This window comes from Rhodococcus sp. 05-2256-B1 (assembly GCF_002258465.1).
GTDB classification, from domain to species: domain Bacteria; phylum Actinomycetota; class Actinomycetes; order Mycobacteriales; family Mycobacteriaceae; genus Rhodococcoides; species Rhodococcoides fascians.
The window spans coordinates 1-115,343 of the sequence record NZ_NOZA01000021.1 but is presented as its reverse complement, the minus strand read 5'-3'; the positions used below and the strand labels follow the sequence as shown (position 1 = coordinate 115,343).

Below are 115,343 nucleotides of genomic sequence, written 5' to 3'. Positions count from 1 at the left end.
CCACCGTCATGGAACAGTGGATCACGGACAACAACACCGACGTCGTGGTCGCGGTCGTCAACAGCTCGACCTCGACGGTGATCTCGGGCCCAACTACGCACATTGACGACGCCGAAAAGAACCTCGACGCCGCCGGTTACTTCGTCCGACGTGTTGCCGTGGACTGTGGCCAGCCACAGTCCGCAGATGGACCCACTGACGCGGCCGCTTGCTGCCGATCTCGCCGATCTCTCGCCACGCACCACCGAGATCGACTTCTTCTCCACGGTCGTGGCCGCACGAATCGACGGCGCTGAACTTGATGCGGACTACTGGGCTTCGAACCTGCGCAACCGAGTTCGATTCGAGGAGGCTATTTCCAACATCGCCGCCGACCGACCCACCGTCTTTGTCGAAATTTCACCGCATCCGCTGCTGAGCAGCGCAATTCGTGATAACGACTCGGCCACCGACAGCGTGACGGTATCCACTACCACCCGCAACCAACCGGAACGTGCCGAAATCCTGCAGAATGTGGCCGCACTGTATGCGGCCGGCATCGACATCGACTTCGCCGCTCTGTACGAAAACGGACGATGCGTGCCCATGCCCCGCTACGCATGGCAACGAGAACGCTTCTGGCTCGACGATGCGTTCGACACGAACTCGATACCAACGGCAGACACCCCGAAGCAGACCCACCCAATCATCCTAAATGCAGCACAGTCGCCGTATCTGGACGAACACGTGCTACTGGGATCGCCCATGATCTCCGGTGCCACCATGATCGAACATGCTCGACGAGTGGCGGTGTCGATTCTGGGCACGGATCACGTGACGATCCGAGATTCGCACTTCTTCGAGCCGCTCTTCACCGCCGATTCTGCATTGTTCATCGATGCACACATGCAGTCCGAGAACGAAGTTCGATGCGAACTGATCGACGACCGCGGAGTTCGATACTTCGAGTGCACCATCGACGACTCGGTGGACTCAGCTCCGGTGACGGTGACACCCGTGCACGGATCGACGGTGCTCGGATCCGACTTCTACACCGCAGCAAAGGCGGGTGGCCTCGATTGGGGCCCTCGACTACGCGGTGTGCAGGCGGTGCACCGGGAACGTGGTGCTTTGTCTGCCAACGTCGTTCGCCCTGATGTTCTCGAGGACGACGGATCGCCTTTGCACCCCGCGTTGATCGAAGCTTGCCTGACTCCGCTGCTCGCATTGCTCGAACGACCGGGCTGGATGGTGGCCGAACACATCGATCGAATACGCATCCTCGGATCGGCCACCACGATGACCAGTCACATCACCCTTCGCGACAACGGCGTCGACGGAACCACCCGAGCCGACGTCGTCGTACTCGACGAAAGGAATGAAGCGATGGCCGAACTCACCGGCGTGAACGTCCGAACATCCGCACCGATCGACAGTCAGTGGCGTCCCAACGAGGTCGCCACCGAGGTCGCTGGCCCACTCGCACCGCAGGCGACCATCGCACCGGCTCCCTCCGCCGGGTCGTCGATCGTACTGTCCGGCGACCTCGACATCGTCGAGCCCACCTCCGGACTGCGCATTCGATTGTCCGGGCGTATCGAGGTGAACCCCGTCGGCACTGCCGACACGCGACTCCCAGCGCCGACCCCTGCAGGTACCGCCACCGCCCCCTCGCCGCCCTCGGCACCCCAGCTTGCCGCCCCTCGTTCCGCCGAGCCTGCCCGCTCGCCTGTGCCCCCGGCAGCTCCCGCTGCTTCGTCTGTGCCGGCGGCGAAAACGTCTGCTGCCCAACAGAACAGTGCGGAGACTGCCACGGATGTGGACGTACTGGACCTGTTGATGACCACAGTGGCGAGCACACTGCGCAAGCCCAAGGCAAAGCTGTCGGCCGATTCGCGCGCACGCGACATCGGACTCGACTCGATCATGTCGCTCGAGGTGAAGACACGGCTGCAATCCGACCTCACCGTCGATATTCCGGCGAAATTATTGCTGCAGGCAGCGTCTCTGCGCGATGCGGCCGACACCATTGCCGCGCTGCGAGATTCCCGCGAGCTCCGACAATGACCGACCAGATCCACCGTCCACGGCGTTTCGGTAAATCGAAGCAGGCAACTGCGCTCGCCACGTTGATACTCGTCGGATCTCAGTTCATGGTCTCGATGGACGCCACGATCGTCAACGTCGCCCTACCGTCCATGCAGGACTCCCTGGGACTCTCCGGATCCGCCCTCCCCTGGGTCGTCAACGCGTACGCCCTACCCTTCGGCGGACTGCTCCTACTTGGCGCACGTGTGGGCGACTACATCGGCCGCAGGCGGGTGTTCATCGCCGGCACGCTGTTGTTCACCCTCGCCTCGCTCGCATGCGGATTGGCCTCCACCCCCATCGAATTGATCGCAGCTCGCGGTGTTCAAGGCGTCGGTGCCGCGGCGATGTCTCCGGTTGCCATGGCGATCCTGGTGGCAGAGTTCGAAGGTTCGCAGCGCAACAGGGTGCTCGGACTGTGGGGAGCCATGTCCGGACTCGCAGGAGGCGTCGGGATGGTGGCGGGTGGACTCCTCACGTCCGCATCGTGGCGGTGGAACTTCTTGGTCAATGTGCCTGTTGGCATCGCCGTTCTGGTGGGCTCCGCCCTCCTGCCCGCTGGCCGTTCTCGTACTGTCGGTCGGCCCGACGTTATCGGTGCAATGCTTGCGGCCGTGGGACTGTCGACAATCGCCTACGGGTTGGCGATCGCCGGGGACAGTGGATGGACAACGTTCTCCACGCTCGTCTTCCTCGGATCGGGAGCTATGGTCGTGGCTCTGTTCACGCTGTGGCAGCGCCGGGCCGAGGCCCCGCTGGTCGACCTCGGCATCTTTCGCAACCGCTCGGTCTCGATAGGGATCGTCATCGTTGCGATCACCGGCGCGCTGGGACAGGTCACCTACTTCACCTACACGATCTACCTGCAGCGTGAGCACGGATTCGACCCTGTAGCTGCAGGCTTTGCGTTCCTCCCCATCAGCATCATCCTGTTCGCCGCGTCCACCCGCGTTCAGATGCTGATCGCAAAGGTGGGCCTACGGCAATCGCTCGGTGCGGGTTTGATGCTCTCCGCCGTGGGCCTGCTCTGGGGCACTCGGATCGGATCCGACGACAGTTTCGCGTCAGCGTTCCTCGGACCGTCCATTCTGTGGTCGCTGGGGTGGGGCATCGCGCAGGCGACCTCGTTCATCGCCGGCGCACAAGGCACGTCGAGTGCCGAATCGGGCACCGTATCCGGATTGATCTCGACCACATACCGTCTCGGCGGGGCCATCGGACTCGCAGCCATCCTGAGCATCGCCGCCGCCAGCTCGACCGTTCTTCAATCGGGCGGCACCGGTGGCGACCTCCTCGACGGTCTCCGAGCCGCGTGGTGGGCAGGAGCCGGGCTCGCCTTCATCGGTGCGCTGCTGTCCTGTGCCCTGCCATCCCCCCAGCGCACATCGACCCACATCGGATAGAAAGTCGAAAATCATGGATTTCACACCCACCCCCGAAATGATTCATTGGCGTGACGTAGCAAGAGATTTCGCGACCGAGGTCATCAGACCCGTTGCGGCGGAACTCGATGCACAACCCGACCCGGAGGCCGCATGGTCGTGGGCAATCGTCGAAGAAGCCGATGCCCGTGGCCTTCGACAGGCTCCCCTTCCACCGGAGTTCGGCGGCTCGTCCACTGACTATGTCACCAATACAGTCATTCTCGAAGAGATTGCCGCGGCAGACCTGGGCAGCGCCGTCGTGCTGGCGCAGCACTGGAAGTTCGGACAGATGTTGCACGAACTGGGTACAGCGGACCAGCACGCGCGCTACCTGGCTCGTAACGCTGCCAACCCCCGAGGATTGTTCGCGGCGTCGTTCACCGAACCAAATGCTGCATCGGACAATCTGCTGCCGTACCGAGCTCCGGGCGCGGGCATGCAGACCTTCGCGCAGAAGGTCGACGGCGGGCATGTCATCAACGGGTTCAAGCACTACATCTCCAATGCGAACCGGTCGGACACCATTCTGTGTTTCGCGCGAACCGATCGCGAAGGGCCCATCACGGAGTCGGTGACAGCATTCGTCGTCCCCGCCGACTCACCGGGACTGCGAATCGGGAAAGTGCACGACAAGAGCGGGGAGAGAATCGCGAACAACTCCGAGATCTTCTACGAGGGTGTGTTCGTTCCCGACGGGGCGACGCTTGGCGAGCCTGGCCTTGCCCTGCAGAGCGTGGGTCGGCTTCTGCGCGCCAGCAATTCGTACGCGGCTGCGTGTGCACTCGGCATCGCCCGTGAATGTTTCGACCGCACACTCGATTGGTGTCGACACCGAGTGCAGGGTGGCAAGCCCATTGTCGAACATCAAGCTGTCGGGTCTTACCTCGCCGACATGTACGTCAACGTCGACCTCACCCGCAACTACATCTGGCGAGCGGCGTGGCAGGCACGATCGCCCGAGACATTCGACCCCATTCTCGCCATCACGCCCAAGCTCGTTGCCTCCGAGCGAGTATTCGAGTCCGCACGCAAGGCGATGGAGTTGTGGGGCGGTGCGGGCGTGATGCGCGAGAACGGAATCGAGAAGCTTCTGCGCGACGCCTCCATCTGGCTGCACTCGGATGGGACCAACATCATCATGCGTGAACGCCTGGCCAACGTTCTCCGGGCGGGCGGCCGGAATTCCGCAGCCTGGGATCGGGTGCAGGAGAACGCGCCGATGGTCGGCATCATTTGATTTCCGAGACCGAGCAGACGGGAAGGCACATGGACCTGCGCGACAAGGTGGCAGTGGTCACCGGGGGAACTAGCGGTTTGGGAGCGAGCATCGCCGAGTCGCTACTCATCGCCGGAGCACATGTCACGTGCGCCGCACGCCGCGAGCACCACTTCACTTCCATCGCACAGCTGAGCCCCGCCCGGGCCCGCTACGCGCCGGTCGACATCCTCGACCGGCACTCGATCGACGACTTGTTCGCTGGAGTCGTAGCCGAGTTCGGACGGGTGGACATCGTCGTCGCCAATGCCGGCATCACCAATGACGGACTCATCGAGACAATAGATCCGGACGATTGGCGAGCCGTGATCGACACCAATGTGACCGGAACATTCAACTGCATTCAATCGGCCCTACCGCATCTGCCGAACGGCACCGGACGCATCATTATCGTCTCCTCTGCTCTGTCCACCCGACCCTCGGTGGGCGCGAGTGCGTACTGCGTCTCCAAGGCTGCGCTCGACATGTTGACGAAGGTATGCGCCGAAGAGACCGCGGAGCGCGGGATCACCGTCAATGCGGTGGCCCCGGGATTCATCGATACCGGGATGGGACAGCGCTTGACGTCGAACGACATCGCCTGGGACGAGGTCAGCCCGCGCTTGCTCTCGAACAGAAAGGGAGCGGGACACGAAATCGGTGACAGCGTCCGATTCCTTGCATCCCACCGCGGGAACTACATCAACGGTCACGTACTCGAGGTAAACGGGGGTTTGCGATGGTCCTGACAGAAGTCCAGCCGAAAGCATCTACATCGCAACAGAATCCGAGGATCCTAGGAGCGTCTTGTGTGATCCCGGACGGAAGAATGGTGATCGAGCCAAGCCGGACAGCCTCTGTTGCAACGGTGTCCGGACCAGAATTGGCCGCCCAAGCCGCAGCCGCCGTCATCGAATCAGCAGGGGTCGACCCCGAAGACATCTCCCTGGTGTTGCATGCCTGGAGTCATTACCAAGGTCACGACTTCTGGTCGCCAGCTCACTACGTCGCCCACTGTGTCGGGGCGCTGTCTGCGATGCCCATCGGCATCAATCAAATGTGCAATGGTGCTGCTGCAGCAATCGGACTCGCGCACGACCGATTCGGAAGACAACACCGGTCCGGCGGAGGCGGGCTCTGTCTCATCACCACAGGCGACTCGTTCAAGTCGCCCGGTTTCGATCGGCAGGCCAGCGATTACGGCAGCGTCTACGGAGACGGAGGCACGGCGCTACTCCTCGGCCCCGGTGCTGTCCGAACGACTGGAGGACTTTACGTCCGGGCAGTGGCAAGTGATGCCGCGCCCGAACTGGAGGTGATGAACCGCGGCGCGGATCCGTTTGCGCCGGCCGCACGGTGGTACCGCGGAACAGTCGATGTGCGCGATGCCAAGAAGCGACACCTTCGCACAGCTGAACCGGGTACCTACGCAGACCGAGAATGTCGTGCCATCGACACAGTGGTGCAGCGCGTTCTCCAGGAGATCGGAATCGACGGCAACAACAGTCGAATCCGTGCTGTCTTCACACCCAGACTCAACAGCGACATCCTCGAATCGACGTACCGTCCGCTTTTACAACAGTGGTTTCGTGCACCCGTGGTGGATTACGGCGCACAGACTGGGCACCTAGGGGCCGGCGACATCATTTGCAATCTGGCGGACGCGATCGGCGATGGAACCATCGACGATGCGGATGGGTTATATCTCTTCCTGAGTGCGGGTGCCGGGTTCACATGGAGTGCAATCGTCATCGAAAAAATTCCTGACTGAAGCAGTCTTTCGACAGCAACCACAGCGCTCCAACGGAAAGCGAAGCATCGACATTCGTACCGGAATCGAGTTCGAGAGTGTCCGCGAATTTCCAACGCAGTTTCGGTGTCCATGTCATCCTGGGACACCCTCGCGGCCGATGCTGTACTCGATTCGTAAGCACAGACGACCATCCGCTCACCGCGGACGGTGGCTATGCCGTCGGCGAAGTCGCGGGGAAGTGATCGGCGAAGCGAAAACTCGCGGTCGCGTGGGAAGCACTTCCGTCGGAGGTCGGAAGTATCGTGTGCGCTCACCCCATGCAGAGCGAAGCACTGGGCGAGGCCATGATGGCGCCGTCGGGGAGGCCACTGCACACGCACAGCTGGGGAGAGCAAGTTCAGCCCTTGACGCCGCACTTGCATTTTGCAAGTATCAGCGCATGAGCCTGTTCATCACCTGTCCCGTCGAGAACGTCGAGCGCGCAACCGCCTTCTACACAGCCCTCGGCTGGACGCTCAACCCAGAGATGTCCGACCACAATGTGTCGTGCTTCGCCATCACACCCGGGCAGTACGTCATGCTCGGCAGCCGCGAGATGTATGCGAGCGTGGGTGGCACCGAGGAGCTGATCGGCGGACCCGACACCCCGTCGAAGGTCACGGTCTCGTTCGACCTCGGTAGTCGCGAGGCGGTCGACGAGCTCACCGAGCGGGCCGGTGCTGCCGGTGGACGCATCGGCGACATCGATGACTACGCCTTCATGTATCAACGTCAGTTCGACGACCTCGACGGCTACCACTACTCGCCGTTCTGGATGAAGCCGGACACCGATACGGCCGAATGAGCGACCTCGCCGCCGCCCTCGACATCGTCGGTGCCCGGTGGGCACTTCTCATTGTCGAGCGACTGCTCGAGGAACCGCAACGGTACGGCGATCTGCAGCGCGACCTCGGAGTACCGACGAACATGCTCGCTACCCGGCTGCGCGAACTCGAAGCGGCAGGAATGTTGACCCGTCTCCCCCTTCGGCACAACACTCGCGCGTACGCGCTGACCGAAAGAGGTCTCGCCCTGCGTGACGCAATTGTCGCACTCGAGCAATGGGGCAAAGAGGCTGCACCACAGATTAGTTGAGCTCACGCGGAGCGAACACCGTCTGGGCCACGGACACGACGACAGCCCCGCAACTCGGCTGGTTGCGGGGCTGTCGTCGTCGTTGGGTCAGACGTTCAGATCCTCGTCCCTACGGTTCTTGATGCGCGAGGTCGCGATGAACGAGATCGCCGCCAGGATCATCAGGTAGATCGAGATCGACATCGAGGTACCCGTTCCCTTGAACAGTGCCTCGGAGATCGTCGGGACGAAGGCCCCACCGAGCACGGTGCCGATGGCGTAGCCGATGGATGCTCCACTGAATCGGACTGCAGCCGGAAACATCTCGGCGTACAGCGCCGGCTGCGGTCCGTAGGCGAGGCCGAGTCCGACAGCGAAGAGACCGAGGGCCACGTAGATCCACTGCAGCTCACCGGTATCGACGAGCAGGAAGAACGGGATGGCGCACAACACCATCGACGCGTTGCCCAGGTTCATGATGGCGGTCCGGGAGTAGCGGTCGGACAGATACGCACCGAGCAGGGTGAACACACCCCACACGAGAGCCGCGAACAGACTGGCCACCAACACGTCCACACGGGCGAGCCCGTGCTCCCTCGTCGAGTACGCGACGATGAAGCCACCGACGATGATGTAACCGTTGCCGTTGTTGCCGACGAACGACAGCGCGGCCAGCATGACCTGCTTCTTGTTGGTACGCCACAGTGCACGAACGGGAGTGTGGTTGCACTCCTTGCGTTCTGCGAGCTCCTTGAACACCGGAGTCTCTTCGACGCGGCGTCGGATGTAGAAGCCGACGAGGATCAGCACGAAGCTGATGAGGAACGGGATACGCCAGCCCCAGGCCTCGAACTGCTCTTCGCTGAGCAAACCGGTGCACAGTGCCAACGTTCCCACCGCAATGAGCATGCCGAGAGGAACACCCATCTGGGTTGCCGCACCGTAGATTCCACGCTTGCCCTTCGGCGCGTGCTCGACGGCCATCAATGCCGCGCCGCCCCATTCGCCGCCGGTCGAGAATCCCTGCAGGATGCGCAACACGATCAGGATGATCGGAGCCCAGATGCCGATGGTCGCGTACGTGGGCAGCAGTCCCATTCCGACGGTGGCCGCGCCCATGAGGGTGAGGGTCGCGATGAGGACCTTCTTGCGACCGATCTTGTCGCCGAAGTACCCCGCGACGATGGCCCCGAGAGGACGGAACACGAAGCTGATACCGATGGTCACGTAGGCGACCAGCTGTCCGGACGAGCCCATGGGCGCGAAGAACAGCTGAGCGAAGATCAACGACGCGGCCTGCGCGTAGATGAAGAAGTCGTACCACTCGACGGTGGTTCCGACCATGCTGGCCATCGCGGCGCGGCGATGCTCACGCGACACCCCGGTGGGCGTCTCGACCTGTGTTGTCATCGACGATCTCGTTTCGTTCGGGCTCCGGCGCTCGTGAGAGCGAGCGACAGTTCGGAGTGACGTGGGGTATGAACAGCGGCGGATTCAGGTAACCGACGAACCGGATAAAACTCACCGTCCATTCGGTCGGTAATTACTGTGACCGGCGCCACCGTAGTTTGTCAAGGTGGTCGCGTGCATAACAAGGCCCTGCCCACACTTCGTCGGAAACTACCGATCGAGACCTCGTGCTTCGTCCGAAACGACGCAGACATCGACAGCGCCACCCGACATACTCGAATCCATGGCTGCTCCGACCACCTTCGTTCTCCATTCGCCGGTCATCGACGAACTGATGCGCGCCCTCGGCGCCGACGCGGTGGTGACCGACCCGGACATCCTGCAAAGCTTCCGGCACGACGCCGCCGCTCTGTGCGAATCCGCCCTACCCCTGGCGGCAGTGCTACCGAGCACCGAATCGGACGTACAGGCGATCATGAAAATCGCATCGGCACATCGCATTCCCGTGGTACCGCAAGGCGCATTGACCGGCCTGGCGGGAGCCGCGAACGCCAGCGTCGGAGCCATTGCCCTCAACACCCGGCGGATGAACAAGATCGTCGAGTTGGACGTCGTCAACCGCACCGCCGTCGTGCAACCCGGTGTCACGAACAAAGAGCTGAAAGATGCTGCCCTGCAGCAGGGATTGACGTACCTCCCCGACCCGTCCAGCTGGGAGGCGTCGACCATCGGCGGCAACATCGCCACCAACGCCGGCGGTCTGTGCTGCGTGAAATACGGCGTCACAGCACGGTTCGTCCGTGGTCTGCGCGTCGTACTCGCCGACGGGCGCGCCACGTTCGTCGGTCGACGCACCGTCAAAGGCGTGGCCGGGCTTTCCCTGGCCGAACTGTTCGTCGGATCCGAAGGCACACTCGGAATCATCACCGAAGCAACCGTAGGACTCGACTTTCCGGCTGCCACTCCGCTGACCATGGCCGCGACCTTCCCGTCGACTGTCGCGGCCGGTGAAGCGGTGACGCAGATCCGGGCCGCCGGTATCACTCCGAGCCTGTTCGAGTTGCTGGACCGCACCACCATTGCCGCGATCGACGCGTACGCCCGGATGGACTTCGGCACCGACGCCGCGGCCGTGCTGATCGCTCAGTCCGATATCGGCGCAGGCTCTGTGCAGGAGCTCGAAGCCATCGCCGCACTGTGCACCGCAGCCGGGGCAACCGATGTAGCCGTTGCCGAGGACGAGGTCGAATCGGAGCAGCTCGTGCAGGCCCGTCGACTGGCGTACCCGGCACTCGAGCGTCTCGGCTCACCGTTGGTCGACGATGTGTCCGTTCCTATTTCGCAGCTCGCCACGATGATCGACGAGGTGGGACGCATCGCCGAGCGCATCGGCATCGTCATCGGCGTCGTCGGCCACGCAGGGGACGGCAACATCCATCCGACAGTCATCGTCGACCCGATGGACCCGTCATCGTTGGTCAAGGCACACCGCGCGTTCGACGAGATCGCGGCATTCGCCCTCTCTCTGGGCGGGACCATTACCGGTGAGCACGGCGTCGGCCTGCTCAAACGCGATCTTCTCGAGACCGAACTCGATTCTGTTGCAGCGGAACTGCAGCGCGGCATCAAGGAACTGCTCGACCCGCATTACCTGCTCAACCCAGGGAAGGTCCTCACCGCCCGATCGTGAGCCGCAGCGACATCCACACCAGTAAACGGGTGTCCACGTCGTCGAGATCGAGACCGAACAACTCCTTGGTACGCCGGAGTCGGTAGCGAAAGGTATTGGGGTGCAGGTACAGCGACGCAGACGCGGCAGCGACGTTGGATTCGTGTGCCAACAACGCCAGCACCGTCGCAGCGTATTCCGTACCTTCCGAGGCATCGCAGGACAGCATCCGTTCGACGGCAGGCAAGGCGAGCGACACCTCGGACAGCGCCTCACCCGCTCTCCGAAGAGTGACCGATACGCGATTATGCTCGAATGTCGTTGTCTGTGCGCCCGTTTCGATCGCGTCGAGTACCCAGTGAGCATGCTTGAGCGCTATCGCGGGACGGGCGTCCGGGCCACCGATCGCGAAGCTCACCGCAGCACCGAAGGCCGCCTCTGCGCGTCGTCGAACCTCCTCTGCCTCCGCAGCGAATGCGCGTTCGTCGTCGGACTCCACCACCAGCAGGACGGTGTTCCCGTCGACGATGCATCCGGAGTCGCCCGCGTTGCCGAACGTGAGCTGCAGCAGACCAGCGAGCTGCACCAACATTTTCTGCGCTCGCGGCGACTCCACTTCTGCGGCCAGAACGGCGTAGCGCTTTCCCGGCGTAGTGACGACCTCGGGATCGGTCAGTAACGCACGCACCCTGGGATTGTCGGCATCGGCCGGATGATGTCGAGCCGACAACAACGGCACTGCAGCTGCGGCCGCACGCGTCAATGCAGCCACTGCCGCAGGGGCCGGCGGACGGATGCCGACACCGGACGCAATGCACCAGATGGAGCCGAGGTACTCCCCGTCGACCGAAACCGCCACCGCCAGACGCGGTAGCGCACCGGCCACATCGACGACGTGCACGGTCGAGCTGCGCCGGAAGTCCGGATCGATGTGATGCACCATGTATCGGGCCGGGACCTGCTTGCCCAGAATCCCGTCGCGCCGCACGTCGTCGATCGGCTGCCCTGGAACGGATGAATACGCAACGACGTAGCCCTGCGGATCCATCACCGACACAGCACCACCCACCGCAGTGGCGGTGGCGTCTGCCAGCGCCGACAGGTCTGCAGTGGTCACCGACTCACAGTACTTCCACGCGCCGGATCGCTAGCGCCCTATCGTGCGACTGTCGCCTCGGAATTCGGCGATCAGCTCGTCTCGGCACGTCACCGACACGTCGTAGATACCGTTGCGGCCGAACCTCGCACGCTCGACGGCGTCGGCGACGAGGACGTCACCGACCTTCGTCGGACGGAGGTACCGGATGTCGCATCGGGCAGCGACGGCCGAGTCCTCGTGCGAGTTGCAGGCCATAGCGAACGTCGTATCCGCAAGCAGGAAGACGTATCCGCCGTGTGTGATGGCGTAACCGTTGACCATGTCCTCGGTCACGACCATCGACATTCTGGCGTGACCGGGTGACAGCTCGATCAGTTCGATGCCGAGCTTGCGGGACGCGGCGTCGACCTCGAACATCTCCCGCGCAATAGGCGAATCGGTCACGGCTGCAGCACCGAACGCTCGTTCTGGGTGAACATCGTGACGCCACCGCTTGCGAAGTTCCGCAGGTCCTTGCCTGCCGCTGTCATCTCGGGTGAACCCAATCCTGCCTTCAGCGACGCCTCGTCCGCGAAGTACAGACTTGCGATTGCGTAGTAGGGCGGCGGGGACTCGTCGAGCGAATCGAGCGTGCCCCAGGTGAAGTCGACCAGGCCGGGAACTGCCCGAGCGAGGGGCACGTGCACCTCGGCGTAGTGCCGATCGAAGGCGGCAGTGTCCTTGGGCATTCCGTAACAGACGGCTACTCGTACGCTCATGACGCGGCCTCGGGCTTCGCGACGAGAGTGAGTACGTCGTAGGTCGCGACGGGGTCACCGTCCTGGTTGACGACCACTGCATCCCAACGCACTTCGCCGTAGTCGGCACTCTGACGAGGGGTGATGAGCTTGGCCGTCAACGTGACCGTCAGCGAATCCTCGGCCTTGACGGGTGTCAGGAAGCGCAGGCTGTCGACGCCGAAGTTCGCCAGGACGGGGCCCGGTGCCGGGTCGACGAACAGCCCTGCGGCCAGCGAGACCACCAGGTAGCCGTGCGCCACGATGCCGCCGAACAACGGATTTGACGCTGCCGCTTCGGGATCGGTGTGCGCATAGAACGTGTCGCCGGTGAATTCGGCGAAGTGATCGATGTCCGCGCGGGTGACCTGTCGTGGGCCACCGACGATGGTGTCACCCAGTCGCAGTTCGCCGAGGTTCTTGCGGAACGGGTGAACGTCCCCGGTCGTCTGCTTCGCCCCGGTGACCCACTTGTTGCCGATGGCCGTCAGCACGTCCGGGGTTCCCTGAATTGCGGTGCGCTGCATGTGGTGCAGGACGCCGCGGATACCGCCGAGTTCTTCACCACCGCCTGCGCGGCCGGGTCCGCCGTGCACCAGTACCGGTAGCGGCGAACCGTGACCGGTCGATTCCTTCGCGTCCTCGGAGTTCAGGACCAGGATGCGCCCGTGATACGGAGCGGTGCCCAGCACGATCTCGCGCGCGATGGCCGAATCTTTGGTCACCAGAGATGCGACCAGAGAGCCCTTTCCGCGGGCGACGAGGTCGAGCAGGTCTGCGGTGCTGTCGTAACCGATGACGGTGGAGACGGGCCCGAATGCCTCGATCTCGTGCGGTTCGGGTGCGCTCTTGTCGCCGGCCTTCAACAGGACCGGTGCCATGAAGGCACCGGATCGTTGATCCACCGCGTCCGGATCGCCAAAGACCACCGATGCGGACTTGGTCAGTCCGCGAATGGATTTGAGGACCTCGTCGCGCTGATCGATGCTGGCGAGGGCACCCATGGTGACCCCCTCGTCCGCCGGATCACCGACGACGACCTTCTCCAGCCTGGCCTTCAGCGCCTCGATGACGGGCTCGATCGAGTCCTGCGGCACCAGTACACGGCGGATCGCCGTGCACTTCTGGCCAGCCTTGGATGTCATCTCGGTGAAGACACCCTTGACGAACAGATCGAACTCCGGATCACCCTGTGTCACATCCGAACCCAGGATGGATGCGTTCAGCGAGTCCGCCTCGGCCGTGAAGTGCAGTCCTTCGCCGACGACGTTGGGGTGTGAGCGGAGGGTCGCTGCGGTGTCGGCTGATCCGGTGAACGCCACCGAGTCCTGGCCGCCGAGGTGGTCGAGTACACCGCGGGCGCTGCCGCACAGCAGCTGCACCGACCCCTCGGGCAGCAACCCCGACTCGATGATCCGTCGGAACACCAGCTCGGTGAGATATGCAGTTTGGCTGGCGGGCTTGACGATCGACGGCACACCGGCGATGAACGCGGGGGCCAGCTTCTCGAGGAAGCCCCAGACTGGGAAGTTGTACGCGTTGATCTGCACGGCGACGCCGCGCCGGGAGGTGTAGATGTGCTGACCGAGGAAGGTGCCCTTCTTGCCGAGCTGCTCGATGGCGCCATCGAGGTAGACCGTCTCGTTGGGGAGTTCGCGTCGAGCCTTGCTCGCATAGCTCAGCACAGTTCCGAAACCGCCGTCGATGTCGACGCCGGAATCGCGGGTGGTGGCTCCGGTGTGCCGGGAGAGTTGGTAGAACTCCTCCTTGCCTGCCAGCAGCGTCAGACCCAGTTGCTTGAGCAGGGCTGCACGCTCGTGGAACGTCAGGGCTGCGAGCGCGGGGCCGCCGACGGTGCGGGCGTAATCGATCATGCCTGCGACGTCGAGACCGCTGGACGACACCCGGGCGATCTCACTGCCGTCGACGGCGCTCATCAGCGGCGTTCCCTCGTCGGTCGCGGAATACCACGTGCCCTGGGCATAGCTTTCCAGAAGTCTGCTCACAACGCCTCCATCTCACCGTACGTTCGGTCGGTAATTACCATCGCCGTCGAACGCCGAGAAGTCAAGACTTGCGTTGCTACGTGCGGCGTAGGCCGTCGAAGGTCAGCGCGACCACGGCGTCGGCCAATTCCTCGACGGATCCCCCGGTGCGCGGGCGGTACCACTCGATGAGCGAGTTGACCGTTCCGAAGACGAGCTTGGACGCCAGAGCCGGGTCGACACCGGGACGCAGGTCGCCCTCCTCGGCGGCGGCGACGACGAGCCCGGTGACGAAGGTGTCGAATTCGCGCCTGCGGGCGAGAGCGCGCCGCTCGACGTCGGTGTTGCCCCGCACCCGCAGCAGCAGCGTCACGTAGGGCAGTTCCGCGCACAAGATGTCGACGCTGCGACGCACCAGGTATTCGAGGCGATCGATGTACCGTCCGGTGGTCGCCCGATCCTCGGTCGTCACGGCGAACAGCGCATTGAGAGCCCGCGACAGCGCGAGTTCGAGCAACTCGGACTTGCCCGATACGTGGTGGTAGATCGACGACTTGGTGATACCGAGCCGCTTCGCCAGAATCTCCATGCTGGTGCCGTCGTACCCACGGTCGTTGAAGACCTTGACCGCCACGGCCAAGAGGGAATCCAGGTCGTATCCCGGCCGCCCTGGCTGTCCGGTCTTGCGCGGCGCGCGTGCGGTTGTCATTGCCACATCTTCGCAGTCGGCGGACGATTCCACAGCACCACGGGCAGCAGACCTTGCCAAACGACCGAATGTTCGGTTATTAATGACGCAACCGACGAAGGAGTTGCGAAGTGGGCGAAGTATTTCTCGTGGCCGGCGCACGTACCCCGCACGGGCGCTACGGCGGTGCCCTGGCCTCGGTGCGCCCCGACGATCTCGCCGGGCTGGTCGTGGCCGAGGCGGTCCGCAGAGCGGGCGTACCCGTCGACCGAATCGACGAGGTGATTCTGGGTGCGGCCAACCAGGCAGGCGAGGACAATCGCGATGTGGCCAGAATGGCGGTTCTGCTCGCAGGTCTGCCCCAGTCGGTGCCGGGATATACCGTCAATCGCCTGTGCGCGAGCGGACTGACCGCAGTAGCCAACGCCGCGAGCACCATTCGCAGCGGTGAGGCCGACATCATCGTCGCCGGTGGCGTCGAGTCCATGACGCGCGCGCCGTGGGTCATGGCCAAGCCCGGGACGGCGTGGGCCAAGCCCGGCGAGATCTTCGATACCTCCCTCGGCTGGCGATTCACCAACCCGACCTTCGCAGCGCACGACGCGGGGACCGACCCCAAGATCACATTGTCGATGGGTGAGACCGCCGAAGAGGTCGCGCTCAGCGAAGGCATCACCCGTGAAGAGTCCGACGCCTTCGCTTTCCGCAGTCAGCAGCGTGCCATCGCCGCCCAGGATGCCGGGCGCTTCGCCGACGAGATCGTGCCCGTCAGCACCAAGAACGGCGAGGTCACCGAGGACGAGACGCCGCGCCGCGGAACCACGTTGGACAAGCTCGGCACCCTGAAGACCGTGTTCCGAAAGGGCGGAATCGTCACCGCCGGCACGTCGTCACCGTTCACCGACGGGGCATCGGCATTGGTGGTGGCCTCGGAAGAAGCCGTGCGCACGTACGGCCTCGAGGTTCGCGGCCGCATCGTCACCAGCGCGAGCGCCGGCATCGCGCCCCACATCATGGGACTCGGGCCGGTCCCGTCCACGCAGAAGGCGCTCACGCGCGCGGGATGGTCGATCGACGACCTCGGTGCCGTCGAACTCAACGAGGCCTTCGCGGCACAGTCCCTCGGCGTCATCCGCCAGCTGAAGCTCGACGAGGACATCGTCAACGCCGACGGCGGGGCCATCGCCCTCGGCCACCCTCTCGGCTCGTCGGGTGCTCGAATTCTGTTGACGCTGTTGGGCCGGATGGAACGCGAGAAGGCCTCCCGTGGGCTCGCGACACTGTGCGTCGGCGTCGGGCAAGGCGTGTCGATGTTGATCGAGGCACCGTGAACACACTCATCGTGGAGGAGTCGACGGACCGCGTTGTCGTCACCCTGAGTCGCGAGAAGCAGCGCAACGCAATCGATTCCGACATGATCGGCGAGTTGCACGAGGTGTGCGCGCTCGTGGAGCAGGATCCCAGGATCGTGATCCTGACCGGAGCGGGCGAGCATTTTGCCGGGGGTGCCGACATCAACCAGTTGCGGGCCCGCACTCGCGACGACGCACTGCGCGGCATCAACCGAAACCTGTTCGATCGCATCGCCGCACTCCCCCTGCCGACGATTGCAGCCGTCCGCGGATACGCGCTCGGCGGCGGAGCCGAACTGTCCTACGCCTGCGACATTCGCATCGCGTCGCCGACGGCCGTGTTCGGCAATCCCGAACCGGGACTGGGCATCATGGCTGCCGCCGGGGCCAGCTACCGGTTACCGACGCTGTTGGGCGTGTCCGTAGCGAAGCAGGTGCTTCTCGGTGGCCGGACACTGGACGCAGAGGTGGCACTTCGGTGCGGCCTGGTGCTGGACGTCGTCGACGAGCCGTTGACTGCAGCGCATTCCCTCGCGGATCGCATTGCGAGACAAGCCCCACTGGCCCTGAAGCTGACGAAAAGGATTCTCGATGCACCCGGTTCGCACCCGTGGGCCGACGACATCGCGCAGGCTGTTCTGTTCGAGACCGAAGACAAACAACGCCGGATGACGGCATTTCTGGAGAAGAAGAAATGACAGCTCCCCGCTCAGTTGGTGTCGTCGGTGGCGGACGGATGGGCGCGGGTATTGCCCAGGTGTTCGCGGCCCTCGGCTCGAGCGTCGTCATCGCCGAAGCAGCCGACCAGACTGCAGCCCTCGGACGAGTCTCGACCGGGCTGGACCGGGCGCACGAGCGCGGCAAGCTCAGCGAGGACCCCGCTGCGATTCTCGCCCGGGTCTCCACCGTCGCCGGCCCCGCGGATCTTCCTGCCGACCTGGACCTGGTGGTCGAAGCGGTTCCCGAGATCCCGTCGCTCAAGGTCGAGGTACTGGCTCTCGTCGACAAGATCGCCGGGCCCAACACGGTCATCGCGTCGAACACGAGCTCGATCTCCATCGCGGAACTCGGCGCAGCACTGAGCGATCCGAGCCGCTTCATCGGGATGCACTTCTTCAACCCGGTTCCGGCGTCGACCCTCGTCGAGATCGTGCGCGCCCCGGCCACCTCCGCAGACGTCGTGCAGCCAGTGCAACAGTGGGTGTCGCTGCTCGGCAAAACCGAGGTGCTCGTCAACGACTCCCCCGGCTTCGCTACCTCGCGGCTCGGCGTCTGCCTCGGGCTCGAGGCCATCCGGATGTTAGAGGAAGGCGTCGCCGACGCCGAATCGATCGACCGCGCCATGGAACTCGGCTACAAGCATCCGATGGGTCCGTTGCGGTCCACCGACCTTGTCGGGTTGGACGTTCGGCTCGCCATCGCAGAACACCTGGCGTCGACCCTCGGCGACAGGTTCACTCCCCCGCAGTTGTTGCGAGACATGGTTGCTCGCGGCGACATCGGACGCAAGTCCGGTCGCGGCTTTCACGATTGGACGAACGCATGACGGTACGGTTCGACGTCACCGACGGCCTGGCGACAATCACCCTCGCGCGCTCCGAGGCACACAACGCTCTCGACGTCATGACGAAAGTCGGCCTGATGTCTGCGGTGCAGAATGCCGCCGCACCCAGCGTGCGCGCGGTGCTCATCACCGCGGAGGGCAAGAACTTCTGCGTCGGCCAGGACCTCGGCGAGCATGTCACCGCGCTCGAAGCCGACCCGGCCACGGCGATGGATACCGTCGGCGAGCATTACAACCCGGTCATCCGAGGGCTCGCAGCGCTCGAGGTGCCGATCGTCGTGGCCATCCCCGGCGCGTGCGTCGGTGCCGGTCTCGGGATCGCACTCGCCGGAGACATCCGCGTCGCCGGCACCAAGTCGTCGTTCGCCACGGCGTTCACCGGCATCGGATTGGCCAGCGACTCGGGGTTGAGCTACACGCTGGTCGACGCACTCGGCGCGAGCCGGGCCGCGGGACTGATGCTGCTCGGAGACAAGCTCACCGCTGCGCAGGCCCTCGACTGGGGTCTGGTGCATCGCGTCGTCGACGATGCCGACGTTCTCGAGACCGCGCGCACGCTGGCCACAATGCTCGCTGCGGGACCCACCCTGGCGTACAAGCAGGTCAAGTCGCTGATCGCGCGGTCCGGACTGTCCGACGCCCTGGACCGCGAGGCGCGGGCGCAGACCGCTCTGGGACAGACCGCCGACCACAAGGCCGCCGTCGATGCCTTCCTGGCGAAGAAGAGAGCCTCCTTCGTCGGCAGGTGAGCGGGAGTGGAGCCTGCGGAACGACCCATGTGAACAGAAACTCGACCCCTGCTACGAACTTTCACGCACGTGCGGCGCAGCCGCTCTTGTGCCCGGGGTCACTTCGAGGCATACTGGTTACCAACCGATCATTCGGTAATGAAAGTAGGACTTATGACCACGTCAAACACCCTGTCCACCGAAACGCTGCAGGACGGGTTCGACGAGACCATTGCCCACGAGCAGCGCGTCGAGCCCCGCGACTGGATGCCGGACGGCTACCGCAAGTCGCTCATCCGCCAGATCGCCCAGCACGCGCACTCCGAGATCATCGGCATGCAGCCGGAGGGCAACTGGCTCACCCGCGCACCGTCGTTGCGCCGCAAGGCGATCCTGATGGCCAAGGTGCAGGACGAGGCCGGCCACGGTCTCTACCTCTACTCCGCCGCGGAAACGCTCGGAGCGGACCGCGCCGACCTGACGGTCAAGCTCATCGAGGGCAAGCAGAAGTACTCCTCGATCTTCAACTACCCCACCCTGACGTACGCCGACGTGGGCACCATCGGCTGGCTCGTCGACGGCGCAGCGATCTGCAACCAGGTTCCGCTGTGCCGCAGCAGCTTCGGACCGTACGCGCGCGCCATGATCCGTGTCTGCAAGGAAGAATCCTTCCACCAGCGTCAGGGCTACGAGCTGCTGGCCACGATGATGCGCGGCACCGACGAACAGCGTGCCATGGTCCAGGAATCCGTCAACCGATGGTGGTGGCCTGCACTGATGATGTTCGGCCCGCCGGACGACGAGTCCCCCAACACCGAGCAGTCCATGAAGTGGGGCATCAAGCGCCACACCAACGACGAACTGCGCCAACGCTTCGTCGACATGTCGATCCCGCAGGCGAAGGCACTCGGAGTCACGTTCCCCGACCCGGACCTGAAGTGGAACGAGGAGCGCAAGTCACACGATTTCGGTGAGCCCGACTGGTCCGAGTTCATGCAGGTGATCAAGGGCAACGGTGCCTCCAACGTCGAGCGCATCGCGAACCGTCGAGCAGCTCACGACGGCGGAGCCTGGGTCCGTGAGGCCGCAACCGCATTCGCCGAAAGGAACGCAGCATCATGACAGAATTCACGGCCGAGGGCGGCCACGGCGCAGTTCCCACCGACAACGTGCCGGTGGATCCGAAAAGAGAAGCAGTAAAGGCTGATTGGCCGCTGTACGAGGTGTTCCTACGCGGCAAGCGCGGCCTGAACCACGTACACGTCGGATCACTGCACGCTGCCGACGACCACATGGCCCTGCGGCATGCTCGCGACGTCTACACCCGCCGCAACGAAGGCGTCAGCATCTGGGTGGTTCCGTCCAACTCGATCGTCGCGTCGTCGCCGTCGGAGAAGGATCCGTTCTTCGCACCGAGTGGCGACAAGGTCTACCGCCACCCGACGTTCTACGAGATCCCCGACAACGTTCCCCACATGTGAGACCCATACTCCCAGAGGACAAGCACTCATGACCGATCACGACAGCGCCTACGAGGGCCTCGTCGACGAGGACTCGCACGGGCAGTGGGCATTCGGGACGAGCTTCGACGACCCGCTCGCCGGAGTCGACACCACCGTTCCCGACTACGTCGACCTGAAAGCCCTTGCCGCGTACTGCCTCATGCTCGGTGACGATGCGCTGATCAGCTCCCAGCGCCTCGCCGAATGGAGCACTCGCGCACCGGAACTGGAAGAAGAGGTGGCGCTGGCGAACGTCGGCCTCGATCTCCTCGGCCAGGCCCGGCTGCTACTGGCCCGCGCCGCAAAAGCCGATCCGACGGTGGTGCCGTTCATCTCGGACCCCTCCCCCGCACCCGCCGAGGATGCGCTGGCGTTCTTCCGCGACGAGGCAGACTTCCGCAACGTCAGACTCACCGAGCTCGACAACGGCGACTTCGCGAAATCGCTGGTTCGGCTCCTCGTGTTCTCGACGTGGCGGCTCGCCGTCTTCACTCGCCTGCAGGAATCCCGCGATCCCGTTCTTGCCGCAGTTGCGAACAAGGGCGTCAAAGAGCTGACGTACCACCGCGATTACGCGGCACGCTGGGTCGTCACCCTGGGCTGCGGCACCGACGAATCGAAGCGACGCGTCCACGACGCCGTGACTCGGATCTGGCCGTACGTCTCGGAATTGTTCATCCCGACGGACGAGGAGATCGCACTCGCGAAGGTCGGTGTCGCCGTCGACCCTCGCGATGTTCGCGACGAGTTCGATTCGGTTCTCGCACAGGTCCTTCACGCCGCAGAACTCGAAGCGCCCGAGGGCAAGTCCGTGGGCACCATCGGCGGCCGCGGTGGTCGTCGCGGCATCCACACCGAGGCCTTCGGCCCGTTGATCGCTGAGATGCAAGTCGTGGCGAGGGCCCATCCGGAGGGAGTCTGGTGACCACTCTTCAGCGAACGGCACGCGAGATCGCAGCTACCGTCATGGATCCGGAGATGCCGCTGCTCACCCTCGACGACCTCGGCGTCCTGCGCGACGTAGAGGTACGCGAGAACGGCAGCGTGCTCGTCACCATCACTCCGACGTACTCCGGCTGTCCCGCCATGGCGACGATGCGGGACGACATCGCTCACAAGCTTCAGGACCACGGCTACGCGGATGTCGAGATCGTCACCAGCCTGACGCCGGCATGGAGTACCGACTGGATCTCCGAGGAGGGCCTGCGCAAGCTGCGCGAGACCGGCTACTCCACTCCGGGTCCGGCCCCGGAACGTACATCCGGCCCGGTGCCGCTGACCTTGACCGTCAAACCCCGTCAGCTCACCTGCCCGCAGTGCAGCTCGCGCAACACCCGGCTCACGTCCGAGTTCGGCGCCACCCTCTGCAAAGCCCAGTACCGGTGCGACGACTGCCTCGAGCCCTTCGACCACGTGAAGGAAATCTGATGACCGTCACCGCCGAGCCTGTTCAGAAGAATCTGCGCAACAAACCTTTTCATTCACTGACCGTTGCCGACGTGGAACCCCTCTGCGACGACGCCGTTGCTGTCACGTTCGACGTCCCGGAAGAATTGCGCGAAGAGTTCGACTTTCGCCCGGGCCAGTCACTGATGCTCAGCCGCACCGTCGACGGCGTCGAGCACCGCCGCTCCTACTCCATCTGCGCCCCGGCCGGTGCGCGTCCCCGCGTCGGTGTCCGTGAGGTGTCCGACGGTCTGTTCTCCTCCTGGCTCGTTCACGACGTCAAAGCAGGCGACCGTATCGACGTGCAGGGCCCGAGCGGCACCTTTCACGCCGATCCGGCCCAGGCCGGCAGGCACGTGCTCATCGCCGCCGGTTCCGGTATCACCCCGATGTTGTCGATTGCGGCGTCCGTTCTGGCGAATCCCGACTCCGAAGTGGTTCTGCTGTACGGCAATCGACGGACGCGAACGGTGATGTTCGCCGAGGAGATCGCCGACCTGAAGGATCAGTACGGCAGTCGATTCGACGTCATTCACGTGCTGTCTCGCGAGCCACGGGAAGTCGAATTGTTCAGCGGCAGGCTCGATGCCGGCCGGCTACGCGAGATACTCGACACCGTCGTCGCAACCCCGGACATCGACCACTTCTGGTTGTGCGGTCCGTTCGGGATGGTGAACGATGCCCAGGACGTTCTGAAGGAACTCGGCGTCGCGAAGAGCAGCATTCACCACGAACTGTTCTACGTCGACGACGTACCGCCGCCGCAGGAGCAGCACCACGAGCCCGGTATCACCGGCCCCAGCAGTGAGGTCACGATCATCCTCGATGGCCGCGAGGTGAAAGGCGCTTTGCCGCAGGACGAGTCGATTCTCGATTCGGCCGAGCAGCTGCGATCGGACCTCCCCTTCGCATGCAAGGGCGGAGTGTGCGGCACCTGCCGCGCGAAGGTGACCTTCGGAGAGGTCGACATGCGTCGTAACTATGCATTGGAAGACAACGAGGTCGATGCCGGCTTCGTGCTCACCTGCCAAACCTTCCCACTCAGCGACACCGTCACCGTCGACTTCGACGCCTGAGACCACGAGAGACCGATCATGACCAGTGTGCTGTCCGCCCCCACCGATACCCCCGACATCGAGTTCGCCTCTCGGGACCGCATTTCCACGCTGCAGTTGGAGCGCCTGCGATGGTCGCTGCAGCACGCGTACGACAACGTTCCGCACTACACGAAAGCATTCGACGACGCCGGGGTGCATCCGACCGATCTGAAAGACCTGTCGGATCTGGCGAAATTCCCGTTCACCGCCAAGAAGGACCTGCGGGAGAACTACCCGTTCGGAATGTTCGCGGTGCCGCAGGACAAGGTCTCGCGCATCCACGCGTCCTCGGGCACCACGGGTAGGCCGACAGTGGTGGGGTACACCGCGAACGACATCAGCAACTGGGCCGACCTCATCGCGCGCAGCCTCCGCGCCGGTGGTGTCAAGCCGTCGGACAAGGTGCACGTCGCCTACGGTTACGGTCTCTTCACCGGCGGACTCGGCGCACACTACGGCGCAGAACGACTGGGCTGCACCGTGATTCCAATGTCAGGCGGTATGACCGATCGTCAGATCCAGCTCATCGAGGACTTCGAGCCCGACGCCATCATGGTCACGCCGTCCTACATGCTCACGATCGTCGACGCGATGGTCAAGAAGGGCATCGATCCGGCGAAGACCTCACTGAAAACCGGAGTCTTCGGCGCGGAGCCCTGGACCGAGGAGATGCGCAAGGAGATCGAGAAGACTCTCGACATGGACGCCGTCGACATCTACGGCCTGTCCGAGGTCATGGGACCGGGCGTCGCGATGGAATGCGTCGAAACCAAGGACGGACTCCACATCTGGGAGGATCATTTCTACCCGGAGGTCATCGACCCGGTGACCGGCGAGGTTCTGCCCGACGGCGAGGAGGGTGAATTGGTGTTCACGTCCTTGTCCAAGGAAGCGATGCCGATCATCCGCTACCGCACCCGCGATCTGACGCGACTGTTGCCGGGCACGGCTCGCACGATGCGTCGGATGCAGAAGGTCACCGGCCGCACCGACGACATGATCATTCTGCGCGGGGTCAATCTCTTCCCGACGCAGATCGAGGAGCTGATCTTGACGGTTCCCGTTCTGGCACCGCAGTTCCAGTGTGTGCTCGAGCGTGCCGGACGCATGGACTCACTGACCGTCCTCGTCGAAGCCCGACCCGATGCCGCGCTCGACACGCATCCGATTGCCGCAGCAACGCTGAAGAAGCTGGTCAAGGACCGGATCGGCGTCAGCGTCGCGGTTGACGTCGTTGCACCGGCGGCCCTCGAGCGTTCCATCGGTAAGGCCCGCCGCCTGATCGACAACCGTCCGACCGTATGACATGAGCCCGGTGGCACAGGATTTCGAGCAATGGCGCGAGAACGTCTCGACGGCGTTCGTGCCGCTCGACGCTGTGTCCACCGGGCCGTCGTCGTTCCAGGGCACGCTGGTGTCGTCAACGCTCGGGGCGCTGCAACTGAGCGAGGTGACCGGCCGGGAGGTCGACGTCAGGCGCACACGCGCGACCATCCGTCGGTCCGACCCCGGATCGATCAAGGTGGGTCTGCAACTGACGGGGTGCGGCACGATCGTCCAGAACGAGCGCGAGGCCGTGCTCCATCCTGGCGACTTCGCGGTCTACGACACCAGTGCCCCTTACGATCTGCACTTCGCCGGGGACTTCGAGATGTTCGTGGTGATGTTTCCACGCGACGCGCTCCGCATCGATTCCCGTGACTTGACGACCGTCGCGGCGCGTCGCATCGAGGGCGATCACGGCGTCGGTGCGCTGGTGTCGCCGTTCCTGTTCAATTTGCGTCGCAACGCCGCCGACGGCACATTGCCGACGACACCGATGCTCGAGAACGCCGTCCTCGATTTGCTCTGCGCCGCTCTCGACGACGCGGCTCCCCACGATGCGCCGGGATCCACACTCCTGATCGAGGCCAAGAGTCTCGTCGAATCTCAGCTGTCCGATCCGACACTGTCCACGGCGTCTCTCGCTGCGCACCTGCATATTTCGACGCGCTACTTGCAGAAGCTCTTCGAGCAGGACGGTCGCACGGTGGCCGGTTGGATCAGATCCAGGCGACTGGAGAGGTGCCACCGCGATCTGCGTGACCCTCGTTTCGCCGCAGACAGTATCGGAACCGTCTGTGCGCGTCACGGTTTGATCGATTCCTCGAACTTCTCGAAGCTGTTCAAGGAGACGTACGGTATGTCGCCGCGGGAGTATCGCGCCGGGTGAGAGCGCACGCCGCCCTCACCCGACCACGAACTACTTTCCGAGGATCAGATCCGAGGCCCGCTCACCGACCATGATGGACGGCGCGTTGGTGTTGCCCGACGGCACCGTGGGCATGATCGACGCGTCCGCCACGCGCAATCCATCGACCCCGCGGACCCGAAGGTCCGCTCCGACAACGGCATCGGAGTCCGACTCGGCTCCCATCTTGCAGGTGCCGACCTGGTGGTGGTACGTACCGGCAGTCTGTCGGACGTATGCCCGCAGGTCGTCGCGGGTGCGGGCGCTCGGTCCCGGAACCACCTCCGCCTTGCGCCACGGCGCGAAGGCATCGGAGGCACCGATCTCCCGGCAGATCTCCACCGCGTCGACCATCGCCTCGAGGTCGTACGGATCGGCCAGGATGTTCGGATCCGCCAGCGGCAGTTCATTCGGATCCGAGGACGCCAATCGCAGCGTGCCGCGTGAACGCGGAGCCACGATTCCCGGAGCGATCGTGTAGCCGTTCTCCGGCACCGGGTATCCGTCGGCGGGGTAGGGGATGTGCATGAACAGGGGCTGCAGATCGGGTGCAGCGCCGGCCCATCCGGTACTGCGGGCGTACAGCTGCGCTTCGAGCAGGTTGTTGGTACCGGCTGCGAGCGGCTCGAGGGACTCGTAGATGTTGCTGAGCAGCAAATGGTCGTGCAGGTTTTCGCCCACCCCCGGCAGGTCGACGACTGTGTCGATTCCTAGTTCAGTCAAATGTGCGGACGGTCCGATTCCACTGAGCAGCAGGGTCTTCGGAGATCCGAGGGCTCCGCCGCACAGGATGACCTCGTGATCGGCGAACGCTCGCTCCAGCTCGCCATCTCCGCGGCTGTATTCGATGCCCACCGCTCGGCCGTTCTCGAGCACCACTCGGTGCACGAGAGCACCGGTGGTCAACGTCAGGTCGGGATTGTCGAGCACCGGGCCGACGAAGCTCTTCCAGGCACTCATCCGCTCACCGTCGCGTGTGGTGGTGTGGTTGTAGCCGGCACCGACCATCTCGTCGGCGTTGAAGTCGTCGATGAGCTTGTGCCCGTGCTCGACGGCCGCGTCGACGAAGGCTGCCGCCAGCGGATGCGGGGTACCCATGATGGACACCGGCAGTGGCCCGTCACCGCCGTGGAACTCGTTGGCACCGAGCTCGTGTGACTCCAAACGCTTGAACAGCGGCAGCACGTTCTCCCACGACCATCCGGCGTCACCGCTGGCCGATGCCCACCCGTCGTAATCGCTGGAATGCCCACGTACGTAGATCATTCCGTTGAGGGACGAGCTGCCACCGAGAACGCGTCCGCGTGGCCAGAAGATTCGCCGATCGTTGGCGTGCTTCTGCGGGGTGGTGAACAGTCCCCAATCCTGCGGTCCGCCCAACAGCGTCGGCCAGCCCTGCGGTGAGTGGATCGCCGGATCGGTGTCCACGGGACCGGCTTCGATCACGTGGACGGTGTGTCCCGCGTCGAGGAGCCTCCTGGCGATGACGCTTCCTGCTGATCCTGCTCCGACGACGACGTAGTCGGTCGATTTCTTCGGCATGTCAGTCCTTGCTGTTTCGTTGCTGCACGAGGGAGTCGGGCTACAGAACTACGGTGACGACCTTCTCTTCGGTGTTGGCCTCGATACCGGCCCACCCGAGTTCTCGGCCCGTGCCACTGGACTTCATGCCGCCCCAGGGGAGAGCGGGATCGATTGCAGCCCAGCCGTTCACCCACACCGCGCCGGAACGGACCTGCGCGGCCAGTATGTGCGCCCTCGACACGTCGCGGGTCCAGATCGAAGCGGCCAACCCGTACACGGTGTCGTTGGCAATGGAGATCGCCTCGTCGGCCGTATCGAACGGAATTACCGTTCCGACCGGTCCGAAAATCTCCTCCTGGGCGATCTTCATGTCGTTGTCGGCATCGGCGAAGATCGTCGGCTCGACGAAATAGCCGGCACCGTCGGGACGTCCGCCACCGGCCGCGACTCGAGCTCCGCCGTCGCGTCCCGTCTGGATGTACCCCAGCACACTGTCTCGTTGCTTCGCGTTGACGAGGGCACCCATCGTCGTCGACGGATCGAACGGATCGCCCAGCACCTGAGCCGAGGCCGCTGCGGCCAATCCGTCCACCACCTGTGAGTACAGCGAGCGATGCACCAGCACTCGGGTTCCGGCCGCACACACCTGGCCCTGGTTGAAGAACAGTCCCATCGCGGTTCCGTTGATCGCCGCGTCGAGATTCGCATCCTCGAGAATGATCTGCGGGGACTTGCCGCCGAGTTCGAGCGTCGTCCGCTTGAACGTGTTGGCAGCCTTCTTCGCGATGAGCTTGCCGACCCGGGGGCTGCCGGTGAAGCTGATCTTGTCGACGTCAGGATGCCCGACCAAGGCGTCACCCGTCACTTCACCCAGTCCTGGAACAACATTGACCACTCCGGCCGGTACTCCTGCCTCGTCGATCAGTCGAGCCAGGTGCAGGATGGACAGCGGCGCGTCCTCCGGCGGCTTGACGACGACGGTGTTCCCCGCGGCCAGCGCGGGAGCAAGCTTCCACGCCGCGATCATCAGCGGGGTGTTCCAGGGAACGATCATGCCGATGACGCCCACCGGCTCACGGACGGTGTACGAGTGCGTCGGCTGCCCGAAGTAGCCCGCAGTGGGGATGGAGCTGCCGGTGATCTTGTCGGCCCAGCCCGCGAAGTGCCGGAAAGTGGCTGCAGCATTGGGGATGTCGAGCATTGCCGGTTGACCGACCGGCTTGCCGACGTCGAGAGCTTCGAGTCGAGCGAGAAGGTCACCGTCCCGCTCGATCAGATCGGCCACCCGATTGAGCAGCTGGCCCCGGACTGCCCCGGGGGTAGCACCCCACTCACCACCGAGCTGGGCACGGGCCGCACGCACCGCTGCGTCCACGTCCGACGCGGTGGCTGCGGCAATCTCCGCCAGGGGTTGCTCGGTGGTCGGGTTCAAGTCGGTGAAGGTTCCTCCGTCGGATGCACCGTGCCACTGCCCCGCGATGCAGAGCTCGGTGGCGGTGCCGGTCGGCAGCGACGGTGCGGCCGTTACCTGTACTGCGGTCATGTGTTTTCGCTCCTTCTCGGTGCCGTGTGCAGGCACCTCTCGCATGTCTGCTCCAGACTGCGCCCGGGCGAACGCGCCGGTCTTGTGTGATCGCGCACACATTGTGCGGTAGATGCGCACAGTCGCGAGAGTGCAGCAGGCAGTCGAACAGGTTCCGTGCCGGCGACGAAAAGCGCAGTATGAGGTGGTGAACGTGACACCGACGCAATTGCGAGCGCAGTTCGCCCTTCGTCTGTCGACTTTGTACGGGCGGGAGGTTCCCGCGTACACGACGCTGTTGGATGTCACCGCGTCGATCAATGCCGACACGATGCGCACCAGCGGTGCCGATGCGGAACGTTTCGGCTCCATCGATCGCGTCACCGCCGAGCGGCACGGGGCGATTCGGGTCGGCAATGCACGTGAGATGTCGCAGGTGGCAATGATATTCGGTGCCATGGGCATGTATCCGGTGGGTTTCTACGATCTGCGTGACACTGCGTCGAGTTCGATTCCGGTGGTGTCGACTGCGTTCCGGCCGATCGATCCGGCCGAGCTGGCGATCAACCCGTTCCGGATCTTCACCTCGATGCTGGTGGCGTCGGATCGACGGTTCTTCGACCCGGATCTCGGCCGTCGCCTGGCGGAATTCCTCGATCGCAGAACACTGTTCCCTCCGCTACTGCTCGAGCTGGCAGCCACGTGCGAGAGGGACAACGGCCTCGCAGCGGAGGAGTCCGCTACCTTTCTGGACCTCGCGACGGCGGCGTTCGCGTTGTCGACCGACCCTGTCGACAGAGCGTGGTACCGCGAACTCGCGGCAGTCTCGGCGGTGGCCGCCGACATCGGTGGTGTCTCCTCCACCCACATCAACCATCTGACACCGAGGGTTCTGGACATCGACCTTCTGCATCGCCGTATGGGAGAGCACGGGGTGGCGATGATCGACACCATCCAGGGCCCTCCTCGTACGTCCGGTCCCGGATTGCTGTTGCGCCAGACGTCGTTCCGAGCGCTGGACGAGCAGCGGATGTTTCTCGACGAGAACGGCAACGTCGAACCCGGCCATCTACGGGTGCGGTTCGGCGAGGTCGAAGCCAGGGGCGCGGCAGCTACCGCACTCGGACGACGTCGCTACGACGAGTATCTGGATCGACTCGATACCGAGGAACCCGAGGACGCGTCCGCACTGTGGTCGTCGCTGGTGCCGGACGACGAGACACTGTGGATGGCAGAAGACCTCGCCTACTTCACCTTTCGAGTCACCGGGACCAACCCGTCCGCTGCAGACCGGGACGGTGGCCTCGTCGATCTGGTCAGGTCGGGTGTTCTCGCGGCCGACCCGATCGTGTACGAGGACTTCCTGCCCAAGTCGGCGGCGGGCATCTTCAGGTCCAATCTCGAATCCGACGGCACACGCAATTCCGACAATACCGCGGCAGCCTTCGATGCGGAGGCGATGGAAAGCGTTCTGGGACGGACCCTGCACGACCCGTACCGGATCTACGACCGCCTCCGAGACCAGTCGGTGACGCTAGTCGAGAAGCACCTCGGCCTGACGAAGCCTCTCGACTGCCCATGGACCCACTGAGCAATCGGCCCGAGATACCGAGCGTCAGCCCGAGATACCGAGGGATCCGGCGAGGGTCGGCCAACTCTTCGGTAGCTGCTCCACCCAGTACGGCCACGAGTGCGTTCCGGTCTCGGTGAAGTCGAACGTTGCAGGAATGTTCAACTGGCCGAGCCGATCCGCGAGTCGGTGTGTGCAGTAGTTGGACCCGACCTCGATGAGGCCACCGACCACCACCCTGTCCCATCCCGCTGCAGTGTCGAAGCTTTCGTGACGTCCGGGAGCGCCGGTTCCCACCGACACGTAGACATCGGTACCGCGCAGACTTTCGGCATTGGCCACCGAATCATGTTCGGCCCACGCAGGATCGAAGGGTCCGCCCCACATGTTGTCGGCATTGCCGCCGAAAGCTGCGACGATGGCTCGAATACTGGCCTGGCCCAACGGCTCGGCGGACGCGAAGCAGCCGCTGTACGACGCCACGCCGGAGTACACGTCCGGGTTACGTGCGGCGAGCATCATCGCCGATTGTGCGCCCATCGACAGTCCCGCGATCGCGTTGCGGCCGTTGCCGTCCACGGCCGCGTCGATCAGCGGAGGTAGTTCCTCGGTGAGAAACGTTTCCCACTGGTACCGGCCGAGTTTCGGGTCGTCGCGCTGCCAGTCGGTGTAGAAGCTGCCTGGCCCGGCCAACGGCAGGACGACGTTGACTTTCTTGTCGGCGAAGAACTCCGCTGCCTGCCCCTTCCGCAACCACATGCTGTTGTGCGGATCCTCTTCGCCGATGCCGCTGAGCATGTACAGCGTCGGACGCGGTCCGGTCTTCACCGCGGGCGTGAGCACCTGCACTTCGACGACGGCCCCCATAGCGGGTGAGTCGACCTTCAGCGTGCGCAGCGTGTCGGATGCCAGGACGGTGTCGACGATGCGGGCGGAGGGGGCAGCCGGCTCGGCGGATGCGATACCTCCCGAGGCGATCGACAGGGACAACGCTGCGACGAAGACAGTGGTGGAGATGCGTCGGCGACGCATGGCGATCCTCTCGGGATTATCACGGTAAGGGTGAATCGAGGTGCAGCATTGCACAATTGCGCGCCCGGTAACACGTTGTGGGCAAACTTTCACCACTGCCGCAGACTCGATACCCGATCGAGGTGGCGAACCTGTACCTCCGCCCTTTTTCGTCCCTTGAGTCGTACACGAACAATTCGTGCACTAATCAATTCTGATACTCTGGCCATCGTGACCACCACCGAGGATCCACTCGCGCTCGATCGCCAGGTCTGCTTCGCCCTGGCCGTCACCAACCGGGCTGTGCTGTCGGTGTATCGGCCGTTGCTCGAACCGATGGGCCTGACCCATCCGCAGTATCTCGTGATGTTGGCCTTGTGGGGCGAGTCGCCGATGTCGGTCAAAGCGATCGGCTCAGCGCTGCAACTCGACTCGCCCACCCTGTCCCCGCTGCTCAAGCGTCTGGAATCGATGGGCCTGCTCACTCGCACACGCAGCACGGAAGACGAGCGCATTCTGCTCGTATCCCTCACCCCCGCCGGAGCCGCTCTCCGCGCCGAAGCCGAAAAGATTCCATCCGCGGTCGTGGCGAGACTCGGTGCGTCACTCGACGAACTGGAGCAGTTGCGCCGCGTCCTCACTCGCGTCAACGACGCGGCGATCGCAGCAGGAGCACTGACATGAGCGCACGACCCCAGCGCACCCGTCCGAACGCCGGCCAATGGTTGGGCTACGCCGTCCTGGGCCGCAAACTCCCCGACTCGATGCAGGATTGGGTTCGACGCGACCTCGTCGGCCCCGGCGCGACACCGCGTCACATCCTGCGCTCGATGATCCCGTTCCTGCCCATCTTCATCGGGTTCTTCGTGCTCTTTCCCGGCGCGATCTGGTTACGTGCCTCGATGGTCCTGTTGGCCCTGCTGCTCGCGCTGTTCTACACCGCCGCATACATGGACCAGAACCGCGCTCGTCGTCTCGAGATTCACGGACTGCCCGCCGATCTGAAGAGCGAGAAGAAGACGGCGGAACTCGAACGCGAACGCGAGAACTACCGCCGCAACCACTGACCGGCCGGTCAGTGGTTGCGGGCGAGGCCGGCGGTGAAGTCGTCGGCGATCATGACGGCCAGATCCCGCGTCTTGCGGTTGGTGTTCTGTGAGAGTTCGGTCAATTGCGTGAACGCGGCGTCCGCGTCGATGCGGTACACCGACATGAGGATGCCGACGGCTCGGCCGATCGTGCCGCGGGTCTCGAGCGCCGTACGCAGTGTCGCGGCCTGATTGCCGCTCTCCGCGATCAGCTGCTCACGCATCCGTGACAGTTCGAGGTGCACGCGAACGCGCGCGACGAGTTCTCGGTCGTGGAACGGCTTGACGATGTAATCGTCGGCACCGCGTCCGAGTCCGTCGAGCACAAAGTCGGTTCCCGCACGAGCGGTCAGCAAGATGACCGGTACTCGCCTCAAGTCGGCGTCGCCGCGGATGTCGTCCACCAGATCCAGACCACTGCGCCCCGGCAGCATGACGTCGGAGAGCACGAGCCCCGGCAGCATCGTCCGGGCACGATCGAGAGCGGTCTCGATGTCCCCCGCTGTCGAGACGGACCACCCTTCGTCGGTCAGCAGGCGCGCGAGGTAGTTGCGCATGTCGACGTTGTCCTCGACGAGCAGGACGTCGGCGCGATCGGTCGTCTCGGGAACGGGCTCGATCGAGGGGAAGATCGCCGAGATCGGATCGGCCGGAGCGCCGGGTCGATCGACAGCGGCAGCTTCTGCGGGCAACCGCGGCACCTGCACGGTGAAGGTAGTCCCCCGGCCCACGTCGCTGTCGACGTCGATGCGCCCGTTCAAGGCGGTCAGCAAGTCCGTCACCAGGGCAAGCCCGATTCCGGACCCTTCGATGCTGTGCGCGCCTTCTCGTTCGACGCGGTGGAACCGGTCGAAGATTCGAGGCAGGTCCTCGGCCGGAATTCCCAGTCCGGTATCTGCGACCACGAGCCGAGCGGTATTCTCGTCCGCGACCAGACGAACCGACACCCGTCCGGCCGGGGTGTACTTGACGGCGTTGGCGACGAGGTTGAACACCACCTTCGACCACATTTCGGCGTCGGTCAGGACCACGACGTCCTCGGCCGCATCCACGACGAGCTCGAGCCCCTGCGCCGACGCGACGGCCGAGAACATCGTCGCGCAATCGCGTGTCACCGAGCCGAGGTTCACCGGCTCGGGTCGAGAGACGAGTCGGCCGGCCTCGGCATTGACGATGTCGAGCAGGTCGTCCACCAACCTGCGCAGCCGCATCGACGCGCGATGAACGACGTCGAGTGATTCGCGGTCGTTCGCGTCCAGCACCGAAGCAGCGTTCTCGCGTACCGAATCGAGCGGGCCCGTCAGCAACGTCAGCGGGGTGCGGAATTCGTGCCCGACGTTCTCGAGCAGCCGAGTCTTCGCAGCATCGGCGTCGGCCAAGGCCGCCACCCGGCTGCGCTCCATCTCGAACGCGTGCGAGGCCGTCAGTGCGGTGGACAGGCGTTCGGCGACGACGACGCAGAACGAGGTGAAGGCATCGTCGATCACCCGATGGCTGCTCACTCCGATCAACAACGCCCCGACCGGCTGTACCCGACCGGCCATCGTCAACGGCACGACGACGGCCTGCGGAACGTTGCCGTCCACCTGCACGGTCGCGCAGGCGACCGTACCGTCGGCAACGCGAGAGATGTCGGCGCACTCCCACGTCGCAGCCTGGTACCCGGCGTCGCCGCCGGTCACGACACACTCCACCGGGCCGTCCGCATTCAGATCTTCGCGGAGGTAACCGGCGACGAGGGGAAACTCCGATGCTTCGGCCGCGAGCACACCCACTGCCGCACGGCAGATGTCCACGGCACCGTCGGTGTCGTTGCCCGTCAGCGTGCCCAGGCTCAGCAACGCCTGCATGCGGCGTTCGCCGAGGAGCTGCTGGGTGACCTCCGACGTCGCGACGAACACGCCGAGGACCGCGCGCTCGGGACCGTGAATCGGACTGTACGAGAAGGTCCAGTACGTCTCTTCGAGGAACCCGTACCGATTCATCATGAACTGTTGGCGAGCACCGTGCACCGCAGTGCCGCCGTCGACGACCTGATGGGCCAATGCGCCGATCTCGTCCCAGATCTCTGCCCAGCAGTCCCTGGCCGGCTGCGCTGCGGCGGCGGGAAACTTGTCACCGAGAAAATCGGTGTACGAGTGGTTGAAGATCTGGACCAGGTGCGGCCCCCACCAGATCAACATCGGGATGGTCGACGGCATGACCGTGCGGATGGCCGCGATCAATTCGTACGGCCATTGCTCCACCGGTCCCAGCTCTGTGGAGCTCCAATCCAGCTCGCGAAACCGAGCCTCGGTGGCATTGTCACCGGGAAACAGCTCGTCGAGCCGAGCCGAACCGGGACCGGGTACTGCGGGATTCATGGCCTCGTCCTTAGTCACATGCGGCCGTAGGTCAAGGACGGGCGCAAACTCCTCGTCGATTCTATCCGAGCACCAGGTGGGCATGCGTTTCGCTCACCTGCGCCGGGGGTAATCGGCCGTTCATGCCCACCTCATCCAGTCTCCCGTATCCCCTGGGCGTCTCGCGTCTGTCCGACGACGGAGCCAACCTCGCCGTCTACTCCGAAACAGCCGACTCGGTGTCCGTCGTCGTGATGAACGAAGACGGAACAGAGCGCAGTACAACACCGTTGACGCTTCGCACCGGTCACGTCTTTCACGATCTGGTGCCCGACGTCACCCCGGGAACGCGATACGGTCTCCGCGTCGACGGCCCGTGGGATCCCGCCTCGGGACTGCGCCACAACCCGGCGAAGCTACTGCTCGACCCGTACGCCACGGCCGTCACCGGCCAGGTCGACTGGAACGAATCGGTGTTCTCGCATCTGCATGCGGAGCCCGAGACCCGCAACGACGAGGACTCCGCGCCGCACATGCCGTATTCCGTTGCAGTGCAATCGAACTTCGATTGGACCGGCGACGAGGCACCGCGCACTCCGCTGGACCGCACTGTCGTCTACGAGGTCCACGTGAAGGGCTTCACCGCCACCAATCCCGATGTTCCCGAGGACATTCGAGGAACGTACGCAGGACTGGCCCACCCCGCCGCGATCGCGCACCTGAAGCGTATCGGCGTCACCGCAGTGGAGCTGCTGCCCATCCACCAGTTCGTCCAGGATTCGCACCTGCTCGAAGAGGGCCGCCGAAACTACTGGGGCTACAACTCCATCGGCTTCTTCGCCCCGCACAACGAGTACGCCAGCACCGGCGACACCGGCGGTCAGGTGGACGAATTCAAGGCACTGGTCAAGGCGATGCACGAGGCCGGTATCGAGGTCATCCTCGACGTCGTCTACAACCACACAGCCGAGGGCAACCACCTGGGACCGACGTTGTCGCTCAAAGGAATCGACAACGGCTCGCACTACCGACTCGTCGACGACGACCGCAGCGCCTACTACGACACCACGGGCACCGGCAACAGCCTCAACGTCGGACATCCCGCGGCGCTGGGCCTGATCATGGACTCGCTGCGGTACTGGGTCACGGAGATGCACGTCGACGGATTCCGTTTCGATCTCGCGAGCACCCTGACCCGTCAGGACTCCGGCCTCGACGTCCACAGCGCGTTCCTCGATCTCGTACACCAGGATCCGACGCTCGCGCCGGTCAAACTCATCGCCGAGCCCTGGGACACCCAGGGCTACCAGGTGGGCGGGTTCCCGGCCCGGTGGTCGGAGTGGAACGGTAAGTTCCGCGACGACGTTCGTGACTTCTGGCGCGGAGAGGACGGCGCATTGTCCGCTCTGGCGCAACGTGTCACCGGCAGCCCCGACGTCTACGAGAGCACCCGGCGCCCGACGCTGGCGAGCGTCAACTTCATCACCGCCCACGACGGCTTCACTCTGGCCGACCTCAATTCGTACGACGAGAAGCACAACGAGGAGAACGGCGAGGACAGCCAGGACGGCGAATCCGACAACCGTTCGTGGGGATGTGGCGCCGAGGGCCCGACCGACGACGAGGGCGTCAACGCACTCCGCGCCCGCCAGCAGCGTAATCACCTTGCCACACTGCTCCTTTCGGCAGGCGTCCCGATGATCCTCGGCGGCGACGAACTGGGCCGAACGCAGAACGGCAACAACAACGCGTACTGCCAGGACAACGAGGTCTCCTGGTTCGATTGGAGCACGGTCGATCAGGATCTCGTGGACTTCACCACCCATTTGATCTCGCTGCGCGACGAGCATCCGGCGCTGCGTCCCACCTGGTTCCGGCACGACAGCGATTCCGAGGAGGACGGGGCAGGACCCGATACGGTCGACTTCTACCGCGCCGACGGTCAAAAGATGGTCGACGAGGATTGGTCCGACGGCAACGCACACAGCATTCTGATTCTGATGCGTGCGGGCGAGGGAGACGCGGCGTTCGCCTGGATGGTCAATGCCTCACCTGCGACAGTCGAATTCACGCTGCCGGAGGGCAAGTGGAGTCAGTCGACGTCGAGTGATCCGGATCAGGCGTACGAGGCGGGCGGACCGTCCATTCTGATTCGCGAGCATTCGTTCACGTTGCTGCAGGGCTGATCGGTCCATTGTTCGAGAATCTGTAGCCACTCCTCCGATTCGGAGCGTCCGGCCCACGCGATGTATCCGTCGGGCCGGACGAGGACGGCGGGGCCGCTGCCGGCACGGCGGACGATGTCCGTTCGAGTGCAGTCGTTTTCGCCGACCTGACCCCGACGGGCCCGAGCGATCAGGCGGCAGGCAGTACCTTCGTGAACAGCACAGCCCCGGTCGCGTCGCACAGGTTGACGGTCAGATCGCGCGAGTCCCCGTCGATGAGAACCTCACCGAAATGCTGAAACGCGTCGAGTGGCGACGCGTTCGGCTCCGGTGGCGCGTGCACGAACACTGCCTCCGGGCCGAAGGTGCCGTCCAAATCGTTGGGGCCGAACGCGCCGGCGTTGAGCGGCCCGCTGACGAATTCCCAGAACTCGCGAAATTCCTGGTAGGCCGCGCGCTCCGGCGAATAGTGATGCGCTGCTGTGTAATGCACGTCGGCGGTGAGCCAGACGGTGCCGGTGACGTCGTTCCGATCGATCGCAGTGAGCACCTGCGCGATGTCGGTCTCACGGCCCAACGGCGCACCGGGGTCTCCGTTGCCGACGCCTTCCTGCGCGTCCTTTCCGTCAGGAACGACGAGTCCGAGGGGCAGGTCGTTCGCGATGATCTTCCACGTCGCGGTGGAGCGGGACAGCTCCGCGATCAACCACTGACGCTGCGCCGAGCCGAGGATCTCCCCTGACGCAGCGGTATTCGCACCGTTCGCATCCTTGTACGTGCGCATGTCGAGGACGAAGACGTCGAGCAGCGGCCCGTAGGCGATCTTGCGGTACACCCGGCCGTCGACGGCTTCTGTGGGCGCGATGGGCAACCACTCGTGAAACGCCTGCAACGCTCTCTGCGACAGCAGGTCCACATCCTTCACCGTGTATTGCTCCAGGTCGAGGATCTCACCGGGGTACCAGTTGTTGACGGTTTCGTGATCGTCCCACTGGACCATCTGGGCGACCGACGAATTGAAGCGGCGGTAGTTGTCGTCGGTGAGATTGTAGGCGTATTGGCCGCGGTACTCGTCGAGCGTCTCGGCAACCTTGGACTTGGCCTCGCTCATGGTGTTTCGCCAGATGCGGCCGTCGGGAAGTGTCACGCGCTCCTCGAGCGGGCCGTCCGCATAGATGACGTCGCCGCTGTGCAGGAACAGATCCGGCTGCCTGTCGGCCATCGCCGAGAAGATGGTCATACCGCCGATGTCGGGGTTGATGCCGTAACCCTGGCCTGCGGTGTCGCCACCCCACAACAGGCGAATGTCGGATGGGCCGTCAGGAGCTGTGGAGAACATTCCGGTGACGGGTTCCGACGTCGCGCCGTCCTCGCCCTCGAGCGTGACCCGATAATGAACCTTCTGTCCCGCAGGCAATCCGGTCAGGCGCAGCACTCCCGTGCCGTCCGACTGCGGGGTCAGCAGTGGCCCGCGCATCGTCGTCACCGAGGAGAACGAGTCCGTCGCGGACGTGTCGACGATCATCGTCGCCGGAGTATTGGAACGTGCCCACACCAGCGCTCCGTCGGCACGCACATCACCGCTGGCGACGCCGTGTGTCAGCATCGGCCGGGTGCGAACCAACGCCGGGCTGCACGCCAGCACGGGCGTGGCAGCGGCACCGAGAGCGGCATATCTGAGGAGGGATCGACGGGTGAGCTGCATGTCCTCCACCGTCCAGCATCGACATGAACGGCCCGTAGCGCCGAGGAAGACAGACGATTTCCGCCACAAGCGCGTCGTACCGTGCGACGAGGAACGCGGCCGCAGGATCGGAAAACACAACCACCGATCCCGACCCTGCGGCGCTACCTCACCGAACCGCTGTGAGGCGTCAGCTCACCCCGGCGCGCACGTCCGGTGCCCCGAGCCTGGCCGCGTCGGCGGTCTCGTCGTCGGGCTGTTGCTGTGAATCCCGTTCTGCCAGAACACGAAGACGGTAGTGCTCGATCTCCTCGGCCCGGTGCTGATCGTCCCAGCCCAGAATCGGAGCCACCAGCCGAGCCACTTCCTCGGCTGCTGCTTCACCACGATCGGGAACCTCGATGGAGATACGGGTCCGCCGGGTCAGGATGTCCTCGAGATGCTGCGCGCCTTCGTGACTCGCGGCATAGACGACCTCTGCCTTGAGGTACTCCGGTGCGCTGTCGAGAGGCTTCCCGAGTTCGGGATCGGCGTCGATCAGATCCAGCACCTCACCTATCAGGGTGCCGTACCGACCCAACAGATGCTCGACGCGTGAGACCCGCATGCCGGTGCGTTCGGCCGTCAGATTGCGGGAGTTGTACGCCCCGAGGTAGCCGTCGGCCCCGACGAGTGGGATGTTCTCGGTGACGCACTTGGGCACTGTCCGTTCGAGTCCGTGCACCGCGGCATCCACTGCGTCCTTGGCCATCACGCGGTAGGTGGTGTACTTGCCACCGGCGATGACGGTCAGTCCTCGCACCGGGCTGGACACCGCATGCTCGCGGGAGAGCGTGCTGGTGGAGTCGGATTCTCCGAACAGCAACGGCCGCAGACCTGCGTAGACCCCGACGACATCGGCGCGGTCCAGTGGATCGGCCAGCAGCTTGTTCACGTGCCCCAGGATGTAGTCGATGTCGCTCTGGCTCGCGGCCGGGTGGGCGAGATCGAGCTTCCAGTCGGTATCGGTGGTGCCGATGATCCAGTGGCTTCCCCACGGGATGACGAAGAGCAGGCTCTTCTCGGTGCGCGTGATGATGCCCGTGGCGCTGTTGATGCGGTTGCGGGGCACCACCAGGTGCACGCCCTTGGATGCGCGAACCTGGAACTGTCCACGCCCGCCGACCATCTGCTGGACCTCGTCGGTCCACACACCCGCGGCGTTGATGACCTGCTTGGCACGCACCTCGAACGAACGACCCGTTTCCAGATCGCTCGCCACGACACCGACGACCTTGTCGTCCTCCCGAAGAAAGCCCGTGACGCGAGTGCTATTGGCGCACAACGCCCCATAGGCGGCCGCGGTCCGCGCAATCATCATCGTGTGCCGAGCGTCGTCGACCTGGCCCTCGTAGAACTTCACCGCACCGCGAATCGCCGACCGCTTACCGGAAGGGAAGGATTCGAGCGTCTTCTTCTTACCGAGGTGCTTGTGATGACTCGGTACGCCGCGTCCGGCACCCATGACGTCGTACACGCCGATGCCGAGCCCCACGTACGGACGGTCGATCACCTTTTCGAGCGGATATATGAACGGCACCGGCCGAGCGAGGTGCGGGCACAACGTGTTCAGCACGAGCGAGCGCTCTTTGAGGGCCTCGAACACCAGCGAGAAGTTGAACTGTTCGAGGTACCGCAGACCGCCGTGGAACAGCTTGCTCGAGCGACTGGACGTGCCGGCCGCATAGTCGCGTGCTTCGAGCAGTCCGACCTTCAGACCACGCGTCACCGCGTCGAGAGCCGTTCCCGCGCCGACGACGCCGCCGCCGATCACCAGGATGTCCAGCTCTTCGGCTTCCATCCGTGCGATCGCCTCGGCGCGCGAGGTTGGACTCAAAGCCGTTGTGGTGGAACTCATTCTTCATCAACCCAATCGAGAGTACGTGTCACTGCCTTCTTCCAGCCGGCGTACAGCTTTGCCCGCTGGTCTTCGTCCATGGACGGTGTCCATGTCTTGTCCTCGGCCCAGTTCTGGCGAATATCGTCCTCGCTCGCCCAATATCCGACGGCGAGGCCTGCCGCGTATGCCGCTCCGAGAGCGGTGGTTTCGGCTACGACGGGCCGCACCACGTCGACGTTCAGGATGTCGGACTGGAACTGCATCAACAGCTCGTTGACGACCATTCCGCCGTCGACCTTGAGCACCTCGAGGTCGACACCGGAGTCGGCGTTCATGGCCTCGATGACCTCGCGCGTCTGGTACGCAGTGGCTTCGAGTACGGCACGGGCCAGGTGGCCCTTGTTGACGAACCGCGTCAATCCCACGATGGCACCGCGAGCATCGGCACGCCAGTGCGGAGCGAACAGACCCGAGAACGCGGGCACGAAATACGCGCCGCCGTTGTCGTCCACCGAACGCGCGTCGGTCTCGATGTCCGCAGCCGAGGAGATCATGCCGAGGTTGTCCCGCAACCACTGCACGAGCGAACCCGTCACCGCGATCGAGCCTTCGAGCGCGTACACCGTCGGCTGGTCGCCGATCTTGTAGCAGACGGTGGTGAGCAGGCCGTTCTTGCTCATGACCTTCTCGGTGCCGGTGTTGAGCAGCACGAAATTGCCTGTGCCGTAGGTATTCTTGGCCTCACCGGGCGACAGGCAGGCCTGGCCGAAGGTGGCAGCCTGCTGGTCGCCCAGAATTCCGGAGATCGGCACACCGCGGAACGGTCCGCGTTCACGGCCGGTGCCGTACACCTCGGAACTCGACCTGATCTCGGGCAGCATCGACATCGGAATGCCCATGTCGGCGCAGATGCCCTCGTCCCACTGCAGGGTGTCGAGATCCATCAGCAACGTGCGCGACGCGTTGGTCGGATCGGTGTAGTGCAATCCGCCGTCGGTTCCGCCGGTCATGTTCCACAGCACCCAGGTGTCCATGTTGCCGAAACACAGCTCTCCCGCTTCGGCTTTGGCCCGTGCACCGTCGACGTTGTCGAGAATCCACTTGATCTTCGGCCCGGAGAAGTAGGTGGCCAACGGCAGACCGGTCTTGGCGGTGTACTTGTTGGCATCGCCGCCGCCGAGTGCGGTCGCGATGCGATCGGTACGGGTGTCCTGCCAGACGATGGCGTTGTAGATCGGCTTGCCCGTCTCGCGGTCCCACACCAGCGCCGTCTCACGCTGGTTGGTGATACCTACTGCGGCGATGTCCTCGCGCGTCAGATCCGCTGCGGCCATGGCACCGGCCGCGACGGCGCGCACGTTGTCCCAGATCTCCGACGCGTCGTGCTCGACCCAACCGGCCTGCGGGAAGATCTGCTGGTGTTCCTTCTGATCGACGGCGACGACGGTGCCCGCGTGATCGAAGATCATGCAGCGTGAAGACGTGGTTCCCTGATCGATCGCGGCGACGTACTTTCCTGCGAACTCGGTCATGGCTTCTCTCCTGTGGTCTGGGTGTCTGCTGGGAGTCGTGATGGCGGCTCGGGCGTCGAACCTTCTTGTTTGCGTAGGTTCTTCCCGATCAACAGGTCGTACAGGAACACTCCTATCGGTCCACCTACGAGAGGTCCGACGATCGGCACCCAGAAGTACAGGCCGCCGTATTGATCTCGCCACGCTCCACCGTAGCCCGTGATGTACGACGCCAGGCGAGGTCCGAAATCTCGAGCCGGGTTGATCGCGTAGCCGGCGTTGGTGGCCCAGGCGAATCCGATGGCGACGACGATGAGGCCCACGATCAGGGGAGCCATGTTGGCCATCGGTGCGGTACCGAGCGAATCGGTCACGGCCACGATGAGGAACAGCAGAATGGCGGTACCGATGATCTGGTCGATCAGCGCCGAGGACACACTCACCGGCAGTGTCCCGTTACCGGGCAGTGTCGAGAAGATGGTCTGGGTGGCGGTGGTGTGCCCTGGGTCGACCGCGTTGATCATGTCGTTGTAGTTCCAGCGCACCAGCAGCGCGGCCACGAAGGCACCTGCGGTCTGCGCGAGAATGTACGGCGCAACCATCTTCCAGCTGAATCCTCGGAAGAGTGCGAACGTGATGGTCACCGCGGGATTGAGGTGCGCGCCGGTGATACGGCCCGCGACATAGATACCGAACATCACGCCCAGCCCCCACGCCCAGGCGATCGAGTCGTGGCCGCCGAGGCTGCCGGACTCACCACCCGAGACCACCTGAGCGACGACGCCGACACCGAACAGAATGAGAATCATGGTTCCGGCGAACTCCGCGGCCATGTGCGCCGGTAGCCCCCATTCCGGTTCCTTACGTGCCATCTTTCAGCCTCCACACAGTCAGTGATACACGCCACATTGCGTGCCATTTGCCACGGTAGACGGCCTGCACTGCGTTTCACAGCTGATGCACATATGTGCAATTCGGTCGTACACTGGTGCCGGTGACGGACACCGGCATCACTCCCGAATCCGACCTGCGGACCGGCCATGCCACCCAGGCGGCGCGGCTGTACTACTTCCAGGACATGACGATGGCGGCCATCGGCCGTGAGCTGGGCGTATCTCGTTCGACAGTCTCACGACTCATCACGTTCGCGCGGGCGTCGGGACTGGTGGAAATCAAGATCTCCACCCCACTCGGTCAGGCCCCGCGGATCGAGCGTGCATTCGCCGATCTGTACGACATTCGTGCACACGTGGTGCCGGTCGCGGAGACGGTCGACGAACTGCAGCGTCTCGATCGGGTCGCGACCTTCGCCGGCCGACTACTCACGTCGTTCTTCGAGTCGGACATGGTGATGGGCGTCGCCTGGGGAACCACCGTCAGCGCCGTCAGCCGCAAGCTCGCCCCCAAACGGACCCACAACTCGAGCGTGGTGCAACTGAACGGGGCAGCCAACATGCGCACCACGGGGGTCTCGTATGCCACCGACATCATCCGGACGTTCGCCGACGCGTACGGGGCTGCGGCACAGGGATTTCCGGTCCCCGCATTCTTCGACTATCCGGAAACGAGACAGCACCTGTGGCGCGAGCGCAGCATCAGGCGCGTGCTCGAACTTCAGGATCGCATGAACCTCGCCGTCTTCAGCATCGGCGTCATGAGTGGAGCCGTTCCGAGTCACGTCTACAGCGCCGGCTATCTCGAACGCGAGGACAGAGCCGAGCTGCAACGTGACGGCGTCGTCGGCGACATCGCCACGGTGTTCCTCCGATCCGACGGCAGCTACAACCGAATTGCGTTGAACGACAGATCGAGTGGGCCGAGCCTCGATCGACTCAAGGCCGTCCCGCGCAGAGTCGCCATCGTGGCGGGAGAGTCCAAACTCGACGCCCTCACCGCCGCACTGCGCGGTGGCCTGATCACCGATCTGGTGATCGACGACATCAGCGCCGCGAAATTGGTGTTGCGCTCGCGCTGACCCATGTGAGTGGAAACTCGACCCCTGCTACGAACTTCCGCGCACGTGGGCAACCCTTGCGCTCGGCCGAATCTCGTGTCACTCTTGGTTCATGACAACAGGAAAGGCGGACACCGCCTCACCGAAGTGAGCGCCGTGCCGATGCCGTCGACATTCCCCCGTCGAGGCACATTCTCCGAAGATCCCGATTCCTACGCCGAAGACATCCGCGCGGTCTGTGCGCAACGCGACCGGTGGCTCGATTACGGACTGAAAGCCGGCCCAGCCGACAGATCTGTCGCGGAACATGCTGTGGCACAACTGTATCGATCTGCCGGGTTCGACGAGCCCGAGTTCCATTGGGTGCCGTCGCCTCGGGCTGCAGCGACCTTCATCGCCGGCAGACACTTGGCGAGAACACCGTCGATATCCACCGCCGGCACCGAGGTGGACGCCGCGATCGCGACCATGTTGTCCGACTCCCGGCACCGTATGGACCGCATCATCGAGCGCCGCCACATCGAATGGCCGCGGGAAAATCGGTGGTCGACGGTCAACGGCAGCAACGACTTTCGAGCCCGCGGCATTGTCGCCCGCGGTACCCCGATCGAGGCGGCCCTCGCCGGGATCAGCCCGGATCCCATCATCGACCGGACCGTCCGTGCGTCGTTGCACACCAGCCTGTTCGACGGAATTGCCACTGCCATCCGCACGACCACTCCCCGCCCGTTCGGCTCCATCACCTGGTACGGCCAACAAGAAGCCCATCGCGTCGCCTACTACGACGCTTTCCGTCGCCACGGCCTCGCCCGGTTCTCTTTCGAGGACGTCGAACTACTCGACGTCCAAACCGCCCTCATCGAGTCGACGGGGTGGTGGTGGGCGTTCGAGAACATCGCAGTGATGGCAGAACGGCCCACCTCCGTATACGTCGAACCGCTACCCGATTCACCGCACGGTGAAGTGCGGCTGCACAATTCGGAGGGCCCGGCCGTGGAGTTCGCCGACGGCAGCGCAGTCCACGTACTGAGCGGCACCGTCGTTTCGAGCTGGGTGATCGACAATCCCACGGTCGACCGCATCACCGTCGAACGCAATGTCGAAGTGCGACGAAGCGCCATCGAACGAATCGGCTGGGACACCTATCTGGAGCAGGCAGGCCTACGTCTTGTCGACACCGGCCAGGATCCGGGGAACCCGGGCTGCACCCTGGAGCTGTACGCAGCACCGGAGGGCTGGCAGGACGGGGGACGAATTCTGCTCGCCGTCAACGGTTCCCGTGAACGCGATGGCCGGCGTCGCCGCTACGGCCTGCGGGTCCCCGCCGCCTTCACCTCCGCCATCGACGCGGCAGGCTGGACCTACGGTCTGGCCGGAGCCGACTATGCCCGGCTCCTCCGCCGTACGTGACTCCGCACGAACTCCATCGATACCCACACCACAACTACCCACCCCAACGACCAACCACAGGTGACCCCATGAACTCGAACATCACGCTGGCCACTCTCACCGACCGCACCGGTTTGGATGTCTTCGACTACCTCGACAAGGAGATATCGGTGCCCGTCGTCAACGGGTCGCAGGCCCAGGGAGATCTGATCGTCGTCCCGCTCGCCGTACTCGACGGCATCGTCGTCACCACCGAACGGACACGACACGAGACCGTGCCGTTGTCCGGCATCGAACTACTCCGCAGTGCGGCGGGCGGCAATCCGCACAGCCTCGTCGCCGACGGCCGCGGATGCACGTGGTCGAGTCCGGTGCACGACGTTCGACGCCTCGCTCTGGGCATCCTGAGCAACTCGGAGACCGCCTACCTCATTCACCCCGAACACGGGGCCACCGGAATTGCACCCGGCCGATACGTCATCGGTCGTCAGCGCGAACGCGGCGGAGACGGCTGGTTCTCGTCGACGCAACTGATCGCGGACTGACACACCGACTGCGTGTGATCTGCATCGCATCACCCGGGCACTGATAGGTGCATCTCAGAAGGGGCGTCGGAGCAGTAAGTGTGACTCTATGTAGCACTAAGGTTCGCGTCATGACTGCTGTTGTCGCACAGACCGTCGCATGACCGGCGCCCCTTCGCCGGTGCAGAACCGTCTCCTCGGAATCGGACTGGTCGTGCTCATCGTGGTGTTCGTCGGGTGGAGTGTCACCTCGTACAACAAGACGTTCGTCGACGTCGTGACCGTCTCCCTCGAGACCGACAGCGTCGGCAACGCGCTGCCCCGCAATGCCGACGTCAAGGTGCGCGGCATGATCGTCGGCGAGGTCCGATCGGCTACGACCACCGACGGCGTCGTCACCTCGGAACTGGCGATCGAGCCGGACAAAGCGCCGATGATCCCCTCGAACGTCACGGCTCGCCTGCTGCCCAAGACTCTCTTCGGTGAGCGGTACGTCGCGTTGATTCCGCCGGACGGCAAGCCCGGTTCGCCCATCACCGAGGGCACCGTGCTGAAGCAGGATCGCAGCGGAAATGCCATCGAGGTGGGGCAATTGCTCGACGGCCTGCTGCCGCTGCTCCAAGCCGTGCCGCCACAGGATCTCTCGAACACCCTCGGCGCACTGGCACAGGGGCTCAGCGGCCGCGGAGAACAGCTGGGCCTGACGATCGATCGGCTGGAGAACATCTTCTCCGGACTGAACACCGAACTCCCCGCCATCCAGCAGGACCTACGCGGATTGGCGGACTTCTCCCAGACCTACGCCGATGCAGCTCCCGAGTTGGTCAGCGCTCTCGACAATCTGCGGACCACCGGCAACACCGTCGTCGAGAAGCAATCCGCGCTCGCGACGCTGTACACGTCGGTGTCATCCGCCTCGAACACGACGGCGGGCTTTCTCGAGGCGAACTCGACGCAGCTGATCGGTCTCGCCGCGAATTCGCGCGAGGCACTCGAAGTGCTGGCCGAGTTCTCCCCCGCCCTGGGTTGCACGGTCGCGCAGTTCGCCGAAGGGGCCCGACGCGGCAGGATCGTCACCGGCGTCGGCGACGAGTATCCCGGCATCAACGTCTCGATGCCGTTCGTCAATCCGAAGGGTCGATACCTGCCGAACCAGGACGAGCCACGGCTGTTCGAGCAGACCCGCGGACCGAGCTGCTACACCCCGCTCGACCGCAATGCGGGCGACTACTTCCCGCAGTACCCGGGTGGGTCACCCAACGACGGCTCGTACCAGGTACCGACCAGAAACCCGGGCGAACAGAACATCCCGGTGCTCTCGGCTCCGCAGCTCTCTCCTGTTCCCGCGTCGTACGCGGGCTCGGTCACCGAGCAGCAGACCCTGGCCGTCATCTACGGCGGTGCCACCGGAATCGCACCGGAGGCCGTCCCCTCCTGGACCACGACGGTGGGCGCGCCTGCGCTTCGAGGAACTCAGGTCACGCTCCGCTGACACCGCCTGATTGAATGGTCCGCATCCCCCGTCGACGAGCACGGCGGGTAACGATTCAGGAGTACAGATGCCAGTCGACACGAACGCCGCAGGATTCTCGATCCAGTCCTCCAACGACGGGCGCGCGGCCGTCATCTCGGTAGCGGGCGAGCTCGACGTCACCACCGCTCCGGCACTGTCCGAGGCCATCACCGCACAGACCGCGACCGGCCCGGCTGCACTGATCGTCGACCTGAGCGGAGTGTCGTTCCTGGCCTCGGCGGCCATGACCGTTCTCGCGACGGCGCAACAGGATCACGGAGAGTCCCTGTCGTTCTCGGTCGTCGCAGACGGACCGACCACCAGCCGGCCGATCAAGCTGATGGGCTTGGATCAGGAATTCACCCTGCACGCCGACCTGGCGTCAGCCCTCGCTGCCCTCGGCTGAGTCGGGGGCCGGGGATACGCCCAGTGCCATCACGGCGGCATCGTCGGCCAGCCCGTCGCCGAAGCTGCGCAGTAGCAACCGCAGATCGTCGACGATCGCTGCCGGAGTCGCCGGAGCGTGCGCCGTCGCGAATTCCAGCAGGGCACCGTCGTCGTCGTATCGGCCCCGGCCGACTCGCGCTTCGGTGAGACCGTCGCTGTAGAGCATCAGGGTGTCCCCTGCTTCGAGCGTGACGGTCGCCGGAACGAAGCGAGCGTGCCGAAGTATCCCGATCAGCTGGCCGCCCGTCATGGTCACGTAGTGGGCGGTGCCGTCGGCACGAAGGACCAGCGGTGGGGGGTGCCCGCCACTGGCCATCGATACCTCGAATCCGGTGTCCGTTCGGCTCAGAATGCCGAAGACTGCGGTGCAGAACTGCGCATTGGCGTCCCGAAACTCTTGTCGCAGAACAGAATCCAGATTCTGCAGCACCGCGACGGGGTTCTCGTCGTACACCGCTGCCGCGCGCAGGGTGTACCGCGTCAGCGACGTCACAGCGGCTGCCGATGCACCCTTGCCACAAACGTCGCCGAGAAAGAATCCCCAGCAGTCGTCGGACAACGGAAACAGGTCGTAGAAGTCGCCACCCACCTCGTCGCGGGACGCTGCCCGGTAGTGCGCCGCGGCGGTCATCCCCGACGGCGGTAGCAGTGCAGGCGGCAACAGCGACCGCTGCAGCGTCTTGGCCAACAGTTCTGCACGCGTGCGTGATTGCAGCAATTCGCGCTCGTAGGTGCGGCGATCGCGCGCGTCGAGCGCCGTGATGCGGATCAGTACCGGCCGGCCCGCTGCGTCGATCTTGACGTTCGCCGTGATGAACACCGGCAGCCGTCGACGATCTGCCGTCACCAGGTCCAGCGCAATGCCGTCGAGCTTGCCGTTCATCAACAGCATCGGCCCGAAGTGGGTCTCGTAGTGAATCCGTCCACCGACGGTGAGCAGCTCCCCGAAATCGGTGCCGACCAGCGCGTCGACCTCGAAGCCCAGCCAGGTTGCCAGCGTCGAGTTCAGTCGCGCGATCCGCATGTCGGGGCGCACGGACAAGTACCCGCATGGCGCATTCTCGTACAGGTCCTCGACGTCGAGGTCATCGATCACGACGGTCTCACGAAGTCCGCGATGGTCTCGGCCGTCAGTTCGGGTGCGGTGATCTGCGGGCAATGGCCACTGACGTCGAGCGTGATGCGGACGCTCCCCGGGATCTGTTCATGCACGAACCGGCCGACCTGAGGCGGAGCGAGCGAGTCGCGCGCACTGTCGATGATCAACGTCGGCACCGGTACTGCAGGCAGATCCGCCCGATTGTCGGACAGAAAGGTGGTGCGGGCGAACACCCGTGCGCACGCCGGATCGGTTCGGCACACGCTCGCGGTCCACATGTTCTCGAGTTCCGGTCGATCGGGTGCGTTCACGACCACCGATGCCATCGATGCAGACCAACCGAGGTAGTTGCTGTCCAGCGATTCGAGCAGTTCGTCGATGTCCTCTGCACTGAAGCCGCCGCGGTAGTCGCCGTCGTCGATGTACCGGGGGGACGGAGTCAGCAGAATCAGCTTGGTGAATCGATCGGGCGCAGCGGTGGCGGCCAGCACCCCCATCATCGACGCCACCGAGTGACCGACCAACGTGACGTCGGTCAGGTCCAGTTCCTGCGCTATCTCGACGATGTCGGCGGCGTACGTGCTCATGTGGGCGTATCTCTCGGCGTCCCAGGCCGCGGGGTCGGCTGCACCGGCCCCCACGTGGTCGAACAGGACGATCCGGAATCGCAAAGCCAGGATTTCGGTGACGCCTCGCCACAACGTCTGGTCGCAGCCGAAGCCGTGCGCCAGCATCACGACCGGGCCGTCGGCAGCTCCGACGACTTTCACGTTGTTCCTGATGCGCGCACTCACCTGCACAGTGTGTCATCCGGTACCGGAAGCGGGGAGTGAGACTGCCCGGACAGGGTATGACCCCTGTCTACAGAAACGAGAATCTCATGCGAGTGCTGGTCACCGGCGCAACCGGATACATCGGATCTCGGCTGATCCCCGTGCTTCTCGAACAGGGCCACGAGGTACACGCCGCGATGCGTGACCCCAAGAAGAAGTCGCGTTTCGCCTGGGGTGCGCACGTGACGGCAGTGCACTTCGACCTCGACGACCACGACAGCTTCGACTCCGCTACCGAGAACGTCGACGCGGTGGTCTACCTGGTTCACTCGATGGACGAAGGCGATTTCGTCGAGAAGGATCGCCATGCGGCGCAGTCGATGGCCGCTGCTGCGGAACGCAACGGGCTCCAGCGAATCGTCTACCTGTCCGGACTGATTCCCGACGACGGCACTCCGCTGTCGGACCACCTGCGCTCACGGCTGCAGGTCGAGGAGGCGTTCCTCGACAGTTCCGTCGATGCCACCGTCCTTCGGGCCGCCATTATCCTCGGTTCCGGATCCACGTCGTTCGAGTTGGTGCGGCGCATGACCGAGCGACTGCCGGTGACGCCGATTCCGACGTGGATGCGGAGGCAGGTGCAGCCGATCGCCGTCGTGGACGTCGTCGCCATCATCGCCCGCGCCCTCGGCGACACAGCCCGTCCCGGATCGTTCGACATCGGCGGCACCGAGACGATGAGCTACCCGGAACTCCTGCAGGCGTACGGCAGCGTCGCCGGTCTGCGCCGAGCACAGATTCCGGTGCCACTGCTGCCGACGGGGCTGGTCGGCCGCGCGGTCGCAGTCATCACCGCGATGCCGCCCGGCACCGTGATCTCGTTGGTGGAGAGCCTGACCCACGACATGGTCGTGCGACGCGGTAATGCCGCGACGGAGGTGTTCGCAGAACCGGATACGACGTTGCTCAGTGTGCGGGAGGCCTTGGAACGCTCCATCACGGTGGCAGCCGAGGAAGGTACGGACGCACACGCCGATCCTCAGGCCGCAGCCGACACCGATCCCGACTGGGCAGGCGGAGTCGTCGACATCGTCGACGGCACCGTGCGACAGCGTCCGTCCGGCATCGCGGGCAAGGTCCAGCTCGGGGCGACCCGCTAGCCGGTGTCGATGTCTGTCAGCTGATGTAGCTGTCAGCCGATGTCGCTGTAGCGATGAGCCCAGGGCACTGCTCGTTCCAACTGCGCTGCGAGTTGGACGAGCAGCCCCTCCCCGCCCAGCGGGGCGAGAAAGTGTGCGCCCATGGGCAATCCTGCGCTCGTCCAGTGCAGGGGAACGGACAGGGCGGGACGCCCGGTGACGTTGGCGGTCTGGGTGTACGGGATCCACGAGATGTTCTCGTCGATCATCTGATCCACGATGCCGGTGTACTTGAGCATTCCCGCAGTTCGGCTGCGCAACAGCAAGTCCGATGCCAACTGCAGCGGCTTCGCGAGCTCGAACGCCCCGATTTTCGGTGGCAGCTCGGCCAGAGTCGGGGTCAGCAGCAGGTCGTACGTCTCGAAGTAGGTGGCCAGGGCCCGCACGTGCACGTGTCGTCCCTCCACCGCATCGAGGTAGTCGACTCCGCTCGCGGATCGGCCGAGCGCGGCCATGATTCGGGTGTCCCGCTCGAATGCGTCGTCACCGCACCCGGTTCTGCGCTTGACCTCTTCCATTTCCCACGCCAGGTACGTGAACCAGGCGAGCAGGAATTCGCGGTTGAGCGCTGCGTCGTCGAACGGCGGGGCCTCGAGGAGTTCGACGGTATGGCCCAGTTCGCCGAGCGTGGTCGCCGCCGATTCCATCGCAGCGATCGCCTCCGGGGCCGGAGACGGATTCACCGAGGTCGCGGCGTACATGCCGATCCGTAACGGCCGCGGGTCGGTGTCCATCCGGGACAGGAACCCGTCGGGCGGCGGCGTGGACGAGTATCCCGACGTCGGCTCACCACCGGCGAGTACATCGAGCATCGCGGCGGTGTCGCGGACCGATCTCGACACCACGCCCTGCACTGCGGCCCCGTGCATCGGCTCGCCGAACGTCGGTCCCGACGGCACCACCCCGCGGCCGGGCTTGAGCCCGACCAGTCCACAGCACGCCGCCGGAATGCGGATGGAGCCGCCTCCGTCGTTCGCTCCCGCCACCGGCGCGATTCCGGCCGCGACCGCCGCGGCGGAACCACCCGACGAACCACCGGGAGTTCTGCTGCGGTCCCACGGGTTTCGAGCCGGGCCGAACACTGCCGGCTCGGTGATTCCCTTGGCACCGAACTCCGGGGTGTTCGTCTTACCGAAGATGACCAGGCCTGCGTCGAGCCAGCGCTGCACCACCGTCGCGTGTTCTGGCATCGGCAGCTCGGTGAGTGCACGCGAACCACTGGACGTGGGCAGCCCCGCGTAATCCTGGGACAGGTCCTTGATCAGAAACGGCACCCCGGCGAACGGACCTTCCAGCGTTCCCGCCAGCCGCTGCTCGGCTTCCTCGCGCATCGGGCGCACGATCGCGTTGAGACCCGGGTTCACCGACTTCGCCTGCTCCAGTGCGCAATCGAGAAGTTCACGCGGGGTGACATCGCCTGTGGAGACCAACTCGGCCAGCCCGAGGCCGTCGTACGTCCGATACTCGTCGATGCGCATGTGGCCACCTTAATTACGTGCGGCCCATCCGTGTGCGAAACGGTTTGCCTAAATGCATTAGGCAAATATACGGTTCGTATAGGAAGGCAGGTGCGCCAGCTGCCCTTACCTCAGCCCGACACTCCAGAGATCGAGACCACCATGATCACTACCGACATCTCCGACACACTTCTGCACGGCGCGGCCGAGCTGGAACGAACCAGCAACGGCGTACTTCCTCATCGCCTGCCACGCGGAGCTCGTCAGCGCTTCACCGACCCCCAGCTCACGATGGCGGAATCTCAGCCGTCCGGAGTTCGGTTGGTCTTCACCACGACCGCCACCATCATCGAGATCGAGGCAGTGGCGACCCGTCGCACATTCCTGGGCCTGCCGCCGCGGCCGGCCGGGCTGTTCGACCTGCGAATCGACGGCGTCCTCATCGAGCGCGTTTCGACGACGGGTGGCATCACCACGACCATCGACATGGCGACGGGGTCGGTCACCGATCAGGTCGCGCCGAGTGGTGTCGCGCGGTTCTCCGGGCTGCCCGCAACCGACAAACACGTCGATATCTGGTTGCCGCACAACGAAATCATCGAACTGGTCGGGCTGCGTACCGACGCAGCTGTCTCACCCGTCGTCGACACCCGACCGATCTGGATCGACTACGGCAGCTCCATCAGTCAGGGGTCCAACGCCACAGGGCCCAGCACCACCTGGACGGCCCTCGCCGCCGCGACAGCCGATGTGCAACTGCGCAATCTGGGTTTCGGCGGAAGCGCACTGCTCGATCACTTCGTAGCGACGGCCATTCGGGACGCGCCCGCCGACCTCATCAGCCTCGAGATCGGGATCAACCTCGTCAACTCCGACGTGATGCGGCTACGCGCATTCACCTCCGCGGTGCACGGATTTCTCGACACCATCCGCGACGGTCACCCCCACACCCCACTGTTCGTGATCTCCGCGCTGCTGTGCCCCATCCACGAGAACACCCCCGGCCCAGGTGCATTCGATCCGGCGGCATTGGCGTCGGGCACGGTGAAATTCGCGGCGACGGGTGATCCCGCCGAGGTGCGTGCCGGAAAGCTGACTCTGACCGTGATCCGCGAGGAACTCGCCCGCATCGTGTCCGAGCGCGCCACCGAGGACCCCCACCTTCATTACTTGGACGGCCGAGAACTGTACGGAGACAACGATGTCGAGGACCACCCGTTGCCGGATAGGCTGCACCCCGACCAGTCGACGCATGAGCTGATCGCCCACCGCGTCGTCGACCGAATCTTCCCGCGAACTCGAAGTTAGGGACGGATTCCGCGGATATTCCGTCCCTAACTTCGAGTTCGGCGGGGTCGATCACCCCGCGGAAATGTCCGACGGGTGTTGCGCGAGCGGGGACACCTCGATCGTCATGTACGGGAACAGCGGGAGATTCCACAGGATGTCGTGAAGCCGCTCGTTGTCCCGGACGTCGAAGATGCTGAGGTTGGAGTACTGGCCGACAATGCGCCAGATGCTCACCCACTCCCCATCCCGCTGCAGTTGCTGCGAGTACGCCTTCTCCCTGGAGAGGGTGTCTGCTCGTACGTCCGCATCGAGGTCCTGCGGCAATGCGACGTGCATCTTCACGGCAAAAAGCATGTGGCTCAGCCCTTGTCGAGTACGAAGTTGTACGTCACTTCTTGGCCGCCGTCGACTTCCCGAGGATCGAGGATCAGTTCGGGCTTGACGGCGTTGGCGACGTCGTCGTCGTTGTGTGCGTCGCCCGGGAAATAGAGCTGGGTGGTGATCTGCTGATGCCCGGCAGCCGCAACTTTGAGGTGCAGGTGTGCAGGACGCCACGGGTGCCAGCCGGCCGCGGAGATCAGCTTGCCGCAGGCCCCGTCGGTCGGGATCTGGTACGGGGCGGGCTTCATCGTGTGGATCCAGAAGTTGCCCTGATCGTCTGCCGTGACCGTGCCGCGCAGATTCCACTCCGGGATTCCGGGCGCGAACTGCGAGTAGAAGCCGTCGGAATCGGCGTGCCAGATCTCGATGACCGCATGCGGCAGCGGGCTACCGTCGACGCTCGTGACCTGACCTTGGAACAGCAGCGGTGTGCCCTGTTCGCCGTCGCGAGTGGGCAGGATCGCGGCCGACCCGAGTTCCGGGGCATTCGGAACGTAGTACGGACCTTCGATGGTGCCCTTGCTGCCTTCACGGGTTTCGCCGGCAACTTCTTCGACGACGTGCTCTACCCAGACGTCGAGGAACAGCGGCCACTCACCGGTCTGACCGACGTTGATCAGCCAGGCCTTGAGGGCGTTGTACTCGTCGTATGTGACCTTGTGTTCGCGAATCGTGTCATGGATTGCCGAAATAACCTGTCGAGCAAGCAGACTGACTCGCTCCGGCGGGGTGTCGGCGGCTGCCTGCTTGTCGGAGGTGAAACGCTCGGTGGCGTTCGCCCCCGACGCGGCTGCGGTGGCCACCTCGGTAGCGGATTCCGTCGAGGGTGCGTGGTCGATGCTCATGGAGAACTCCTTGGCTCACAGTTGCGTTCTTGGGGGCTGAAGATCAGTGGTCGGTGCGGTATTTCGCGAGTTTGTCGGGGTCGATACGCACGCCGAGGCCCGAGCCCGGCAGTACGTGCAGTTCGCCGTCGCGGATGACGAGGCTTTCGGTCAGCAGGTCGTCGCTCATGTCGAGGAAGTTCGACAGCTCGCCTGCTCGGCGTGAGGTGAGGTCGAAGGCCGCGCCGAAGGCGACGGTGCAGGCTGTGCCGAGCTGGCCGTCGATCTGGTTTCCCATCACCACGTCGACACCGAGCCCTTCGCACAGGTGATGAGTGCGGAGCGAGCGGGTGAATCCGGTGCGAGCGGTCTTGATACTGACGGCCGTTGCGGACCCACCGAGGATCTCACGAGTGACCTCCGCCGGGGTCGTCGCCGATTCGTCGGCAACGAACGGAACATCGAGTTGCTGTACCAGCCAACGACGCCCGAGGACGTCGTCTGCCGGGCACAGTTCCTCGGCAAGAGTGAGCCCCAGATCCGACATCTCTTTCATGGCACGCGCAGATTCGGCAGCGGTCCATCCGCGATTGCCGTCGACGTACAGTTCGACCGTCTCACCGAGCCCCTCTCGCAGTGCGCGGACCACGGCGGTGTCGAGCTCTACGGGCCGTCGCCCGACTTTGACCTTGAAGACTCCGATGCCGTATGTCTCTCGCATCCGACTCGCCTCGTCGACCATCGCTGCAGGCGTGTCGAATCCGAGCATGTGGCTCACCCGCATACGGTCGGTGTAGCCGCCGAGGAGTTCGGTGACGGGTAGGTCGAGTGTCTGCCCGAGCGCATCCCAGATGGCCATGTCCACGGCAGATTTGGCAACCGGATTACCCACTGTACGAGCAAGTTTGGCATTGACCACCTCCCTCGAGGTGAGCGGCAGTCCCACGACGGCCGGCGCGAACAGGGTCTCGATTACCGCCACCACCCCGCGCTGGGTCTCGCCGTACGTGAACGGCCGAGGCGGAGCATCGGCGACTCCGACGACACCGTCGTCGGTATGAACGCGTACGAGAACGTGGTCGGCCGCATCGACCTCGCCGCTGGCGAACTTCAGCGGCTTTCGATACGGAATCGAGTACGGGATAGCCTCCACAGCAACGATTTTCACAACGCCTCCTTCGACTGAGCAGGCGGTACGGATAGTTCGAGCGGAGGGAGCACTCCCGCGTCCTCCAACGCTGCAACCAGCGCATCGACGAGTGCCGACGGTCGGTCGCGGTGCCACGCCAATGCCAGGTCGATCGTGCTCGCTCCGGCGATGTCGCGGAACACGACGCCGGTCAACTGCAGGGCGCGGACGGATTCGGGAACCAGTGCCACACCCAACCCGGCCGCGACGAGGGCCAGCAGAACCGAGGTGTCCGGGGCTTCGTGTTCACGACGAGGACTGAAACCCGCTGCGCGACAACTACGCACCACGGCGTCGTTCATCACCGAGTGCGTGTCCGCATACATCACGAAATCCTCGTACATGAGGTCGGCCATGCCGAGCGCTGCCTCGGCGGCGTACCGGTGATCTACGGGCACCGCAAGCAGCAGCGACTCGGTGGTGATGGTGCGTACGACGAGGTCGTCACCTGCCACGGGTGGCCGCAGAACCGCGACGTCGAGCTGCTCCGACCGCAATCCCTCCACCTGAGCGGGGGTCAACAGATCCCCGTGAATTTCGAGCGCGATCCCGGGAAGGCGCTGCTTGATCGCACGGGCGATCGGCGGCAACTGATCGAATGCCGCCGTGCCGGTGAAGCCGATACGTACCAACCCGTACCGGCCATCGGCGATGCGTCGGACACCGCGGTTGCTGCGTTCGAGATTGTCGAGGTTGCGGACGGTCTCGCGGTAGAAGAACTCCCCCGCCGGAGTCAGGCTCACTTGACGCGTGGTTCGGGTGAGCAGGGTGACGCCCAGTTCGGCCTCGAGCTGTCGGACCGACTGAGACAATGCCGGCTGCGCCAGATGCAGGCGTTTGGCTGCCTGACCGAAGTGACAGGTCTCGGCCACGGCGACGAACTGATGAAGATGCCTCAGTTCCATCGATTGCCTCCTGTCGGTTCGTATCACGCTCAGGCGTGACCCTGCCCACAGTAAGCCCGCAATCCATTGATGACAAAGACCTATTTGCAGCTCATTGATAAGTCAGAGCGATCAATTCCTCGCGGTGCACACGCGCCCGCCGATCAGAATCCGATCGGCAATCCGGCGTAGTTCTCCGCCAGTCCCATGGCACCCGCCTCGCTGGACGCCACCCATTTCAGTTGCGAGAGTTGCAATTGCGCGTCGAAGGGGTCGTCGCCGGTATGCAGCATCGTGGTCATCCACCACGAAAAATGGGTGCAGCGCCAGACGCGTCGAAGGGCGTCGTCGCTGTAGCTGTCTGCGGCCCGCGAATCGTTCTCCTTCAGCTTCTGCGCCAGGGCAGGCGCGAGCAGAGCCACGTCGGCTACCGCGAGGTTGAGGCCCTTCGCTCCGGTGGGCGGCACGATGTGCGCGGCGTCGCCGGCCAGGTACAGGTTGCCGTGTCTCATCGGTGTCTGCACGTAGCTGCGCATCGGCAACACGCTCTTCTCGGTGATGGGGCCGGGGTTCAGAGTCCACCCGTCCTGACCGTGACCGAGCCTTAACGCCAACGCATCCCAGATGCGGTCGTCGGACCACGTGTCTATATCGGTTCCGTTCGGCACCTGCAGATACAGCCGGCTGACCGTCGACGACCGCATCGAGTGCATCGCGAAGCCGTCCTGATGCCAGGCGTAGATCAGTTCGTCCGTCGAGGGGGCGACATCGGCGAGCACACCGAGCCAGGAGTAGGGATAGACCCTTTCCCAGGTGTTGCGCACCGAATCGGGCATCGCCGCCCGGCTCGGCCCGAAGGAACCGTCGCATCCCGCAACGACTGTCGCGTCGATTCGCACCGCGTTGCCCGACGCGTCGGTGAAGGTGACGTAGGGCGCGTCGGATTCGACGTCGTGCAACGCCGTGTCCGAGACGTCGTAGTAGATCTGTTGGCCGGCCTTCTCGCGTGCCACCACGAGGTCCTTGGTGACCTCCGTTTGCCCGTACACCCAGACACTCCGGTCGACGAGATCTCGAAAGTCGATGTGGTGCCGCTCTTCCGGCCACTGCAGGTAGATGCCTCGATGCTCGTCGCCCTCGCGGTGCAGACGCTCACCGAGCCCGTGTTCGTCGAGCAATTGGACCGTCGAGTGTTCGAGGACTCCGGCCCGGATTCGGGAGAGCACGTATTCCTGAGTACGTGACTCGATCAGAATGGAGTCGATCCCCTGCTCGTCGAGCAGGTGGGACAGCAGCAGACCCGCGGGCCCTGCACCGATGATGGCAACCTGTGTACGCATGCAAGCAGTAGACCCCGGGATCTCGACCCGAACAAGACCGCACTTCCACTCGGTGAAAACGGCCGACTACCCGCCGAGACTTCGTCCGATCCCGTGGGCCGCAACCTGAAGTGCGGCAACCAGTCTCACTCGATCGCGGCCCAGCTTGGGAACCACGATTCCCAATGCGGCGACCACACTGTCGCCGGCATGGACCGGCACAGCCACCGAACACGCACCGAGTGTCATCTCCTCGACCGTCTGCGCGAAGCCCTCGCGACGCACTCGACGCAGCTCGCTCTCCAGCTGCCCAGGATGCGTCACCGTGTACGGGGTGAGGCGATCCAGGGAGCGCATCACCTGCTCCTGCACCTCCCGCGGCGCGTACGCCAGCAGGACTTTGCCGACGCCGGTGGCGTGCAGCGGCAGCCGAGCGCCGACGCGACTGACCGCGGGAACCGATGCGTGGCCGGCCAACCTGTCGAGATAGAGCACTTCGCACCCGTCGCGGATGGCCAGGTGCACCGTCGCAAGGGTCGCTCCGTAGATGTCGTGCAGAAACGGTGACGCGATATCGCGGAGATCGGACTGATCGGGTGCGAGCAAGCCCAGCTTCCACAACCGCCTACCGACGACGTAGCGCCCGTCGTCGCCCCGGACCAACGCGCCCCACTCCACCAGTTCTCGCACCAGCCGATGCGCAGTGGCGATGGGTAGGTCGGCACCGGCGGCCAGGTCGGTCAAGGTCAGCGACGGAGCTTTCTCGTCGAACACACCGAGCAGGGCCAGCAGGCGCGCAGCCACCGAGACTCCGGGGTCCCGAGCATTGCCAGCCACCCCAAGGACGATAGCCGCCCCCACTCGCCGCCGAACTCGAAGTTATGGATGAAAACGGACTCGAATCCGTCCATAACTTCGAGTTCGGCGGGAAATCAGACAGTGGCAGCCGCAAAACCGATTCGATTGAAACGCTTTTCGCGCGCGATCATCCGCATCGAGGGGTCCTGAGCGATCAGCTCGGCAAGTTCTCGGTGCAGTACCGCGCCCACTCGATCACAGAATTGCTGTGATTCGTCTGCGGCGTCGGGCAACTCGGGAACGATGATGTCGACGACACCGGCCCGGAAGAGATCGAGCGAGCGCACTCCCTGCTTGGTCGCCATCTCGGCGGCGTGAGTGGTGTCGCGGTGCACGATGGCCGAGGCACCCTCGGGCGGCAACGGCGAGAGCCAGGCGTGCTGAGCAGCGAGAACTCGATCCGCCGGCACCAACGCAAGGGCACCGCCGCCGGTTCCCTGCCCCAACAGCAAGGAGAGCGTGGGGGTTTCGAGGTCGACCATGTCTGCGATGCACCGCGCTATCTCCCCGGCCAGGCCGCCTTCCTCCGCCTCCTTCGAGAGCGCCGCGCCGGCAGTATCGATGACGGTGACGAGGGGAAGCTTCAAATCCTGCGCCAGCCGCATGCCGCGTCGGGCCTCACGCAGAGCCGCGGGGCCGAGTGGCGTCTTCGTCGTCTGACTCCTCCGGTCCTGGCCGAGCAGAACGCACGGCATGTCGCCGAACCGGACGAGCGCCAGAATGAGGCCTGGATCGGACTCGCCCTGACCGGTTCCGTTGAGCGGTAACACGTCTGCCGCTGTGTTGAACAGCAATTCGCGCACCCCAGGCCGATCGCTCCTGCGTGAGGCCAGAATGGAGGTCCATGCCGGCACGTCCTCGATCTCCCACTCGAGAGCATCGGAATGCCGGACGCGACACGACGGCACGTCGGTCATGATGCGTAGTGCCCGGTCGACGATCTCACCGAGCTGCTCGGGCGGACGGATGGCGTCGATGAGTCCGTGCGCCTGCAGGTTCTCCGAGGTCTGCACGCCGGCGGGGAATTTCGCGTCGTACAACGCCTCGTAGACACGGGGGCCGAGAAATCCGACGAGCGCACCGGGCTCGGCAACGGTGACGTGACCGAGCGATCCCCAGGATGCGAAGACGCCGCCGGTGGTGGGGTGCCGCAGATAGACGATGTACGGCAGATTCGCCGCCTTGTGTGCGGTGATCGCCGCGGTGATCTTGACCATCTGCAGAAACGCGACGGTGCCCTCCTGCATGCGCGTTCCACCCGAGGTCGGCAACGCGAGCAGTGGAAGCCGCTCGGCGGTGGATCGGTGCACCGCGCTGACCAAACGTTCACCGGCGGCCACTCCGATGGATCCAGCCAGAAAGGCGAACTCGCCCAACAGGATTGCCACCGTGCGTCCGCGCACGGTCGCGGATCCGGTGAGAACGGATTCGTCGAGTCCGGTCTTCTCACGCGCCGCAGCCAGTTCGTTCGCGTACTCGTCGTCGATGACGTAGTCGGCAGCCGGGCTGTCCCACGACTCGAAACTCCCGGGATCGATCACCAGATCGAGGAGTTCGAGCGCGGTCATCCTCGTCATCGGATCGCTTCTTTCAACCAGTCGCGGACGAGTTCATCGTCGGCTCCGAGAACCGGCGGTGCCAGATGTCGGTTCTCGGTGACCTCCGTCCCGTCGGATTCGAAGAATCGCAGCGGCGGCCCGGGCAGGGTCACCGTGCCCAGCGTCTCGTGCTCGACGTCGATGAGCAGGCCCTGAGACTTGGTCTGCTCCCACTCGTACACTTCCTGCACGTTGCGTACTTTGCCTGCGGGGACACCGATTTGGTCGAGAAGCGCCAACAACGGCTCGGTCTCGTAGGTACGGAAGATCTTGGACACGAGTTCGACGACGTCGTCGCGACTGTCGACGCGTTGCGGGTTGGTCGCCATACCCTCGAGGTCGGGATCGATACCGAAGCCCTCACAGAAGCGATGCCACAGACCCTCGCTGCCCACCGAGATCTGCACGGCTCCATCGGAAGTGGGAAAGAGGCCGTACGGACAGATCGACGGGTGGTGGTTGCCCTGCGCCTCACCGATCTCGCCTGCGACGGTCCACTTGGTGCCTTGAAAGGCGTGCACCCCGACGACGCTGGCCAGCAACGACGTTCGAACCACCTTGCCTCGGCCGGTGCGGTCGCGCTCGCGCAGCGCAGCGAGAACACCGAAGGCTCCGTACATTCCGGCGAGCAGGTCCGCGATCGGGACCCCCACGCGCTGAACATCGTCGGGACCGGAGCCGGTGAACGACATCAACCCGGCCTCGCCCTGAGCGATCTGGTCGTAGCCGGATCGGCCACCCTCGGGGCCGTCGTGTCCGAATCCACTGATCGACAGCACGACCGTGCGCGGGTTGATCTCGGCGATGCGCTCGGGCGAGAAGCCGAGCCGATCGAGCACTCCCGTGCGGAAGTTCTCGAGCAGAACATCCGCGCGTTCGATCATGCGCTCCAACGCTTCTCGGCCATCGTCGGTTTTGAGGTCCAGCGCGATCGACCGCTTGTTGCGGTTGGCCGAGAGGAAGTACGTCGATTCGCGCTCCGCGTCACGCGGGGTGACGAACGGCGGGCCCCACACCCGGGTGTCGTCGCCGCCCTTGGGGGTCTCGACCTTGATGATGTCCGCACCGAGATCTCCGAGCATCATCGCCGCGTGCGGGCCGGCCAGGGCGCGCGTCAGATCCACCACCACGGTGCCGTCGAGCGGTCCGGTTCTGCCTGTCGTGTTGAGGGGCATCGAATTGATCCTTACGTCGAAAGCGATGAGGGGTGGCAATTGGCATATTGACTCAGTGGCCTAGCCAATTTCATTGGACCAGCGATCCGAGGGGAAGTCAAGATCGAGTTCTCGGACGTCCGCGCAGCTCGAGAGCTAGAGCCAGCCGGGCACGACCAGTACCGCCCAGGCGATCAACGGGCCGATGACGACGACCAACGCGCTATATTTCAGAATCTGTTTGTAGAAGACGTCCCGGTCGATGTCCTGGGCGTTGGCCAGTACGAGAGCGCCGTTGGTGGAGAAGGGACTGACGTCGACGATCGTCGAGGCGATGGACAGGGCCACGATCACACCGATGGCACCGACCTCACCGGCAAGCAGGAACGGAACGGCCAGCGGAATGGTGACACCGAGGATGGCCGTCGACGACGCGAACGCCGAGACGATGGCACCGATATAGCACAGCAACAGAGCCACGAGCAGCGGAATGCCGATGCCGGCAACCGCATCACCGACGTACTCGACCGTGCCGGCTTCCTGCAGCACGCCCACGAACGTCAACACGCCACCGATGAGCAGTACCGTCGACCAGCTGATCTGGTTGATCGCACCCTTCTGTGCCTTGGGCGACGCCAGAGCGAGGACCACGGCGACCGTCATCGACACGAAGCCGACGTCGAGATCGAGGACGAGCGAGAACAAGGCCAGCGAGGCCAGCCCGACGAGCGTGAGGATCTGATCGAACGTGATGGCCTTGACGGCGGTGGCCAGGGGTGGCGCGTTCTCGACCGTGACCGTCTGACCGGACGGCTTGGGCGTCGACGATCCGAAGCCGCGCATCACAGTCCTCGAGCCACCCCCGCCCACTCCGCCCGAATCTCCCTCGGGGCGGGTGCCGTCCTCGTCGTGCACGCTACGTCCGAGAAGTGCGCGTCCGCCCAGGAACATGAACAGCAACGCACCGATTGCCGCGTTGAACAACAAGCTGCCCAGGAACAAGGTGAGTGGGCTGTTGACCAGACCCGCCTTCTGAGCGATGTTGTTGACCGTGACGCCGTAGATGCTGATCGGCGAGAACCCGCCCGCCTGTGCGCCGTGAATGACCATCATGCCCATGAGCAGGGCATTGATCTTGTACCGCGCCGCGAAGCCGAGTGCGATCGGTGCGACGATGGCCACGGCTGCCGGTCCCAGCGCTCCGATGGAGGTCAGCACGCCGGTGATACCGAACATGACCCACGGAATCAGGGCGACCCGGCCACCGACCAGCCGCACCGCACCGCGGACCAGGAGGTCGACCGTGCCGTTGTTCTGGGCGATCGCGAAGAGGTAGGTGATACCGACCAGCGTCAGGAACAAACTGCTCGGGAAGCCGGCGATGATGTCGTCGGTGCCCATGCCCACGGCAATGGTTCCGACGAAGAACGCCGCCACGAACCCCAGCGCGCCCATGTTCACCGGGAACACGGTCGCAGCGAGGAACATGACGACGAGCGCAATGATGGGTATCAACTCGGTCGACATCGAAGGTCTCCGGTTCGTCTGAGGTTGTCCCCCGAGCGGGCGCTCGGGTTCCGTGGCCAATTGGACTAGCCACTGAGTCTTTACAGACTGAACCAGTGAAGTGGATCACTTGTCAACAGTTGCTATGACCCGAGCCACTACCTACCCGACGGTTAAGGTGGGGGTCCAGAGGAGCAGAGAGCGAGTGACACAGTGGCTGAGCAAATTCGCCCGGTGACCCGACCACGGCTGTACGAGGTCATCGTGGAGCAGCTGTGCAAACACATCGCCGATCGCGACATGAAGCCCGGCGATCGACTCCCGCCCGAGCGTGAACTGGCGGGTCACCTCGGCGTCAGCAGAGCCTCACTGAGTCAGGCCCTCGTCGCACTCGAAGTACAGGGCATACTGGCCGTCCGCCACGGCGACGGAGCGGTACTGGTGCGACGGCCCGTGGGAGACATGGCCATTCGCGCCCTGCGCGAACACGCCGATCGACTGCCCGAGGTGATCGAAGCCCGCGAGGCACTCGAGGTCAAGCTCGCCGAGCTCGCCGCAACCCGCCGCAGCGACGCCGAAATGGCGGCGATCGACCACGCCCTGTCGGTGATGGCGTCGGAAATCACCGACGGAAGTCGCGGCGACTCCGGCGACGAGCTGTTCCATCACGCCATCACCGAAGCCGCACACTCGCCGCTACTCGCCCGCCTCATGGGTGAAATCGCCGGCCTGATTCGCGAAACTCGAATCGAATCATTGTCGCAGTCGAACCGCCCGCAGACTTCACTGGAACACCACCGCCGTATCGCCGACGCTGTGCGACAACAGAATTCGGTCGAGGCCGGACGCGCGATGGCCGAGCACATCCGCCTCGTCTCGGACGTTGCACTACTCCGCTCCGCAGACAGCTAGAGAACTCACCCGTCGCAGCACATGGTTGACATCCGTGGCCACGTCGGTGCATCGTTATTGGCACAACGCCAACAACGCGTCGTGCGCTCCGACCCGAGGACCCTCCATGACTGCACTCGCAGACCGCACCGACGACGTCACCACCGAGCTCGCCGACGTCCGACAGCTCGCCCGCAGCTTCTTCGAGAAGGAGGTCGCGCCGCACCGCGAGGAATTCGCGGCGGCCGGACGCCCCAGCCGCGAGGTCTACCGGAGTGCGGGCAACCATGGACTCCTGGGAATGTCGATACCCCAGCAGTACGGCGGAGGCGGCGGCGACTTCCGCCACGAGGCGGTGCTGTTCGAGGAACAAGTCCGCGCAGGCGACTCGGCCATGCAGTTGGGTGTGCACAGCGGCATCGTTCCGCATTACATCCTTGCGTACGCAACCGAGGAGAAGAAGCAGCGCTGGCTACCGAAGCTGTGCTCCGGCGAGTGGATCGGCGCGATCGCGATGACCGAACCGGGAACCGGCTCGGACCTCCAGGGCATCACCACCCGCGCGGTGCGCGACGGCGACGACTACGTGGTCACGGGCGGAAAGACGTTCATCTCCAACGGAGCTCACTGCGATCTGATCATCATCGCCGCCAAGACAGATCCAACCGCCGGAGCCCGCGGACTATCGCTGCTCGTGGCCAAGGTCTCCGACGACACCGAAGGCTTCCACCGCGGACGGGTACTGCACAAGATCGGCCAGAAAGGCCAGGACACAGCAGAACTCAGCTTCGACGGTCTACGCGTTCCGGCTGCCAATCTGCTGGGTGAAGAAGGTCGCGGCTTCGCGCAGTTGATGCAGCAGCTTCCCCAGGAACGGCTGATCTGCGGTATTGCCGCCGCTGCGATGATCGAGGCCGCCGTCCAACAGACCGTCGACTACACCAAGACACGAAACGCGTTCGGCAAGACACTGTTCGACCTGCAGAACACCAAGTTCGAGCTCGCCGAATGCGCCACCATCGGACGCGTCGTCCGCACCTTCGTCGACGACGCAGTGGCCCAACATATTTCGGGGTCACTGGACGTGACGACGGCCGCGATGGTCAAGTACTGGACCACCGATCGACAATTCGAGGTGGTCGACCGCTGCCTGCAACTCTTCGGCGGCTACGGCTACATGGAGGAATACCCCATCGCCCGCATGTTCGTCGACGGTCGCATCGCCCGTATCTATGCCGGTGCCAACGAAGTCATGAAAGACCTCATCTCTCGCTCTCTGTAGAACCCGCACCGACCCGAGGATCCGATGAACAGCCCAGCCGCACTGCACACTTCCACCATCACCGGCGAGATCGGTACCGACCGTATCGTCGTGCTGACGATCGACGATCCTGCGCATTCCACGAACACCATGAACGCGGCATTCGGTGAATCGCTCGAGCAGACCGTCGACTGGCTCGAGACCGAACTCGATGCGTACGACGGCATCATCGTCACGTCGGGCAAGGATTCGTTCTTCTCCGGTGGCGACCTCGAATTGCTGCGCGACGCCGGTCCGTCCGACCATGCAGCCATCGCGGATGCGCTCGATTTCACGAAGGACAAGTTTCGGCGGCTCGAGACGCTCGGCAAGCCGGTCGTGGCCGCACTGGGCGGCACCGCACTCGGCGGCGGTTTCGAGATCGCCCTGGCCTGCCAGCATCGAATTGCGCTGAACAACAGCAAGGCTCGCTTCGGGCTGCCCGAGGTGACCCTCGGGCTTCTCCCCGGGGCCGGTGGCGTCACCAGGACGGTCCGCATGTTCGGCATCGTCAAGGCTCTGACACAGGTGGTGGGCCAGGGCCAGCGATATCGGCCGGCGCAGGCCCTCGAGCTCGGACTCATCGACGAGGTCGTCGACACCCACGAGCACATGATGGCGCAGGCACGTTCCTGGATCAGCGCCAATCCCGGGGCCCTCCAGACCTGGGACAGGGCGGGATTCACGATCCCCGGCGGTACGGCGTCAGCACCGGTTGTGGCCGCGCAGCTGCCGGCACTCACGGCAACAGTGCGTAAACAGGTCAAGGGCGCGCCGATGCCTGCCCCCATCGCAGTGGTTGCCGCGGCAGTGGAAGGATCGGTACTCGACTTCGACGCCGCCTCGCTCGTCGAAACCCGCTACTGCACGTCGCTCGCCTGCGGGCCGATCTCGGGCAACCTGATCCAGTCGATGTTCTTCGATCTCGGCTCCATCACCAAAGGCGCTTCCCGCCCTCCGGCCGAACCACATCGAGTTCCCGAGAAAGTGCTGGTGATCGGGGCCGGAATGATGGGTGCCGCCATCGCCTACGTCGTCGCCTCGGCCGGGGTTCCGGTGATCCTCCGTGATGTCTCGATCGAATCCGCCGAGCGCAAGAAGAGTTATGCACGTTCGGTTCTCGGTAAAGCTGTCGCGAAAGGCCGCGCAAGCCAGGTCGATGCCGATGCGGTGCTCGCGCTCATCACCCCCAGCTCCGACGCGGCGGACGCCGAGGGTTGCGACCTGGTCGTCGAGGCAGTGTTCGAGGATCCCGCCGTCAAGCAGGGTGCTTTCGAGGACGTCGACAAGTACCTGACCACCGACGCGCTGCTGTGCTCGAACACCTCCACCCTCCCCATCACCGCACTCTCGCAGTCTGTTTCGCGAACCGCCGACTTCATCGGCACGCACTTCTTCTCCCCCGTCGACAAGATGCCGTTGGTGGAGATAGTGGTGGGAGAACACACCAGTGATTCCGCTCTTGCCCGCGCATTCGACTTCGTCCGTCTGATCGGCAAGACACCCATCGTCGTCGGCGACAGTCACGGCTTCTTCACCACCCGCGTCATCGGCCGATTCATGGACGAGGCGATCTCGCTGGTCGCGGAGGGCGTGCATCCGGCCACCGTCGAGCAGGCCGCACTCCAGGCCGGCTACCCGTCCGGCGCACTTGCTCTGATGGACGAGATTTCGTTGACCCTGTCGCGGCACATCCGCGAGGGCATGGCCGAGGCCGCTCGCGCGGACGGTCGCCCCTGGATCGTCTCGAATTCGTACGCCCTGGTCGATCGCCTCGTCGACGAGTTCGACCGTCCGGGACGCAAGGCGGGGCGCGGGTTCTACGAGTACGCCGAGGACGGCAGCAAGGTCCGGCTCTGGCCGGGCCTGGTGGAGCACTACCACCGCCCCGATCACGGAATTCCGTTCGAGGACATGATGGATCGCATGCTCGTCGCCCAATCACTGGATTCGGTCGCGTGCCTCGACGAGGGCGTTCTCCGAACCGTCGCCGACGCCAATATCGGTTCCATTCTGGGTATCGGCTTCCCTGCCTGGACCGGCGGTGTGCTGCAGTTCGTCAATCAGTTCGACGGCGGTCTCCCGGGATTCGTGCACCGAGCCGACGAGTTGCGGGCGCGATACGGCGACAGGTTCGTCGTACCCGCGTCGCTGCGAGCACGCACCGAGCGGTACCTCTGAGATCGCGCTCGCTCGGTTCGGTGCGATCATGACAACCATGCCGGCTGCAAGCACACCCAAGTGGAATCGACTGGAACCGGACGAGCGACGGACCCAGATCCTGGCCGCCGCCGTTCGCTTGTTCGGCGACAAGCCGTACGCCGAGGTCTCCATGGCCGACGTGGCTGCGGCTGCGGGTGTTGCACGCGGGCTCATTCATCACTACATCGGCAGCAAACGCGATCTGTACCTCGAGTGTGTACGTTTCCTGGTCACCGTGCCGCCGATCGAGGACGTGCACTTGCCCACGGGCTCGGTCGAGGAGAGGGCTCGCGGGAGTGTGCACTGGCTGGTGGGCGTCATCGAGGCACACGGAACGGCGTGGGTGTCGGTGGCGAGCGGCTCGGGCGTGGACCAGCAGGTGGCGCAGATTCTGGACGAGGCGGACGACCTTGCGGCCGAGCGTGTCTTGGACGCAACGGCTTTCGAGACACACCGCGGCGACAGACGCATCGCAACGTCGGCAGTGCGGGCGTTCGGCGGCATGGTGAAGGCGGCAGGCCGCGAGTGGCTGGTGCGCGGCACGCTGACCCGGGACCAGGTGGAAACACTTCTGACAGACGTGCTCGTCACCGTTCTCTCCACCGCACGCTCTCTCGACAACGCCCCAGAACGGTAGCTGGGCAATCCTTTTCACGGTTCATATCCCGTCGATCACCCACGGCTTCGCTATTGACACCACGCCAACAAGGTGGAACTGTGACCGTATTCACTCGGGCGTACCGCGCCCCCTCTCGCACAAGGGACCTCGCCATGTATCTCACTCAAGGCCTCCATCGCTCCGCAGCCACCACACCCGATCGCGCAGCAACGGTGTTCGGCGATCGCGTGCGCACCTTCTCGGAACAGATCGATCGTGTGGCGAGGTTGGCGGCCGGTCTGCATTCCGTCGGAGTCGAGAGCGGCGATCGAGTGGCAATGCTGGCGTTCAACAGTGACCGCTACTCCGAGTACCTGCTTGCGGTCCCGTGGGCCGATGCCGTGCTCAATCCCGTCAACATTCGGTGGTCACCCGTCGAAGTTGCGTATGCACTCAACGACTCCGGGACCAAGGTACTCATCGTCGACGACACCTTCGGGGCGATGGTTCCGGCTCTACGCGCGTCGTGCCCCGACCTGGCCACCGTCGTCTACTGCGGGGACGGCTCCACCCCTGACGGCATGGTGTCGTACGAGGATCTGGTGGCATCCCACGGTCCCGTTCCCGATGTACGACGCAGCGGCGACGCCCTGGCCGGCCTCTTCTACACCGGCGGCACCACCGGATTCCCCAAGGGCGTCATGCTCTCCCACGCGAATCTGGTGACCTCCGGCCTGGGGACGGTGGCCACCGGACAGCTGCTCGACGATGCGTCGGTACTGCTCCACGCCGCACCGATGTTCCACCTCGCCGATCTGGCTGCATGGGTAGGGCAGGTCATGCTCGGTGGCACCCATGTCATGGTTCCGTTCTTCGAACCGACAGCGGTACTGGGCGCGATCGCACAGCACTCCGTCACCGATGTGTTGCTGGTTCCCACCATGATTCAGCTGCTCGTCGACGACCCCACGTTGAGCCAGTTCGACACCTCGTCACTGAGCCGTGTGCTCTACGGAGGATCGCCCATCTCCGCCGGTGTTCTCGAGCGGACCCTCGCCAGGCTTCCACAGGCCCGCCTCACGCAGGCCTACGGCATGACAGAACTCGCCCCGGTCGCATCTCTGCTGTGGCCGGAACATCATGTTGGACAACGTATCGGCTCGGCGGGACGCGCAGCCCCACACTCGGAGATCTGCATCCTCGGCCCGGACGACGAGCAGCTCGCCACCGGTGACGTCGGCGAAATCTGCGTCCGCGGCGGTCATGTGATGCTGGGCTACTGGAACAAGCCGGAGGAGACCGCGGCCGCCGTTCGAGACGGCTGGATGCACACCGGCGACGTGGGCTACCTCGACTCCGACGGATTCCTGTTCGTCGTCGACCGCTTGAAGGACATGATCATCACCGGCGGCGAGAACGTCTACAGCGCCGAGGTGGAGAGCGCGCTCAGTCGTCATCCCGCCGTTCTGGCCTGCGCCGTGATCGGCGTTCCGGACGAGGAGTGGGGTGAACGAGTTCATGCGTGTGTCGTTCTGGCCGAGGGACTCTCACCCACGACAGCCGAGTTACGCGAGCACACTCGCACCTACGTTGCCGGATACAAAACTCCGCGCACCATCGAGTTCGTCACGGCTCTTCCCATGAGCGGGGCAGGCAAAATCCTCAAGCGCGACCTGCGTGACGCCTACGTGGCCAAGGAATCGGCCGACGCAGTTCTGTGATCGCGCGACGGCGAATGCCGTCCGTCGAGTCCTCGAGTCACAGTCCGGCGCGCTCGAGAATCTCGTCCCAGTGGATCTCGGCCTCGGCCTCACCCATGCCAGCGGACGCGATGCGCTCGTAGTCGCCGATCAGTGAATCGGCGACCCGCTCATAGCGTTCGATCCATGCTTCCTTGTCGTCTCGCCAGTATCCGACGACGGCCATGCGGCGGGCAGGGAATGCGATCTCACTGCGGAAGTGCTTACGTATGCCTCTACCCGCCGACGCCTCACCGCCGAACCAGACGTACCCGTTTCCCGTCGGAACTCGAAACGTGCGCACAGCATCGACGAGTTGCGATGGTGCGCGGCCGTTTCCGGCCACCCGCCAGTCGATGGTGACCGAGGCAGCCGATCGAACGTCCAGTACATCGTCGTCGTGCGCAACCTCGACGATCGCATGCGCGCGCAGGCCCGCGGGCAGTTGTTCGAGGGCACGGCACAGCGCGGGTAGCCCCGGTAGATCGGCGATCAACAACATCCACTCCGTGTCGGCGGGCGGCTCGTACCACGACCGGGTTCCCCACATCCCCAGCGCCGTACCCGGCTCGGCCGAGCGGGCCCAGGCCGCAGCCACCCCGCCGAGGTGGTCCACGAAGTCGATCGTGATCCGGTCGCCGTCCCAGCGCCGGACGGTGTAATTGCGGCATTCACGAACCACGTCGTCGTGATGCGCGAGAACGCCGTCGCGTCGGATCATCTCGGGCGGTACGTCCTCTCCGTCGGCCGGAAAGTACAGGTGCACGATTTCGTCGGGCACTCCACTCGACTCGAACCCGCGCGCATCGGAAGCATCGAACACGACTCGAATCAGCGACGGCCACAAGCGGTTCGCTTCGATTACTCGCGCTGTGAGGTAACCGCCCTCGTCACGTCGGCCGGCCATGACGAGGCCTTCAGCTCTGCTCTGCCGGCTCGACGAACATCGTTTCGATGTCGTCCATGATTTTGCCCAGGCCGATCGGGTCCGACGAATTCCACACGCTCGCCGAGACCCAGTGCACCCGATTCTGCTGCACCGCAGGCAGTGCCGACCACAGCGGTGCAGCACTGATCGCGTCCCGTTCACTGTCGGCACCCTGGTCGGTGTACACGAACAGGGTGTCGGCGGAGTTCAGAATGTTCAGCGTCTCGTCGGTGATGTCGATACGGAACACACTGGGATCCTGCTGGCCCTCGGGCTGCGCCAGGCCCACACCGCGGAAGGCGATGCTCTCACCCGTGCCGACGCGAATCGAGTACTCCCCACGCTCGCTCAATCGAACAGCGGAGACCGGCTTGTCGGCCAGGCCCGCGTCGGCAACCCGCTGCTTCAGCGCGGCCATGCGATCGGTCAGCCCCTGCATGAGGTCCGTTGCCTCGCTCTGCCTTCCGAGCACATCCCCTACGGCCGCTACCCCGTGCGAGACGTCCTCGAGCGACACCCCGTCGTTGTAGGCGAAGCCGTAGGTCGGCACTCCGCTGGCCGCGAGCTTGTCGTAGATCTCCTTGTTCCAGGCCTTCTCGCCTTCGCCGTCGTACCCGGCGACCACCACGATCAGGTCGGGGTCCTGAGCCAGGATTCCCTCGACGTTGGGATCGAAGCCGCCACCCTCACCCGCAATGTTCGCGATGTCGCCGATGCGCTCGTCGACGTGCGCGGGTAGCGCCAGCGGGTTGAAGGACGCGGCCACGGGATTCACCTCGAGCGACAGCATCAGTGCCAGTGAGATGGGGTCGGCGGCGACGACCCGGGCGGGTCGCTCGGGAACCTCGACCGGGCCGAAGTAGTCCTGCACCGTCCTGGTGCCGGCGGCCTCGGCTGGACCGGACGGTTCCGACGTGGCGCTCGAGCATCCGACCAGAGCCAGAGAGAGTGCGCCGACGAGCGTGTACAGCCCAGCAGAGGCGGAACGTCTCATCCGGCCGGTTGCCCGGCCGTGGAACACGAAGAATCGAGGCATGACTGGGGAGCCTAGCCTAACTTCTAGCGGCGGTGGTCACCGCCGACAAGCAACGGCACGATGCTCCGGTGCGCGAAGGCCAGCAGATCGTCGTACGTCTCGAGTGCAGCGCCGGCTGCCGGAGTCAGCAGAATCGAATGCACGACGCGGACCACGATTTCCGGGGCGTCGGGTACTGCGAAACTGTCCGAGTCCAGCCCTCCCCGGGCGATCTGGGCGGCAGCGTCTATTGCAGACGCGAGCAGGGTCGACGCATTGGTCGTCAACTGTTCGAGTACCAGCGCACTCTCGGAGTCGAACATCTTGAGCAGGACGGGGTTGGTTCGCACCGACTCGATCGTCGTCGCGAATCCGTGCGCGGCACGATCCGCCCGAGACGATTGTTCGGCGGCCGCTGCCGCCACCGCGACGAACAGTCTCGTCGACTCACGTGCCATGACCGCGCGCACCAGCTCGTCCTTGGATCCGATGCGGCGATAGACCGTCACCCGGTTGATCTTGGCGCGCTTGGCTACGTCCCCGATGGTCGTTCTGGGGATGCCGACCTCACCGAACAACTCCAACGCGGCATCGAGGATCGGCCCGTCGTCACCGTCTGGATGCATCGTCCGATCTTAACGGCACCCTCGATAATCGAATGCAACATTGCAACACTACCTGTTGCTATGTAGCATCACTGCATCAGCATCTCGACGAATGGAGCTCGAATGTCTCGTGACCGAGCGATCGACCCGAATGCGCGCCACCTGGACGAGTCCTACGCGATCGTGGCCCGCGCAGTGACGTTCGACTGGACCGGCGTTCCGCTGCAGTACATTCCGCACGAGTGGTACGCCACGCACTTCTGGAACGTGATGCACCTGGTGCTGCCCGAGGGCGAACGGGCGATGGCCGACGTGTTCGCCCTCGCGCTCCCGTACATCGACGACCGCAGACTGCACGAGGAGGTCGTCGGATTCGTCGGACAAGAAGCCACGCACGCGTCCTCCCACGAGAGCTTTCGTACGTACCTCGTCGCGCACGGCGTCGACATCGAGCCGATCCTGCAGCGCATTCGATTCGCGGTGGGCGTCGTGTTCGGCGATCACGGACTGACCGGCCGCGCAGGCAAAGCGTGGCTGAACGAGCGCCTCGGGATCTACGCCGCAGCCGAACATTTCACCGCAGTAGTGGGCGAATGGCTGTTGGACAACACCGAATTCGATCGCCTCGGTGTCGATCCGACGATGCTGGACCTGCTTCGCTGGCACGGGGCCGAGGAGCTCGAACACCGCAACGTTGCCTTCGACGCATTCCAGTACGTCGACGGGGGTGCGTTTCGCCGCGCCCGCACCGCGGTGATAGCCAGCGCGGGGTTGGCCGTGCTCTGGTTCAGCACCGCCGCGTACCTGTACAAGAACTCGGCAGCCACCCCGCGCACCGGGAAGCGCCGACTTCGCACCCCCTGGCCTCTCGCCTTCGCACGAGCATCCCGCAAGCAACTGATACCTGGCCTGTCGTTTCTGTTCGTCCAACTCGCCCTGTACATCCGACCGGGTTTTCACCCATCGAAGATGGGCGACATCGACAAGGCCGTGCGATACCTGGCGACGTCACCTGCAGCACTGGCGGCCCAGCAGTGACCACCGAAACAGCCTCGAGGCACAGCCATCTGGGTGAGATCAAGGTGACCGACCCCGGCCGTGGTCTCCGAGCCATCGCTGCGGCGTCTCGGGTGTACGCAAGACTGGTCACCGACTCGTCCGTCGTCACCGCCCTCTCCCCGGCGCGACCGCGCCGATGCGTCGGCTACGAATTCGAGACCACCATCGACGAGATCGTCGACGAGGCCGAGGACGTGCGCTCACTTCTACTGCGTCGCAGCGACGGAAGCGCAATGCCGACCTGGTTGCCCGGTGCACACATCGACGTGACCACACCGGCAGGCTCGGTTCGGCAGTACTCGCTCGCAGGTCGGCCGGCAGGAGGCGATCGATATCGCATCGGTGTCCGCAGGATCCCCGGCGGCGCGGCCTCCACCGAGATACACGGTCTCGTTCCAGGAGACACCCTCCGAGTCCGTGGACCCCGCAACGCATTTCCCATGGCCGCCGCCGAGCACTACTTGTTCGTCGCGGCCGGCATCGGCATCACGCCCATTCGGTCCATGATCGAGCGCGCCGTCGCCGACGGCGCACGGTGGACCCTCTACTACCACGGGAGATCTCGCGCGAGCCTGCCGTTCGTCGCCGAACTGCAGCAGTCGGCGCTCACCTCCCGCGGTCACGTGATCATCAAAACCGATGACGTGGATGGACTTCCGAGTCCGTCGGACATCGTCGATCTCGGGACGGGATCCTCGGCCCTGTACGTCTGCGGCCCCGCGGCACTCTCGCGCCGGCTGCGCGAGGAGGCCACCCGAAGTACCGCCGTTCGAGAGTTCCACACCGAGCTGTTCGCGCCCGCCCCCGTGGTCGACGGCCGTCCGTTCGTGCTGAAGCTCGCACGGTCCGGCGACACCGTCGAAGTCGGCGCACAGGAGACCGCCCTCGACGCCCTCCGACGAGTCCGTCCCGATCAGCCGTTCTCGTGCCGCCAAGGTTTCTGCGGTGCCTGCGTCGTCGGCCTCACCGGCGGACGCATCGACCATCGCGATCGCGTGCTGAGCAGCGTCGAACGCGAGAACTCACTCACCCTGTGCGTGTCACGCGCCGCGGTCGACGGCGACGTCGTCGTTCTCGATCTGTAGAAGGAGCCACACATCATGACCGACAACGACTCTGCCGCGGCGCACATCGACGTCGCCATCATCGGTGCCGGCTTCGGCGGTCTCGGAGCTGGAATACGGCTCGAACAGGAAGGCCGCGGCGACTTCTTGATCTTCGAGCGTGACAGCGCGGTCGGCGGGACGTGGCATGTGAACACCTATCCCGGCGCCCAGTGCGACATTCCCTCGGCGCTGTATTCGTTCTCGTTCGCACCCAACCCGGACTGGACCCGCCTGTATCCACTGCAGCCCGAGATCGAGCAGTACCTCAACGACTGCACCGACCGGTTCGGTATCCGGAATCGAATCCGGTTCGGACACGAGGTGCTCGACGCGACGTGGGACGACGACCGGGCGCGTTGGATCGTGCGAACGAGCGGCGGAACATGGACTTCTCGGATTCTGATCGGAGCCCTCGGCCCGTTCAGTGAACCCGCCACTCCCAGTATCGACGGTCTGGAATCGTTCGGAGGCAACGTCTTTCATTCGGCCCGATGGAACCATGACCATTCGGCCGAGGGTAAGCGTCTCGCCGTCATCGGCACCGGCGCATCGGCGGTGCAGTTCGTACCCCGACTCGCTCCGTCGGCCGCACATCTGACGCTCTTTCAACGCACGCCCACGTGGATCCTTCCCCACCCGGACCGTCCCATCTCCGAGTCCGGCAGATCCGCGCTGAGGAAGTTTCCGGCGGCTCAGCGCGCCATGCGTCGTACGTTCGATCTGTTCCAGGAAGCTCTGGTGCCCGGCCTGATTCGGCACCGCGCCCTGCTGACGCCGTTGACCGCACTGGGCCGGGCTCACCTACGCAGACAGGTGAAGGATCCCGTACTCCGCGAGAAGCTGACTCCCACCTACACATTCGGCTGCAAGCGGCCGACGTTCTCGAACAAGTTCTACCCCGCCCTGTGCCGCGACAACGTCACCGTCGAGACCACCGCCATCTCCCGCGTCGTGCCCGAGGGCGTCGTCACGACCGACGGAACGGTCCACGAGGTCGACACCATCGTTCTCGGAACAGGTTTCACCGTCGCCGGGCATTCAGGCTTTCGGCGCATCGTCGGTCGTGGCGGTCGGTCGTTGGCGCAGACCTGGCCCGACGGAGAGATGTCGTCGTATCGAGGGACGACGGTGCACGGCTTTCCGAACTTCTTCATGGTGCTCGGCCCCAACTCGGTGGTGTACACCTCGCAGGTCGTCACCATCGAAGCACAGGTGAACTACGTTCTCGCAGCACTGCGGGCGATGGACGACAAGCGCTTGGCCGCAATCGACGTCACCCGCACTGCACAGACGGAATTCGCGGACTACACGGACGAACGGTTGGCCGGTTCGGTGTGGAACTCGGGTGGGTGCAGCAGCTACTACCTGAGCCCATCGGGCCGCAACGTCACCTACTGGCCGGGTTCGGTACGCAACTTCACCCGTCGTATGTCGACCATCGAACTCGACCACTATTCCTGCCGCAGTGCCACTCTCGATGTGCCGGGCACACTCGCCGTCACCGAGGAGTCCGCATGAGGAACCACATGGACCTCACCGGCAAGGTCGCACTGGTGACCGGCGGTGCACGCGGCATCGGTGCCGCGACCGTAGCAAAACTGGTGGCCGCCGGTGCATCCGTGGCAGTGGTGGATCTTCACTTCCCGACCGACGCGGCGGGCGCTGCACGGGTGTTGCTGTTGACCGGGGACGTCACGGATCCGGAGGCGATGACGGAGTGCGTGCAGGCGACGGTGCGCGCCTTCGGCGGGATCGACATCGTGATCGCCAACGCCGGCATCACACCGCCGCCTGCCACCATCAGGACCGTCGACCGCGCGGTATTCGACTCCGTCATGGCGGTCAACTTCGGCGGTGTGCTCACCATCGTCCGCGCCGCGGCGGACGAGATCGTGACCAGTGGTGGGCACATTCTGCTCGTATCGTCCTGTGCTGCATTCACTCCTGGCATGGGCGGGTCTGCCTACATGGTCAGCAAGGCAGCCGTGGAACAGCTGGGCCGCGCGCTACGCATCGAACTCGCAGCGGTCGGTGCATCGGCCGGTCTGGCGTACTTCGGGGTGGTCGACACCGATCTGGCGCGCCACACCCTCGACAACGATCCGATGGGGCAGCGGATCGGTGCATTTCTCCCCTGGCCGTTGAGCCGTCGACTCCCGTCCTCACGGGCGGCGGACCTCCTGGTCGACGCGGTCCGTACGCGTCGAGCACGGCTGATCGCCCCCGCAGTGTGGGCACCGTACTTCTGGTTCCGTGGGATCCTCAACCCGATCCTGGAGTGGAAGCTACTGCGTGACAACGCAGTCGGCGATATCATTCGCGACCTCGAACACAGCCGGGCGCACTGACACCCGGACGGGCCCGTTACGCGTCGACGCTGGGAACCGCGTCCAGCGGAGGCAGGGTCCGCGCACACAGCTCACGCGCATCCGCGTCGGACATCCCGAGGGCGAGCAGCACGCTGTGCGCCATGTTGTCGACGGCGTCGACGTCGCTTCGTTCCGGCTGTTCGAGCAGTAGTTGCCCCATGCCCAGCAGTGCCCCCGCTGCCAGGGCCAGAGCCAGCTGGGTGTCCTGCACGCGGAAGTGCCCGCTCAGCACTCCGGCTTCGATGTCACGCGAGGCCCGCGGACCGAGACCGTGCTTCGAGGTGATCAACTCCGGCCCGGAGTGGATGAGCACTCGGCTCAGATCCGGTTGTTGCCGGAACAGTCGGCCGGCGATGCGGAACGACCGGGTGAACGCTTCCGCGGGATCGTCCTCGTCGTCGCTCAGCGAGTCCAGATAGATGCCCAACAGCTCGAGGGCACCGTCTACCGCAGCCTGGAACAGCTGCTCTCGGCTCTCGAAATGGTTGTAGAACGACCCCATGCCGACGTCTGCGGCCTGAGTAATCTCGGCAATCGGCACGTGCAATTCGCCGCGGGCGATGAAGCTCTGCGCGGCAGAGATCAGGGCACCGCGCGTGCGCGCTTTGCGTCGCTCGAGGCGATTCGGGGTTTCGGTCATGGTCCCTACTCCTGAGTGCATTTGTCGCCGCCTTGACCCTTCCTCACCGCTGACGAATTTGTCAACACTCTTGACTGACCGATTAGTCATAGGTGACGATAGTGTCACCAACGAGGGAGGGCTGATGGGACACGACGTCGACGGCCACAAGAACATGCATGTGGATCAGGGCGCGCTTCCAGGCGAACACCCGGGGAAAGCCAGCGATCCGATCATCAAGGTGCGCGACATCGCGTGGCTCGAGTTCCGCAAACCCGACCTGGCCAAGGCCGAGGCATTCGCGGTGGCGTTCGGTTTCACCGTCTCACTGCGCACGTCCGAGGAGATTCACCTGCGCGGCACGCACGTCGGTTCGCCGTGCGTGATCATCCGACGCGGCAAACGAACGCGGTTCGTCGGCGCGGCATTCGCTGCCGCAGAGGACGCCGACGTCGTCCGCCTCGCCGATGCCACCGGGCAGCGCGTGCACCGGCTACCCGACACACTCGGCGGCATCGCCGTCACTCTGACCGATCCGGGCGGACAGCCTGTGCAGATCGTGTCGGGCTACACCGAACATCCTGAACTCCCGGGCCAGGACGCACACACCTACAACTTCGGCGATCCACGCAACCGGATCAACGCCACCCAGAGGCCCCCGCGTCAGCCGGCGCGCGTTCAACGGCTCGGGCACGTGGTGCTGCAGCGAGTGGACTACCTGGAGAACCTGAACTGGTATCTGCACCACCTGGGTCTGATCGTCAGCGATTTTCTCTACTACGACGGCCAACGCGACCGTGGGCCGGTGATGAGCTTCATCCGCTGCGATCGGGGCAGCATCCCGTCCGATCACCACACGCTCGCGATGACTCTCGGCCCGTCGAATCGCTACGTGCACTCGGCGTACCAGGTGACCGACATCGACGCCATCGCCGCCGGTGGCGAATTCCTCACCGAGCGTGGGTACAAGCATTCCTGGGGCATCGGCAGACACATCCAGGGCAGTCAGATCTTCGACTACTGGCGCGATCCCGACGGTTTCCTGGTGGAGCATTTCAGCGACGGCGACATGTTCGACAGCTCGCTCGAACCTGGCTGGGCACCGATGACGGCATCCGGCCTCGCCCAGTGGGGCCCACCGGCATCGAAGGACTTTCTCGGTATCGCCCCGAGCAAAGCCTCTCTGCACGAGCTCAAATCGATCCTGTCCTCCCTACGCACCGACAACGAGTTCGACACCGAACGCCTTCGTGGCCTGATGAAAGTGGCTTCCTCATGAGCATCGCTGTACTACGCACCGCCGACGCCTGGTGGGTCGAGACCCCGGCCGGGGCGTCGCGCATCGACACGTCGGCAACCACGACCGCCGAGCTTCTCGCCGATCGCGCCGCTGTGGACGCAGCGCGTACCGGCACCGATGTGGTTGCAGTGGAGACGCTTTCGCTCCTCTCCCCGGTCACCGCACCGTGCCGGGTAGTGGCGAACATGACCAATTTCGTCTCGCACGTCAAGGACTCGGGAATGAACCCCGACACGGTGCCACTGACGTTCTTTCGGAAGACGTCCGGTTCGATCAGCGGCCCCACCGACGACATCGTCAAGCCGACGCACGTGAAACTCCTCGACTACGAAATCGAGATCGGCCTCGTGTTCGGCAAGACGCTGACCGTCGGCACCAAGGTCGACGCCACCAACGTGGCCGAGTACGTCGCCGGACTCGTCATCACCAACGACGTATCGGCGCGAGATGTCCAATTACCGAAAACCCAGTTCTACGAGGGCAAGTCGTACCCCACGTTCACGCCGGTCGGCCCACGACTGCTCCTTCTCGAAGCCGGAGAATTCGACCGGTTCGGCGAGCTGACTCTGACGCTGCGCGTCAACGGGACTGTGCGACAGGATAGTACCGGCGCCGACATGATCTACCGTCCCGTCGAATCACTGAAGGCGCTGAGCAAGTTCCAGCGGCTCGACGCAGGCGATCTGCTGCTCACCGGCACTCCCGGCGGCACCGCGCTGAAGGCTCCGGCCAAGCCGATCGAGATGATCGGATCCCTGATCCCGCCCGCGCTCAAGTGGAAGGTGTTCTTCAAGAAGCAGGCCAAGAATCCCGACTTCCTGCAGGACGGCGACGTTCTCGAACTGACGTGCTCCACCCCCGACGGTTCCCTCGACCTGGGAGTGCAGCGCACCCGGGTCTCGTACCGATGACCGAGCGCGAATCCGACGGCACCCACCACCCGGTGGTCGTCGTCGGATCCGGCCCGACGGGCATGACGGCCGCTCTGCTGTTGGCGCAGTACGGCATCCCCTGCCTGGTGCTCGATCGCTGGGCCGACGTCTATCCGCAGCCGCGCGCAGTACATCTCGACGACGAGGTGTACCGAATTCTGCACGACATCGGTGTCGCGGAGGATTTCGCCGGCATCTCACGTCCCGGCCGCGGGCTGCGACTGTGCACCAAAAATCTGCGCACCCTGGCCGAGTTCGAGCGCGATCCCGACGACAGACCGCACGGCTACCCCCAGGCGAACATGTTCGATCAACCGGACCTCGAGCGACTCATGCGCACACACATCGCCCGATACGACACGATCGAGATGCGCGGCGGGTGCGAGATCACCGACGTGCAGAACCTGAAAGATGCTGTCCGAGTGTCGTACACATCCACCGAGGACGACACCCCACACTGGGTGACCGCGGACTACGTGCTGGGGTGCGACGGTGCCAACAGCATCGTGCGCCGGTCCATCGGGTCGAAGATGGAGGATCTCGGGTTCGCGCAACGGTGGTTGGTCATCGATATCGCCACCGATGCCGAACTCGGTCAATGGGACGGCGTTCACCAGGTGTGCGACTCCGAACGATCCGCCACGTACATGCGAATCGGTTCCACCCGCTACCGCTGGGAATTTCGGATGCTCGACGGCGAAACCCTCGACGAGTTCGAGGATCTCGCCGCCGTCCGGCCGCTCATAGCGCCGTGGCTGCGGCACGTCGACGACCCCTCGATGGAGCTGATTCGGAGCGCCGAGTACACATTTCGGGCGCAGGTCGCCGATAGCTGGCGGGATCGACGCGTGTTCGTCCTCGGCGACGCGGCGCACTTGACTCCACCGTTCATCGGACAGGGAATGGGCGCGGGTCTGCGCGATGCGCGCAACCTCGTCTGGAAGATCGTCGGGGCCCTGGATGGGCACGTCTCCGATTCGGCACTCGACAGTTACGAAATCGAGCGAAAGGCCCATGCCACAGCCATGATTCGGATGGCCGTCGCCATGGGCTGGGCGATGACCGGCGGCAGTCAGCTGACCGGAATTCTGCGCACCACGCTCGCACCGGCTCTCGGCCACCTGCCCCTCATCGGAGCGAAGGTGTCCGACAGCGCCACTCCTCCGCTCACCCGTTCCGATTTCGTCCAGCGTCCGGCAGCGCAGATCCGTTCGGTGGTAGGCGCGCTGTGCCCCAACAGCTCCCTGGACAACGGCGCCCGACTGGACAACGTCGCACCGGGACAATTCCTGTTCGTCTCGACCACCCCGTTGACCGTCGAACAGCGACGCGAGGTCGATCGTCGTGGGGCTGTCGTCGTCGAGGTCGCGGCCTCCTCCGAGCTCGGATTGTGGTTGCGGCGCGGTCACGCGGTAGCGGCTGTCGTACGACCGGACCGAACCGTCATGGCGGCGGGTAAGTCGGTGCCGGCCTTGCACACCCGAGTTCCGAGCACCAGGTTGCGACGAATCGATCGAACCACTCCCACGGCGGCAGTCGCCACCCCGAGAACCAGAAACACCGCAACGAAGAGGCGTAGATGAACACCGCACTTGTCACCGGAGCCACGTCCGGTATCGGCCAAGCTGTCGCCGAACTACTGCTCGCTCGCGGCTACAGCGTCATCGGCACGAGCCGCAGTTGTTCCACCGTGGTCGACCCCATCCCCGGCGTCGAGTACCGAGATCTCGATCTGACCGACCCGGCCTCCATCCGGACGTTCGTCGACGGTCTTGCCGACGTGGAGATCGATGTTCTGATCAACAATGCGGGCGAAAGCCAGTGCGGCCCCGTCGAGGAACTCCCGATCGAGGCGGTCACCCGGCTGTTCCAGCTCAACGTGTTCGGTGCCGTCGAGCTCATGCAAGCCGTGCTGCCGGGGATGCGCGAACGCCGTCGGGGCAAGGTCGTCAATATCGGCTCGATGCTGGCCAGCTTCCCGTTGGCCTATCGCTCGTCGTACGCCGCGACCAAGGCAGCGATCAAGGGCTTCTCGACGGCGGCCCGCTTCGAGCTCGCGCCCTACGGGGTGGACATCACCACCGTCGAACCCGGCTCCATCGCCACCGGACTCTCTGCCCGCCGCACGAAGTACTGCGGACCGCATTCACCGTACCTCCGCGACTTCACAACGGTGATCTCGCACCTCGACGCCAAAGAGGCACAGGGTATCTCCGCGGACACCGTGGCCGAGACGGTCCTGAAAGCCGTCGAGGACAAGAAGACTCGACCCCTCTATGCCGTCGGCAGCAACGCTCCCGCGGTGTTCATGGCGCAGCGACTGCTGCCGCGCACCGTGCTCGAGAAGTTCACCGCCCGGGCGTACGGACTGCCCACCAAGCGACCGGTGACCTAACGGAACAGCCCTGCGACGAACGGGATCGTGTCGGCCTGTGATTGCACGAGCGCTCCGCTGTGATCGGCGTCGTAGGGCCGGAAGGTCACCGGCTGACCGTTGGCGGTGAGCCTGGCGACGTACGCGGCGGTCGTCGGGAACGGGACATCGGTGTCCCGCAGTCCGTGGCCCATGAAGAACGGCTTGTCGAAGCCGGCCTCGGGCATGGCCATGTAGTCGTCGAGTACTGCGGTGAAATTCGGCAGGCTGGTCAACGGCGCAGTGAAGAAATCACCGACCTTGACGCCCTCGAGCTGCTCCTCGAGGTCCGCGACACAGGCCGTCTCGGCCAGATCCGCGTATTTCTTTCCGGCGGGAGTGAGGATATTGTCCAGGCCTAGCTCGGGGTGCGAATAGCGAAGAGCAGCAGCGATGTACGCGACGTACGCGGTCAGACCGGCCGGGAGCGCCACCGGCGGCATCCCCGGTCCACCGATCGAGACGAGCTTCTCGATGTACGCGGGAGTTCCGGTGCCCACTGCGCCGCGATAGTCCAGATCCGGTCCACCGAATTCGGTCGCGTAGCGCGCGGTGTAGATCGCTGCGCCGCCGCCCTGAGACTGACCGACCGTCACCCACTTGCGCGAGAGTTGATCGCTGTAGTTGCGGCCTGCCTTCACCATGTCGACCACGTTGTGCGCCGTGGTCCGCCCGTCCAGATATGCCTGCAATCCTTCGGTGCCTAGGCCGGCATAGTCACTGGCCACAACGGCGTATCCCTGCGCGAGCCAGTTGCCGAGGTACGGCAGATCTCGTTCGGCCAGCGCCGGTCCCGCGACCGACGGCGCGCACGAGTCACCGAGCCCGGAGGTGCCGTGAGCCCACGAGATCACCGGCCAACCGCCCTCGGGCGCAGTGCCCTGCGGAAGGAAGACGGTGCCGGTGCTCAGGGCCTTCTCGCCGAACGTGTCGGTGGTGACGTAGGTGAGCACCTCGGCCGAGGACGAACCGGGGATCCAGAATTCTTGCGGTAGAGCGCGACTGGAGACGACGTCGCCGTTGCTCTGGGTGATCGTCGGCGCTGCGGAGGCAGGGGCGGTCAGCAGGCCAGAAGCCATGCTCGACGCCAGCGCCGTGACTACTGCAAGGGCACCGATCCGACGACGAGCGATCACTGGGTCTCCGTTGCGTTCGAGTGTGCGCCACCGCGTTCGTCGATGCGCGCCACCTTGTAATACACGACCGCGCCGATCCAGACAACGAAAAACGTGCCGACGACGAGTTGGCCCGCGAGGTTGAGGTCGATGACGGCCAGTGCGTCCCACACGCCACCGGTCAGCTCGAACTGCTCGGCAAGCAGCGTCAGCAGCTGGACCGTCCCGATCACCAACGCAACGAAGACCGAGAGGCCCGTCATCGTCATGTTGTAGTAGATCTTGCGGACAGGAGTCACGAACGCCCAGCCGTACGCCTTGGACATGAAGATGCCGTCGATGGTGTCCATCGTGGTCATGCCCGCAGCGAACAGGACCGGAAGCGCGATGATGGCCATCGGTGGGAGCCCGCCGGCGATAGCGGTGGTGCCGGCAATCGCGAGTAGACCGACCTGAGTGGCGGTGTCGAAACCGAGTCCGAACAGCAAGCCGAGCGGGTACATCTGCCACGAATGGTTGATCATCTTGTCGTAGCGGCCCCGAAATAGTCGATTCATCAAGCCGCGCTTGGCCAACAGCTCGTCGAGCCCGGCCTCGGTGACGTCACCGCGTTTTGCGCGCCGCCAGACTCCGACGATGCCGGCGAGGACCGCGATGTTCAGCGCGGCGATGAGGTACAGGAAGGTTCCCGACACCAACGTGCCGATGATGCCGCCGACCCCGGCGAACGCGTCCTGAAACGCCGTCGCCTGCGACGCGACGAAGGCAATCGCAGCGACGAAGACGAACACGACCGTCGAGTGCCCGAGCGAGAAGAACAGCCCGACGGCCAACGGCCGCTTGCCCTTCTGCAGCAGAAAGCGGGTGGTGTCGTCGATGGCGGCGATGTGATCGGCGTCGAACGCATGCCTGAGACCGAGGGTGTACGCCAGTACGCCGGCTCCGGCGTAGACGAGAGTGCCGTCGGCTCCGGTGAGGCCGTGGATGCTGGGAATCGAGTCGTAGTGGGTGAACAGGCCCCAACCGATCACATGCAGAGCGGCGATGAAGCCGGCCATCGCCAGCAGTCGCGGCACCTCGTCACGAGTGAATCGACTCTGCCGTCGGCCGATCTCGACGGGCGAAAGTTGGGTCGTCATGTCGATCATTGTCTCCGATAACGACGATTTGCTCTTCCTGTGCGCGGCGCAGAGGTGACCTCAGCGCCCACTATTCGTATCTGCAGGCGGAATCCCGCTTACGTAGTCGAATTGTGGGCGCTGAGGTCAGTGCAATACCCCCAATGCCGCCAATGCCATTGCTCGAAGCACCGGTCGAGCATTGCGCGAAGGCGTGCGGCCCGCGCTGTAGGGCGTGGAGTTGATGAGTCCGAATACCGCGTGCGCGGTAGTTCGGGCATCGGCCTCGTTCAGTTCCGGGTCGACGGCACACAGGGTCGACACCCACAGCTCCACGTATTCGCGCTGCATGCGGCGCACCTTGCGTCGCGCCCCCTCAGGGAGGCTCTGCAGGTCGCGATCCTGAATCCGAATGAAAGCCGGTGTCTCGAAGGCGAAGTCGAGGTGGAAATCGACCAGAGCCGACACCGTCTCTTCATCGACCTTCCGCGAGCCGACCACCTCGCGACCGCCGTCGAGCAGATACTCCGAGATTCCGACCATCAGTTCGACGAGCACCGCCTCCTTGTTCGGGAAGTGGCGATAGACGGCCGGTCCACTGATGCCGACGGCTGCACCCAGATCCTCGAGCCGCACCGACGCGAACCCGCGTTCGGCGAACAGCGATGCCGCGGCATCGAGCAGTTGCTGCCGACGTTGGGCTTTGCGTTGCTCACGCACAGTGGCCGGCTTGACCTCGATCTCCTGCACTGCCACCCCCTCGAACCTGGACTCTCGGTTAATCGTAGTTTACTATCATGTCAGTTATCAACCATTAACTGAACCCTGTGTGACACCGACGTCCAACCCCTGAAGGCGTGCATCTCATGGCGATCGATACCGCTGCCAACCGCGCAGATCATCAGCTACTCACGCAGCAGCTCTCCCAGAAGCTCGCCGTGGCAGCACTCGGCGGTAGCGAGAAGTCCCGGGAACGGCACATCGCCCGCGGCAAGCTGCTCCCCCGCGACCGGGTCGACGAGCTGTTGGATCCGGGTAGCCCGTTCCTCGAGATCGCACCGCTGGCTGCCAACGGCCTGTACGACGACGAGTGCCCCGGGGCAGGCGTGATCGCAGGCATCGGTCGCGTGGCCGGTCGAGAGTGCATCATCATTGCCAACGACGCCACCGTCAAAGGCGGCACGTACTACCCGATGACGGTGAAGAAGCATCTGCGCGCGCAGGAGATCGCCCTGCAGAACACACTGCCGTGCATCTACCTCGTCGACTCCGGTGGCGCATTCCTGCCGCGTCAGGACGAGGTATTTCCTGACCGCGACCACTTCGGACGCATCTTCTTCAACCAGGCGACGATGAGCGCCAAGGGAATTGCGCAGATCGCCGCCGTGATGGGCTCCTGCACCGCGGGCGGGGCATACGTGCCTGCAATGAGCGACGAGGCCATCATCGTCAAGAATCAGGGAACCATCTTCCTCGGCGGCCCGCCCCTGGTGAAAGCTGCGACCGGCGAGGTCGTCACCGCCGAGGAACTCGGTGGCGGAGACCTGCACTCGAAGGTCTCCGGAGTCACCGACCATCTGGCAGACGACGACCGCGACGCATTGCGCCGCGTCCGGAAGATCGTCTCCACCCTCGGGCCCCGCACGCCGCGGCCATGGGATGTCGTTCCCACCCGCGACCCGATCGTCGACCAGAGCGAGATCTACGACGTAGTCCCCACCGACCCACGCACCCCGTACGACGTGCGAGAGGTGATCACCCGGGTGGTCGACGCAGGCGAATTCGACGAGTTCAAAGCCGAATACGGCAAGACACTCGTCACCGGATTCGCCCGCCTCCACGGCCATCCCGTCGGGATCATCGCCAACAACGGTGTGCTGTTCGCCGAATCTGCGATGAAGGGCGCGCATTTCATCGAACTCTGCGACAAGCGCAGCATCCCACTGGTGTTCTTGCAGAACATCACCGGCTTCATGGTCGGCCGAGACTACGAAGCCGGCGGCATCGCCAAGCACGGCGCGAAGATGGTCACCGCAGTGGCCTGCGCCCGCGTTCCGAAGATCACCGTCGTCATCGGCGGCTCGTACGGTGCAGGCAACTACTCCATGTGCGGCAGAGCGTATTCCCCGCGCTTCCTGTTCATGTGGCCGAACGCGCGAATCTCGGTGATGGGCGGCGAACAGGCCGCGTCCGTCCTTGCCACCGTCCGAGGTGACCAATTGGATGCGTCGGGTAATCCGTGGTCGGAGCAAGACCAGGAGGCCTTCAAAGCTCCGATTCGTGACCAGTACGAAAGTCAGGGCAACCCCTACTATTCGACGGCCCGGCTGTGGGATGACGGCATCATCGACCCCGCCGACACCAGAACTGTTCTTGGACTGGCACTCTCGGCGTGCGCCAATGCGCCGCTCGAGCCGGTCTCCTACGGCGTTTTCCGGATGTGAGAGAGATGACCACGATGTTGGACACCATTCTGATCGCCAACCGCGGTGAGATCGCGGTACGCGTCGCTCGAACGTTGCGCCGCATGGGCATTCGGACCGTCGCCGTCTACAGCGATGCGGACGCCGACGCCCGGCACGTCCGCGACGCCGATACCGCGGTACGACTCGGCCCCGCCAGCGCACGCGAGAGCTACCTCGACATCGACAAGGTGATCGCCGCCGCGAAAGCCACCGGCGCACAGGGAATTCACCCCGGCTACGGATTCCTCTCGGAGAACTCCCACTTCGCTGCGGCCTGCGTCGAAGCCGGAATCGCCTTCCTCGGACCGCCGGAGAAGGCCATCGAGGTGATGGGCGACAAGATCGCCGCCAAGGCCGCGGTCAGCGCCTTCGGTGTCCCGGTTGTACCCGGCATCTCCCGACCGGGACTGTCCGACGAGGACCTGATCGCCGGTGCCCCCGACGTCGGCTTCCCGGTCCTGGTCAAACCGTCCGCAGGTGGCGGCGGCAAGGGCATGCGTCTGGTCGAGCGCGCCGAGGATCTGCCTGCCGCGCTGGCCAGTGCCCGCCGCGAGGCGGCCTCCTCGTTCGGCGACGACACGCTGTTCCTCGAGCGATTCGTGCTGCGGCCCCGGCACATCGAGGTGCAGATCCTCGCCGACGGTCACGGCCACGTCATCCACCTCGGTGAGCGTGAATGCAGCCTGCAGCGACGCCATCAGAAGGTCATCGAAGAAGCGCCGTCCCCACTGCTCGACGCGCAGACCCGAGCGCGTATCGGCGAGGCTGCCTGCAACACCGCTCGCAGCGTCGACTACTCCGGTGCCGGCACCGTCGAGTTCATCGTCTCCGCCGACCATCCCGACGACTTCTTCTTCATGGAGATGAACACTCGACTCCAGGTGGAACACCCGGTGACCGAGATGGTGACCGGCATCGACCTCGTGGAGTGGCAGGTCAGGATCGCCGCCGGCGAGCCACTGACGCTGAGTCAGCACGATATTCGACTGACCGGACACGCCATCGAAGCCCGCGTCTACGCCGAGGATCCCGGCCGCGAGTTCCTCCCGACCGGCGGCACCGTCGTCGGGTTGCGCGAGCCCACCGGCACGGGCATCCGCGTCGACTCCGGTCTCGCCATCGGCACCGAGGTGGGCAGCAATTACGACCCCATGCTCTCGAAGGTCATCGCGCACGGCCCCGATCGGACTACAGCGCTGCGCAGCCTGGATCGTGCGCTGGCCGATACCTCGGTACTCGGCGTCGTCACCAACATCGAGTTCGCTCGATTCCTGCTCGCCGACACCGAGGTCCGTGCCGGCAATCTCGACACCGGCCTACTGGACCGCCGCGTCGAGGATTTCGTTGCCGCCGACGCCCCCGACGAGGCGATGATCGCCGCAGCCACCGTCGCCTGGCTCGATACGTGGCAGGAGGCGGGCCAGGACATCTGGGCAACGCCGTCGGGCTGGCGGGTGGGAGCGCACGCACCGTTCCAGCTCCGGCTGACATCCGGCACTCGGACCGCGCACGTGTCCATCACCGGGACCCTCGATGCGGCGACGGTCGTCGTCGACGACGAAGAACCGCGCCGACTGCGGGCCTCCGCTACCGAGGATTCCATCGACCTCGTACTCGATGATCGACGCGATTCGATGACCGTAGCCCGAAACGAATCGTCCACCTGGGTATCCAGCTCACGCGGCACCTGGAGAATCGATCGAATCGCCGAACCCAATGTGCGCGAGGACGACACGCAGTCCGGCGACGCAGAGATCCTCTCGCCGATGCCGGGTTCGATCATCGCGATCGGAACGACCTCCGGTAGCGCCGTCACCGCAGGCACGGCCATCGTCGTCGTCGAGGCGATGAAGATGGAACACACCTTGACCACGCCCATCGACGGCACCGTCGAACTCACAGTCGCAGTAGGAGATCAGGTCCGCGTCGACCAGGTCCTCGCCCGCATCGTTCCCACCGACACCGAAGAGGACAAGTCATGACCGAACATCTGTCGTCGTCCAATCTGCCCGACGAATACCAGCAACTGGTCAAATCCGTGGCGGACTTCACCCGCACCGTCGTCGCGCCGGTCTCGGCGAAACACGATGCCGAACACTCCTTTCCGTACGAGGTGGTCGCAGGGATGGCCGAGATGGGCCTCTTCGGTCTGCCCTTCCCCGAGGAGTACGGCGGCATGGGCGGCGACTACTTCGCCCTGTGCCTGGCACTCGAAGAGCTCGGCAAGGTCGATCAGAGCGTCGCGATGACACTCGAGGCAGGCGTCTCGCTCGGAGCCATGCCCGTCTACCGCTTCGGCAACGACGAGCAGAAGCAGCAGTGGCTGCCCAAGCTCACCGCGGGCAAAGCCCTCGCGGCCTTCGGTCTGACCGAGCCGGGTGCCGGTAGCGACGCGGGCGGCACCAAGACCACCGCCAAGCGCGACGGCGGTGACTGGATCATCAACGGCAGCAAGCAGTTCATCACCAACTCCGGCACCGACATTACCGAACTGGTGACCGTCACCGCTGTGACCGGCGTCGACGAGACAACAGGACGCAAGCAGATCTCGTCGATCCTGGTGCCCACCGACACTCCCGGGTTCGTGGCCGAAGCGGCGTACAACAAGGTCGGCTGGAATGCCTCGGACACACACCCGCTCAGCTTCACCGATGTACGAGTCCCACAGGAGAACCTGCTCGGCCAGGAAGGCCGCGGGTACGCGAACTTCCTGCACATCCTCGACGAGGGCCGGATCGCGATCGCTGCCGTATCGGTCGGTGCGGCTCAGGGTTGCGTCGACGAGAGCGTCAAGTACGCCAAGGAGCGCGAGGCATTCGGCGCTCCGATTGCCCGCAATCAGGCGATCTCGTTCAAGATCGCCCGCATGGAGGCACGCGCACACACCGCACGGACGGCGTATTACGACGCGGCGGCACTGATGTTGGCGGGCAAGCCTTTCAAGAAGGCCGCGTCTATCGCCAAGCTCGTGGCCTCCGAGGCTGCGATGGACAACGCCCGCGACGCGACGCAGATTCACGGCGGCTACGGGTTCATGAACGAATATGTCGTCGCCCGTCACTACCGCGACAGCAAGATCCTCGAAATCGGTGAAGGCACCACCGAGGTTCAGCTGATGCTCATCGCCCGGAGCTTGGGGCTATGAGCGACAAGCGCATTCGGCAACGCGGCCTGTGGTTCGAGGAGATGGAGCTCGGTACCGTCTACGAACATCGCCCCGGCCGCACCATCACCGAGGCCGACAACACATCGTTCACCACACAGACGATGAACACCCAGGCCCTGCATCTCGATGCCGCCTACAGTGAGACAACATCTTTCGGTCAACGGCTGGTGAATTCGATGTTCACGGTGTCCACCCTCGTCGGATTGTCGGTGACGCAGCTGACCCAGGGCACGATTGTCGCCAACCTCGGCTTCTCCGAGGTCTCCTTCCCGAAGCCGCTGTTTCACGGCGACACCCTCTACGCGGAGACGGTGATCTCGGACAAGCGCGAATCCAAGTCCCGCCCCGGCGAGGGAATCGTGACGTTCACCCACACCGGTCGAAATCAGCACGGTGACGTCGTAGCGATTGCCGTCCGCAAGACTCTCGTCCGGATGCGGCCCGAGGACGACGCGTCGTGACCTGGATTCCCCCTGGCCCGGCGTGGCTGTTCTGTCCAGCTGATCGACCCGAGCGATACGAGAAGGCAGCGGCCCGAGCCGATGTCGTCATTCTGGATCTCGAGGACGCTGTCGGTGCCGCGGACAAAGCCGGCGCTCGCGAGTCCGTGGTGTCGACACCGCTGGACCCGTCGCGCACCATCGTTCGAGTCAACGCGCACGGCACCGAAGACCAGGCTGCCGACCTCGACGCGTTGCAGCGCACCGAGTACACGACCGTCATGTTGCCCAAGTGTGAATCTGCCGGTCAGATAACAGCTCTGGCATCACTGAATGTCGTCGCACTGATCGAATCCCCGCTCGGCGCGATGACGGTCTTCGACGCACTCGCAGCCGACAATGCCATCGGTGCCATGTGGGGTGCCGAGGATCTGGTCGCTGCGATGGGCGGGAATTCGAGTCGACTGGGCGACGGCCGCTACCGCGATGTCGCACAGCATGTTCGATCGCAGACATTGCTGGCCGCCAAGGCGCGGGGACTGTTCGCGCTCGATTCGGTCTACCTCGACATCCCCGATCTCGACGGGGTGCGCGCCGAGGCCGACGACGCTGTAGCCGTGGGCTTCGACGGCAAAGTGGCCATCCACCCCAGCCACATCCCCGTCATTCGCGAGGCCTATGCGCCCACGGTCGAGGAAATCGATTGGGCCACAGCCGTACTCGACGCCGTCGAGCACAATCGCGGGGTGTTCGCCTTCCGAGGTCAGATGGTGGACGCACCGGTGCTGGCGCATGCTCGACGCATCGTCGCCCGCCGACCGATGTAGTTGCAGACGCCCATTAACGGCAGGCGCTGTACGGTGGCTGTACCAGCATCGGCACGGAAGGCGCAGCAATGACGGCGAAGGACCCCGCCCTGACGGCGCTGGCCCAGAACTGGCTGGCGTTGTCGGTCCTGCACGGTCGCATCGAGAGCCGTATCGAGAAGGCTCTGCAGGCCGGCCACAACCTCAGCGCTCGCGAGTATTGGCTGCTCGACGTCCTGGCACGTCAGCACGACGGGGTGGGCGGACACCTGCAGATGAAGCAGGTGGCCGACGCCGTCGTCCTGAGCCAGAGTGCAACGACCCGTCTGGTCACCCGCCTCGAGGACCGCGGGCTGCTCACCCGGTACCTCTGCCCCACCGACCGCCGCGGCATCTACACCGACGTCAGCGACGAAGGACTGGCTCTGCTCGAGGCAGCGCAGCCGACCAACGACGCGGCCCTGCGTGAGGCCCTCGACGAAGCAGCACGCGAACCGGACCTCGTACCCCTCGTCGACGCCGTCCGCCGATCCGATAACTGACGTCAATCCAGCTGTTCGACGACCATCCGAGTCGTATCGGCGACAAGGGCGTTCATGGCCGGTGAGTCCTCCGCGCCCGACGTCGTAGCACTGAGGACGACGAGCAGGATCCTCTGACCTTCGGGTCCGAGCACCAGGCCCGCGTCGTTGGAGACACCGTAGCTACCGGTTCCGGTCTTGTCGGCCGACGTCCACTGCGGGGGAATGCCCGCGCGGAAGCGGGCCGTGGAGGTTTGTGTGCCGGCCATCCAGTCCAGCAACTGCTGTCGTGATGCCTGCGTCAGTACGTCGCCGTCGAGCAGGGTCCGATAGCCGGCGGCCATCGAGTTCGGAGTTGTGGTGTCCCGAGGGTCGTCCGGGATGGCCGTATTCAACTCCGGCTCGATGCGATCGAGGCGGAATTCGGTGTCGCCGAGCGATCGCGCGAAGTCGGTGAGCGCCGCTGTGCCACCTACTTCACGTATCAGCAGATTGCCGGATGTGTTGTCGCTCTTCGTCAACGCAGCGGAAGCGAGATCTGCGATGGTGACGACCGAGCCGGGTGCCCAATCGACGGCCGACTCGGGCACCTTGTCTTCTGCGGCGATTGTTCTGGTGTCGGTCAGCCGCAGCCTGCCTGCGTCGACGGCGGCGAGTACGGCCCCGACGGCATACACCTTGAACGTCGAGCAGAACGCGAAACGTTCGTCACCGCGATAACTCTGGATGGATCCGGACGTGAGATCGAGTGCGCTGACGCCGAGCCGAGCGCTGTCCCTCGCCTCGAGCTGAGAATATGGCTGTTCGGCCATAGCCTGATCGGTCGCGGTCCGAGATGTACTCGCTGCGGATTGCGGTGGTTCGGTAGTGGCCGTCGAGGAGCACGCGACGCCTGCCGTCAACGTTGCCGCCGCGATCACGGTGATCAGTCGGGTGGATGTCGAGGTACGCATGGGGTCATGCGATCACAGAACCGCCGGTACCTAGCTACTGGCCCCTCGGCCTTCCATTCCGCTTTCGGCCCAGCAGCTGTTCGCGGGCTCGAGCGCCTGGTGGCGAAAGCCGACCACGCGGGTGCGTGGAACCTTCAGCTCCATTATCGTTACTTCTGGTACGTAACGGAGGCCTCAATCGACCTCGAACGAGCCGCCCGGACGACAACAATCAGGAGGCACTTCATGAACGCCACCACACGCGCGATATTGAGCCCGGTCGTGGGTGCCATCGTCGCGCTGGCAATTCTCTGGGGCGTCGGCGGGGACATCCCGCTCTGGCGAGCCGCATCGATGGTTCTGGTCGGTGCGGGCGTCGTCTTCGGACTGAATTTCGCCTGGGAAGCCAATCCCTGGACCGAGAATCCCACAAGCGACGAGCACGAGCAGGTCACTGCCCGATAGAGGAACACTGCGGGAGGATCACTCGACTTTCGACGGTGCCTCCCGCACTGCAACCGCCTGAGTAAAGCTTGGATTTCCCACGCTCACGGCCGTGCGTTCACTGCGCGGTCCATGTCGGATCGCGTTTCTGTAGGAATGCGGTGATTCCTTCGACGACGTCCTGCGTGGTGGTGAGTCGATCCAATTCCTGACGGTTCTGTGCCCACGAATCTTTCTCGTGCGCGATGGCACCGTCGGTGATACGTCGGGCCAGACGCTTGGATGCGCGCACCGCCAGCGGAGCGCCTTCAGCACAGAGCCGAGCGAGTTCGAGGGCGGTGTCGAGGACCTCGGTCGGGGCCACAACTCTGTTGACCAATCCCCACCGTGCGGCTTCCTGCGCGGAGATCGGCTGTCCGGTCAAGATCATTTCCAGGGCAATGTGTTCCGGCACCGCGGACATCAGCCGAAAAGCGCCACCTGCACCGGCGATGAGACCACGCCGGATCTCGGGCAGTCCGAACACGGCCGTGTCCGACGCGACGACCATGTCCGAGACCAGAGCTATCTCGGTTCCTCCTCCCATCGCCGACCCGTTCACGGCCGCGATGACCGGGACCGAGATCGGGTGTTGCACAATGCCGGCGAACCCCCAGTGTTCGGTCTCGGGCGGGGTCACCGCGCCGGGTCCTCCGGTGCCGAGGGCCTTCAGATCGGCACCGCCACAGAAAGTCGCCGATCCCGCGCCGGTCAGGACGATGGCTCGGATGTCTCGATCTGCCTCGGCGGACTCCCACGCCTCCCCGAGCAACGTGTGCACGCGGGCATCGATGCTGTTGGCAGCTCGCGGTCGGTTGATGGTGACGACGAGTACGTGACCTTCCCGCCTGGTCAGGACGACAGGTTCGGCGCTAGCTGCTTCGGACACGAATGTTCCCCTCGATGGTGTCGACAGTGACTGTGGTCCCGATGATTTCGCGTGCCGGGTCGGTTCGATACAGAGACAGCGCACGGGCGCTGGCCGTGTCCCCGGGTGCCGTCTGTGCGGCGACGCGTCGCCCGCGCTCGTCTCTCGCGACGAGGAACGCCTGGTTCGGTTCCTGCTGCCGAGAATGCTCGACGGACACTGTCTCCACCACGAGAGTCCCGTCCTGTACAGGTGCACGAGGCGGTGAATCCGGCCTCAGCACTGCGGGTTCGGGATTTCCGAGGTAGCCCTGTGGGTGCTGGTCGCCACCGAGCAGCACCGAGTGGTGATACGTCATATAGCCACCGTTCGCGTGCACCAGTGCGCAGTTCTTACCGCCGCGAATCTCGCGGACGGATGCGGTGATCGAATGCAGCGAATGGCTACTGAGGGGACCACCGAAGGACGAATGACCACCGGTCACACTGGGTACCAGAGATTTCGGCGTTCCGAGATGTCGGGTGGCGAGGGTCGGCACGATCGGGAAGCAGCTGTACACGTCGACCACGTCGAGTTGTTCGACTCCGATCTCTGCGGCGCGCAAGGCGCGGTCCATCGCATCCTCCATCGCTGGAGACCGGCCGAAATCGCTGCGGTCGAGAATGTCGACCGAATCCTCGGCACCCGCACCACCCCAGACGAACACGATGTCGCCCTCGGGAACACCGCGTTCTCGGGCTTCGGCCAAGCTGGTCACCACGATGCACGCCGCCTGGTCGACGAACGGCATGGCGTTCATCGACAACGGATACGGCTCGCACACGATGCGGTTCTTCGGCGACGGCGTGCCGATGTCGGCAGCCGTCCGCACTCGCCCGTTCCACGAGTACGGGTTCTTCTGGGCAACAACCGAAAACTCCGCATACAGGTCGCTGCACTCGGCCAGTCGAGACTCCGGATCCAGTCCGGCCTCGAATCTGAACCGGCTCTCGAACAACGGATAGATCCGAACCGGAGTGATCAGTCCGGCCTCTTGCATTGCGGCACTTCCGAGTTGATCGAGGTCGAAGGTGGGCGGACCTCCCGGGTCCGCGCTCCATCCCCCATCCCGCACGGGCTCTCGCCCCGCCTTGACCAAGGCACCCATCGAGGCCTGCGCTTCACCGCCCGCGATCACCGCTACCGTCGACTCCCCGGACGCAATGCGCGAGGCTGCGCGATCGAGAAGGCGCGCGGGCCACTGGCCACCGATCGGCGCGTCGAACACATCTGTGGGGGTCGCACCGAATCTACGGGCCAGCGCAGCGGCGGGACTGGCGTAAGCCCAGCTGGCGATGTGGCAGAACGTGATGCTGTCCGCTCTGCGAATCCACGGCTCCGACGTCGGCGAATCCTGGAGTGCCTCGGTGGCAGCGCGCGTGATCAGTTCCATGGGTTCGACGCCCATGGGTTCGCCGCGGCCGCTTGTCTCACCGATAGCCACGATCACCGGAACACGTCTCGGATCCACCGTCGACGCCTCGTGGCGTACTGAACTCATGACCGGGAACCTATTACAGACACAGATTGTCCGCAATGCCGGGTAGGTGCCACAATCCCTGGGTGATCGACAAAGCCAGGAGCCGGCGGGGCAGGCCGCGTGATCCCGATCTGGAGGACCGCGTCTACGACGCAGTGCTCGAGGTCTACTGGGAGAAAGGCTGGTCCGGTTTCACGCTCGACGCCGTTGCTCGCCGCGCGTCCGTCGGCAGGGCGGCGCTCTACCGACGCTGGGAATCGAAGGGGGCCTTGGTCGTCGATGCACTGGAAGCGCGGAGTCCGCTCGCGACACCGATCGACCTCGGCAACCTGCGGGCGGATCTCGTCGAATTGGCGGTGCAGCTTTTGCAGGGCTACCGAGGAACGGCCGGTCTCGTCAGCCTGCGCGTCGCCCTCGATGCGCGGGTGCACCCCGATCTACTCTGGCACATGATCGACACACTCAACCGAAGCCGACTGGTTGCGGCCCGGCTGATCGTGCACCGAGCCCAGAAACGGGGCGAATTACCCGAGTCGGCCGATACCACCAGGATTCTCGAACTCGTGACAGGAGCGGTTCTCAGCCATGTCATCTTCTCGCATCACACCGATGCCGATCGAGGCGACACCGAGGACCGCGTCTACGCAGAAAGTCTGGTCGACGCGGTCCTCGGTGGTGTGTAGCTACCGTCGTGCGCGTTTTGCGTACCTGGAGGTGCGCAAAACGCGCACGAGGGAAGCTGCTCAGAACGCGTGCGCACCGACCAGAGCCGGCATCGGCACCACGAAAAGGTCCGCGGTGGCGATGCGTCGAACGGCGCGGTGCAGGGTGACCGATTGCAGTAACCCGTTGGCGTCCACCGTGTAGTCGACCTCGAGCACTCCCGCGGCGGTGCCGATCCGAATTGTTCCTGGACGGCCGGACCCTGCGTTGGCAGTGACGACCCCACCGATGACCGTTGCCGCTGCGGCCACGGCCACCGCGGAGGTCAGTCCGATCGCCGGGTGCGGGGCCATCATCGACAGCATGCGCACCGAGATGTCGTAGTCGGCGGCAGCGACGTGCTCGCCCGTGGTGGTCACGTACTCCCGCGGTGGCCCGACGATGCCGACCTTCGGAATGGCATGCGAGACAGGTTCTTCGGGCTTGCTCAGCCCCATCCGCAGAGCGGCCTGTCGGCGTAGCGCGATCAGAGTGGGGACGTGAGCGGCGACGAGGTCGTTGGGCTCCGACCCGGTCAGTCCGAAATCGGCGGCGTCGAACAATGCGGCGGGCGCACCCGCTCGAACGAACGTTCCGCGGAACTCGTTGCCGCCGAATGCGACTCGATCGACCTCGGCACCGGTGGGAAGCATCGTCACTCGGTCCGACGCCGGATCGGTGAAGGTCAATCCCACCGGGACGCCGAGAGCCGTGGTGCCGGGGACGGACGCGTCGCCCTCGGCAGGAATGCGTCCGCCGGGGGTCGCGATCTCCGCCGCCAGAATTGCGCCGGTGTTCTCGTTGCGCATCCGAACCACGGTGACGTGGTCGTCCACAGCGACGAGACCGGTCTGCACGGCGTAAAGGCCGATTGCCGTCGCACAGTTTCCGCAGTTGCTACCCCACTCCACGGTGCGGTTCTCGATGGCGACCTGAGCGAACAGGTAGTCGACATCGATACCGGGTGCGCTGGAGCGTCGAACGATGGCGGCCTTGGAGGTGGTGGAGCTGCCGCCCCCGACCCCGTCGAGCTGACGCGGGTCACCCGATCCGAAGGCCGCGGTCAGGATGTTGTCGAGACCGCCGGCGTCGGCGATGTACGGGTCGATGTCGACCGCGTTGAACAGCCAGCACTTGCTGGTGCCTCCACGCATCCACGTTCCACGAAGAGTGAACATCTGGTGTGCCTTCCGATCAGGATCCGATGCTTCCACCCTGCGACAGAGGATGGTCAAGCACAATTACGAAATATGTTCAGGCCGTGCAGGAGCGCTTAACGCGCGCGTCCCGGTCAGAACAGCTCGGGCACGACCACCAGGATCAACCAGCACAGGGCCGGCGCGATGGCGACGACGATTCCTGCATTGAGCAGCAGCTGACGGTAGAAGCGCGGGCGCTCGATGTTCTGAGCGTTGGCCAGCACGAGCGCACCGTTGGTGGAGAAGGGCGAAACGTCGACGACGGTCGCCGAGATAGCCAGAGCAGCGACGACTCCCACGACCGGCAGTGCACCGGTTCCCAGCAGCGGCATGGCCAGCGGAATGACGGCGGCCAGGAGGGCGGTGGAGGACGCGAAGGCCGAGGTGATGCCGATGACGTAGCAGAGCACGATGGCCACGATGATCGGAGCACCGATGGTGATCGCCATTTCGGCGAGGTGATCGATGGTGCCCACTTCTTGCAGGATGGAGATGTAGGTGACCATGCCGGCGACCAGCAGAACCGTCGACCAACTGATGTCTGCGATGGCTTCGTTCTGCTTCTTCAGATCCGTGAACGCCAGGACCGCTCCGGCTCCGATGGCGATGAAGCTGATCGGCAGGTGCAGTACCAGAACCAGCACCAGCAGTGCGCCGATGAGGAAGAGCGTGAGCTTCTGGACGAACGTGACCGGTGCCGGGGCGTCGACCAGCGTGGTTGTCGTCGGACGCGTGAGCACCTGAGTGCTGCCGCCTGTGCTGCTGCCACCACCGGTGCCGCCGGACGGGACGGACGTCTTCACCGGCGATCCGCCGACCGGGCCACTGCCGGGAGCGGGGTCGGTGGACCCGGTCGCGGTGTACTCGAAGCCCTTCATTCGGGCCAGGGCTGCGTAGCCGACGACCGTCATCACCGAGAGCAGCAGGTTGATGCCGTAGCTGGCGAAGAACAGGGCCCACGGGCTGAGGGCGAGGCCGTTGCTCTCGACGATGTCGCGTACCAGCACTCCGGACACCGAGATCGGGGAGAACGCTCCTGCGTGTGCACCGTTGATCACCATGATGCCCATGACCAGCGGGCTCATGCCGGTTCGGGCCGCGAATGCCATGGCTGCGGGCACGATCAGTGCGACGGCGGCGGGACTGAAGGTGCCGAGCGCGGTCAGCACGGATGCGACGAAGAAGAACACCCACGGAACCACCGTCACTCGGCCGTGCACCGCTCTGATGCAGCTGTTGACGAGCAGATCGATAGTGCCGTTGCGCTTGGCCATCCCGAAGAAGTACGTGACACCGACGATCGTCAACACGATCGAGCTGGGGAACGCCGTGAGGATTTCCTTGTCGTCGTATCCGAGCGCGAAGTATCCGACCACGAAGGCACCGATGAAGCCGAGGATGCCGATATTGATCGGAAAGAAGGTTGCGATCACGAACATCGCGACCAATGCGATGAGCGGGAGGATCTCGATGGAGGTCATGTGCGTCTTTCGGTGGCTGGGTAAGTGCTCGGTTACATCTGCACTCGAACGTTGTCCCTGTCACATTATTGACGCCGGCCTTTTAGAACAATATCGTTTTGCTACCTAGCCGTTTAGCTGAGCTGAAAGACAGGCGCATGAACCACACCTTCGACGTCGTGACGTTGTTTCTTCTTCTCGACATCGCCGAGGCCGGATCGCTGACCGCCGGTGCCGAGCGGGCGAACATGACCCCCTCCGCGGCGTCGCAGCGCATCAGCAAACTCGAACACGGCATCAAACAGCCGGTGTTGACGCGCCTGCCACGCGGCGTACAACTCACCGAAGCCGGCGAAATCCTCACCAGCCGCGCCCGCTTGTTTCGACGGGAGATGCGGGCCGCGAGCGGCGACCTCGAAGCAATTCGGGGGCTCGAACGCGGTTCGGTTCGGCTCGGCTCGTTTCCCACGGTCAGTGCGTCGCTGCTCTCCGACGCACTGAAGGACTATCACTCACGATGGCCCGGTGTGGACGTTCGCGTGCGATCGGCGGTGCGCCCGCAGTTGCTCGACATGCTGCATTCGAGCGAAATCGACCTGGCGCTGCTGTGGAGCTACGCCTGGACGGAAGAGGCCGAACGATCGCTGTCACTCGAGCCGCTGATGGAAGACCCGACCGTGCTGCTGCTGCCGATCGACGACGATCGGGTGCAGCACGATGTGTCGCTGCACGATCTTCGTGACGCGCGATGGATCATCCGCAGCAACGACCACCCGGCTGCCGAAGTTCTCTATCGCAGTTGTCGCGTAGCAGGATTCGAGCCCGACGTCGTCTACGAGGCACACGACTATCAGGAGATCGAGGCCATGGTGGCTGCCGGTGTCGGCATCGCCATGGTGCCCGGGTTGTCGGTGATTCACCATCGACCCGACGTCACCACCATCGACTTCCCCGACACGGATCGGGTACCGACGCGCGTCATCTACATCGCGTCACTCGCCAGGCGTCAGTACACCCCGGCGATGTATGCGATCTCGACCGCGCTGCGCGGTGCCGCCGAGCGCATCGCGGCTGCGACTACAACAGTTCCCTGATCGCATTCTCGAAGCCGGTGACGTGTTCGAGGGTCAGTTCGGCAGCGGTATCCGCATCGCCGTCGATGATCGCCTGAAGCAACACGACGTGCTCACGGACATGGCCGGCCACATTCGGGAGTCGGTCGAGAAACAGGCACCAGATGCGCGTGGCGTGCGCGTCGAGGCTGACCAGAATGTCTTCGAGGTGAGGATTGCCCGACGCTCGATAGATCTCTCGATGCACCGCAACATCTTTGCGCAGCACCTCGCGTGAATCGTCGGTGTCGTCGATGCTCGCGATGGAGGCCGCGAGCTCGGCCAGCCGGTCTCGGGCCGCCCGTGTCGCGGTCCGCGCCGCACGAGCCGAGGCCGCCGGCTCGAGCTGCTTGCGGATCTCCGAGATGTTGGCCAGGTCGGTCATGTCGACGGCGGTCGCGAAGGTTCCGCGTCGGGGATACGCGACGACGAGACGCTCACGTTCGAGTCGTTTGAGACCCTCACGAATCGGTGTGCGCCCCAGCCCCAATTGCTCGGCCAGGCGGTCGTCGTTGATCGGTTCACCGGGACGAATTTCAAGCATGATCAGCTGCTCACGCACTATTTCGTAGGCTCGATCGGCATTGGTTCCGACAAACTGCGTTGCATCCATCACCGGCTGAATTTCGATCGTCATCTTGTCTGCTCACTCCCGGTCGACGCCCCGCCCTTGACGGCTCTGCTTTGTGATCTTACTCTATTGGCATCTTGATATATCAGTTCCAGATCATTGATCTTCCAGAAGGGCGGCCATCTTGACGCAGGACTTCGCACCGACGGCGACGGCACCGCACCCGAGAGGCGTGACGAACCGAGTACTCGCCGATCTCGACCCCGAGGTGCACCGCGCGATCAGTGCCGAGCTCGGCCGCCAGCAGAACACCTTGGAAATGATCGCGAGTGAGAACTTCGCACCATTGGCCGTCATGCAGGCGCAGGGTTCGGTACTGACGAACAAGTACGCCGAGGGCTACCCCGGCCGGCGCTACTACGGCGGATGCGAGAACGTCGACGTCATCGAGCAACTCGCGATCGACCGGCTCAACGCCTTGTTCGGATCGTCGTTCGCCAACGTACAGCCGCACTCGGGTGCGCAGGCGAATGCCGCTGCCATGGCGGCACTGCTGCAGCCGGGCGATTCGATTCTCGGTCTCGCACTCGCCCACGGCGGACACCTCACGCACGGCATGAAGCTGAACTTCTCGGGCAAGTTGTACGACGTCTCGGCCTACCACGTCCGCGAAGACGACCATCTCGTCGACATGGAAGAGGTGGAACGCCTCGCCCACGAGCACCGTCCCAAGCTGATCATGGCCGGGTGGTCCGCCTACCCGCGCCACCTCGACTTCGCCGAATTCCGCCGCATCGCAGACGAAGTCGGCGCCTACCTGATGGTGGACATGGCGCACTTCGCCGGCCTGGTCGCCGCCGGACTGCACCCGTCACCGGTACCGCACGCACACGTGGTCACCTCGACGACGCACAAGACGCTCGGCGGACCGCGCGGCGGCGTCATCATCACCAACGACGCCGCGCTGGCGAAGAAGTTCAACTCCTCGGTCTTTCCCGGTCAGCAGGGCGGGCCCCTCGAACACGTCATCGCCGGCAAGGCCGTCGCCTTCAAACTTGCTGCCGAAGAGGACTTTCGGGAACGGCAGCAGCGCACCCTCGAAGGCGCGAAGATCCTGGCCGATCGACTGCTGACCGACGACGCAGCAGCCGCAGGCATCGACGTGGTCTCGGGCGGCACCGACGTCCACCTCGTTCTCGTCGACCTGCGCAAGTCCGAACTGGACGGCAAGCAGGCCGAGGACAGACTCCATCACGTCGGAATCACCGTGAACCGCAACGCGGTTCCGTTCGATCCACGGCCACCCATGGTCAGCTCCGGAGTCCGGATCGGCACCCCTGCCCTCGCGACCCGCGGCCTGGACGCCACGGCGTTCGCCGAGGTCTCCGACGTCATCGCCCACGCGTTGCGTCCCGACACCGACGACCGCGGACTCGATGCACTGCGAATCCGGGTCGAAGCCGTCGCCGCGCAGTTCCCCCTCTACTCCGACCTGACGGAAGGCTACCGATGACCGCCCCCGCAACCCCTCCGGGCGCACATCTGCCCGACCACCCGGACTTCCTGTGGCGCAACCCCGAGCCGAAGAAGTCGTACGACGTCGTGATCATCGGCGGCGGCGGACACGGCCTGGCCACCGCGCACTACCTCGCCAAGAACCACGGCATCACCAATGTTGCTGTGCTGGAGAAGGGGTGGCTCGCCGGCGGAAACATGGCGCGCAACACCACCCTCATCCGGTCCAACTACCTGTGGGACGAGAGCGCGCGCATCTACGAGCACTCGCTGAAGCTGTGGGAAGGGCTCGCCGACGACCTCGACTACCCCATCCTGTTCAGCCAGCGCGGCGTCCTCAACCTCGCGCACAGCCTGCAGGACGTGCGCGACAGCGTGCGACGCGTCGAGGCCAACCGACTCAACGGCATCGACGCTCAGTGGGTCGACCCCGACGAGGTCAAGAAGCTGTGCCCGATCGTCAACATCTCCAGCGACATTCGCTACCCGGTGCTCGGTGCGACGTACCAGCCACGCGCCGGCATCGCCAAGCACGACTACGTCGCCTGGGGATTTGCCCGACGCGCCGACGCGGCCGGTATCGACATCATCCAGAACTGTGAGGTCACCGGCTTCACCACCGACGGCAACCGCGTCACCGGGGTGAAGACCACGCGCGGCGACATCGCCACCGGCCAGGTCGCGCTGTGCGCAGCCGGGCACACCTCGACGCTGACGGACATGCTCGGCATCAAGACTCCGCTGCAGAGCCATCCGCTGCAGGCCCTCGTCTCGGAGTTGCTCGAGCCCGTGCATCCCACGGTCGTCATGTCGAATGCCGTGCACGTGTACGTCTCTCAGGCCCACAAGGGCGAACTGGTGATGGGTGCAGGCGTCGACTCCTACAACGGCTACGGCCAGCGCGGTGCGTTCCACATCATCGAACGGCAGATGGCGGCTGCGGTGGAGTTGTTCCCCGTCTTCGCTCGCGCGCATCTGCTGCGCACCTGGGCCGGCATCGTGGACGTCTGCCCCGATGCCTCCCCCATCGTCGGGCGCACGCCGTTCGACAACGTGTTCCTCAATTGTGGTTGGGGTACAGGCGGATTCAAGGCCACCCCCGGTGCCGGTTGGTGCCTGGCCGACACCATCGCCAACGACGAGGTGCACGAGTACATCGCACCGTTCAGTCTGGACCGATTCGTCACCGGCGCGCTGGTGGACGAGCACGGTGCCGCAGGCGTGGCTCACTAGCTTCTCCGCCCCGACACACGCAGCACCCGAACGAGAAATCATGGAGTGGCAATGCAATTGATCGAATGCCCGTGGTGCGGGAGTCGAGAAGAGACCGAGTTCCACTACGGCGGCCAGGCGCACATCGCCTACCCCGAGGATCCCTCGGCTCTGACCGACGAACAGTGGGCGCACTTCGTGTTCTTCCGCGACAACCCCAAGGGGCTCTTCGCGGAACGGTGGAGCCACAGCGCGGGCTGTCGGCGTTGGTTCAACGCCGTGCGGGACACCGCCACCTATCGAATCCACAGTGTCTATCGCCTCGACGACCCGAAGCCGGTGAACCCATGACCGCATTCCGCACCGCATCCGGCGGCCGCATCGACCGCACGAGCACCTTCGACTTCACGTTCGGCGGCTCGGCCCTGCAGGGCCACCCGGGCGACACGCTGGCATCTGCGTTGCTCGCCAACGGCATTCATCAGGTCACCACCAGCATCAAGCTCGGCAGGCCCCGTGGATTCACCGCCGCATGGGCCGAGGACACCGGCGGACTCGTACAGATCGAGGAGCCGTTCCCCGAGCCGATGCTGCTCGCCACGACGATCGAGCTGTACGACGGCCTGGTCGCTCGGGGCATCCCCGGACAGGGGCGTCTCGCCGAGATCTCCGACTCCGCCAAGTACGACGCCATGCACGCCCACGCGGACCTGTTGGTCGTCGGCGCCGGCCCGGCCGGTCTGACGGCCGCCCTGGTCGCCGCCCGTAGTGGCGCTCGCGTGGTCGTCGTCGACGATCAGAGCGAGTTCGGCGGCTCCCTGCTCGGCTCCGACGACGTCATCGACGGACGGCCGGCCCTGGACTGGGTTGCCGACGCGGTGGCCGAGTTGTCGACCTTCCCCGACGTGACGTTGCTGCGCCGCACCACCGCGTTCGGTTCCTACGACGACGGCTTCGTGCTCGCCCTCGAGCGCCGCACCGATCACCTGGGCTTGGAAGCTCCTGCAGCGCTGAGCCGTCAGCGAGTCTGGCGTATTCGCTCGCGTCACATCCTGGTGGCCACCGGTGCCCACGAGCGGCCCGTCGTCTTCACCGACAACGACCGACCCGGAATCATGTTGGCGCACAGTGCACGTACGTTCCTGCATCGCTACGGCGTGACGGTAGGAACCGAGGCCGTGGTGTTCACCACCAACGACAGCGCGTACAAGGCAGCCGTCGATCTGCACGACGCCGGGGTCCGCATCGCGCGCATCGTCGATGCCCGCTCCGAGGCACCGGAACACTGGCTCGGCCTGTGCCGCGAGCGCGGTATCGAGGTGCGCACCGGTAGCGTCGTGTCCGGCACCCGCGGCGACACCCGCGTGACCCACGCACTGGTCTCCGGTGCAGACGGTGCCACCGACACCGTGGCGTGCGACGTACTGCTCGTCAGCGGCGGTTGGAACCCCGCCGTCCACCTGTTCAGCCAAGCCCGCGGAAAGCTGCGCTACGACAGCACACTCGGAGCGTTCGTTCCCGCGGACGACATCGAGGGCATCAGTGTCGCCGGATCGGCCTCGGGAGTGTTCGATCTGGCCGGATGCCTCCGCGACGGCAACTCGGCCGCGGCAGGCGTGCTGACCCGTCTCGGCTTCGACATCACCGAAACATCGCCTCCAGCAGCCGAATCCGTGCCGATAACCGAGTCACTGGTGCTGTGGCGGGTGCGCGACGACTTCGGAGCCGACAGCCAGTTCGTCGACGTGCAGCGTGACGCGACGGTGGCCGATCTGGTCCGCGCCGTCGGTGCAGGCATGTCGTCGATGGAACACATCAAGCGCTACACCACGATCGGCACCGCGCACGATCAGGGCAAGACCTCCGGTATGGTGTCCTCGGGCATCGTGGCGGAGCTGCTCGACAAGCCGGTGGAGAACCTGGGCACCACCACCTTCCGACCGCCGTACACCCCGGTGGCGTTCGCCGCGTTGGCCGGCCGCAACCGCGGCATAGCCTTCGACCCGGAACGGGTTACTGCAGTTCATGATTGGCACGTCGCACGCGGCGCGGTCTTCGAGGACGTCGGACAGTGGAAGCGGCCCCGCTACTATCCACTGCCCGGTGAGGAGATGCACGACGCCGTGCTCCGCGAGTGCGCGGCCGTGCGTGCGAGCGTCGGCATGCTCGACGGTTCGACACTGGGCAAGATCGACGTGCAGGGCCCCGACGCCGGTGTGGTACTGGACATGTTCTACACGAACATGATGAGCAACTTGAAGGTCGGCATGGTTCGCTACGGCGTGATGTGCGGTGCCGACGGCATGGTGATCGACGACGGCACCGTGATGCGGTTGGCGGACGACCGATTCCAGGTGTTCACCACCACGGGCGGCGCAGCAGGAATGCTCGACTGGATGGAGGAATGGCTGCAGACCGAATGGCCGCACCTGGCGGTTCGGCTGACGTCGGTGACCGAGCAGTGGGCCACGTTCCCCGTCGTCGGACCGCGCTCCCGCGACCTCGTCGGCGAGATCTTCCCCGAGCTCGACGTCTCCAACGAGGCGTTCCCGTTCATGGCCTGGCGTGACGCCTCGGTCGACGGTGTGCCGGTACGCGTGGCGCGCATCAGCTTCTCCGGTGAACTGGCCTTCGAAGTGAACATCGATTCTTGGCACGCCCACGCACTGTGGTCGCGGCTGATCGATGCGGGCGAGAAGTACGGCATCACCCCGTACGGCACCGAGACCATGCACGTGCTGCGGGCCGAGAAGGGCTACCCGATCGTCGGCCAGGACACCGACGGGACCGTCACCCCACAGGACCTCGGTATGAGCTGGGCGGTATCGAAGAAGAAGCTCGACTTCATCGGAAAGCGCTCGTTCGACCGTGCCGAGAACCGGAACCCGTTGCGCAAGCAGTTCGTCGGGCTCCTGCCCGTCGATCGGGAGACCGTCCTTCCCGAGGGCTCGCAGATCATCGAGCACTCCGAGAGCGGCGTCCTCCCCGAGCTTCCGGTTCCGATGCTCGGCCACGTCACGTCGAGTTACGCCAGCGCAGAATTGGGCAGGCCGTTCGGGCTGGCCCTGCTCGAGGCCGGGCGTGACCGACTCGGCGACATCCTGCACGTCCCGGTGGGCGACACCCTCGTCGCCGTGGAAGTCACCGGCTCCGTACTCGTCGACCCGGAAGGTAACCGCCGTGATGGCTGACCGACTCGCCGCCAGAAGCCCACTCGCAGAAACAGTTCTGCCGGACTCGTCTGCTGTACGCATCGTGGAGGAGCCGTTCCTGGCCGGGATCGACCTGTGGGTCGACCCGAGCGGGCCGGGCGGTGCCGCTGCCTCGACCGAGCTCGGCACCGAGTTGCCCGGCCCCGGACGCGTCGCCGAGGGCACGAACACCACCGCGATCTGGCTCGGCCCGGAGGAGTGGCTGGTGATCGGGGCGGGCCTCGATCCGGTCGAACTCGAACACCGTCTCGGCTCGGCCGTTCGTGAGCATCGCGGTGCGGCAACCGATGTGTCCGCACAGCGAACCAGTCTGCGCCTGAGCGGTTCCCGGGCCCGCGACGTGCTGGCGAAAGGGTGCTCGATCGATCTGCACCCCCGCGTCTTCCCGGCCGGGTCGACGGTACAGACGATGCTGGCGATGGCAGGCATGATCCTCATTGCCTGTGACGACACCGGAACGGACTATCGAATCCTGGTGCGCTCGTCGTTCGCACGCTATCTCGCAGCCTGGCTGACCGACGCGGCCGAGGAATACACCGACGCCGGCTGAGTCGGACCACCGAACCCGACGCGAGAGAAAAGGTGACCGCAGTGCTCACGACCGTCTCCACGGCAACCCGGGCAGCCGATGCCCGCGACCAGTTGCTGACCCGGTTGACGACCTCGCATCCGGTCGTCTGCGGGATCGTCAACGTCACCCCGGATTCGTTCTCCGATGGCGGCCGCTTCCTGGACTCGGATCGTGCTGTGGCGCATGCTCTGTCGATGGTCGACGCGGGTGCCGAACTGCTCGACATCGGCGGTGAGTCGACCCGGCCGGGGGCAACCCCGCCCACCGTCGACGAGGAGATCGCCCGAGTCGTACCGGTGATCGACGCCCTGTCCAGGCTTACCTCGACACCGCTGTCGGTCGACACCTCACGGCCAGAGGTGATGCGACAGGCGGTACGCGCCGGGGCGAGTGTCATCAATGACGTTCGTGCTCTTCGTCTTCCGGGCGCACTCGCCGCAGCTGCCGAACTGGACGTTGCCGTATGCCTGACGCATATGCAGGGCGAACCGGCGACGATGCAGCATTCCCCTCGGTACGGCGATGTCACGACAGAGGTCCGCGAGTTCCTCGACGACCGGGCCGCCGAATGCATCCGGGCCGGAATCCCGGCGTACCGCATCCTGGTCGATCCCGGATTCGGATTCGGAAAGACTCTCGAGCACAATCTGCAACTGCTGCAGGGCCTTCGGGCGCTCACCGCGGCCGGCCGACCGATCATGGCGGGTCTGTCGCGGAAGGGAATGATCGGTGCCATCACCGGACGAGAGGTCGACGGCCGACTCGCCGGATCACTCGCCGCCGCGATCTTCGCGGCCCAGAACGGGGCGTCACTCCTGCGGGTTCACGACGTCGCCGCCACCATCGACGCACTGGCCGTGATGCGGGCAGTGAGGTCGCTCGACGTACTGCCCTCACACCCAGGTCAATCCACGACGAATGCCGAGGCCACCTCATGACCGCATCCCTCTCCTCCGCCCGTCGGCTCTTCAGCGCCGAGCACGGTTGGATGGCCGTCGACCCGTTCGGTTCACCGGCCCAGACTCCGAGCCGTGTGGGGGTGACGCCGGCAGCGTTGGCCGACGCGGCCGACATTATCGGCGTCGATCTTCCGTCGGTACGTACCGTGCTCGCCGCCGGTGATGCGTGCGGCACTATCCACACCTCCGCCGGCTCGGTCACGGTGTACGCCCCGGCGAGCGGCATGGTCACGATCGTCAACCCCGCTGTGCGCGAGGACCCGTCGCTCGTCGCTGCCGATCCGCTCGGTGCCGGCTGGCTGTTCGCGGTCCTGACTCCCGCGGCCTCGTCGTTCGACGACCTGACCATGCGCGAGCCGACCGGCGCAGTGCGGACGACCTCATGACCATCAGTGTGTTCGACCTCTTCTCCGTCGGAGTCGGCCCCTCGAGTTCGCACACCGTCGGACCGATGCGCGCGGCCGCCCGATTCGTCGACGATCTGCGGACCATGTCTGCGTTCGACGACGTTCGAGAGCTGGCGGTCGATCTGTACGGCTCGTTGGCCGCGACCGGAGCCGGCCACGGCACCATGACCGCCGTACTGCTGGGGCTGGAAGGCCATGCGCCCGAGACCATCACGACCGAGGTCATGGAAGAACGGCAGGCATCGATGGCGGCCACCGGCCGAATCGTCTTCGGTGGTCACCGAGAGATCGACCTAGCGGTCGATGACATCGTGCTGCGTCCGTTGACGGTACTGCCGTTCCACCCCAACGGGATGAAACTGACTGCGCGCAGAGCGGATTCGACCGAACTGCACAGCGAAGTGTACTTCTCCGTCGGTGGCGGCTTCGTGGTGACCGAGGCCGAAAGCGTCGAGGCCGTCGCACCCCTCGTCTCCGCGAACGGATTCGCGTCGGCCAAGGAACTACTTCAGCTCTGTGAACGTCGGCGCTGCAGCATCAGTGACGTCATGACCGAGGTCGAGCTCGAACGCCGCACACACGAGGAGATTCGGGACGCGTTGCTGCACATCCGTGACGTCATGGTCGAGTGCGAGGTTCGCGGCATCTCCCGCGACGGCTACCTTCCCGGCGCCCTGGGAGTGCGGCGTCGAGCACGGGACTGGTTCCTGCGGCTCGATGCCGAGGATCCGAACCGTTCGAGCGAATTCGCCGAGGACTGGGTCAATCTCGTCGCACTCGCCGTCAACGAGGAGAACGCGTCGGGCGGACGAATCGTCACAGCACCCACCAACGGAGCGGCCGGCATCATCCCGGCCGTGCTGCACTACGCGACCCGCTACACCGCAGCCGGGGTCGCCGATCCCGACGGCAGCACGGTGCGCTTTCTGCTCACCGCCGGCGCAATCGGGTCGCTCTACAAGGAGATGGCGTCGATCTCCGGTGCCGAAGTGGGCTGCCAGGGTGAGGTGGGTTCGGCGGCGTCGATGGCCGCAGCCGGTCTGGCCGAGGTACTGGGCGGCACACCCGAACAGGTGGAGAACGCCGCCGAGATCGCGATGGAACACAGCCTCGGTCTCACGTGCGACCCTATCGGCGGACTGGTGCAGATTCCGTGCATCGAACGCAACGCGATCTCGGCCGGTAAGGCCATCAATGCGGCTCGGATGGCATTGCGCGGCAACGGCACCCACCGCGTCAGCCTGGACCAGGTGATCGAGACAATGCGGTCCACCGGGGCCGACATGCACTCGAAGTACAAGGAGACCTCCAGCGGCGGCCTCGCGATCAACGTGCCGGTGAACTTCGTGGAGTGCTAGAGGCCGAGAACTTTCTCCACCGCCACACAACGACGAGGGGCCCGTACCGATTCGGTACGGGCCCCTCGTCGTGTGTCGGCTCAGCTGAAGATGACCGTCCGGTGTCCGTGCAGCAGGACGCGATTCTCGCAGTGCCAGCGGACCGCTCGCGAGAGTGCGAGTGCCTCGGCGTCCTGTCCGACGGTGGCCAGACGAGACGGGTCGTGAGTGTGGTCGATACGAATGACCTGCTGCTCGATGATCGGGCCCTCGTCCAGGTCGGGGGTGACGTAGTGCGCCGTCGCTCCGACCTGCTTGACGCCCCGGTCGAATGCCTGGTGGTAGGGCTTCGCGCCCTTGAAGCCGGGCAGGAACGAGTGATGGATGTTGATCGCCTTGCCGTGCAGGGCTCGACACGTCTCGTCGGAAAGCACCTGCATGTAGCGGGCCAGCACCACCAGGTCGACCTCGTACCCGGCGACGAGGTCCAGCAGGCGTTGCTCGGCCTCGGCCTTGGTACCCGGGGTGACGGGAACGTGGACGAACGGCAGCCCGGCAGCCTCGGCCATCGGCCGCAGCACCTCGTGATTGCTCACCACGGCCACCAGTTCGCCGCCGAGATTCTGTGAGCGCCAACGGAAGATGAGGTCGTTGAGGCAATGCCCCATCTTGGACACCATGACGAGCACGCGCGGCTGGCTGCAGCCGTTGAAGGTATACGTCATCGCGAATCGATCGGCCACCTCGCGGAAGCTGTCCGTCAGCTTCTCGATGTCGGTGGCACCGCTGGCCACGAACGAGGTGCGAAGAAAGAACGAGCCGTCCGTGGAGTCGTCGAACTGTTGGTGTTCGGCGATGTCGCAGTCGTTGTCGAAGAGGAACGCACTGACGGCCCGGACGATGCCCGGCCGCTGGCCGCAGCTGAGCGTGAGGGTGAAGTTCTCGGTCATCGAATCTCCTGGTACTGGTGGGTCGTCAGCTGCGGATCTTGGCCATCTCGGGGTCGACGAGAGGCTCGGCCACGACGGTGGCGGACACGAGCCGATCGAAGTATCGAATCTGTACTGCTGCACCGGGTTCTGCGCTACCGGCAGGAACCCAGGCGTAGGCGATCGGCGCACCGACGGTGTGCCCGAACGAGGCGCTGGTGACGTAGCCGGCGGGTTCGCCGTCCACCAGGACCGGCTCGTGGCCGAGTACCACCGACGTGCCGTCGTCGATCTTCAGGCAGACCAACTTCTTGGAGACGGTGTCGTCGGACATCTCGAGTACGGCGTCGCGGCCGCGGAATTCGCCCTTCTGGGGGCGCACCGCGAAGCCGAGACCTGCCTCGTAGGGGTTGTGCTCGGTGGTCATGTCCGAACCCCACGACCGGTAGCCCTTCTCCATGCGCAGGCTGTTGAACGCAGCGCGCCCACCGGCGATGATCCCGAACTCGGAACCGGCCTGCCACAACATGTCCCACAGTCGCTGGCCGTAATCGGCGGTGGTGTACAGCTCCCACCCGAGCTCGCCCACGTATGACAACCGCATCGCGGTGACGGGCACTCCCCCGATACGAACCTGCTTGCAGCGGAAGTACTTGAAGTTCTCGTTCGAGAAGTCGTCCTGGGTGAGCTTCTCGACGACGTCGCGGGCGTGGGGACCCCACAGACCGATGCAGCACGTGGATCCGGTGATGTCGTCGACGGTGACGCTGCCGTCGCTCGGCGCTTCGCGGCGGAGGTAGTCGAAGTCGAGGTTGCCGTTGGCACCGACCTGGAACTCGTCGGCCGACAACCGCGCCACGGTGAGATCGCTTCGGACGCCGCCCTTCTCGTCGAGAGCCAGCGTGTACGTGACAGCTCCGACGGACTTGTCCATCTTCCCGGACGTCAATTCCTCCAACAGTGCCAGCGCACCGGGTCCGCGAACGCGCAGACGCTTGAGCGGGGTCATGTCGTACATGGCGACGGACGTACGGGTCTTCCACGCCTCGGCCGCGGCAATGGGCGAATGGAACATCGACGCCCACTCGTCGCGCTCGGGCGGCTGCCACTCGGCGGGAAGCTGGTGCACCAGATCGGCATTGGCCTCGTACCAGTGCGGGCGTTCCCACCCGCCGCCTTCGAGGAACACGGCACCGAGCTGATGCTGCCGCGCGTTGAAGGGACTGACCCGAACGTCACGCGGGGACAACCGCGGCTGCGAGGGATGCAGCACGTCGTAAATCTCGACGAAGTTCTGCTGCGAGGTTTCGCTGACGTACGAGGGATCGAGCTGGAAATCCTCGAAGCGGTTGACGTCGCATCCGTGGAGCTCCACCTCGGAGCGTCCGTCGACCAGCAACTGTGCGATGGCCCGGCCGACTCCGGCCGAGTGCGTCACCCACACGGCCTCGGCGATCCAGAAGCCCTTGACGTCCGGGGATTCACCGAGCAGCGGTCCGCCGTCGGGGGTGAACGAGAAGACTCCGTTGAAGCCGTGGTCGATCTTGGCGGTCTCGAGGCAGGGCAAGAGGAGCTTGGACTGCTCCCACGACGGGGCGAAGTCCTCCTGCGTGAAGTCGAGCATGGACGGCATCGCCTCGTCGGTCACACCGTCTCCGCCGGGCAGGGTCTTGGTGTCGACGGGCATCGGGCGGTGCGCGTAGGTTCCGATGCCGAGACGGTCGACGTGCTCGCGGAAGTACAGGTCCTGATCCTGATGACGAAGAATGGGCATGCCGGCCTCGGCCGCTTCGGTGTTGCGTCCCACCAGTTCCGGGATCTGATCGGTCTTGGCGTACTGGTGCGCCAAGGGCAGCAGCGGCACCTTCATGCCGACCAGTTCGCCCACATCGGGGCCCCAGAAGCCGGCGCAGGACACCACGATGTCGGCCTCGATGACGCCGTTGTCGGTTGCCACACCTGTGACGCGGCCACCCGTCTGTTCGATTCCGATGACCTTGGTGGAACCACGGAACACGGCTCCGCGCGATTCTGCGCGACGGGTGAGTGCCACGACGGCACGGGACGCTTTGGCAAGACCGTCGGTCTCGACGTACAGACCGCCGAGAACTCGCGAACGGTCGATCAGCGGATGCAGTTTGGCGCATTCGGACGGGTCGATGACAGATCCTTCGATGCCCCAGGACGTGGACCAGCCCTGCTTGCGATGCAGGTCGGCCAGTCGCTCCTCGGTGGTGGCCACTTCGAGGCCGCCGAGCTGATTGAAGCACCACTGTCCGTCCACCTCGAGGCCCATGAACTTCTCGACCGTGTATCGGGCGAGTTCGGTCATGGTCTTGGATGCATTGGTCTGGAACACCAGACCCGGTGCGTGCGAGGTGGATCCACCCGTGAGAGGGAGCGGCCCCTGATCCAGCACGGTGATGCGATCCCAACCGCGTGCGGTGAGCTCGTCGGCCACGTTGGTACCGACTATGCCGGCGCCGATGATGACAACTCTCGGTGAACCCATGGTGGTCCTTCCGTATCGGGGGTGGAGAGATGGAGCTCGGCCGAAGCGGTCCACGGCCTGCACGACAACTAACCAGAGATTGATATATCAAGAGTATGGGCAGGGATGGTTGTGGTCAACCCCCGAAATACCGATGGTGCGGGACGCATAGTTTCGCGTCCCGCACCATCGCTCACTTCACTTGCCGGCCTTGACTTTCGGCGGGGCCTTGGGGTTCTTGACGATGAACGGATCGTTCGTGACGTCCTTGTACAGCGAGACACACGTCCCGATCATCACCAGTACGAACGGCGCCGCCACGATGATGGTCATCGTCTGCAACCCGTTGAGAGCGTCCGAACCTCCCGTCCACAGCATCAGGATCGCGATGCCGCCGGTGACGACACCCCAGAAGGCGACGACCCCACGGGACGGATCCAGGGTGCCCCGTTGCGACAGCGTGCCCATCACGATCGAGGCAGCGTCGGCACCACTGACGAAGAAGATGCCCACCAAGACCATCACCAACACCGACGAGATGCCGGCCAACGGGAAGTGGTCGAGAACCGCGAACAGCTGCGACTCCGGCTTACCCAGGGCCACCAGATCCTCGGTTCCCTTCTGCTGCTCGCCGATTGCCGCACCACCGAAGATCGAGAACCAGACCAAGCTGACCGACGTCGGGATGAGAATGACGCCGATGACGAACTGGCGGATGGTGCGACCGCGACTGATGCGAGCGAGGAACATACCGACGAAGGGGGTCCACGAGATCCACCAGGCCCAGTAGAAGATCGTCCAGGACGAGAGCCAGGACTCGGTCTCGGGGCCACCGGATGCCGCCGAGCGCGCCGACATGCCGGCGATGTGCGCGGCGTAGTCGCCGAGAGTGGTGGGCAGCAGATTCAGGATCAGGACCGTGGGGCCCGCGACGAACACGAAGATCGCAAGCACGAGTGCCAGCACCATGTTGATGTTCGACAGCCACTGAATTCCTTTGGAAACCCCGGACACTGCCGAGGCCACGAACGCAAGTGTCAGGATGGCGACGACAGCCACGAGCAGAAGCGTCCCCGCTTGATTGACCCAGCCGAGAACCTCGATACCGGAACCGATCTGGAGTGCGCCGAGGCCGAGGGATGCCGCGGTGCCGAACATCGTGGCGAAGATCGCCAGAATGTCGATGACCTTGCCGATGGGGCCTTCGGCGCGGCGGCCGATCAGGGGGATGAACGAGGAGCTGATGAGCTGCTTGCGGCCCATCCGGTAGGTGCCGTAGGCGATGGACAATCCGACCACCGCGTACATCGACCACGGATGCAGTCCCCAGTGGAAGATGGCCGTCGAGAGTGCGGTTCCCACAGTCGAATCGGTGATCCCGGGCGGCGGGGTGACGAAGTGGGTGAGCGGCTCGGCCACTCCCCAGAAGATCAAGCCGATTCCCATGCCGGCGCTGAACATCATTGCGATCCAGCTGACGGTGTTGAATTCGGGCTTCTCACCGTCCTTGCCGAGCGGAATCTTCCCGTATCGACTGAGTGCGAGCCACAGCGCGAAGATCACGAATCCGGTGGCCGAGAAGATGAACAGCCAGCCGACGTTGGTCACGACCCAGTCGAGTACCGACGCGTTGACGGACTTCATGTTCTCGGTGCCGAGGATGCCCCACGCCAGAATCGCGATCACGATGGCGGCGGTGATACCGAACACCACCTTGTCGGTGCGCGGCTTGCCCTCCTCTCCGTGGTGATAGACCTCGAGGGGGCCGTAATGATGAGGGGCATGTTTCTCGGGTGCAGCGACGCGAGTTTTGTCGCCCCGGGGTTTGCTGTTCGTTGTCACATCGTTCTCCCTCCGGCTCTCGCCGAATAGGTGTGTCGCCCGTGCACGCAGCGTGGGTGGTCGGATAGGTGCGCGACTCGTTGCTCTCTGCGCAACTACGATTTGTTTGGACTCGAACAAGACTGAGCCGACCCAGGGGCTATGTCAATAGATGGCTGGTCATTTCGACGCGTTAATCACGGTTCTCCGAATCGGACAACGCCTCTGAACAGCATCTACGCAAGTGCAAATGCCAAAAGTTGTCCGCATTCGATACTCGCTTTTAACATTCGATACTGTCCGGTAACTGATATATTAAGCCGATTCCACCACCGCCGGCGGCCTCGAACGCCGCTCCTTCACCTCACTCAGGAGTACCAACCATGCCGCAGCAGGTCCGCGCCGTCGTCGCCAAGAGCAAAGGCGAGCCCGTCTCGATCGAGACGATCACCATTCCCGATCCCGGCCCGAACGATGTCGTGGTCACCATCGCCTCGTGCGGGGTGTGTCATACCGATCTGCAT

At 64.7% G+C, this 115,343-nt stretch carries 104 protein-coding genes and 2 pseudogenes (1 of these 106 running past the window's edge); 63 read left to right on the top strand and 43 right to left on the bottom strand.

All coding sequences use genetic code 11. From position 1 onward, the window contains the following. The 9 genes and pseudogenes from CH285_RS11600 to CH285_RS11565 form a co-directional block, all read left to right on the top strand. Positions 1–296, top strand: the 3' end of a protein-coding gene (locus tag CH285_RS11600; RefSeq protein ID WP_094644189.1) for a type I polyketide synthase. 2,002 nt of this gene lie to the left of the window's left edge; only the last 296 of its 2,298 coding nucleotides appear in the window; the start codon falls outside the window, past its left edge; it ends in the stop codon at positions 294–296. After that, complete coding sequence (locus tag CH285_RS11595) at positions 187–2,046, top strand: acyltransferase domain-containing protein (protein ID WP_094644188.1); 1,860 nt, start codon at positions 187–189, stop codon at positions 2,044–2,046. The genes CH285_RS11600 and CH285_RS11595 overlap by 110 nt, the downstream gene beginning before the upstream one ends. Next, positions 2,043–3,470, top strand: coding sequence for an MFS transporter (locus tag CH285_RS11590; RefSeq protein ID WP_094644187.1), 1,428 nt, complete (start codon positions 2,043–2,045; stop codon positions 3,468–3,470). Before CH285_RS11595 ends, CH285_RS11590 begins: the two co-directional genes overlap by 4 nt. A 13-nt stretch (positions 3,471–3,483) precedes the next feature. Beyond that, positions 3,484–4,728 carry an acyl-CoA dehydrogenase family protein gene (locus CH285_RS11585; RefSeq protein ID WP_032368675.1) on the top strand — a complete coding sequence of 415 codons (1,245 nt, stop codon included), beginning with the start codon at positions 3,484–3,486 and terminating at the stop codon, positions 4,726–4,728. Between the two features lie 29 nt (positions 4,729–4,757). Continuing rightward, a complete protein-coding gene (locus CH285_RS11580) occupies positions 4,758–5,495 on the top strand; it encodes an SDR family NAD(P)-dependent oxidoreductase (RefSeq protein ID WP_032368676.1) in 738 nt (245 codons plus the stop codon). After that, positions 5,486–6,517, top strand: coding sequence for a ketoacyl-ACP synthase III family protein (locus CH285_RS11575; RefSeq protein ID WP_080729035.1), 1,032 nt, complete (start codon positions 5,486–5,488; stop codon positions 6,515–6,517). The genes CH285_RS11580 and CH285_RS11575 overlap by 10 nt, the downstream gene beginning before the upstream one ends. Before the next feature lie 214 nt (positions 6,518–6,731). After that, positions 6,732–6,882 (top strand): annotated as a pseudogene (locus CH285_RS28690) (dihydrolipoyl dehydrogenase); the annotation flags it as partial. Positions 6,883–6,938: 56 nt separating this feature from the next. Next, positions 6,939–7,343 (top strand): VOC family protein, encoded by a 405-nt coding sequence (locus CH285_RS11570; protein ID WP_032373306.1) that lies wholly within the window; start codon positions 6,939–6,941, stop codon positions 7,341–7,343. Next, positions 7,340–7,633 (top strand): winged helix-turn-helix transcriptional regulator, encoded by a 294-nt coding sequence (locus tag CH285_RS11565; RefSeq protein WP_094644186.1) that lies wholly within the window; start codon positions 7,340–7,342, stop codon positions 7,631–7,633. Before CH285_RS11570 ends, CH285_RS11565 begins: the two co-directional genes overlap by 4 nt. Before the next feature lie 87 nt (positions 7,634–7,720). Here the strand turns inward: CH285_RS11565 and CH285_RS11560 are convergent, their stop codons facing one another. Further along, positions 7,721–9,022, bottom strand: coding sequence for an MFS transporter (locus CH285_RS11560; RefSeq protein WP_094644185.1), 1,302 nt, complete (start codon positions 9,020–9,022; stop codon positions 7,721–7,723). Positions 9,023–9,305: 283 nt separating this feature from the next. Here CH285_RS11560 and CH285_RS11555 point away from each other — a divergent pair, with 283 nt between their 5' ends. Next, a complete protein-coding gene (locus CH285_RS11555) occupies positions 9,306–10,712 on the top strand; it encodes an FAD-binding oxidoreductase (protein WP_094644184.1) in 1,407 nt (468 codons plus the stop codon). Here CH285_RS11555 and CH285_RS11550 read toward each other — a convergent pair. From CH285_RS11550 to CH285_RS11530, 5 genes are all read right to left on the bottom strand, one after another. Beyond that, positions 10,696–11,808 (bottom strand): PucR family transcriptional regulator, encoded by a 1,113-nt coding sequence (locus tag CH285_RS11550; RefSeq protein WP_094644183.1) that lies wholly within the window; start codon positions 11,806–11,808, stop codon positions 10,696–10,698. The two genes, CH285_RS11555 and CH285_RS11550, sit on opposite strands and share 17 nt — an antisense overlap. Positions 11,809–11,838: 30 nt before the next feature. Continuing rightward, on the bottom strand, positions 11,839–12,207 hold the full coding sequence (paaI, locus tag CH285_RS11545; RefSeq protein ID WP_094644182.1) for a hydroxyphenylacetyl-CoA thioesterase PaaI: 369 nt from the start codon (positions 12,205–12,207) through the stop codon (positions 11,839–11,841). Between the two features lie 23 nt (positions 12,208–12,230). Next, a complete protein-coding gene (locus CH285_RS11540) occupies positions 12,231–12,548 on the bottom strand; it encodes an EthD family reductase (protein ID WP_094644181.1) in 318 nt (105 codons plus the stop codon). Beyond that, positions 12,545–14,572 carry a phenylacetic acid degradation bifunctional protein PaaZ gene (paaZ, locus tag CH285_RS11535; protein WP_094644180.1) on the bottom strand — a complete coding sequence of 676 codons (2,028 nt, stop codon included), beginning with the start codon at positions 14,570–14,572 and terminating at the stop codon, positions 12,545–12,547. Before paaZ ends, CH285_RS11540 begins: the two co-directional genes overlap by 4 nt. Positions 14,573–14,648: 76 nt before the next feature. Then, positions 14,649–15,260, bottom strand: coding sequence for a TetR/AcrR family transcriptional regulator (locus CH285_RS11530; protein WP_027494651.1), 612 nt, complete (start codon positions 15,258–15,260; stop codon positions 14,649–14,651). A 110-nt stretch (positions 15,261–15,370) separates the two neighbouring features. Between CH285_RS11530 and CH285_RS11525 the strand changes: the two genes are divergently transcribed. The 11 genes from CH285_RS11525 (at position 15,371) to CH285_RS11475 (ending at position 25,140) form a co-directional block, all read left to right on the top strand. Then, positions 15,371–16,570 (top strand): thiolase family protein, encoded by a 1,200-nt coding sequence (locus CH285_RS11525; RefSeq protein ID WP_032373301.1) that lies wholly within the window; start codon positions 15,371–15,373, stop codon positions 16,568–16,570. Further along, positions 16,567–17,289 (top strand): enoyl-CoA hydratase/isomerase family protein, encoded by a 723-nt coding sequence (locus tag CH285_RS11520; protein ID WP_094644179.1) that lies wholly within the window; start codon positions 16,567–16,569, stop codon positions 17,287–17,289. The genes CH285_RS11525 and CH285_RS11520 overlap by 4 nt, the downstream gene beginning before the upstream one ends. Then, positions 17,286–18,137 (top strand): 3-hydroxyacyl-CoA dehydrogenase family protein, encoded by an 852-nt coding sequence (locus CH285_RS11515; protein WP_032388029.1) that lies wholly within the window; start codon positions 17,286–17,288, stop codon positions 18,135–18,137. Before CH285_RS11520 ends, CH285_RS11515 begins: the two co-directional genes overlap by 4 nt. Further along, a complete protein-coding gene (locus CH285_RS11510; RefSeq protein WP_094644178.1) occupies positions 18,134–18,904 on the top strand; it encodes an enoyl-CoA hydratase-related protein in 771 nt (256 codons plus the stop codon). The genes CH285_RS11515 and CH285_RS11510 overlap by 4 nt, the downstream gene beginning before the upstream one ends. A 153-nt stretch (positions 18,905–19,057) precedes the next feature. Further along, positions 19,058–20,005, top strand: coding sequence for a 1,2-phenylacetyl-CoA epoxidase subunit PaaA (gene paaA, locus CH285_RS11505; RefSeq protein WP_027494656.1), 948 nt, complete (start codon positions 19,058–19,060; stop codon positions 20,003–20,005). Beyond that, positions 20,002–20,364 (top strand): 1,2-phenylacetyl-CoA epoxidase subunit PaaB, encoded by a 363-nt coding sequence (gene paaB, locus CH285_RS11500; RefSeq protein WP_094644177.1) that lies wholly within the window; start codon positions 20,002–20,004, stop codon positions 20,362–20,364. The genes paaA and paaB overlap by 4 nt, the downstream gene beginning before the upstream one ends. Positions 20,365–20,392: 28 nt before the next feature. Continuing rightward, positions 20,393–21,310 (top strand): 1,2-phenylacetyl-CoA epoxidase subunit PaaC, encoded by a 918-nt coding sequence (gene paaC / locus CH285_RS11495; protein WP_094644176.1) that lies wholly within the window; start codon positions 20,393–20,395, stop codon positions 21,308–21,310. Positions 21,311–21,351: 41 nt separating this feature from the next. Continuing rightward, complete coding sequence (gene paaD, locus CH285_RS11490) at positions 21,352–21,813, top strand: 1,2-phenylacetyl-CoA epoxidase subunit PaaD (protein WP_052055184.1); 462 nt, start codon at positions 21,352–21,354, stop codon at positions 21,811–21,813. Then, entirely contained in the window at positions 21,813–22,907 is a 1,095-nt protein-coding gene (paaE, locus tag CH285_RS11485; protein WP_094644175.1) for a 1,2-phenylacetyl-CoA epoxidase subunit PaaE, read from the top strand. The genes paaD and paaE overlap by 1 nt, the downstream gene beginning before the upstream one ends. Positions 22,908–22,925: 18 nt before the next feature. Beyond that, entirely contained in the window at positions 22,926–24,233 is a 1,308-nt protein-coding gene (gene paaK, locus CH285_RS11480) for a phenylacetate--CoA ligase PaaK (protein WP_027494661.1), read from the top strand. 1 nt (position 24,234) lies between these two features. Next, on the top strand, positions 24,235–25,140 hold the full coding sequence (locus CH285_RS11475) for a helix-turn-helix domain-containing protein (protein ID WP_032392877.1): 906 nt from the start codon (positions 24,235–24,237) through the stop codon (positions 25,138–25,140). Between the two features lie 30 nt (positions 25,141–25,170). On the opposite strand, the gene CH285_RS11470 is transcribed toward CH285_RS11475, so the two are convergent. Together CH285_RS11470 and styD are read right to left on the bottom strand one after the other, a co-directional pair. Beyond that, positions 25,171–26,700 carry a GMC family oxidoreductase gene (locus CH285_RS11470; protein WP_094644174.1) on the bottom strand — a complete coding sequence of 510 codons (1,530 nt, stop codon included), beginning with the start codon at positions 26,698–26,700 and terminating at the stop codon, positions 25,171–25,173. A 40-nt stretch (positions 26,701–26,740) separates the two neighbouring features. Beyond that, positions 26,741–28,225: a phenylacetaldehyde dehydrogenase StyD gene (gene styD / locus CH285_RS11465; protein WP_094644235.1), complete on the bottom strand. Its 1,485-nt coding sequence runs from the start codon at positions 28,223–28,225 to the stop codon at positions 26,741–26,743. A gap of 184 nt (positions 28,226–28,409) precedes the next feature. Between styD and hglS the strand changes: the two genes are divergently transcribed. Beyond that, on the top strand, positions 28,410–29,795 hold the full coding sequence (hglS, locus tag CH285_RS11460; RefSeq protein WP_255032453.1) for a 2-oxoadipate dioxygenase/decarboxylase: 1,386 nt from the start codon (positions 28,410–28,412) through the stop codon (positions 29,793–29,795). Positions 29,796–29,819: 24 nt separating this feature from the next. On the opposite strand, the gene CH285_RS11455 is transcribed toward hglS, so the two are convergent. Further along, positions 29,820–30,806 carry an alpha/beta hydrolase gene (locus tag CH285_RS11455; RefSeq protein ID WP_094644172.1) on the bottom strand — a complete coding sequence of 329 codons (987 nt, stop codon included), beginning with the start codon at positions 30,804–30,806 and terminating at the stop codon, positions 29,820–29,822. 210 nt (positions 30,807–31,016) lie between these two features. On the opposite strand from CH285_RS11455, the gene CH285_RS11450 reads away from it, so the two are divergent. Both CH285_RS11450 and CH285_RS11445 read left to right on the top strand, forming a co-directional pair. Next, a complete protein-coding gene (locus CH285_RS11450; RefSeq protein WP_027494667.1) occupies positions 31,017–31,469 on the top strand; it encodes a MarR family winged helix-turn-helix transcriptional regulator in 453 nt (150 codons plus the stop codon). Beyond that, entirely contained in the window at positions 31,466–31,852 is a 387-nt protein-coding gene (locus CH285_RS11445; RefSeq protein WP_032367853.1) for a DUF5313 family protein, read from the top strand. Before CH285_RS11450 ends, CH285_RS11445 begins: the two co-directional genes overlap by 4 nt. 8 nt (positions 31,853–31,860) lie before the next feature. Here CH285_RS11445 and CH285_RS11440 read toward each other — a convergent pair whose 3' ends face one another. Further along, positions 31,861–34,236, bottom strand: a complete 2,376-nt coding sequence (locus CH285_RS11440; RefSeq protein ID WP_176458579.1) for an ATP-binding protein — start codon at positions 34,234–34,236, stop codon at positions 31,861–31,863. 122 nt (positions 34,237–34,358) lie between these two features. On the opposite strand from CH285_RS11440, the gene glgX reads away from it, so the two are divergent. Continuing rightward, positions 34,359–36,401, top strand: a complete 2,043-nt coding sequence (gene glgX, locus CH285_RS11435) for a glycogen debranching protein GlgX (protein ID WP_094644170.1) — start codon at positions 34,359–34,361, stop codon at positions 36,399–36,401. Here the strand turns inward: glgX and CH285_RS28685 are convergent. The 5 genes from CH285_RS28685 to CH285_RS11410 form a co-directional block, all read right to left on the bottom strand. After that, complete coding sequence (locus tag CH285_RS28685; RefSeq protein WP_094644169.1) at positions 36,332–36,622, bottom strand: aromatic-ring hydroxylase C-terminal domain-containing protein; 291 nt, start codon at positions 36,620–36,622, stop codon at positions 36,332–36,334. The two genes, glgX and CH285_RS28685, sit on opposite strands and share 70 nt — an antisense overlap. Then, positions 36,571–38,085 (bottom strand): alkaline phosphatase D family protein, encoded by a 1,515-nt coding sequence (locus tag CH285_RS11425; RefSeq protein ID WP_094644168.1) that lies wholly within the window; start codon positions 38,083–38,085, stop codon positions 36,571–36,573. The genes CH285_RS28685 and CH285_RS11425 overlap by 52 nt, the downstream gene beginning before the upstream one ends. A 169-nt stretch (positions 38,086–38,254) precedes the next feature. Next, a complete protein-coding gene (locus tag CH285_RS11420; protein ID WP_094644167.1) occupies positions 38,255–39,961 on the bottom strand; it encodes a glycerol-3-phosphate dehydrogenase/oxidase in 1,707 nt (568 codons plus the stop codon). Beyond that, positions 39,958–41,475, bottom strand: a complete 1,518-nt coding sequence (gene glpK / locus CH285_RS11415) for a glycerol kinase GlpK (RefSeq protein WP_032367858.1) — start codon at positions 41,473–41,475, stop codon at positions 39,958–39,960. The genes CH285_RS11420 and glpK overlap by 4 nt, the downstream gene beginning before the upstream one ends. Beyond that, entirely contained in the window at positions 41,472–42,326 is an 855-nt protein-coding gene (locus CH285_RS11410; protein WP_027494674.1) for an MIP/aquaporin family protein, read from the bottom strand. Before CH285_RS11410 ends, glpK begins: the two co-directional genes overlap by 4 nt. A 122-nt stretch (positions 42,327–42,448) precedes the next feature. Here CH285_RS11410 and CH285_RS11405 point away from each other — a divergent pair, with 122 nt between their 5' ends. The 5 genes from CH285_RS11405 to CH285_RS11385 all read left to right on the top strand — a co-directional run bounded on the left by CH285_RS11405 (position 42,449) and on the right by CH285_RS11385 (position 47,240). Further along, entirely contained in the window at positions 42,449–43,429 is a 981-nt protein-coding gene (locus CH285_RS11405; RefSeq protein WP_027494675.1) for a sugar-binding transcriptional regulator, read from the top strand. 141 nt (positions 43,430–43,570) lie between these two features. Next, entirely contained in the window at positions 43,571–44,818 is a 1,248-nt protein-coding gene (locus tag CH285_RS11400) for a DUF6745 domain-containing protein (protein WP_094644166.1), read from the top strand. 68 nt (positions 44,819–44,886) lie between these two features. After that, entirely contained in the window at positions 44,887–45,342 is a 456-nt protein-coding gene (locus CH285_RS11395; RefSeq protein ID WP_032388044.1) for a hypothetical protein, read from the top strand. A gap of 139 nt (positions 45,343–45,481) precedes the next feature. Further along, entirely contained in the window at positions 45,482–46,813 is a 1,332-nt protein-coding gene (locus CH285_RS11390) for an MCE family protein (protein WP_094623120.1), read from the top strand. Between the two features lie 67 nt (positions 46,814–46,880). Continuing rightward, positions 46,881–47,240, top strand: a complete 360-nt coding sequence (locus CH285_RS11385; RefSeq protein WP_032367862.1) for an STAS domain-containing protein — start codon at positions 46,881–46,883, stop codon at positions 47,238–47,240. On the opposite strand, the gene CH285_RS11380 is transcribed toward CH285_RS11385, so the two are convergent. Further along, a complete protein-coding gene (locus CH285_RS11380; protein ID WP_371828202.1) occupies positions 47,217–48,374 on the bottom strand; it encodes a PP2C family protein-serine/threonine phosphatase in 1,158 nt (385 codons plus the stop codon). The two genes, CH285_RS11385 and CH285_RS11380, sit on opposite strands and share 24 nt — an antisense overlap. Beyond that, positions 48,374–49,174 (bottom strand): alpha/beta fold hydrolase, encoded by an 801-nt coding sequence (locus CH285_RS11375; RefSeq protein ID WP_176458580.1) that lies wholly within the window; start codon positions 49,172–49,174, stop codon positions 48,374–48,376. Before CH285_RS11375 ends, CH285_RS11380 begins: the two co-directional genes overlap by 1 nt. Positions 49,175–49,230: 56 nt before the next feature. Here CH285_RS11375 and CH285_RS11370 point away from each other — a divergent pair, with 56 nt between their 5' ends. After that, positions 49,231–50,313: an NAD(P)H-binding protein gene (locus CH285_RS11370; protein ID WP_051364916.1), complete on the top strand. Its 1,083-nt coding sequence runs from the start codon at positions 49,231–49,233 to the stop codon at positions 50,311–50,313. A 32-nt stretch (positions 50,314–50,345) separates the two neighbouring features. On the opposite strand, the gene CH285_RS11365 is transcribed toward CH285_RS11370, so the two are convergent. Then, positions 50,346–51,830, bottom strand: coding sequence for an amidase (locus tag CH285_RS11365; protein ID WP_032388046.1), 1,485 nt, complete (start codon positions 51,828–51,830; stop codon positions 50,346–50,348). Between the two features lie 141 nt (positions 51,831–51,971). On the opposite strand from CH285_RS11365, the gene CH285_RS11360 reads away from it, so the two are divergent. Then, the gene (locus tag CH285_RS11360; RefSeq protein WP_094644165.1) at positions 51,972–53,117 is read left to right on the top strand and encodes an SGNH/GDSL hydrolase family protein; all 1,146 of its coding nucleotides are present in this window, start codon (positions 51,972–51,974) and stop codon (positions 53,115–53,117) included. Positions 53,118–53,168: 51 nt separating this feature from the next. On the opposite strand, the gene catC is transcribed toward CH285_RS11360, so the two are convergent. The 9 genes from catC to CH285_RS11315 form a co-directional block, all read right to left on the bottom strand. Next, positions 53,169–53,453, bottom strand: a complete 285-nt coding sequence (gene catC, locus CH285_RS11355) for a muconolactone Delta-isomerase (protein ID WP_032368702.1) — start codon at positions 53,451–53,453, stop codon at positions 53,169–53,171. Between the two features lie 5 nt (positions 53,454–53,458). After that, on the bottom strand, positions 53,459–54,325 hold the full coding sequence (gene catA, locus CH285_RS11350) for a catechol 1,2-dioxygenase (protein WP_032408372.1): 867 nt from the start codon (positions 54,323–54,325) through the stop codon (positions 53,459–53,461). Positions 54,326–54,368: 43 nt separating this feature from the next. Then, complete coding sequence (locus CH285_RS11345; protein WP_032384190.1) at positions 54,369–55,472, bottom strand: mandelate racemase/muconate lactonizing enzyme family protein; 1,104 nt, start codon at positions 55,470–55,472, stop codon at positions 54,369–54,371. Continuing rightward, positions 55,469–56,398, bottom strand: a complete 930-nt coding sequence (locus CH285_RS11340) for a LysR family transcriptional regulator (RefSeq protein ID WP_032388049.1) — start codon at positions 56,396–56,398, stop codon at positions 55,469–55,471. The genes CH285_RS11345 and CH285_RS11340 overlap by 4 nt, the downstream gene beginning before the upstream one ends. 143 nt (positions 56,399–56,541) lie before the next feature. Beyond that, positions 56,542–57,717 (bottom strand): 4-hydroxybenzoate 3-monooxygenase, encoded by a 1,176-nt coding sequence (locus CH285_RS11335; RefSeq protein WP_032388050.1) that lies wholly within the window; start codon positions 57,715–57,717, stop codon positions 56,542–56,544. Positions 57,718–57,783: 66 nt separating this feature from the next. Next, complete coding sequence (locus CH285_RS11330) at positions 57,784–58,533, bottom strand: IclR family transcriptional regulator (protein ID WP_032388051.1); 750 nt, start codon at positions 58,531–58,533, stop codon at positions 57,784–57,786. 95 nt (positions 58,534–58,628) lie between these two features. Then, on the bottom strand, positions 58,629–60,131 hold the full coding sequence (locus tag CH285_RS11325) for a carboxyl transferase domain-containing protein (protein WP_032388052.1): 1,503 nt from the start codon (positions 60,129–60,131) through the stop codon (positions 58,629–58,631). Beyond that, entirely contained in the window at positions 60,128–61,327 is a 1,200-nt protein-coding gene (locus tag CH285_RS11320) for a CaiB/BaiF CoA transferase family protein (RefSeq protein WP_032384192.1), read from the bottom strand. The genes CH285_RS11325 and CH285_RS11320 overlap by 4 nt, the downstream gene beginning before the upstream one ends. A gap of 135 nt (positions 61,328–61,462) precedes the next feature. Next, entirely contained in the window at positions 61,463–62,833 is a 1,371-nt protein-coding gene (locus CH285_RS11315) for an SLC13 family permease (RefSeq protein WP_094644164.1), read from the bottom strand. 192 nt (positions 62,834–63,025) lie between these two features. Here CH285_RS11315 and CH285_RS11310 point away from each other — a divergent pair, with 192 nt between their 5' ends. The 5 genes from CH285_RS11310 to CH285_RS11290 all read left to right on the top strand — a co-directional run bounded on the left by CH285_RS11310 (position 63,026) and on the right by CH285_RS11290 (position 69,524). After that, entirely contained in the window at positions 63,026–63,724 is a 699-nt protein-coding gene (locus CH285_RS11310) for a FadR/GntR family transcriptional regulator (RefSeq protein ID WP_032388054.1), read from the top strand. A gap of 106 nt (positions 63,725–63,830) precedes the next feature. Then, the gene (locus CH285_RS11305) at positions 63,831–64,985 is read left to right on the top strand and encodes an acyl-CoA dehydrogenase family protein (RefSeq protein WP_032388142.1); all 1,155 of its coding nucleotides are present in this window, start codon (positions 63,831–63,833) and stop codon (positions 64,983–64,985) included. A 24-nt stretch (positions 64,986–65,009) separates the two neighbouring features. After that, on the top strand, positions 65,010–67,184 hold the full coding sequence (locus tag CH285_RS11300) for a 3-hydroxyacyl-CoA dehydrogenase NAD-binding domain-containing protein (protein WP_032388055.1): 2,175 nt from the start codon (positions 65,010–65,012) through the stop codon (positions 67,182–67,184). A 28-nt stretch (positions 67,185–67,212) separates the two neighbouring features. Continuing rightward, the gene (locus CH285_RS11295) at positions 67,213–67,842 is read left to right on the top strand and encodes a TetR/AcrR family transcriptional regulator (protein ID WP_306427547.1); all 630 of its coding nucleotides are present in this window, start codon (positions 67,213–67,215) and stop codon (positions 67,840–67,842) included. A 134-nt stretch (positions 67,843–67,976) separates the two neighbouring features. Next, the gene (locus tag CH285_RS11290; protein WP_094644163.1) at positions 67,977–69,524 is read left to right on the top strand and encodes an acyl-CoA synthetase; all 1,548 of its coding nucleotides are present in this window, start codon (positions 67,977–67,979) and stop codon (positions 69,522–69,524) included. A 37-nt stretch (positions 69,525–69,561) separates the two neighbouring features. On the opposite strand, the gene CH285_RS11285 is transcribed toward CH285_RS11290, so the two are convergent. The 3 genes from CH285_RS11285 to CH285_RS11275 are packed head-to-tail and all read right to left on the bottom strand — an operon-like array spanning position 69,562 to position 72,111. Beyond that, positions 69,562–70,449, bottom strand: a complete 888-nt coding sequence (locus CH285_RS11285) for a siderophore-interacting protein (protein ID WP_094644162.1) — start codon at positions 70,447–70,449, stop codon at positions 69,562–69,564. Between the two features lie 10 nt (positions 70,450–70,459). After that, a complete protein-coding gene (locus CH285_RS11280; RefSeq protein WP_094644161.1) occupies positions 70,460–71,506 on the bottom strand; it encodes an ABC transporter substrate-binding protein in 1,047 nt (348 codons plus the stop codon). A gap of 23 nt (positions 71,507–71,529) precedes the next feature. Next, entirely contained in the window at positions 71,530–72,111 is a 582-nt protein-coding gene (locus tag CH285_RS11275) for a TetR/AcrR family transcriptional regulator (protein WP_094644160.1), read from the bottom strand. A 102-nt stretch (positions 72,112–72,213) separates the two neighbouring features. On the opposite strand from CH285_RS11275, the gene CH285_RS11270 reads away from it, so the two are divergent. Genes CH285_RS11270 through CH285_RS11255 form a run of 4 tightly spaced genes read left to right on the top strand, consistent with a single transcriptional unit; the run spans position 72,214 to position 76,603 of the window. Further along, the gene (locus CH285_RS11270; protein ID WP_094644159.1) at positions 72,214–73,128 is read left to right on the top strand and encodes a metal-dependent hydrolase; all 915 of its coding nucleotides are present in this window, start codon (positions 72,214–72,216) and stop codon (positions 73,126–73,128) included. Further along, complete coding sequence (locus tag CH285_RS11265) at positions 73,125–74,234, top strand: PDR/VanB family oxidoreductase (RefSeq protein WP_255032447.1); 1,110 nt, start codon at positions 73,125–73,127, stop codon at positions 74,232–74,234. Before CH285_RS11270 ends, CH285_RS11265 begins: the two co-directional genes overlap by 4 nt. A gap of 15 nt (positions 74,235–74,249) precedes the next feature. After that, a complete protein-coding gene (locus tag CH285_RS11260) occupies positions 74,250–75,773 on the top strand; it encodes a flavin-containing monooxygenase (protein ID WP_094644158.1) in 1,524 nt (507 codons plus the stop codon). Next, positions 75,770–76,603, top strand: coding sequence for an SDR family NAD(P)-dependent oxidoreductase (locus tag CH285_RS11255; protein ID WP_094644157.1), 834 nt, complete (start codon positions 75,770–75,772; stop codon positions 76,601–76,603). The genes CH285_RS11260 and CH285_RS11255 overlap by 4 nt, the downstream gene beginning before the upstream one ends. Positions 76,604–76,619: 16 nt before the next feature. Here CH285_RS11255 and CH285_RS11250 read toward each other — a convergent pair whose 3' ends face one another. Next, entirely contained in the window at positions 76,620–77,264 is a 645-nt protein-coding gene (locus tag CH285_RS11250; RefSeq protein WP_094644156.1) for a TetR/AcrR family transcriptional regulator, read from the bottom strand. A 124-nt stretch (positions 77,265–77,388) separates the two neighbouring features. Between CH285_RS11250 and CH285_RS11245 the strand changes: the two genes are divergently transcribed. Genes CH285_RS11245 through CH285_RS11230 form a run of 4 tightly spaced genes read left to right on the top strand, consistent with a single transcriptional unit; the run spans position 77,389 to position 81,870 of the window. After that, positions 77,389–78,522, top strand: a complete 1,134-nt coding sequence (locus CH285_RS11245; RefSeq protein WP_045841497.1) for a VOC family protein — start codon at positions 77,389–77,391, stop codon at positions 78,520–78,522. Then, complete coding sequence (locus CH285_RS11240; RefSeq protein ID WP_094644155.1) at positions 78,519–79,454, top strand: fumarylacetoacetate hydrolase family protein; 936 nt, start codon at positions 78,519–78,521, stop codon at positions 79,452–79,454. The genes CH285_RS11245 and CH285_RS11240 overlap by 4 nt, the downstream gene beginning before the upstream one ends. Continuing rightward, on the top strand, positions 79,451–81,058 hold the full coding sequence (gene mhpA / locus CH285_RS11235) for a bifunctional 3-(3-hydroxy-phenyl)propionate/3-hydroxycinnamic acid hydroxylase MhpA (RefSeq protein WP_094644154.1): 1,608 nt from the start codon (positions 79,451–79,453) through the stop codon (positions 81,056–81,058). The genes CH285_RS11240 and mhpA overlap by 4 nt, the downstream gene beginning before the upstream one ends. Continuing rightward, positions 81,055–81,870: an SDR family oxidoreductase gene (locus CH285_RS11230; RefSeq protein ID WP_094644153.1), complete on the top strand. Its 816-nt coding sequence runs from the start codon at positions 81,055–81,057 to the stop codon at positions 81,868–81,870. Before mhpA ends, CH285_RS11230 begins: the two co-directional genes overlap by 4 nt. Here CH285_RS11230 and CH285_RS11225 read toward each other — a convergent pair. From CH285_RS11225 to CH285_RS11215, 3 genes are all read right to left on the bottom strand, one after another. Further along, positions 81,867–82,967: an alpha/beta hydrolase family protein gene (locus tag CH285_RS11225; protein WP_141214999.1), complete on the bottom strand. Its 1,101-nt coding sequence runs from the start codon at positions 82,965–82,967 to the stop codon at positions 81,867–81,869. The genes CH285_RS11230 and CH285_RS11225 overlap by 4 nt on opposite strands. A gap of 53 nt (positions 82,968–83,020) precedes the next feature. Then, positions 83,021–84,142 (bottom strand): HoxN/HupN/NixA family nickel/cobalt transporter, encoded by a 1,122-nt coding sequence (locus tag CH285_RS11220; RefSeq protein ID WP_094644231.1) that lies wholly within the window; start codon positions 84,140–84,142, stop codon positions 83,021–83,023. Between the two features lie 126 nt (positions 84,143–84,268). Next, a complete protein-coding gene (locus CH285_RS11215; RefSeq protein WP_373454728.1) occupies positions 84,269–84,871 on the bottom strand; it encodes an SACE_7040 family transcriptional regulator in 603 nt (200 codons plus the stop codon). A 116-nt stretch (positions 84,872–84,987) separates the two neighbouring features. On the opposite strand from CH285_RS11215, the gene CH285_RS11210 reads away from it, so the two are divergent. From CH285_RS11210 to CH285_RS11185, 6 genes are all read left to right on the top strand, one after another. Next, positions 84,988–86,565, top strand: a complete 1,578-nt coding sequence (locus tag CH285_RS11210; RefSeq protein ID WP_032388068.1) for a carboxyl transferase domain-containing protein — start codon at positions 84,988–84,990, stop codon at positions 86,563–86,565. Positions 86,566–86,570: 5 nt separating this feature from the next. Continuing rightward, positions 86,571–88,568, top strand: coding sequence for an acetyl/propionyl/methylcrotonyl-CoA carboxylase subunit alpha (locus CH285_RS11205; RefSeq protein WP_032388149.1), 1,998 nt, complete (start codon positions 86,571–86,573; stop codon positions 88,566–88,568). Then, on the top strand, positions 88,565–89,731 hold the full coding sequence (locus tag CH285_RS11200; RefSeq protein ID WP_027494717.1) for an acyl-CoA dehydrogenase family protein: 1,167 nt from the start codon (positions 88,565–88,567) through the stop codon (positions 89,729–89,731). The genes CH285_RS11205 and CH285_RS11200 overlap by 4 nt, the downstream gene beginning before the upstream one ends. Then, entirely contained in the window at positions 89,728–90,213 is a 486-nt protein-coding gene (locus CH285_RS11195; RefSeq protein WP_027494718.1) for a MaoC family dehydratase, read from the top strand. Before CH285_RS11200 ends, CH285_RS11195 begins: the two co-directional genes overlap by 4 nt. Further along, positions 90,210–91,019, top strand: coding sequence for an HpcH/HpaI aldolase/citrate lyase family protein (locus tag CH285_RS11190; protein WP_094644150.1), 810 nt, complete (start codon positions 90,210–90,212; stop codon positions 91,017–91,019). The genes CH285_RS11195 and CH285_RS11190 overlap by 4 nt, the downstream gene beginning before the upstream one ends. 68 nt (positions 91,020–91,087) lie before the next feature. Beyond that, positions 91,088–91,540 carry a MarR family winged helix-turn-helix transcriptional regulator gene (locus CH285_RS11185; RefSeq protein WP_094644149.1) on the top strand — a complete coding sequence of 151 codons (453 nt, stop codon included), beginning with the start codon at positions 91,088–91,090 and terminating at the stop codon, positions 91,538–91,540. A gap of 2 nt (positions 91,541–91,542) precedes the next feature. Here CH285_RS11185 and bla read toward each other — a convergent pair whose 3' ends face one another. Next, positions 91,543–92,472: a class A beta-lactamase gene (gene bla, locus CH285_RS11180; protein WP_094644148.1), complete on the bottom strand. Its 930-nt coding sequence runs from the start codon at positions 92,470–92,472 to the stop codon at positions 91,543–91,545. 225 nt (positions 92,473–92,697) lie between these two features. Here bla and CH285_RS11175 point away from each other — a divergent pair, with 225 nt between their 5' ends. Continuing rightward, positions 92,698–92,916 (top strand): hypothetical protein, encoded by a 219-nt coding sequence (locus CH285_RS11175; protein ID WP_027494722.1) that lies wholly within the window; start codon positions 92,698–92,700, stop codon positions 92,914–92,916. A gap of 97 nt (positions 92,917–93,013) precedes the next feature. On the opposite strand, the gene CH285_RS11170 is transcribed toward CH285_RS11175, so the two are convergent. Together CH285_RS11170 and CH285_RS11165 are read right to left on the bottom strand one after the other, a co-directional pair. Next, positions 93,014–93,823, bottom strand: coding sequence for an enoyl-CoA hydratase/isomerase family protein (locus CH285_RS11170; protein ID WP_032373554.1), 810 nt, complete (start codon positions 93,821–93,823; stop codon positions 93,014–93,016). Next, positions 93,807–95,342, bottom strand: coding sequence for an acetyl-CoA acetyltransferase (locus CH285_RS11165; RefSeq protein ID WP_230072799.1), 1,536 nt, complete (start codon positions 95,340–95,342; stop codon positions 93,807–93,809). Before CH285_RS11165 ends, CH285_RS11170 begins: the two co-directional genes overlap by 17 nt. 62 nt (positions 95,343–95,404) lie before the next feature. Between CH285_RS11165 and CH285_RS11160 the strand changes: the two genes are divergently transcribed. Beyond that, positions 95,405–96,004 carry a TetR/AcrR family transcriptional regulator gene (locus tag CH285_RS11160; protein WP_255032448.1) on the top strand — a complete coding sequence of 200 codons (600 nt, stop codon included), beginning with the start codon at positions 95,405–95,407 and terminating at the stop codon, positions 96,002–96,004. A 60-nt stretch (positions 96,005–96,064) separates the two neighbouring features. Here the strand turns inward: CH285_RS11160 and CH285_RS11155 are convergent, their stop codons facing one another. Further along, on the bottom strand, positions 96,065–97,201 hold the full coding sequence (locus CH285_RS11155; RefSeq protein WP_094644230.1) for a PrpF domain-containing protein: 1,137 nt from the start codon (positions 97,199–97,201) through the stop codon (positions 96,065–96,067). A gap of 113 nt (positions 97,202–97,314) precedes the next feature. Beyond that, positions 97,315–98,703, bottom strand: a complete 1,389-nt coding sequence (locus tag CH285_RS11150) for an SLC13 family permease (RefSeq protein WP_094644146.1) — start codon at positions 98,701–98,703, stop codon at positions 97,315–97,317. A 137-nt stretch (positions 98,704–98,840) separates the two neighbouring features. Here CH285_RS11150 and CH285_RS11145 point away from each other — a divergent pair, with 137 nt between their 5' ends. After that, a complete protein-coding gene (locus CH285_RS11145; protein ID WP_032367892.1) occupies positions 98,841–99,776 on the top strand; it encodes a LysR family transcriptional regulator in 936 nt (311 codons plus the stop codon). Here CH285_RS11145 and CH285_RS11140 read toward each other — a convergent pair. After that, positions 99,760–100,431 (bottom strand): GntR family transcriptional regulator, encoded by a 672-nt coding sequence (locus tag CH285_RS11140; protein WP_027494729.1) that lies wholly within the window; start codon positions 100,429–100,431, stop codon positions 99,760–99,762. The genes CH285_RS11145 and CH285_RS11140 overlap by 17 nt on opposite strands. Positions 100,432–100,597: 166 nt before the next feature. Here CH285_RS11140 and glyA point away from each other — a divergent pair, with 166 nt between their 5' ends. The 8 genes from glyA (at position 100,598) to CH285_RS11100 (ending at position 109,599) form a co-directional block, all read left to right on the top strand. Further along, positions 100,598–101,878, top strand: a complete 1,281-nt coding sequence (gene glyA / locus CH285_RS11135) for a serine hydroxymethyltransferase (protein ID WP_032367893.1) — start codon at positions 100,598–100,600, stop codon at positions 101,876–101,878. After that, a complete protein-coding gene (locus CH285_RS11130) occupies positions 101,875–103,113 on the top strand; it encodes a sarcosine oxidase subunit beta family protein (RefSeq protein ID WP_032367894.1) in 1,239 nt (412 codons plus the stop codon). Before glyA ends, CH285_RS11130 begins: the two co-directional genes overlap by 4 nt. Positions 103,114–103,164: 51 nt before the next feature. Then, a complete protein-coding gene (locus CH285_RS11125) occupies positions 103,165–103,443 on the top strand; it encodes a sarcosine oxidase subunit delta (RefSeq protein ID WP_027494732.1) in 279 nt (92 codons plus the stop codon). Continuing rightward, on the top strand, positions 103,440–106,283 hold the full coding sequence (locus CH285_RS11120; RefSeq protein ID WP_094644145.1) for a 2Fe-2S iron-sulfur cluster-binding protein: 2,844 nt from the start codon (positions 103,440–103,442) through the stop codon (positions 106,281–106,283). Before CH285_RS11125 ends, CH285_RS11120 begins: the two co-directional genes overlap by 4 nt. Beyond that, positions 106,276–106,854 (top strand): sarcosine oxidase subunit gamma, encoded by a 579-nt coding sequence (locus CH285_RS11115; RefSeq protein ID WP_032367896.1) that lies wholly within the window; start codon positions 106,276–106,278, stop codon positions 106,852–106,854. Before CH285_RS11120 ends, CH285_RS11115 begins: the two co-directional genes overlap by 8 nt. A gap of 92 nt (positions 106,855–106,946) precedes the next feature. Then, positions 106,947–107,813, top strand: coding sequence for a dihydropteroate synthase (gene folP, locus CH285_RS11110; RefSeq protein ID WP_094644229.1), 867 nt, complete (start codon positions 106,947–106,949; stop codon positions 107,811–107,813). Beyond that, positions 107,810–108,220: a glycine cleavage system protein H gene (locus CH285_RS11105; protein WP_051364920.1), complete on the top strand. Its 411-nt coding sequence runs from the start codon at positions 107,810–107,812 to the stop codon at positions 108,218–108,220. The genes folP and CH285_RS11105 overlap by 4 nt, the downstream gene beginning before the upstream one ends. Then, on the top strand, positions 108,217–109,599 hold the full coding sequence (locus CH285_RS11100; RefSeq protein ID WP_094644144.1) for an L-serine ammonia-lyase: 1,383 nt from the start codon (positions 108,217–108,219) through the stop codon (positions 109,597–109,599). The genes CH285_RS11105 and CH285_RS11100 overlap by 4 nt, the downstream gene beginning before the upstream one ends. An 80-nt stretch (positions 109,600–109,679) precedes the next feature. Here CH285_RS11100 and purU read toward each other — a convergent pair whose 3' ends face one another. From purU to CH285_RS11085, 3 genes are all read right to left on the bottom strand, one after another. Beyond that, a complete protein-coding gene (gene purU, locus CH285_RS11095; protein WP_094644143.1) occupies positions 109,680–110,528 on the bottom strand; it encodes a formyltetrahydrofolate deformylase in 849 nt (282 codons plus the stop codon). A 25-nt stretch (positions 110,529–110,553) separates the two neighbouring features. Next, positions 110,554–113,019 (bottom strand): GcvT family protein, encoded by a 2,466-nt coding sequence (locus CH285_RS11090; protein ID WP_094644142.1) that lies wholly within the window; start codon positions 113,017–113,019, stop codon positions 110,554–110,556. A 177-nt stretch (positions 113,020–113,196) separates the two neighbouring features. Continuing rightward, positions 113,197–114,840, bottom strand: coding sequence for a BCCT family transporter (locus CH285_RS11085; RefSeq protein WP_080729038.1), 1,644 nt, complete (start codon positions 114,838–114,840; stop codon positions 113,197–113,199). Between the two features lie 362 nt (positions 114,841–115,202). On the opposite strand from CH285_RS11085, the pseudogene CH285_RS28375 reads away from it, so the two are divergent. Continuing rightward, positions 115,203–115,343: pseudogene (locus CH285_RS28375) on the top strand (S-(hydroxymethyl)mycothiol dehydrogenase); the annotation flags it as partial.

What these genes read in the sequence shown, in the direction of transcription:
- paaE (WP_094644175.1), top strand. Translation starts at nt 21,813, where the DNA reads ATGACCGTCACCGCCGAGCCTGTTCAGAAGAATCTGCGCAACAAACCT.
- CH285_RS11365 (WP_032388046.1), bottom strand. Translation starts at nt 51,830, where the DNA reads ATGCGCATCGACGAGTATCGGACGTACGACGGCCTCGGGCTGGCCGAG.
- CH285_RS11225 (WP_141214999.1), bottom strand. Translation starts at nt 82,967, where the DNA reads ATGGCTTCTGGCCTGCTGACCGCCCCTGCCTCCGCAGCGCCGACGATC.
- CH285_RS11275 (WP_094644160.1), bottom strand. Translation starts at nt 72,111, where the DNA reads ATGCATCCAGACGGTGACGACGGGCCGATCCTCGATGCCGCGTTGGAG.
- CH285_RS11590 (WP_094644187.1), top strand. Translation starts at nt 2,043, where the DNA reads ATGACCGACCAGATCCACCGTCCACGGCGTTTCGGTAAATCGAAGCAG.
- CH285_RS11280 (WP_094644161.1), bottom strand. Translation starts at nt 71,506, where the DNA reads ATGCCTCGATTCTTCGTGTTCCACGGCCGGGCAACCGGCCGGATGAGA.
- CH285_RS11395 (WP_032388044.1), top strand. Translation starts at nt 44,887, where the DNA reads ATGAACTCGAACATCACGCTGGCCACTCTCACCGACCGCACCGGTTTG.
- CH285_RS11295 (WP_306427547.1), top strand. Translation starts at nt 67,213, where the DNA reads ATGACAACCATGCCGGCTGCAAGCACACCCAAGTGGAATCGACTGGAA.
- CH285_RS11420 (WP_094644167.1), bottom strand. Translation starts at nt 39,961, where the DNA reads ATGAGTTCCACCACAACGGCTTTGAGTCCAACCTCGCGCGCCGAGGCG.
- CH285_RS11130 (WP_032367894.1), top strand. Translation starts at nt 101,875, where the DNA reads ATGACCGCCCCCGCAACCCCTCCGGGCGCACATCTGCCCGACCACCCG.
- CH285_RS11440 (WP_176458579.1), bottom strand. Translation starts at nt 34,236, where the DNA reads ATGAATCCCGCAGTACCCGGTCCCGGTTCGGCTCGGCTCGACGAGCTG.
- CH285_RS11385 (WP_032367862.1), top strand. Translation starts at nt 46,881, where the DNA reads ATGCCAGTCGACACGAACGCCGCAGGATTCTCGATCCAGTCCTCCAAC.
- CH285_RS11455 (WP_094644172.1), bottom strand. Translation starts at nt 30,806, where the DNA reads ATGCGTCGCCGACGCATCTCCACCACTGTCTTCGTCGCAGCGTTGTCC.
- CH285_RS11220 (WP_094644231.1), bottom strand. Translation starts at nt 84,142, where the DNA reads ATGACGACCCAACTTTCGCCCGTCGAGATCGGCCGACGGCAGAGTCGA.
- CH285_RS11390 (WP_094623120.1), top strand. Translation starts at nt 45,482, where the DNA reads ATGACCGGCGCCCCTTCGCCGGTGCAGAACCGTCTCCTCGGAATCGGA.
- CH285_RS11515 (WP_032388029.1), top strand. Translation starts at nt 17,286, where the DNA reads ATGACAGCTCCCCGCTCAGTTGGTGTCGTCGGTGGCGGACGGATGGGC.
- CH285_RS11470 (WP_094644174.1), bottom strand. Translation starts at nt 26,700, where the DNA reads ATGCCGAAGAAATCGACCGACTACGTCGTCGTCGGAGCAGGATCAGCA.
- paaI (WP_094644182.1), bottom strand. Translation starts at nt 12,207, where the DNA reads ATGTTCGAGGTCGACGCCGCGTCCCGCAAGCTCGGCATCGAACTGATC.
- CH285_RS11360 (WP_094644165.1), top strand. Translation starts at nt 51,972, where the DNA reads ATGATCACTACCGACATCTCCGACACACTTCTGCACGGCGCGGCCGAG.
- CH285_RS11400 (WP_094644166.1), top strand. Translation starts at nt 43,571, where the DNA reads ATGCCGTCGACATTCCCCCGTCGAGGCACATTCTCCGAAGATCCCGAT.
- CH285_RS11425 (WP_094644168.1), bottom strand. Translation starts at nt 38,085, where the DNA reads ATGCAGCTCACCCGTCGATCCCTCCTCAGATATGCCGCTCTCGGTGCC.
- CH285_RS11120 (WP_094644145.1), top strand. Translation starts at nt 103,440, where the DNA reads ATGACCGCATTCCGCACCGCATCCGGCGGCCGCATCGACCGCACGAGC.
- CH285_RS11240 (WP_094644155.1), top strand. Translation starts at nt 78,519, where the DNA reads ATGAGCATCGCTGTACTACGCACCGCCGACGCCTGGTGGGTCGAGACC.
- CH285_RS11565 (WP_094644186.1), top strand. Translation starts at nt 7,340, where the DNA reads ATGAGCGACCTCGCCGCCGCCCTCGACATCGTCGGTGCCCGGTGGGCA.
- CH285_RS11585 (WP_032368675.1), top strand. Translation starts at nt 3,484, where the DNA reads ATGGATTTCACACCCACCCCCGAAATGATTCATTGGCGTGACGTAGCA.
- catC (WP_032368702.1), bottom strand. Translation starts at nt 53,453, where the DNA reads ATGCTTTTTGCCGTGAAGATGCACGTCGCATTGCCGCAGGACCTCGAT.
- CH285_RS11185 (WP_094644149.1), top strand. Translation starts at nt 91,088, where the DNA reads ATGACGGCGAAGGACCCCGCCCTGACGGCGCTGGCCCAGAACTGGCTG.
- CH285_RS11250 (WP_094644156.1), bottom strand. Translation starts at nt 77,264, where the DNA reads ATGACCGAAACCCCGAATCGCCTCGAGCGACGCAAAGCGCGCACGCGC.
- CH285_RS11530 (WP_027494651.1), bottom strand. Translation starts at nt 15,260, where the DNA reads ATGACAACCGCACGCGCGCCGCGCAAGACCGGACAGCCAGGGCGGCCG.
- CH285_RS11540 (WP_094644181.1), bottom strand. Translation starts at nt 12,548, where the DNA reads ATGAGCGTACGAGTAGCCGTCTGTTACGGAATGCCCAAGGACACTGCC.
- CH285_RS11560 (WP_094644185.1), bottom strand. Translation starts at nt 9,022, where the DNA reads ATGACAACACAGGTCGAGACGCCCACCGGGGTGTCGCGTGAGCATCGC.
- CH285_RS11255 (WP_094644157.1), top strand. Translation starts at nt 75,770, where the DNA reads ATGAGGAACCACATGGACCTCACCGGCAAGGTCGCACTGGTGACCGGC.
- bla (WP_094644148.1), bottom strand. Translation starts at nt 92,472, where the DNA reads ATGCGTACCTCGACATCCACCCGACTGATCACCGTGATCGCGGCGGCA.
- CH285_RS11105 (WP_051364920.1), top strand. Translation starts at nt 107,810, where the DNA reads ATGACCGCATCCCTCTCCTCCGCCCGTCGGCTCTTCAGCGCCGAGCAC.
- CH285_RS11210 (WP_032388068.1), top strand. Translation starts at nt 84,988, where the DNA reads ATGGCGATCGATACCGCTGCCAACCGCGCAGATCATCAGCTACTCACG.
- CH285_RS11155 (WP_094644230.1), bottom strand. Translation starts at nt 97,201, where the DNA reads ATGTTCACTCTTCGTGGAACGTGGATGCGTGGAGGCACCAGCAAGTGC.
- CH285_RS11370 (WP_051364916.1), top strand. Translation starts at nt 49,231, where the DNA reads ATGACCCCTGTCTACAGAAACGAGAATCTCATGCGAGTGCTGGTCACC.
- CH285_RS11285 (WP_094644162.1), bottom strand. Translation starts at nt 70,449, where the DNA reads ATGGCCGGCCGACGTGACGAGGGCGGTTACCTCACAGCGCGAGTAATC.
- glpK (WP_032367858.1), bottom strand. Translation starts at nt 41,475, where the DNA reads ATGACCGAGTTCGCAGGAAAGTACGTCGCCGCGATCGATCAGGGAACC.
- CH285_RS11205 (WP_032388149.1), top strand. Translation starts at nt 86,571, where the DNA reads ATGACCACGATGTTGGACACCATTCTGATCGCCAACCGCGGTGAGATC.
- CH285_RS11510 (WP_094644178.1), top strand. Translation starts at nt 18,134, where the DNA reads ATGACGGTACGGTTCGACGTCACCGACGGCCTGGCGACAATCACCCTC.
- CH285_RS11445 (WP_032367853.1), top strand. Translation starts at nt 31,466, where the DNA reads ATGAGCGCACGACCCCAGCGCACCCGTCCGAACGCCGGCCAATGGTTG.
- catA (WP_032408372.1), bottom strand. Translation starts at nt 54,325, where the DNA reads ATGAGCATCGACCACGCACCCTCGACGGAATCCGCTACCGAGGTGGCC.
- CH285_RS11115 (WP_032367896.1), top strand. Translation starts at nt 106,276, where the DNA reads ATGGCTGACCGACTCGCCGCCAGAAGCCCACTCGCAGAAACAGTTCTG.
- CH285_RS11555 (WP_094644184.1), top strand. Translation starts at nt 9,306, where the DNA reads ATGGCTGCTCCGACCACCTTCGTTCTCCATTCGCCGGTCATCGACGAA.
- CH285_RS11165 (WP_230072799.1), bottom strand. Translation starts at nt 95,342, where the DNA reads ATGAGTTCAGTACGCCACGAGGCGTCGACGGTGGATCCGAGACGTGTT.
- CH285_RS11140 (WP_027494729.1), bottom strand. Translation starts at nt 100,431, where the DNA reads ATGACGATCGAAATTCAGCCGGTGATGGATGCAACGCAGTTTGTCGGA.
- CH285_RS11300 (WP_032388055.1), top strand. Translation starts at nt 65,010, where the DNA reads ATGAACAGCCCAGCCGCACTGCACACTTCCACCATCACCGGCGAGATC.
- purU (WP_094644143.1), bottom strand. Translation starts at nt 110,528, where the DNA reads ATGACCGAGAACTTCACCCTCACGCTCAGCTGCGGCCAGCGGCCGGGC.
- paaB (WP_094644177.1), top strand. Translation starts at nt 20,002, where the DNA reads ATGACAGAATTCACGGCCGAGGGCGGCCACGGCGCAGTTCCCACCGAC.
- CH285_RS11260 (WP_094644158.1), top strand. Translation starts at nt 74,250, where the DNA reads ATGACCGACAACGACTCTGCCGCGGCGCACATCGACGTCGCCATCATC.
- CH285_RS11335 (WP_032388050.1), bottom strand. Translation starts at nt 57,717, where the DNA reads ATGCGTACACAGGTTGCCATCATCGGTGCAGGGCCCGCGGGTCTGCTG.
- CH285_RS11305 (WP_032388142.1), top strand. Translation starts at nt 63,831, where the DNA reads ATGACTGCACTCGCAGACCGCACCGACGACGTCACCACCGAGCTCGCC.
- CH285_RS11475 (WP_032392877.1), top strand. Translation starts at nt 24,235, where the DNA reads ATGAGCCCGGTGGCACAGGATTTCGAGCAATGGCGCGAGAACGTCTCG.
- CH285_RS11145 (WP_032367892.1), top strand. Translation starts at nt 98,841, where the DNA reads ATGAACCACACCTTCGACGTCGTGACGTTGTTTCTTCTTCTCGACATC.
- CH285_RS11410 (WP_027494674.1), bottom strand. Translation starts at nt 42,326, where the DNA reads ATGGCACGTAAGGAACCGGAATGGGGGCTACCGGCGCACATGGCCGCG.
- paaA (WP_027494656.1), top strand. Translation starts at nt 19,058, where the DNA reads ATGACCACGTCAAACACCCTGTCCACCGAAACGCTGCAGGACGGGTTC.
- CH285_RS11580 (WP_032368676.1), top strand. Translation starts at nt 4,758, where the DNA reads ATGGACCTGCGCGACAAGGTGGCAGTGGTCACCGGGGGAACTAGCGGT.
- CH285_RS11575 (WP_080729035.1), top strand. Translation starts at nt 5,486, where the DNA reads ATGGTCCTGACAGAAGTCCAGCCGAAAGCATCTACATCGCAACAGAAT.
- CH285_RS11175 (WP_027494722.1), top strand. Translation starts at nt 92,698, where the DNA reads ATGAACGCCACCACACGCGCGATATTGAGCCCGGTCGTGGGTGCCATC.
- CH285_RS11570 (WP_032373306.1), top strand. Translation starts at nt 6,939, where the DNA reads ATGAGCCTGTTCATCACCTGTCCCGTCGAGAACGTCGAGCGCGCAACC.
- CH285_RS11125 (WP_027494732.1), top strand. Translation starts at nt 103,165, where the DNA reads ATGCAATTGATCGAATGCCCGTGGTGCGGGAGTCGAGAAGAGACCGAG.
- CH285_RS11090 (WP_094644142.1), bottom strand. Translation starts at nt 113,019, where the DNA reads ATGGGTTCACCGAGAGTTGTCATCATCGGCGCCGGCATAGTCGGTACC.
- CH285_RS11320 (WP_032384192.1), bottom strand. Translation starts at nt 61,327, where the DNA reads ATGCCCCTCAACACGACAGGCAGAACCGGACCGCTCGACGGCACCGTG.
- CH285_RS11290 (WP_094644163.1), top strand. Translation starts at nt 67,977, where the DNA reads ATGTATCTCACTCAAGGCCTCCATCGCTCCGCAGCCACCACACCCGAT.
- CH285_RS11245 (WP_045841497.1), top strand. Translation starts at nt 77,389, where the DNA reads ATGGGACACGACGTCGACGGCCACAAGAACATGCATGTGGATCAGGGC.
- mhpA (WP_094644154.1), top strand. Translation starts at nt 79,451, where the DNA reads ATGACCGAGCGCGAATCCGACGGCACCCACCACCCGGTGGTCGTCGTC.
- styD (WP_094644235.1), bottom strand. Translation starts at nt 28,225, where the DNA reads ATGACCGCAGTACAGGTAACGGCCGCACCGTCGCTGCCGACCGGCACC.
- CH285_RS11325 (WP_032388052.1), bottom strand. Translation starts at nt 60,131, where the DNA reads ATGACGAGGATGACCGCGCTCGAACTCCTCGATCTGGTGATCGATCCC.
- CH285_RS11150 (WP_094644146.1), bottom strand. Translation starts at nt 98,703, where the DNA reads ATGACCTCCATCGAGATCCTCCCGCTCATCGCATTGGTCGCGATGTTC.
- CH285_RS11340 (WP_032388049.1), bottom strand. Translation starts at nt 56,398, where the DNA reads ATGGAACTGAGGCATCTTCATCAGTTCGTCGCCGTGGCCGAGACCTGT.
- paaD (WP_052055184.1), top strand. Translation starts at nt 21,352, where the DNA reads ATGGATCCGGAGATGCCGCTGCTCACCCTCGACGACCTCGGCGTCCTG.
- paaC (WP_094644176.1), top strand. Translation starts at nt 20,393, where the DNA reads ATGACCGATCACGACAGCGCCTACGAGGGCCTCGTCGACGAGGACTCG.
- CH285_RS11270 (WP_094644159.1), top strand. Translation starts at nt 72,214, where the DNA reads ATGTCTCGTGACCGAGCGATCGACCCGAATGCGCGCCACCTGGACGAG.
- CH285_RS11230 (WP_094644153.1), top strand. Translation starts at nt 81,055, where the DNA reads ATGAACACCGCACTTGTCACCGGAGCCACGTCCGGTATCGGCCAAGCT.
- CH285_RS11315 (WP_094644164.1), bottom strand. Translation starts at nt 62,833, where the DNA reads ATGTCGACCGAGTTGATACCCATCATTGCGCTCGTCGTCATGTTCCTC.
- CH285_RS11200 (WP_027494717.1), top strand. Translation starts at nt 88,565, where the DNA reads ATGACCGAACATCTGTCGTCGTCCAATCTGCCCGACGAATACCAGCAA.
- paaK (WP_027494661.1), top strand. Translation starts at nt 22,926, where the DNA reads ATGACCAGTGTGCTGTCCGCCCCCACCGATACCCCCGACATCGAGTTC.
- CH285_RS11595 (WP_094644188.1), top strand. Translation starts at nt 187, where the DNA reads ATGGACCCACTGACGCGGCCGCTTGCTGCCGATCTCGCCGATCTCTCG.
- CH285_RS11100 (WP_094644144.1), top strand. Translation starts at nt 108,217, where the DNA reads ATGACCATCAGTGTGTTCGACCTCTTCTCCGTCGGAGTCGGCCCCTCG.
- CH285_RS11195 (WP_027494718.1), top strand. Translation starts at nt 89,728, where the DNA reads ATGAGCGACAAGCGCATTCGGCAACGCGGCCTGTGGTTCGAGGAGATG.
- glgX (WP_094644170.1), top strand. Translation starts at nt 34,359, where the DNA reads ATGCCCACCTCATCCAGTCTCCCGTATCCCCTGGGCGTCTCGCGTCTG.